This is a genomic window from Cronobacter sakazakii (genome assembly GCF_000982825.1).
GTDB classification, from domain to species: domain Bacteria; phylum Pseudomonadota; class Gammaproteobacteria; order Enterobacterales; family Enterobacteriaceae; genus Cronobacter; species Cronobacter sakazakii.
The window spans coordinates 3,132,590-3,244,574 of the sequence record NZ_CP011047.1; the positions used below are offsets into that span (position 1 = coordinate 3,132,590).

108 protein-coding genes and 5 pseudogenes (1 of these 113 only partly in view) are annotated in these 111,985 nt (G+C 58.7%); 62 read left to right on the top strand and 51 right to left on the bottom strand.

Translation table 11 applies throughout. The features are described from left to right. From CSK29544_RS14930 to CSK29544_RS14940, 3 genes and pseudogenes are all read left to right on the top strand, one after another. Window positions 1-270: the final stretch of a glycoside hydrolase family 19 protein gene (locus tag CSK29544_RS14930; RefSeq protein WP_007896066.1), read on the top strand. The gene continues 354 nt to the left of window position 1, outside the view; 270 of the gene's 624 nt are visible here — the last part of the coding sequence; its start codon lies off the left edge, out of view; it ends in the stop codon at window positions 268-270. Further along, window positions 270-725, top strand: a complete 456-nt coding sequence (locus CSK29544_RS14935; protein WP_369844017.1) for a lysis protein — start codon at window positions 270-272, stop codon at window positions 723-725. The genes CSK29544_RS14930 and CSK29544_RS14935 overlap by 1 nt, the downstream gene beginning before the upstream one ends. Before the next feature lie 108 nt (window positions 726-833). Continuing rightward, window positions 834-1,310 (top strand): annotated as a pseudogene (locus CSK29544_RS14940) (DUF3313 domain-containing protein); the annotation flags it as partial. 31 nt (window positions 1,311-1,341) lie between these two features. On the opposite strand, the gene CSK29544_RS14945 reads toward CSK29544_RS14940, so the two are convergent. Continuing rightward, a complete protein-coding gene (locus tag CSK29544_RS14945; RefSeq protein ID WP_007896056.1) occupies window positions 1,342-2,505 on the bottom strand; it encodes a benzoate/H(+) symporter BenE family transporter in 1,164 nt (387 codons plus the stop codon). 93 nt (window positions 2,506-2,598) lie between these two features. Between CSK29544_RS14945 and CSK29544_RS14950 the strand changes: the two genes are divergently transcribed. The 4 genes from CSK29544_RS14950 to umuC all read left to right on the top strand — a co-directional run bounded on the left by CSK29544_RS14950 (window position 2,599) and on the right by umuC (window position 7,220). Beyond that, complete coding sequence (locus CSK29544_RS14950; protein WP_007896053.1) at window positions 2,599-3,129, top strand: helix-turn-helix domain-containing protein; 531 nt, start codon at window positions 2,599-2,601, stop codon at window positions 3,127-3,129. Between the two features lie 235 nt (window positions 3,130-3,364). Continuing rightward, window positions 3,365-5,329 (top strand): peptidase U32 family protein, encoded by a 1,965-nt coding sequence (locus CSK29544_RS14955; RefSeq protein ID WP_007896050.1) that lies wholly within the window; start codon window positions 3,365-3,367, stop codon window positions 5,327-5,329. 201 nt (window positions 5,330-5,530) lie between these two features. After that, window positions 5,531-5,950 (top strand): translesion error-prone DNA polymerase V autoproteolytic subunit, encoded by a 420-nt coding sequence (gene umuD, locus CSK29544_RS14960; RefSeq protein ID WP_007775328.1) that lies wholly within the window; start codon window positions 5,531-5,533, stop codon window positions 5,948-5,950. Between the two features lies 1 nt (window position 5,951). Beyond that, complete coding sequence (umuC, locus tag CSK29544_RS14965; protein ID WP_007896048.1) at window positions 5,952-7,220, top strand: translesion error-prone DNA polymerase V subunit UmuC; 1,269 nt, start codon at window positions 5,952-5,954, stop codon at window positions 7,218-7,220. 113 nt (window positions 7,221-7,333) lie between these two features. Here umuC and CSK29544_RS14970 read toward each other — a convergent pair whose 3' ends face one another. After that, complete coding sequence (locus CSK29544_RS14970) at window positions 7,334-7,741, bottom strand: ASCH domain-containing protein (RefSeq protein ID WP_007896046.1); 408 nt, start codon at window positions 7,739-7,741, stop codon at window positions 7,334-7,336. 275 nt (window positions 7,742-8,016) lie between these two features. Between CSK29544_RS14970 and CSK29544_RS25225 the strand changes: the two genes are divergently transcribed. From CSK29544_RS25225 to mdtI, 3 genes are all read left to right on the top strand, one after another. Next, window positions 8,017-8,121 (top strand): protein YdgV, encoded by a 105-nt coding sequence (locus CSK29544_RS25225; RefSeq protein ID WP_419669701.1) that lies wholly within the window; start codon window positions 8,017-8,019, stop codon window positions 8,119-8,121. 126 nt (window positions 8,122-8,247) lie between these two features. After that, window positions 8,248-8,607, top strand: a complete 360-nt coding sequence (mdtJ, locus tag CSK29544_RS14975; RefSeq protein ID WP_007868015.1) for a multidrug/spermidine efflux SMR transporter subunit MdtJ — start codon at window positions 8,248-8,250, stop codon at window positions 8,605-8,607. Further along, entirely contained in the window at window positions 8,594-8,923 is a 330-nt protein-coding gene (gene mdtI / locus CSK29544_RS14980; RefSeq protein ID WP_007775321.1) for a multidrug/spermidine efflux SMR transporter subunit MdtI, read from the top strand. Before mdtJ ends, mdtI begins: the two co-directional genes overlap by 14 nt. A 40-nt stretch (window positions 8,924-8,963) precedes the next feature. On the opposite strand, the gene CSK29544_RS14985 is transcribed toward mdtI, so the two are convergent. From CSK29544_RS14985 to ynfM, 4 genes are all read right to left on the bottom strand, one after another. Then, complete coding sequence (locus CSK29544_RS14985) at window positions 8,964-9,785, bottom strand: trypsin-like serine peptidase (protein ID WP_007896040.1); 822 nt, start codon at window positions 9,783-9,785, stop codon at window positions 8,964-8,966. A 103-nt stretch (window positions 9,786-9,888) separates the two neighbouring features. Beyond that, on the bottom strand, window positions 9,889-9,969 hold the full coding sequence (gene ydgU / locus CSK29544_RS25260; protein WP_015386704.1) for a small membrane protein YdgU: 81 nt from the start codon (window positions 9,967-9,969) through the stop codon (window positions 9,889-9,891). 207 nt (window positions 9,970-10,176) lie between these two features. Continuing rightward, window positions 10,177-11,661, bottom strand: a complete 1,485-nt coding sequence (locus tag CSK29544_RS14990; RefSeq protein ID WP_007896036.1) for a carboxypeptidase M32 — start codon at window positions 11,659-11,661, stop codon at window positions 10,177-10,179. Window positions 11,662-11,734: 73 nt separating this feature from the next. Then, a complete protein-coding gene (gene ynfM, locus CSK29544_RS14995) occupies window positions 11,735-12,985 on the bottom strand; it encodes a multidrug efflux MFS transporter YnfM/SxtP(Kp) (protein ID WP_007896034.1) in 1,251 nt (416 codons plus the stop codon). Window positions 12,986-13,104: 119 nt separating this feature from the next. On the opposite strand from ynfM, the gene ynfL reads away from it, so the two are divergent. The 3 genes from ynfL to bioD all read left to right on the top strand — a co-directional run bounded on the left by ynfL (window position 13,105) and on the right by bioD (window position 16,157). Then, on the top strand, window positions 13,105-14,037 hold the full coding sequence (gene ynfL, locus CSK29544_RS15000; protein WP_007896032.1) for a multidrug efflux transcriptional activator YnfL/SxtR(Kp): 933 nt from the start codon (window positions 13,105-13,107) through the stop codon (window positions 14,035-14,037). A 94-nt stretch (window positions 14,038-14,131) separates the two neighbouring features. Further along, window positions 14,132-15,349, top strand: coding sequence for a sugar metabolism global transcriptional regulator Mlc (gene mlc / locus CSK29544_RS15005; RefSeq protein WP_007896030.1), 1,218 nt, complete (start codon window positions 14,132-14,134; stop codon window positions 15,347-15,349). 115 nt (window positions 15,350-15,464) lie between these two features. Beyond that, a complete protein-coding gene (bioD, locus tag CSK29544_RS15010; protein ID WP_029039123.1) occupies window positions 15,465-16,157 on the top strand; it encodes a dethiobiotin synthase in 693 nt (230 codons plus the stop codon). Window positions 16,158-16,366: 209 nt separating this feature from the next. On the opposite strand, the gene osmV is transcribed toward bioD, so the two are convergent. From osmV to osmY, 4 genes are read right to left on the bottom strand one after another with little or no spacing between them, the layout of a single operon-like run. Further along, entirely contained in the window at window positions 16,367-17,512 is a 1,146-nt protein-coding gene (gene osmV, locus CSK29544_RS15015) for an osmoprotectant ABC transporter ATP-binding protein OsmV (protein ID WP_004387233.1), read from the bottom strand. Then, window positions 17,512-18,159, bottom strand: a complete 648-nt coding sequence (gene osmW, locus CSK29544_RS15020; protein WP_004387234.1) for an osmoprotectant ABC transporter permease OsmW — start codon at window positions 18,157-18,159, stop codon at window positions 17,512-17,514. Before osmW ends, osmV begins: the two co-directional genes overlap by 1 nt. Before the next feature lie 9 nt (window positions 18,160-18,168). Then, window positions 18,169-19,074, bottom strand: a complete 906-nt coding sequence (gene osmX / locus CSK29544_RS15025) for an osmoprotectant ABC transporter substrate-binding protein OsmX (RefSeq protein ID WP_007901453.1) — start codon at window positions 19,072-19,074, stop codon at window positions 18,169-18,171. A gap of 16 nt (window positions 19,075-19,090) precedes the next feature. After that, window positions 19,091-19,804: an osmoprotectant ABC transporter permease OsmY gene (gene osmY, locus CSK29544_RS15030; RefSeq protein WP_004387236.1), complete on the bottom strand. Its 714-nt coding sequence runs from the start codon at window positions 19,802-19,804 to the stop codon at window positions 19,091-19,093. Between the two features lie 328 nt (window positions 19,805-20,132). Between osmY and CSK29544_RS15035 the strand changes: the two genes are divergently transcribed. Next, window positions 20,133-20,468: a GlpM family protein gene (locus CSK29544_RS15035; protein WP_004387237.1), complete on the top strand. Its 336-nt coding sequence runs from the start codon at window positions 20,133-20,135 to the stop codon at window positions 20,466-20,468. On the opposite strand, the gene dmsD is transcribed toward CSK29544_RS15035, so the two are convergent. From dmsD to CSK29544_RS15060, 5 genes are all read right to left on the bottom strand, one after another. Further along, a complete protein-coding gene (gene dmsD, locus CSK29544_RS15040) occupies window positions 20,465-21,073 on the bottom strand; it encodes a Tat proofreading chaperone DmsD (protein ID WP_007901451.1) in 609 nt (202 codons plus the stop codon). The genes CSK29544_RS15035 and dmsD overlap by 4 nt on opposite strands. A 45-nt stretch (window positions 21,074-21,118) precedes the next feature. Further along, window positions 21,119-21,967: a DmsC/YnfH family molybdoenzyme membrane anchor subunit gene (locus tag CSK29544_RS15045; protein ID WP_029039122.1), complete on the bottom strand. Its 849-nt coding sequence runs from the start codon at window positions 21,965-21,967 to the stop codon at window positions 21,119-21,121. Between the two features lies 1 nt (window position 21,968). Then, window positions 21,969-22,586 (bottom strand): DMSO/selenate family reductase complex B subunit, encoded by a 618-nt coding sequence (locus CSK29544_RS15050; RefSeq protein WP_007867979.1) that lies wholly within the window; start codon window positions 22,584-22,586, stop codon window positions 21,969-21,971. Window positions 22,587-22,595: 9 nt separating this feature from the next. Beyond that, window positions 22,596-25,031, bottom strand: a complete 2,436-nt coding sequence (gene dmsA / locus CSK29544_RS15055) for a dimethylsulfoxide reductase subunit A (RefSeq protein WP_007901444.1) — start codon at window positions 25,029-25,031, stop codon at window positions 22,596-22,598. A 280-nt stretch (window positions 25,032-25,311) separates the two neighbouring features. Beyond that, a complete protein-coding gene (locus CSK29544_RS15060; RefSeq protein ID WP_007867972.1) occupies window positions 25,312-25,608 on the bottom strand; it encodes a DUF1161 domain-containing protein in 297 nt (98 codons plus the stop codon). A gap of 116 nt (window positions 25,609-25,724) precedes the next feature. On the opposite strand from CSK29544_RS15060, the gene CSK29544_RS15065 reads away from it, so the two are divergent. Then, entirely contained in the window at window positions 25,725-26,432 is a 708-nt protein-coding gene (locus tag CSK29544_RS15065) for a YnfC family lipoprotein (protein ID WP_007901440.1), read from the top strand. Between the two features lie 52 nt (window positions 26,433-26,484). On the opposite strand, the gene speG is transcribed toward CSK29544_RS15065, so the two are convergent. Beyond that, the gene (gene speG / locus CSK29544_RS15070) at window positions 26,485-27,045 is read right to left on the bottom strand and encodes a spermidine N1-acetyltransferase (RefSeq protein WP_004387243.1); all 561 of its coding nucleotides are present in this window, start codon (window positions 27,043-27,045) and stop codon (window positions 26,485-26,487) included. 66 nt (window positions 27,046-27,111) lie between these two features. Further along, window positions 27,112-27,441 carry a DUF1283 family protein gene (locus CSK29544_RS15075; protein ID WP_004387244.1) on the bottom strand — a complete coding sequence of 110 codons (330 nt, stop codon included), beginning with the start codon at window positions 27,439-27,441 and terminating at the stop codon, window positions 27,112-27,114. Between the two features lie 115 nt (window positions 27,442-27,556). Between CSK29544_RS15075 and CSK29544_RS15080 the strand changes: the two genes are divergently transcribed. The 4 genes from CSK29544_RS15080 to CSK29544_RS15095 all read left to right on the top strand — a co-directional run bounded on the left by CSK29544_RS15080 (window position 27,557) and on the right by CSK29544_RS15095 (window position 32,221). Continuing rightward, window positions 27,557-27,883: a YnfA family protein gene (locus CSK29544_RS15080; protein WP_004387245.1), complete on the top strand. Its 327-nt coding sequence runs from the start codon at window positions 27,557-27,559 to the stop codon at window positions 27,881-27,883. A 155-nt stretch (window positions 27,884-28,038) separates the two neighbouring features. Next, on the top strand, window positions 28,039-29,253 hold the full coding sequence (gene manD, locus CSK29544_RS15085; protein WP_004387246.1) for a D-mannonate dehydratase ManD: 1,215 nt from the start codon (window positions 28,039-28,041) through the stop codon (window positions 29,251-29,253). A gap of 58 nt (window positions 29,254-29,311) precedes the next feature. Continuing rightward, the gene (locus tag CSK29544_RS15090) at window positions 29,312-30,589 is read left to right on the top strand and encodes an MFS transporter (RefSeq protein WP_007901437.1); all 1,278 of its coding nucleotides are present in this window, start codon (window positions 29,312-29,314) and stop codon (window positions 30,587-30,589) included. Window positions 30,590-30,754: 165 nt separating this feature from the next. Then, a complete protein-coding gene (locus CSK29544_RS15095; protein WP_029039121.1) occupies window positions 30,755-32,221 on the top strand; it encodes a mannitol dehydrogenase family protein in 1,467 nt (488 codons plus the stop codon). A 203-nt stretch (window positions 32,222-32,424) separates the two neighbouring features. On the opposite strand, the gene ydfZ is transcribed toward CSK29544_RS15095, so the two are convergent. The 4 genes from ydfZ to ydfG form a co-directional block, all read right to left on the bottom strand. Next, entirely contained in the window at window positions 32,425-32,628 is a 204-nt protein-coding gene (ydfZ, locus tag CSK29544_RS15100; protein ID WP_007867949.1) for a putative selenium delivery protein YdfZ, read from the bottom strand. A gap of 124 nt (window positions 32,629-32,752) precedes the next feature. After that, window positions 32,753-33,646, bottom strand: coding sequence for a hypothetical protein (locus tag CSK29544_RS15105; RefSeq protein WP_007901434.1), 894 nt, complete (start codon window positions 33,644-33,646; stop codon window positions 32,753-32,755). A gap of 39 nt (window positions 33,647-33,685) precedes the next feature. After that, window positions 33,686-34,372: a GntR family transcriptional regulator gene (locus tag CSK29544_RS15110; protein ID WP_007901433.1), complete on the bottom strand. Its 687-nt coding sequence runs from the start codon at window positions 34,370-34,372 to the stop codon at window positions 33,686-33,688. 88 nt (window positions 34,373-34,460) lie between these two features. Beyond that, the gene (ydfG, locus tag CSK29544_RS15115) at window positions 34,461-35,207 is read right to left on the bottom strand and encodes a bifunctional NADP-dependent 3-hydroxy acid dehydrogenase/3-hydroxypropionate dehydrogenase YdfG (RefSeq protein ID WP_007775248.1); all 747 of its coding nucleotides are present in this window, start codon (window positions 35,205-35,207) and stop codon (window positions 34,461-34,463) included. 159 nt (window positions 35,208-35,366) lie between these two features. Here ydfG and dcp point away from each other — a divergent pair, with 159 nt between their 5' ends. Further along, on the top strand, window positions 35,367-37,412 hold the full coding sequence (gene dcp, locus CSK29544_RS15120; protein WP_007901432.1) for a peptidyl-dipeptidase Dcp: 2,046 nt from the start codon (window positions 35,367-35,369) through the stop codon (window positions 37,410-37,412). A 131-nt stretch (window positions 37,413-37,543) separates the two neighbouring features. Here dcp and mgtS read toward each other — a convergent pair whose 3' ends face one another. The 4 genes and pseudogenes from mgtS to CSK29544_RS24605 all read right to left on the bottom strand — a co-directional run bounded on the left by mgtS (window position 37,544) and on the right by CSK29544_RS24605 (window position 39,858). Next, a complete protein-coding gene (mgtS, locus tag CSK29544_RS24340) occupies window positions 37,544-37,639 on the bottom strand; it encodes a protein MgtS (protein ID WP_004387782.1) in 96 nt (31 codons plus the stop codon). Between the two features lie 95 nt (window positions 37,640-37,734). Then, window positions 37,735-38,538, bottom strand: a pseudogene (locus CSK29544_RS15130) (MerR family transcriptional regulator). Between the two features lie 163 nt (window positions 38,539-38,701). Further along, the gene (locus CSK29544_RS15135; protein ID WP_029039120.1) at window positions 38,702-39,613 is read right to left on the bottom strand and encodes a bestrophin family protein; all 912 of its coding nucleotides are present in this window, start codon (window positions 39,611-39,613) and stop codon (window positions 38,702-38,704) included. An 80-nt stretch (window positions 39,614-39,693) separates the two neighbouring features. Beyond that, the gene (locus tag CSK29544_RS24605; RefSeq protein ID WP_004386223.1) at window positions 39,694-39,858 is read right to left on the bottom strand and encodes a hypothetical protein; all 165 of its coding nucleotides are present in this window, start codon (window positions 39,856-39,858) and stop codon (window positions 39,694-39,696) included. 313 nt (window positions 39,859-40,171) lie between these two features. Here CSK29544_RS24605 and CSK29544_RS15140 point away from each other — a divergent pair, with 313 nt between their 5' ends. From CSK29544_RS15140 to CSK29544_RS15205, 13 genes are all read left to right on the top strand, one after another. Further along, on the top strand, window positions 40,172-40,342 hold the full coding sequence (locus CSK29544_RS15140) for a con-10 family general stress protein (protein ID WP_029039119.1): 171 nt from the start codon (window positions 40,172-40,174) through the stop codon (window positions 40,340-40,342). A gap of 113 nt (window positions 40,343-40,455) precedes the next feature. After that, window positions 40,456-41,229: an OBAP family protein gene (locus CSK29544_RS15145; protein WP_007901425.1), complete on the top strand. Its 774-nt coding sequence runs from the start codon at window positions 40,456-40,458 to the stop codon at window positions 41,227-41,229. 209 nt (window positions 41,230-41,438) lie between these two features. Then, window positions 41,439-42,542 carry a cobalamin-independent methionine synthase II family protein gene (locus CSK29544_RS15150; protein ID WP_007901421.1) on the top strand — a complete coding sequence of 368 codons (1,104 nt, stop codon included), beginning with the start codon at window positions 41,439-41,441 and terminating at the stop codon, window positions 42,540-42,542. 818 nt (window positions 42,543-43,360) lie between these two features. Then, entirely contained in the window at window positions 43,361-45,175 is a 1,815-nt protein-coding gene (gene atzF / locus CSK29544_RS15160) for an allophanate hydrolase (RefSeq protein WP_007900115.1), read from the top strand. A gap of 10 nt (window positions 45,176-45,185) precedes the next feature. Continuing rightward, complete coding sequence (gene uca / locus CSK29544_RS15165; RefSeq protein ID WP_029039118.1) at window positions 45,186-48,794, top strand: urea carboxylase; 3,609 nt, start codon at window positions 45,186-45,188, stop codon at window positions 48,792-48,794. 233 nt (window positions 48,795-49,027) lie between these two features. After that, window positions 49,028-49,729, top strand: coding sequence for a GntR family transcriptional regulator (locus CSK29544_RS15170; protein WP_007900119.1), 702 nt, complete (start codon window positions 49,028-49,030; stop codon window positions 49,727-49,729). A 35-nt stretch (window positions 49,730-49,764) separates the two neighbouring features. Continuing rightward, a complete protein-coding gene (urtA, locus tag CSK29544_RS15175; RefSeq protein ID WP_007900121.1) occupies window positions 49,765-51,036 on the top strand; it encodes an urea ABC transporter substrate-binding protein in 1,272 nt (423 codons plus the stop codon). Window positions 51,037-51,219: 183 nt separating this feature from the next. Beyond that, window positions 51,220-52,785, top strand: a complete 1,566-nt coding sequence (gene urtB / locus CSK29544_RS15180; protein ID WP_007900123.1) for an urea ABC transporter permease subunit UrtB — start codon at window positions 51,220-51,222, stop codon at window positions 52,783-52,785. Continuing rightward, window positions 52,782-53,855, top strand: a complete 1,074-nt coding sequence (gene urtC / locus CSK29544_RS15185) for an urea ABC transporter permease subunit UrtC (protein WP_007900124.1) — start codon at window positions 52,782-52,784, stop codon at window positions 53,853-53,855. The genes urtB and urtC overlap by 4 nt, the downstream gene beginning before the upstream one ends. Further along, entirely contained in the window at window positions 53,855-54,652 is a 798-nt protein-coding gene (gene urtD / locus CSK29544_RS15190; protein WP_007900128.1) for an urea ABC transporter ATP-binding protein UrtD, read from the top strand. Before urtC ends, urtD begins: the two co-directional genes overlap by 1 nt. Before the next feature lie 9 nt (window positions 54,653-54,661). Further along, complete coding sequence (urtE, locus tag CSK29544_RS15195; protein WP_007900131.1) at window positions 54,662-55,360, top strand: urea ABC transporter ATP-binding subunit UrtE; 699 nt, start codon at window positions 54,662-54,664, stop codon at window positions 55,358-55,360. Between the two features lie 176 nt (window positions 55,361-55,536). Then, window positions 55,537-55,851, top strand: coding sequence for a DUF1493 family protein (locus CSK29544_RS15200; protein ID WP_007900139.1), 315 nt, complete (start codon window positions 55,537-55,539; stop codon window positions 55,849-55,851). 81 nt (window positions 55,852-55,932) lie between these two features. Continuing rightward, window positions 55,933-56,343, top strand: coding sequence for a hypothetical protein (locus CSK29544_RS15205; protein WP_029039117.1), 411 nt, complete (start codon window positions 55,933-55,935; stop codon window positions 56,341-56,343). 38 nt (window positions 56,344-56,381) lie between these two features. Here the strand turns inward: CSK29544_RS15205 and ydeE are convergent, their stop codons facing one another. Further along, the gene (gene ydeE / locus CSK29544_RS15210; RefSeq protein WP_007900141.1) at window positions 56,382-57,575 is read right to left on the bottom strand and encodes an efflux MFS transporter YdeE; all 1,194 of its coding nucleotides are present in this window, start codon (window positions 57,573-57,575) and stop codon (window positions 56,382-56,384) included. 207 nt (window positions 57,576-57,782) lie between these two features. Here ydeE and eamA point away from each other — a divergent pair, with 207 nt between their 5' ends. After that, window positions 57,783-58,679 carry an O-acetylserine/cysteine exporter gene (gene eamA / locus CSK29544_RS15215; RefSeq protein WP_007900143.1) on the top strand — a complete coding sequence of 299 codons (897 nt, stop codon included), beginning with the start codon at window positions 57,783-57,785 and terminating at the stop codon, window positions 58,677-58,679. A gap of 27 nt (window positions 58,680-58,706) precedes the next feature. Here eamA and marB read toward each other — a convergent pair whose 3' ends face one another. The 4 genes from marB to CSK29544_RS15235 form a co-directional block, all read right to left on the bottom strand. Beyond that, window positions 58,707-58,919 carry a multiple antibiotic resistance protein MarB gene (gene marB, locus CSK29544_RS15220; protein WP_004384917.1) on the bottom strand — a complete coding sequence of 71 codons (213 nt, stop codon included), beginning with the start codon at window positions 58,917-58,919 and terminating at the stop codon, window positions 58,707-58,709. A 70-nt stretch (window positions 58,920-58,989) separates the two neighbouring features. Then, window positions 58,990-59,364, bottom strand: coding sequence for an MDR efflux pump AcrAB transcriptional activator MarA (gene marA / locus CSK29544_RS24345; protein WP_004384918.1), 375 nt, complete (start codon window positions 59,362-59,364; stop codon window positions 58,990-58,992). Between the two features lie 18 nt (window positions 59,365-59,382). Beyond that, complete coding sequence (marR, locus tag CSK29544_RS24350) at window positions 59,383-59,817, bottom strand: multiple antibiotic resistance transcriptional regulator MarR (RefSeq protein ID WP_004384919.1); 435 nt, start codon at window positions 59,815-59,817, stop codon at window positions 59,383-59,385. A gap of 246 nt (window positions 59,818-60,063) precedes the next feature. Beyond that, the gene (locus CSK29544_RS15235; protein ID WP_007900148.1) at window positions 60,064-61,263 is read right to left on the bottom strand and encodes a sugar transporter; all 1,200 of its coding nucleotides are present in this window, start codon (window positions 61,261-61,263) and stop codon (window positions 60,064-60,066) included. 210 nt (window positions 61,264-61,473) lie between these two features. Between CSK29544_RS15235 and CSK29544_RS15240 the strand changes: the two genes are divergently transcribed. After that, the gene (locus tag CSK29544_RS15240; RefSeq protein ID WP_007900151.1) at window positions 61,474-62,271 is read left to right on the top strand and encodes a PhzF family phenazine biosynthesis protein; all 798 of its coding nucleotides are present in this window, start codon (window positions 61,474-61,476) and stop codon (window positions 62,269-62,271) included. Between the two features lie 35 nt (window positions 62,272-62,306). Here CSK29544_RS15240 and CSK29544_RS15245 read toward each other — a convergent pair whose 3' ends face one another. Next, a complete protein-coding gene (locus CSK29544_RS15245; protein ID WP_007900154.1) occupies window positions 62,307-63,251 on the bottom strand; it encodes an L-lactate dehydrogenase in 945 nt (314 codons plus the stop codon). Between the two features lie 169 nt (window positions 63,252-63,420). On the opposite strand from CSK29544_RS15245, the gene CSK29544_RS15250 reads away from it, so the two are divergent. Next, window positions 63,421-63,894 (top strand): GNAT family N-acetyltransferase, encoded by a 474-nt coding sequence (locus CSK29544_RS15250; RefSeq protein WP_007900160.1) that lies wholly within the window; start codon window positions 63,421-63,423, stop codon window positions 63,892-63,894. On the opposite strand, the gene ptrR is transcribed toward CSK29544_RS15250, so the two are convergent. Next, window positions 63,854-64,726: a putrescine utilization regulator PtrR gene (ptrR, locus tag CSK29544_RS15255; protein ID WP_007900163.1), complete on the bottom strand. Its 873-nt coding sequence runs from the start codon at window positions 64,724-64,726 to the stop codon at window positions 63,854-63,856. The genes CSK29544_RS15250 and ptrR overlap by 41 nt on opposite strands. Before the next feature lie 142 nt (window positions 64,727-64,868). On the opposite strand from ptrR, the gene sad reads away from it, so the two are divergent. The 10 genes from sad (at window position 64,869) to CSK29544_RS15310 (ending at window position 77,703) form a co-directional block, all read left to right on the top strand. Continuing rightward, window positions 64,869-66,257, top strand: a complete 1,389-nt coding sequence (gene sad / locus CSK29544_RS15260; RefSeq protein WP_007900166.1) for a succinate-semialdehyde dehydrogenase — start codon at window positions 64,869-64,871, stop codon at window positions 66,255-66,257. A gap of 259 nt (window positions 66,258-66,516) precedes the next feature. Then, window positions 66,517-68,106, top strand: a complete 1,590-nt coding sequence (locus tag CSK29544_RS15270) for a Tar ligand binding domain-containing protein (RefSeq protein ID WP_007867880.1) — start codon at window positions 66,517-66,519, stop codon at window positions 68,104-68,106. 51 nt (window positions 68,107-68,157) lie between these two features. Beyond that, window positions 68,158-69,084, top strand: coding sequence for a glutaminase B (glsB, locus tag CSK29544_RS15275; RefSeq protein ID WP_007867877.1), 927 nt, complete (start codon window positions 68,158-68,160; stop codon window positions 69,082-69,084). A 9-nt stretch (window positions 69,085-69,093) separates the two neighbouring features. After that, complete coding sequence (locus tag CSK29544_RS15280) at window positions 69,094-69,441, top strand: DUF4186 domain-containing protein (RefSeq protein WP_007900169.1); 348 nt, start codon at window positions 69,094-69,096, stop codon at window positions 69,439-69,441. Between the two features lie 128 nt (window positions 69,442-69,569). Further along, window positions 69,570-71,012, top strand: a complete 1,443-nt coding sequence (locus tag CSK29544_RS15285) for a GGDEF domain-containing protein (RefSeq protein WP_007900173.1) — start codon at window positions 69,570-69,572, stop codon at window positions 71,010-71,012. 223 nt (window positions 71,013-71,235) lie between these two features. Further along, window positions 71,236-72,228: a sensor domain-containing diguanylate cyclase gene (locus CSK29544_RS15290; protein WP_004387154.1), complete on the top strand. Its 993-nt coding sequence runs from the start codon at window positions 71,236-71,238 to the stop codon at window positions 72,226-72,228. Between the two features lie 69 nt (window positions 72,229-72,297). Then, window positions 72,298-73,269 (top strand): sensor domain-containing diguanylate cyclase, encoded by a 972-nt coding sequence (locus CSK29544_RS15295; protein ID WP_007900178.1) that lies wholly within the window; start codon window positions 72,298-72,300, stop codon window positions 73,267-73,269. 87 nt (window positions 73,270-73,356) lie between these two features. Next, window positions 73,357-73,884 carry a GNAT family N-acetyltransferase gene (locus tag CSK29544_RS15300; RefSeq protein ID WP_029039116.1) on the top strand — a complete coding sequence of 176 codons (528 nt, stop codon included), beginning with the start codon at window positions 73,357-73,359 and terminating at the stop codon, window positions 73,882-73,884. A 117-nt stretch (window positions 73,885-74,001) separates the two neighbouring features. After that, window positions 74,002-75,453, top strand: coding sequence for a tagaturonate reductase (locus tag CSK29544_RS15305; RefSeq protein ID WP_007900184.1), 1,452 nt, complete (start codon window positions 74,002-74,004; stop codon window positions 75,451-75,453). A 270-nt stretch (window positions 75,454-75,723) separates the two neighbouring features. Beyond that, window positions 75,724-77,703 carry an autotransporter domain-containing esterase gene (locus CSK29544_RS15310; RefSeq protein ID WP_007900185.1) on the top strand — a complete coding sequence of 660 codons (1,980 nt, stop codon included), beginning with the start codon at window positions 75,724-75,726 and terminating at the stop codon, window positions 77,701-77,703. 64 nt (window positions 77,704-77,767) lie between these two features. On the opposite strand, the gene CSK29544_RS15315 is transcribed toward CSK29544_RS15310, so the two are convergent. The 8 genes from CSK29544_RS15315 to CSK29544_RS15350 form a co-directional block, all read right to left on the bottom strand. Continuing rightward, window positions 77,768-79,408, bottom strand: coding sequence for an alpha,alpha-trehalase (locus tag CSK29544_RS15315; RefSeq protein ID WP_029039115.1), 1,641 nt, complete (start codon window positions 79,406-79,408; stop codon window positions 77,768-77,770). A gap of 145 nt (window positions 79,409-79,553) precedes the next feature. Further along, window positions 79,554-81,761 carry a glycoside hydrolase family 2 protein gene (locus CSK29544_RS15320; protein ID WP_038860001.1) on the bottom strand — a complete coding sequence of 736 codons (2,208 nt, stop codon included), beginning with the start codon at window positions 81,759-81,761 and terminating at the stop codon, window positions 79,554-79,556. Continuing rightward, complete coding sequence (locus CSK29544_RS15325) at window positions 81,761-84,442, bottom strand: hybrid sensor histidine kinase/response regulator (RefSeq protein WP_029039113.1); 2,682 nt, start codon at window positions 84,440-84,442, stop codon at window positions 81,761-81,763. Before CSK29544_RS15325 ends, CSK29544_RS15320 begins: the two co-directional genes overlap by 1 nt. After that, window positions 84,439-84,876: a globin family protein gene (locus CSK29544_RS15330; RefSeq protein ID WP_007900213.1), complete on the bottom strand. Its 438-nt coding sequence runs from the start codon at window positions 84,874-84,876 to the stop codon at window positions 84,439-84,441. Before CSK29544_RS15330 ends, CSK29544_RS15325 begins: the two co-directional genes overlap by 4 nt. Next, complete coding sequence (locus CSK29544_RS15335; protein WP_014728869.1) at window positions 84,873-86,270, bottom strand: DUF3131 domain-containing protein; 1,398 nt, start codon at window positions 86,268-86,270, stop codon at window positions 84,873-84,875. Before CSK29544_RS15335 ends, CSK29544_RS15330 begins: the two co-directional genes overlap by 4 nt. Next, on the bottom strand, window positions 86,255-87,805 hold the full coding sequence (locus CSK29544_RS15340) for a DUF3131 domain-containing protein (protein ID WP_007867816.1): 1,551 nt from the start codon (window positions 87,803-87,805) through the stop codon (window positions 86,255-86,257). Before CSK29544_RS15340 ends, CSK29544_RS15335 begins: the two co-directional genes overlap by 16 nt. After that, on the bottom strand, window positions 87,802-89,142 hold the full coding sequence (locus CSK29544_RS15345) for a DUF3131 domain-containing protein (protein WP_029039112.1): 1,341 nt from the start codon (window positions 89,140-89,142) through the stop codon (window positions 87,802-87,804). The genes CSK29544_RS15340 and CSK29544_RS15345 overlap by 4 nt, the downstream gene beginning before the upstream one ends. Further along, window positions 89,139-90,953, bottom strand: a complete 1,815-nt coding sequence (locus CSK29544_RS15350) for a glycosyltransferase family 2 protein (protein ID WP_029039111.1) — start codon at window positions 90,951-90,953, stop codon at window positions 89,139-89,141. Before CSK29544_RS15350 ends, CSK29544_RS15345 begins: the two co-directional genes overlap by 4 nt. A 327-nt stretch (window positions 90,954-91,280) precedes the next feature. On the opposite strand from CSK29544_RS15350, the gene opgC reads away from it, so the two are divergent. From opgC to CSK29544_RS15375, 5 genes are read left to right on the top strand one after another with little or no spacing between them, the layout of a single operon-like run. Next, window positions 91,281-92,501 carry an OpgC domain-containing protein gene (gene opgC / locus CSK29544_RS15355; protein WP_007900226.1) on the top strand — a complete coding sequence of 407 codons (1,221 nt, stop codon included), beginning with the start codon at window positions 91,281-91,283 and terminating at the stop codon, window positions 92,499-92,501. 14 nt (window positions 92,502-92,515) lie between these two features. Beyond that, window positions 92,516-93,430, top strand: a complete 915-nt coding sequence (locus CSK29544_RS15360) for a hypothetical protein (protein ID WP_007900228.1) — start codon at window positions 92,516-92,518, stop codon at window positions 93,428-93,430. Between the two features lie 9 nt (window positions 93,431-93,439). Then, complete coding sequence (locus CSK29544_RS15365; RefSeq protein ID WP_007900230.1) at window positions 93,440-94,660, top strand: PP2C family protein-serine/threonine phosphatase; 1,221 nt, start codon at window positions 93,440-93,442, stop codon at window positions 94,658-94,660. Then, entirely contained in the window at window positions 94,650-94,991 is a 342-nt protein-coding gene (locus CSK29544_RS15370) for an STAS domain-containing protein (RefSeq protein WP_007900233.1), read from the top strand. The genes CSK29544_RS15365 and CSK29544_RS15370 overlap by 11 nt, the downstream gene beginning before the upstream one ends. A 4-nt stretch (window positions 94,992-94,995) precedes the next feature. Then, complete coding sequence (locus CSK29544_RS15375) at window positions 94,996-95,409, top strand: ATP-binding protein (RefSeq protein WP_007900235.1); 414 nt, start codon at window positions 94,996-94,998, stop codon at window positions 95,407-95,409. Between the two features lie 17 nt (window positions 95,410-95,426). Here the strand turns inward: CSK29544_RS15375 and CSK29544_RS15380 are convergent, their stop codons facing one another. Next, window positions 95,427-96,026: a helix-turn-helix domain-containing protein gene (locus CSK29544_RS15380; protein ID WP_007900237.1), complete on the bottom strand. Its 600-nt coding sequence runs from the start codon at window positions 96,024-96,026 to the stop codon at window positions 95,427-95,429. Window positions 96,027-96,069: 43 nt separating this feature from the next. On the opposite strand from CSK29544_RS15380, the gene CSK29544_RS15385 reads away from it, so the two are divergent. The 3 genes and pseudogenes from CSK29544_RS15385 (at window position 96,070) to CSK29544_RS15395 (ending at window position 97,627) form a co-directional block, all read left to right on the top strand. Further along, window positions 96,070-96,759 carry a B3/B4 domain-containing protein gene (locus CSK29544_RS15385; RefSeq protein WP_007900239.1) on the top strand — a complete coding sequence of 230 codons (690 nt, stop codon included), beginning with the start codon at window positions 96,070-96,072 and terminating at the stop codon, window positions 96,757-96,759. A 19-nt stretch (window positions 96,760-96,778) separates the two neighbouring features. Next, window positions 96,779-97,298 (top strand): annotated as a pseudogene (locus CSK29544_RS15390) (GrpB family protein). Beyond that, entirely contained in the window at window positions 97,295-97,627 is a 333-nt protein-coding gene (locus CSK29544_RS15395) for a DUF1493 family protein (protein ID WP_007900259.1), read from the top strand. Before CSK29544_RS15390 ends, CSK29544_RS15395 begins: the two are co-directional and overlap by 4 nt. Here CSK29544_RS15395 and CSK29544_RS15400 read toward each other — a convergent pair. Further along, window positions 97,587-98,621: pseudogene (locus CSK29544_RS15400) on the bottom strand (MFS transporter); the annotation flags it as partial. The gene CSK29544_RS15395 and the pseudogene CSK29544_RS15400 sit on opposite strands and share 41 nt — an antisense overlap. Before the next feature lie 3 nt (window positions 98,622-98,624). On the opposite strand from CSK29544_RS15400, the pseudogene CSK29544_RS15405 reads away from it, so the two are divergent. Beyond that, a pseudogene (locus CSK29544_RS15405) lies at window positions 98,625-98,945 on the top strand (LysR substrate-binding domain-containing protein); the annotation flags it as partial. A gap of 390 nt (window positions 98,946-99,335) precedes the next feature. On the opposite strand, the gene CSK29544_RS15410 reads toward CSK29544_RS15405, so the two are convergent. After that, window positions 99,336-100,247: an alpha/beta fold hydrolase gene (locus CSK29544_RS15410; protein WP_007900263.1), complete on the bottom strand. Its 912-nt coding sequence runs from the start codon at window positions 100,245-100,247 to the stop codon at window positions 99,336-99,338. 82 nt (window positions 100,248-100,329) lie between these two features. On the opposite strand from CSK29544_RS15410, the gene CSK29544_RS15415 reads away from it, so the two are divergent. Next, window positions 100,330-100,707, top strand: coding sequence for a MerR family transcriptional regulator (locus CSK29544_RS15415; protein ID WP_007900264.1), 378 nt, complete (start codon window positions 100,330-100,332; stop codon window positions 100,705-100,707). Window positions 100,708-101,148: 441 nt separating this feature from the next. Further along, on the top strand, window positions 101,149-101,718 hold the full coding sequence (locus CSK29544_RS15420; RefSeq protein WP_007888709.1) for a C40 family peptidase: 570 nt from the start codon (window positions 101,149-101,151) through the stop codon (window positions 101,716-101,718). Between the two features lie 37 nt (window positions 101,719-101,755). On the opposite strand, the gene CSK29544_RS15425 is transcribed toward CSK29544_RS15420, so the two are convergent. The 6 genes from CSK29544_RS15425 to CSK29544_RS15445 all read right to left on the bottom strand — a co-directional run bounded on the left by CSK29544_RS15425 (window position 101,756) and on the right by CSK29544_RS15445 (window position 106,186). Next, window positions 101,756-102,115, bottom strand: a complete 360-nt coding sequence (locus CSK29544_RS15425) for a hypothetical protein (RefSeq protein ID WP_029039109.1) — start codon at window positions 102,113-102,115, stop codon at window positions 101,756-101,758. 92 nt (window positions 102,116-102,207) lie between these two features. Beyond that, window positions 102,208-103,509, bottom strand: coding sequence for a PQQ-dependent sugar dehydrogenase (locus CSK29544_RS15430; protein WP_007888711.1), 1,302 nt, complete (start codon window positions 103,507-103,509; stop codon window positions 102,208-102,210). A gap of 12 nt (window positions 103,510-103,521) precedes the next feature. Then, window positions 103,522-103,947, bottom strand: a complete 426-nt coding sequence (locus CSK29544_RS15435) for a DUF2231 domain-containing protein (RefSeq protein WP_007888712.1) — start codon at window positions 103,945-103,947, stop codon at window positions 103,522-103,524. 168 nt (window positions 103,948-104,115) lie between these two features. Further along, window positions 104,116-105,330 (bottom strand): EAL and HDOD domain-containing protein, encoded by a 1,215-nt coding sequence (locus CSK29544_RS15440; protein WP_007888713.1) that lies wholly within the window; start codon window positions 105,328-105,330, stop codon window positions 104,116-104,118. Window positions 105,331-105,514: 184 nt separating this feature from the next. Continuing rightward, window positions 105,515-105,688 (bottom strand): hypothetical protein, encoded by a 174-nt coding sequence (locus CSK29544_RS24705; protein WP_007888716.1) that lies wholly within the window; start codon window positions 105,686-105,688, stop codon window positions 105,515-105,517. Between the two features lie 162 nt (window positions 105,689-105,850). Further along, a complete protein-coding gene (locus CSK29544_RS15445) occupies window positions 105,851-106,186 on the bottom strand; it encodes a hypothetical protein (protein WP_007888719.1) in 336 nt (111 codons plus the stop codon). 147 nt (window positions 106,187-106,333) lie between these two features. On the opposite strand from CSK29544_RS15445, the gene uvsE reads away from it, so the two are divergent. Then, on the top strand, window positions 106,334-107,308 hold the full coding sequence (gene uvsE / locus CSK29544_RS15450; protein WP_007888722.1) for a UV DNA damage repair endonuclease UvsE: 975 nt from the start codon (window positions 106,334-106,336) through the stop codon (window positions 107,306-107,308). 199 nt (window positions 107,309-107,507) lie between these two features. On the opposite strand, the gene CSK29544_RS15455 is transcribed toward uvsE, so the two are convergent. Beyond that, a complete protein-coding gene (locus tag CSK29544_RS15455) occupies window positions 107,508-108,443 on the bottom strand; it encodes an AraC family transcriptional regulator (protein ID WP_007888725.1) in 936 nt (311 codons plus the stop codon). A 185-nt stretch (window positions 108,444-108,628) separates the two neighbouring features. Between CSK29544_RS15455 and CSK29544_RS15460 the strand changes: the two genes are divergently transcribed. The 4 genes from CSK29544_RS15460 to CSK29544_RS15475 all read left to right on the top strand — a co-directional run bounded on the left by CSK29544_RS15460 (window position 108,629) and on the right by CSK29544_RS15475 (window position 111,283). Continuing rightward, the gene (locus CSK29544_RS15460; RefSeq protein ID WP_007888728.1) at window positions 108,629-109,366 is read left to right on the top strand and encodes an SDR family oxidoreductase; all 738 of its coding nucleotides are present in this window, start codon (window positions 108,629-108,631) and stop codon (window positions 109,364-109,366) included. A gap of 296 nt (window positions 109,367-109,662) precedes the next feature. Continuing rightward, window positions 109,663-109,860, top strand: coding sequence for a hypothetical protein (locus tag CSK29544_RS15465; protein WP_004384946.1), 198 nt, complete (start codon window positions 109,663-109,665; stop codon window positions 109,858-109,860). Window position 109,861: 1 nt separating this feature from the next. Further along, window positions 109,862-110,626, top strand: a complete 765-nt coding sequence (locus tag CSK29544_RS15470) for a hypothetical protein (protein ID WP_007867746.1) — start codon at window positions 109,862-109,864, stop codon at window positions 110,624-110,626. Between the two features lie 63 nt (window positions 110,627-110,689). Beyond that, window positions 110,690-111,283, top strand: a complete 594-nt coding sequence (locus tag CSK29544_RS15475) for a flavin reductase family protein (protein WP_007888734.1) — start codon at window positions 110,690-110,692, stop codon at window positions 111,281-111,283. Between the two features lie 182 nt (window positions 111,284-111,465). Here CSK29544_RS15475 and CSK29544_RS15480 read toward each other — a convergent pair whose 3' ends face one another. Further along, window positions 111,466-111,858 carry a TfoX/Sxy family protein gene (locus CSK29544_RS15480; RefSeq protein WP_007888737.1) on the bottom strand — a complete coding sequence of 131 codons (393 nt, stop codon included), beginning with the start codon at window positions 111,856-111,858 and terminating at the stop codon, window positions 111,466-111,468. Between the last annotated feature and the right edge of the window lie 127 nt (window positions 111,859-111,985).

The window sequence follows — 111,985 nt, forward strand, 5'->3', positions numbered from 1 at the left end:
TGGAAATATCGCGGACGCGGGCTCATCCAGATCACCGGGCTCGAAAATTATCGCGACTGCGGCGCCGCGCTGAAACTCGACCTTGTGAGCACGCCGGAACTGCTTTCCGATGACTCCAGCGCAGCGCGCTCTGCGGCATGGTTCTATGCCAGCAAAGGCTGCCTGAAATATCCGGGAGATTTGCTGCGCGTCACACAGATCATCAACGGCGGGCAGAACGGTATCGACGACCGGCGTGCACGGTTCGAAGCGGCCCGCAGGGTGCTGTGATGATGACATTTATCCGGGCATGGTGGAAACCGTTGCTGTTTATAGCACTGCTCGCGACGGCATTTTATTACCGGACGGCGCTCACAAAAACTGAGGCATCTTTAACCGAAGTTAATCGTGAATTAAAACTGGCTAAAGATGATATAGCGGACATGCAGCGTCGCCAGCGCGACGTCGCGGCACTCGATGAGAAATATTCTGGAGAACTGGCAGATGCTCAGGGTAAGATTGATCAGCTTGAACGTGATGTTGCTGCTGGCCGTCAGCGGCTGCGCCTCAACGCAACCTGCGGAAAGAACGCAACTGCCAGCACCACCGGCATGGATGATGGCACCGGCCCCAGACTTACTGACGCCGCTCAACGGGATTATTTCACCCTCAGGGAGCGAATAGAGACCGTCACCAGCCAGCTCAATGGACTTCAGCAATACGTCCGCGATCAATGTCTGAAATGACAGCTAAGCGGGGCAGTTTCTCCTGGTAACGGTATTGATGTCGGTATTGGTTTTATTTTCTTTTTTATCTTTCTTCAAATTCAATCAGTTAACCATCCTGCCTATAATTATGACTCTATTGTTTACAACCCGGTGGTCTATTATCCGACGCCGAAGCCGACTGCGCAGATCTCTCAGAAGGTGCTTGATGGCCTGCTGAATTACACCAACGATAAACTGAAAAGCGCCGCCGCGAGCCGCAAGCCGCTGGTGACGACGCCCGGCCCGCGCAGCGTGATTTTCCGCGGCGCGATCACTGCCGTCGACAGCAGCAAAGAAGGGCTGCAATTCTATGAAGTGCTGCCGATTGCGCTGGTGGTGGCCGGAACCGAAGTCGCGACAGGCCATCGTACGATGGACACCAGCCTGTTTTTTGAAGGTGAGCTGATTGACGCGGCGACGCAGAAAACCGTGGTGAAAGTGGTGCGTAAAGGTGAGGGGAAAGATCTCAACAACGAGAAGACGCCGCTCACGGTCGACAACCTCAAACAGGTGATCGACGATATGGCGACCGACGCGCGCATGTTCGATCCCGCGCCGAAATAAACCGTACAGAGGGAGCCTGGCTCCCTCTTTTTTATCCCGCCCGTCGCGCCAGCAGCGCGTAGCTTATCCCGCCAGCCATTAACCCCCAGAAGGCCGACCCGATGCCGAGCAGCGTCACGCCGGATGCCGTCACCAGAAAGGTAATCAGCGCCGCGTCGCGGGTGCGTTCATTCGCCAGCGCCTGATGCAGGCTGCCGCCAATGGTGCCGAGCAGCGCCAGCCCGGCGAGCGTTTGCAGCCACGGCAGCGGCAGGGCAGTCATCAGCGCGCCGACGGAGCCGCCGCATACGCCCGCCAGCAGATAAAACACGCCCGCCATCGCCGCCGCTATCCAGCGCCTGTCGCGGTCCGGGTGTGCCTCAGGGCTCTGGCAGATGGCCGCAGTAATGGCGGCAATGCAAATGGAAAAGACGCCAAAGGGCGCAAGGAGCAGCGCCAGCAGGCCGGTGGTGACCATCAACGGCGAAACCGGCACCCGGTAGCCGGAAGCCTGCAGCGTGGCGACGCCCGGCGCGTTCTGTGAGGCCATCGTCACCAGAAAGAAGGGCAGGCCGACGCCGAGCAGCGAAGAGAGGCTGAACGCGGGCGAGACAAACTCCGGCGGTGCGAGGCGAAAATGCAGCGCTGCCGTGTTCACCTCGCCCTGCAACAGACAGACCGCGACGCCTGCCAGCAACGCGGCCACCACGGCGTAGCGCGGCGCGAAGACTTTACAGAGCAGCCACGCCCCCGTCATGGCGGCGCACAGTATAAAATGCCCTTCTAACGTGCCGAACGCCTGTAGCCCGAAGCGCAGCAGAATGCCCGCCAGCATCGCAGCGGCAAGCCCCGGCGGAATGATTTTCATCAGGCGGGCGAACAGGCCCGTCGCGCCGCAAATCACAATCAGCGCCGAGGCGAAAATAAAAATGCCGACCGCCTCATGCAGATTACTGCCCGCAAGGCCCGTCGCCAGCAGCGCCGCGCCGGGCGTCGACCAGGCGGTCAGCACCGGCGCGCGATACCACAGGCTTAGCGCGAGCGTACTGACGCCCATACCGACGCCGAGCATCGTCATCCAGCCCGTCGTTTGCGCAGGCGTGGCACCTGCCGCCGCGGCGGCCTGCCAGATAATAGCGGCAGAGCTGGCGTAGCCGACCAGCACCGCCACAAATCCTGCGATAACGGCAGGAGCCGGGGGAAGAGAAAAGCGCATATGTGCTCCGCTGTGCGTTATAACGTCCGATGACTCTATCATCGTGCGCTATAACGCACAAGGCGCTATACTGTCACCCTCAAAGGAGAACGTATGGACATTACCGCCCATCTCGCGCAGACGCTGAAAGCGCTGCGCCAGCAGAAAAACTGGAGCCTGACCCAGGCGGCGCAGGAAACCGGCGTGTCGAAAGCGATGCTCGGCCAGATAGAGCGTAACGAATCGAGCCCGACGGTTGCCACACTGTGGAAAATCGCCACCGGCTTTAACGTGCCGTTTTCGGCGTTTATCACACCGCCTGCGCCGGGGGCGCGTACCGTGTTTGACGCCCAGCAGACGATGCTGGTAGAGCCGGTGTTTCCGTGGGATGAACAGCTGCGCTTCGATATGCTCGCCGTTACGCTCGCGCCCGGCGCGCAGAGCGACTCCACGCCGCATGAGCGCGGCGTAACGGAGCATGTGGTGGTGATTGAGGGCGAGCTGGAGCTTCAGACGGACGGCGTCTGGCGGCGGCTCGGCCCTGGCGAAGGGCTGAAGTTTGCTGGCGACCGGCCGCATGCCTACCGCAACGCCACCGCGCTGCCGGTGCGCTTTCATTCGCTTATTCACTACCCGGCACCATAAAAAAAACCGCAAGCAAGCTTGCGGCCAACGACAATCTACAACGACACGATGAAACTGAGGTGATAAGTCAGGAATACCGCCTCAGCGTATCCCTTGCGGCGTGCCGCGTGAAATAAACCTTTGTGCAATACTTTCCCGCAGAACGGCAAACCCGCAGCGGTACCGTGAAACAGTTTCCGAACGCCCCGAATGTGACTACAATAGCCGCCTTTCAAATAACGGATAACGACGAATTATGCGCCTGCAACCGCATCACCTTGAACTGCTCAGCCCCGCCCGCGATACCGCCATCGCCCGCGAAGCCATTCTGCACGGCGCAGATGCAGTCTATATCGGCGGCCCCGGTTTCGGTGCCCGCCACAACGCCAGCAACAGCCTCCAGGACATCGCAGACCTGGTGCCGTTCGCCCATCGCTTCGGCGCGAAGGTGTTTGTCACGCTGAACACCATTTTGCATGACGACGAGCTCGAGCCGGCCCGCAAGCTTATCGGCCAGTTCTATGACGCGGGCGTTGACGCCCTGATCGTGCAGGACATGGGCATTATGGAGCTGGATATTCCGCCCATCGAGCTGCATGCCAGCACCCAGTGCGATATCCGCAGCGTCGAGAAAGCGAAGTTCCTCTCCGACGCCGGTTTCTCGCAAATCGTGCTGGCGCGCGAGCTGAACCTCAACCAGATCCGCGCCATTCACGATAACACCGACGCCACCATCGAATTCTTTATTCATGGCGCGCTGTGCGTGGCCTATTCAGGCCAGTGCAATATCTCCCACGCCCAGACCGGGCGCAGCGCCAACCGCGGCGACTGCTCGCAGGCCTGCCGCCTGCCGTACACCCTGAAAGACGATCAGGGTCGCGTGGTGGCGTATGAAAAACACCTACTGTCGATGAAAGACAACGATCAAACCGCCAACCTGGCGGCGCTGATCGACGCCGGCGTGCGCTCCTTCAAGATTGAAGGGCGCTACAAAGACATGAGCTACGTGAAAAACATCACGGCGCACTACCGTCAGATGCTCGACGCGATTATTGAAGATCGCGGCGATCTGGCGCGTTCCTCCGCGGGTAACACGGCGCACTACTTCGTGCCGTCCACCGAGAAAACCTTCCACCGCGGCAGCACCGATTACTTCGTTAACGCCCGTAAAATCGATATTGGCGCGTTCGACACCCCGACGTTCGTCGGCCTGCCGGTCGGCGAAGTGCTGAGCGTTGGCAAAGAGCATCTGGATGTGGAAGTCACCGAGCCGCTGGCCAACGGCGACGGGCTAAACGTTATGATCAAACGCGAAGTGGTGGGTTTTCGCGTCAATGTGGCGGAAAAAACCGGCGAAAACCGCTACCGCGTTTTCCCGAACGAGATGCCGTCGGCGCTGAAAACCCTGCGCCCGCACCACAAGCTTAACCGCAACCTCGATCACAACTGGCAGCAGGCGCTGCTGAAAACCTCCAGCGAACGCCGCATCGGCGTGGATATCGAGCTTGGCGGCTGGCAGGAACAGCTGATCCTGACCATCACCAGCGAAGACGGCGTCAGCGTGACGCATACCCTTGACGGGCAGTTTGACGAAGCCAACAACCCGGAAAAAGCGCTGACCAGCCTGAAAGAGGGCCTGGCGAAACTGGGGCAGACTATCTATTTTGCCCGCGACGTGCAGATTACGCTGCCGGGCGCGCTGTTTGTGCCTAACAGCCAGCTCAACGCGTTCCGCCGTGAAGCGATTGAGGCGCTGGACGCCGCGCGCCTGGCGAATTACCAGCGCGGCGTGCGCAAGCCGGTTTCCGTGCCGCCGCCGGTCTACCCGGAAACGCACCTGAGCTTCCTCGCGAACGTCTACAACCATAAGGCGCGTGAATTTTATCAGCGCTATGGCGTGCAGCTTATCGACGCTGCGTATGAGGCGCACGAAGAAAAAGGCGACGTGCCGGTGATGATCACCAAGCACTGCCTGCGCTTTGCCTTTAACCTCTGCCCGAAACAGGCGAAGGGCAACATCAAGAGCTGGAAGGCGACGCCGATGCAGCTGGTGCACGGCGACGAAGTGTTAACCCTGCGCTTTGACTGCAAACCCTGCGAAATGCACGTGGTCGGCAAGATCAAAAACCATATCCTGAAAATGCCGCAGCCGGGCAGCGTGGTCGCCTCCATCAGCCCGGAAGATCTGCTGAAGACCCTGCCGAAACGCAAAAACGCCTGACAGTCTTTCCCCGAAAAGCCAGAGCCCACGCTCTGGCTTTTTTTGTCTGCACGCCATACCGCTCAACAAACCCGCATAAACCGGCCGATCTCCAGGCAATTGCGCCGCTTCGCTTAAAAATAGGGTTGTCAGAACAGTACAAATCAAACTACTGTATATAAACACAGTAAATAACAACATAATGAATGGATGGAGTACGCCATGTTAATGATGCGACTCTTGCCACAGCCTGATGCCGAGGGGTTGCCGCTGTTCCTTGAGACAGTGGCCTGCGGATTTCCGTCGCCCGCTCAGGATTACGTAGAAAAGCGTGTAAGCCTTGACGCACACTGCATCGTGCACCCGAACGCCACCTATTTTTTGCGGGCGGCCGGGGAGTCGATGAACGGCGCCGGGATCGAGGATGGCGATCTGCTGGTGGTGGACAGCGCCCTGAAGCCGCAGGAGGGCGACATTGTCGTGGCCGCGCTGGAAGGGGAGTTCACCGTGAAAACCCTGCGCCTGCACCCGGTGGCGCAACTGGTGCCGATGAACCCGGATTTCGCGCCGATCCCGCTTGGCGGCGACGCCGAGGTGGTGATTTTCGGCGTAGTCACCTGGGTGCTGAAGAAGAGGCGCTGAGATGTACGCGCTGGTGGATGTGAACAGCTTTTACGCCTCCTGCGAGATGGTGTTTCGCCCGGATCTGCGGGATAAACCGGTCGTGGTGCTGAGCAACAACGACGGCTGCGTCATTGCCCGCAGCCGCCAGGCAAAGGCGCTTGGCATCACTATGGCGGAACCCTATTTCAAACAGCGCGCGCTCTTTGAGCGTCATCGCGTGGCGGTCTTCAGCTCCAATTACGCGTTTTACGCCGATATGAGCAAACGCGTGATGGATATTCTCGAAGAGATGGCGCCGCAGGTGGAGATCTACTCGATCGACGAGGCGTTTGTCGATCTGCGCGGCGTCAGTAACGTGATGTCGCTGACCACGTTTGCTCATGAGATCCGCGACCGTCTCTGGCGCGAAACCCATCTGCCGGTCGGCGTGGGTATCGCGCCCACCAAAACGCTCGCCAAGCTTGCTAATCTCGCCACCAAAAAATGGCCGAAGTCGGGTGGGGTGGTCGATCTCTCCGATCCCGCCCGGCTGCGCAGGGCGCTGGCGCATTTTAACGTGGATGAAGTGTGGGGCGTCGGGCGCAGGCTCAGCAAAAAGCTGGCGGCGATGGGCATTGAGACCGCGTTTGATCTGGCCAACAGCCCGGCGTGGGTGATCCGCAAAAATTTTAACGTGGTGCTGGAGCGCACCGTGCGCGAGCTGCGCGGCGAGCCGTGTCTGGCGATGGATGAGTTTGTTGCGCCGAAGCAGCAGATCGTGTGCAGCCGTTCGTTTGGCTACCGCGTCACGGCTTACCAGGATATGCGTCAGGCGGTCTGCGCCTGGGCGGAGCGCGCCGCGGAGAAGCTGCGTCAGGAGCATCAGTTCTGCCGCCAGGTGGCGGTGTTTATCCGCACCAGCCCGCATGACGAACCCGATAACCGCTACAGCAACCAGGCGCTGTGCCAGGCGCTGACACCCACCAACGACACCCGCGAAATCGTGCGGCTGGCGGTGAGCGCACTGGACGCCATCTGGCGCGAAGGGTATCGCTACATCAAAGCGGGCGTCATGCTGGGTGATTTTTTCAGCCAGGGCGTGGCGCAGCTTAATCTCTTCGATGAACACCCGCCACAGGCCAACAGTGCGCCGCTGATGCATCTACTGGATGAATATAATCGCTCAGGCAGGGGGAAGCTCTGGTTCGCAGGTCAGGGGATCGTCAAGCCCTGGGCGATGAAGCGCGAATTCCTTTCGCCAGGCTACACCACCCGTTTCAGTGAATTACCGCGCGCGAGTTTGTGGTGAGGGGCTAACAATTACGCCTTCGCCGCGCTGCCGGTTAAACCAGGCCATAAAGCGCTGCGCGGCGACAATAAAAGTCCGCCAGGTAAGGTGTTTCTGATGGTTCTAATAACCCCTCAGTACCGCTCCACCAGATCAAATTCTTCAAACATCAGCGGCATGTCGGGAGAGAAACAGCCGGCGCGGGTGAAAAACGCCTCGTGCTCATTGCGCCAGTAAGCGAGGCTTAAATCGCCTTCGCCTTCCAGTGCGGCGAGTTGTTCAGTAACGTCGCAGAATTTCACCAGCCGCAGCGTGTGGGTGCGAATAACGCACAGCGGCTCGCCCGCGCCGTTGAGGATAATGTGGTAATCCCCCGGCAGGACCGGGTCGGCGTCTTGCCGCCAGGCGTGATAATCGCTGCAGCTGGCGCGTTTGGTGCCATGCGCCACCAGCGCGCCCAGCTCGTCCGCCATGTGCGGTGAATCGCCAAAGCCCCAGGCCCGCGCGCCGTGATATTTCTGTTGCAGTTCGTCTACGGTCATTCTGATACTTCCTTGTTAAATTAATGTAAGGAAATAGCATATCGTGAAAAAAGAGAGCCTGCTAATGATTATTTAATCGTTCGGTATGATTAATTAATCGGGCCATCAAAATAAGCCGCTGTTTTTGCCCCGATAAAAAATAAAAACTGCCGTAAAGTAGTGTAAACGGGTTGAGAAAATTCTGGCGACATGGTTTAATTCGGGCGTGTTTGACTACCGAGGCCAATTTTGATCCGCAACGACGAGAAGCAAGACCGCGGATAAATTGAAAGATTATGGACAACCTGTTCAATTGTTTTATCTCCCTGTTTTACGTTTCTTCCACTCCTTTCCCTGCCACCTTTCTTTGCGGTGAACAGCACTGGCGCACGGCGCTTTAGTCCGTCTCTCTTCTGAATTTTTTCAGGCCGTCACTGTACGCCTGTTACTGTTTTAATCGTTTTTAATGACGCGTATTTACGCGCCATCTGATATGCCTGTGTATTTTTTCAGGCAGGAGAGAGATTATGATTTACTGGATTTTATTAGCATTAGCGATTGTGTCGGAAATTACCGGGACGCTGGCATTAAAATGGGCAAGCGTTGGCGGTGGCCACGCCGGATTTATTTTAATGCTGGTGATGATTTCCCTTTCTTATATTTTACTGTCTTTTTCTGTTAAGCGTATTGCGCTGGGTGTGGCTTACGCCCTGTGGGAAGGTGTCGGGATCGTCTTAATTACGCTCTTTAGCGTGTTGCTGTTTAACGAAACCCTGACGGTGCAAAAAGCGCTGGGCCTGCTGGTATTAATTGCCGGGATTTTACTGATCAAAACCGGCACCCGTACCGTGAGCCGCAAGGCGGAGGTGCGTCATGTCGCAGGTTGAGTTACAGCATATTCTCTGGCTGCTGCTGGCGATAGGCCTCGAAATTATCGCCAATATCTGGCTGAAATTCTCCGACGGCTTTCGCCGCCCGGTCTATGGCGTGGCGTCGCTTGCCGCCGTCCTCGCCGCCTTCAGCGCGCTGGGGCAGGCGGTGGAAGGCATCGATCTGGCGGTGGCGTACGCGCTGTGGGGCGGTTTCGGGATCGCCGCGACGGTGGCGGCAGGCTGGATTATGTTCGGCCAGCGGCTTAACCGCAAAGGCTGGGCCGGGCTTGGGCTGCTGCTGGTGGGTATGGTGATCATCAAGCTGGCGTAAGCCATAAAGCAAAGAGAGAGGGGCGCTGAGCGCCCCTTTTTTATTCGCTCGCCAGCGCTTCGAGGCGCTCGCGAAAACCGGTTACTGAAATCGCACGGTTATCGGCGCGCCAGCGGTCTTTGGCGGCGGGCGCTGAGCTCTGCACGCCAATCAGTTGCCAGCCGGTGTCGGTGCGCAGCATCAGCGGCGAGCCGCTGTCGCCCGGCAGCGTGTCGCACTGGTGCGCCAGCACGTTACGCTGCGCCCAGCCGGTAATCAGGCAATCCTGATGGCTGTAGAGCGCGTCGAGATGATCTTCCGGGTAGCCGGACTGCGTCACGCGCCGCCCTGTCGCTTTCAGCGCCCGGTTCAGGGCCGCGCGATCGCCTTCGAACAGCGGCAGCGGCGTCAGGCCAGACGGCGGGTTACGCAGAATAATCAGCCCGAAATCTTCCGGCGCGGCGGAAGACGGCACAATCCAGCCTTCGCCGTCGGCTTTCAGTTTATGCCCGAGCGACGGCGATACGCGCCCTTCAATGCTGTGAATTTCGTAGCGCCACGCCCCTTTATGCGACACAAAACGCAGCGCCACCGCACGGTCTGGGGTGCCGTCCGGCGGAGAGAGCAAACAGTGCCCGGCGGTCAGCGCCAGGTGCGGGGAGATAAGCGTGGCGGTACACAGGTTACCGCTTTCGGTTTCAAGCTGGCCGATGGCATCCCACGGGGACGCGGCCGGGTCCGGTACGGGCGTGCGGTCATCATGACCAAAAAAGAGGGTCTGAACGTCGCTTACGGTCTCAGACGCGTCATCGCCCTCGTCGGCATGGGTAATAAAAGCGGGTAATAGTAGCGATCCCAGTAACAAAAAAACGGTTTTGCGCATATCACTCTCTGGTGGGGCAATTATGATTATTAAAGTAACCCTGTGAGGTAACTATAGACGTGACGCGAGCAAAGTGAGAATAAAATCAGCGTGCTAGCGACGTTTACCAGTAAAAAAAGATCGACAGCGCGCCGCATAACAGCAGCAGCGTCAGGATTATCTCAAACTGATAGCGGCGGATCATGTCGGGCCTCCGGAAACGCAGCCCGCGCGTCCGGCGCAAACGGCGACGCGCGTGCCTGAGCGCGCAGGCCTGACAAAAGCGGCGAAAAAAAACGGCGGGGCGTGAAGAGACTATAACGGCGCGGCGGGGCGGGCGTCCGTAGGTGATTAGTATCGGCGTGTAACGGAATGTACACACCGGGCGCGCGGCCCGGCGTATACGACGGCGCTACAGATAGCGGGCCGTCAGATGATCGCGGAAATAGCGCGGGTTGAGATCGTCGCCGGTGGCGTTAATCATCAGCTGCGAAGTGGTAAAGCGGCTGCCGTGCTGCCACACCGACTGGCGCAGCCAGTCAAACAGCGCGCGCAGATCGCCTGCGGCAATCGAGGCATCCAGGTTCGGCAGCGCCTGGCGTGCAGCGTGGAAAAGCTGAGCGGCATACATCGCGCCAAGCGTGTACGACGGGAAGTAACCAAAGCCGCCATCCGTCCAGTGAATATCCTGCATACAGCCGTCGCGGTAGTTGCCGGTGGTGGAGATCCCCAGCCACTGCTGCATTTTCTCATCCCACAGGGCCGGAATGTCGTCCACTTCAATATCGCCGTCGATCAGCGCCCGCTCAATCTCGTAGCGCAGCACCACGTGAGCCGGGTAGCTCACTTCATCGGCATCGACGCGGATAAAGCCTGGCTTGACGCGCTGGTTCCAGGCCAGATAGTTCTCCTCCTCAAACGCTGGTTGCTTGCCGAAACGCGAGACCACCTGCGGCAGCAGCAGCTTCAGGAACGGACGGCTGCGCCCGAGCTGCATTTCGAAGAACAGGCTCTGGGATTCATGAATCGCGGTAGAGCGGGCAAGCGACACCGGCTGGCCCGGCCATTCGCGCGGCAGGTTTTGCTCATAACGGGCATGGCCGGTTTCGTGGATCACGCCAAACAGCGCGCTGAAAAGTTCATTTTCGTCATAGCGGGTGGTGATGCGCACATCTTCCGGCACGCCGCCGCAGAACGGGTGCGCGCTGACATCCAGCCTGCCGCCGTCGAAATCAAAGCCGAGCAGGCGCATCGCCTCAAGGCCCAGCTCGCGCTGTTGCGCCACCTGGAACGGCCCCTGCGGTGTGGTGAGAACGGTGCGTTCCTGTTTTTCCACCGCGCGGGCGAGGAGATCCGGCAGCCAGCTGCGCAGATCGCCAAACAGCGTATCGAGGCGCGCGCTGGTCATATCCGGCTCGAAAATATCGAGCAGCGCGTCATAGCGCGAACAGCCTTTGGCTTCGGCGCGAATAGCGGCCTCTTCACGGCTCAGCTTCACCACCTCTTTGAGATTTTCCGAGAAGCCGTCCCAGTCGTTGGCCGGACGCTGGCTGCGCCAGGCGTGTTCGCAGCGGCTGCCCGCGAGCGATTTGGCCTCGACCAGCGCTTCCGGCAGCAGCGCCGCCTGCTGGTAGTGGCGCTGCATTTCGCGCAGGTTCGCCTGTTCGAGATCGTTTAAGTCTTCCTGTTCCGCGCCGCGCAGCCATTCGGCCATTTTTTTGTCGGTCAGGATCTGATGCTGCAGCACGCTCAGCTCCGCCAGGGCTTCGCCGCGCGCACGGCTGCCGCCCGGCGGCATCATGGCGAACATATCCCAGCTTGCGATAGCGGAGAGATGAGAGAAGCGGGAAAGCCGCAGGAACGTGCGGCTAAGCTGTTGATAATTTTTGTTTTCCATAAGGCCTCGTGACGTTGTCGGCAAGCAGAAAAGGTAGCACTAACCCTGACGAAACACGAGGCCCGAAGGGCGATTATCGGACGCGGCGGTGCAGCCCACCGCCGACCAGTAGCGCCAGCACCAGCAGCAGCGCGATAAACCCGCCGACGCCGTTCCAGCCGTAGCGGTGCCAGAACAGCCCGCCGAGCGTGCCCGCGAAGCTTGAGCCTAAGTAATAGCTGAACAGATAAAGCGACGACGCCTGGCCTTTGGCGCGTCGCGCCCGCGGGCCTATCCAGCTGCTCGCAACGGAGTGCGCCGCGAAGAATCCGGCGGAGAAGAGCAGCATACCCGCGAAAATCAGCCACAGGGATGAGAACAGCGTGAGGAGCAGGCCGCACAGCATGATGCCGGTAAAGCCGAGCATCACCGGGCCGCGGCCGAAACGCGCGGTCATCGCGCCCGCTTTCGGCGAGCTCCAGGTGCCGGTGAGATACGCGACCGACAGCAGGCCCACCGCCGCCTGGCTTAAGTGCCAGGGCGACAGCATCAGCCGGTAGCCGATGTAGTTAAACAGCGTCACAAACGCGCCCATCAGCAGAAAGCCTTCTGCGAAGAGCAGCGGCAGGCCGTCGTCGCGCCAGTGCAGGCGAAAGTTAATCAGCAGCGTGCGCGGGCGCAGCGACGAGGCGCGAAAATGGCGTGAGGCCGGAAGAATTTTCCAGAACATCAGCGCTGCCGCGAGCGCAAAGCAGCCGATAAACGCCATCGCCACACGCCAGCTGAAGAAATCGGTGATAACCCCGGTGAGCAGACGGCCACTCATGCCGCCAATTGAGTTGCCGCTGATGTAGAGTCCCATCGAGAATGCCACCATGCTGGGGTGGATCTCCTCGGAAAGATAGGTCATGCCGACGGCCGCCACGCCGCTCAGCGACAGCCCAATCAGCGCGCGCATCAGCAGAATGCCGTGCCAGCTGTGCATCATGGTGGCGAGCAGGGTGCAGATGGAGGCCAGCAGCAGAGCGGTGACCATCACGTTCTTGCGCCCGATAGCGTCGGACAGCGGCCCGGTGAACAGCAGCCCCACGGCCAGCATCCCCGTGGCGACCGAGAGCGAAATACTGCTGGCGGCGGGCGTGACGCCAAATTCCTGCGACAGCACCGGCAGAATGGGCTGTACGCAGTAGAGCAGGGCGAAGGTGGCGAGACCCGCGGAGAAGAGCGCGAGCGTGACGCGCATAAAGGCGGGCGTGCCGCGTTTGATATACGTTGCCGGCGCGGCAGTTACGGCATCGTCAGCAGCCTGCGCCGACGGGGCGCTGACGGTAGTGGTACGACTCACAGCATATCCTTACGTAATATCCCCGCGATTGCTGGCTGCGGGTGAGGCACACACGAAGAGTAGAAAGCTGCTAATCATCTGTCTAATATATTAATAATCTCAAATAATACATAATAAATATGAATATCGAACTGCGTCATCTTCGCTATTTTGTGGCGGTGGCGGAAGAGCTGCATTTTGGCCGCGCCGCCGCCCGCCTGAATATCTCCCAGCCGCCACTGAGCCAGCAGATCCAGGCGCTGGAAGCCCAGACCGGCGCACGGCTGCTGGCTCGCACCAACCGTAGCGTCACGCTCACGGCGGCAGGCAGGCAGTTTCTCGCCGACAGCCGCCAGATTTTAAGCGAGGTGGAAGCCGCGGCGGTGCGCGCCGCGCGCCTGCATAACGGCGAGACCGGCGAGCTGCGCATCGGTTTTACGTCATCAGCGCCGTTTATCCGCGCCATTTCCGACACGCTTTCCGTGTTTCGCCGTCGCTACCCGGATGTGCATTTACAGACGCTTGAGATAAACACCCGCTCGCAGATAGCGCCGCTGACCGAAGGGCGGCTCGATGTCGGGCTGATGCGTAACACCCCGCTGCCGGAGACGCTCGCCTGGCAGCTGGTGCTGCGCGAGCCGCTGCTGGCGCTCATCCCCTGCGATCATCCGCTCGCCGCGCGCGAGGAGGTGTCGATAAGTGAGCTGGCGGGCGAGCCGTTCGTCTTTTTTGACCCGCACGTTGGCACCGGGCTGTATGACGATATTCTCGGGCTGTTGCATCGCTACGGCGTGCAGCCGCGCATCACGCAGGAGGTGGGCGAGGCAATGACAATCATCGGCCTGGTGGCGGCGGGGCTTGGCGTGTCGATTCTTCCGGCGTCGTTTCAGCGCGTGCGGTTAGAGGAGATGCGCTGGGTAAAACTGCGCGAGCCGGACGCAATTTCAGAAATGTGGCTGGTCTGGGCGCGGCATCAGGAGCAAAGCGCCGCGGCACAACGTTTTATTTCTCTGCTTAACGGGGCCGCGCAATGGCCGGAAAAGGCCGCCGATCTGCATAAAAATGTGCGGTAAATCACAAGGCTAAGTAAAAATTTGACGCGCCCTGGCGAAGTGATTCACCATAGCCGAATGTTTATTTCGAAGCGCGAAAATAAGGGAGCAGGACGTGGTTGCTGACAGTCAACCGGGCCATATCGATCAGATAAAACAGACCAATGCGGGCGCTGTCTATCGCCTGATTGATCAGCTTGGCCCGGTATCACGTATCGATCTTTCCAGACTGGCGCAACTCGCCCCCGCCAGCATTACCAAAATCGTGCGCGAAATGCTGGAGGCGCATCTGGTTCAGGAGACGGAAATCCAGGAGCCAGGCAGCCGTGGTCGCCCCGCCGTAGGGCTCGCGGTGGAAACCGACGCCTGGCACTACCTTTCGGTGCGCATCAACCGCGGTGAAATCAACCTCGCGCTGCGCGATCTCAGCAGCAAACTGGTGGTGGAAGAGCAGCTCGATCTGCCGTTGCAGGAGGCCCGCCCGCTGCTCGATCGCATTATCGACCATATCGATCGCTTTTTTATCCGCCATCAGCGCCAGCTGGAGCGCCTCACCGCCATCGCCATTACGCTGCCTGGCGTGATTGATACCGAACACGGGCTGGTGCGCCAGATGCCGTTTTATGATGTCGTTGATATGCCGCTTGGCGCGGCGCTGGAGGCGCACACCGGCGTACCGGTGTTTGTTCAGCATGACATCAGCGCCTGGACGATGGCCGAAGGGCTGTTCGGCGCGTCACGCGGCGCGCGTGATGTGATTCAGGTGGTTATCGATCATAACGTCGGCGCGGGCGTCATTACCGACGGCCGCCTGCTGCACGCGGGCAGCAGCAGCCTGGTGGAGATTGGCCACACGCAGGTCGATCCTTACGGCAAGCGCTGCTACTGCGGCAACCACGGCTGCCTTGAAACTATCGCCAGCATCGACAGCGTGCTGGAGCTGGCGCAGCAGCGGATGAATCAGTCGATGGGCTCGATGCTGCACGGACAGCCGCTTAGCGTGGAATCGCTGTGCGACGCGGCGCTGGCGGGCGATCTGCTGGCGCGCGATATTATTTTCGGCGTCGGCGTTAACGTCGGGCGCATTCTCGCGATTATGGTCAATCTGTTTAACCCACAAAAAATTCTGATTGGTTCGCCGCTTAACCGGGCGTCCGATATTCTCTTTCCGGCGATTGCTGACGCCGTTCGCCAGCAGTCGCTGCCCGCCTACAGCCGGAACATCAGCGTGGAAAGCACCCAGTTCCCAAACCGCGGCACGATGGCGGGCGCAGCGCTGGTGAAAGACGCGATGTATAACGGTTCGTTGTTGATTCGCCTGCTGCAAGGCTGACGACTTTCCCTTGATCCACTAAAAATTGCGCTAACTCAAGCTGACCCTGAAAGTCTTCTTTTAGACTTTTGCCACTGGATCATTCTTTTTAACACAATGGCAGATGGAGTCAGCGATGCTTAAGCGCGTCTTTATTACCGGTACAGATACCGCCGTCGGGAAAACGGTGGTTTCCCGCGCCCTGTTACAGGCGCTGGCCGCCACCGGCAAACGCGTGGTGGGCTATAAGCCGGTGGCGAAAGGCAGCAAAATGACGCCGGAGGGGCTGCGCAACAAAGATGCCCTGGTGCTGCAAAGCGTCTCTTCCCTGACGCTGCCGTATGAGGCCATCAACCCCATCGCATTTAGCGAAGAAGAGAGCAGCGTGGCGCACAGCTGCGCCATTAACTATTCGCTGCTGTCAAACGGCCTCGCGCAGCTGGGTGAGCAGGCGGATCACGTGGTGGTGGAGGGCACAGGCGGCTGGCGCAGCCTGATGAACGATTTACGCCCGCTTTCCGACTGGGTGGTGCAGGAGCAGTTGCCGGTGCTGATGGTGGTGGGCATTCAGGAAGGGTGTCTGAACCATGCGCTGTTAACCGCGCAGGCGATTGCGAGCGACGGTCTGCCGCTGGTGGGCTGGGTGGCGAACCGGATAAATCCGGGGCTTGCGCATTACGCCGAAATTATCGAGGTGTTAAGCCAGAAGCTGCCTGCGCCGCTGGTTGGCGAATTACCGTATCTGCCGCGCGCCGAGCAGCGCGATTTAGCGAAGTGGGTGGATGTGACGCGGCTTGGTGCAACCGACCCATTGCGCGCCGCGGTGTGAGTGGTTTTATGGCGGGTGCGCTGCGCTTACCCGCCCTACATTATTCTCCCGCCGTCTGTTCCATAAGGCGGGTGCGCGGTGCTTACCCGCCCTACATTATTCTCCCGCCGGCTGTTCCATAAGGCGGGTGCGCGGTGCTTACCCGCCCTACATTATTGCCCACCGTCTGTTCCGTAGGGCGGGTAAGCGGAGCGCACCCGCCGTTTTACTCACCCTTCGTGAATATTGAGCGCCCGTCGCGTACGCCCGGAGCTGAGATAATCGGCGATATAATCCTGTGAAATCTCACCGCTGTAACGGCCGTCTTCATCCACGATCGGCATCCAGACCGTGTTGTGCTCGTAAAGACGTGATAACACCACGCGCAGGTTATCTTCCGCTTTACCGGTCACGCGGAACGGGTGGGTGATATCGGCGCAAACGCCCGTTGCGCCGCGCGCTTCGCGACGCTTCACAAATCCCAGCGGCTTCTCGTTCTCATCCACCACCGTCACGGAACGCATATCGTTGTCGTCCATCAGCGCGAACGCCTCTGCAAGCGGCGTCGAGCTACGCACTGTAATCGTCGGCTGTTTGTCGGTCACATCGCCCGCCTGAATCAGCAGCAGGCGTTTCAGCGTACGATCCTGGCCCACAAAAGAGCCGACAAACTCGTTGGCCGGTTTCGCGAGCAGCTCGTCGGGGCTGGCGCACTGAATGATTTTCCCCTGGCGGAACACCGCGATGCGATCGCCAAGCTTCAGCGCTTCATCGATATCGTGGCTCACCAGCATCACCGTTTTCTTCAGCTGGCGCTGCATCTCCAGGAACTGATTCTGGATAACCTCGCGGTTAATCGGGTCGACCGCGCCGAAAGGCTCATCCATCAGCAGCACAGGCGGATCCGCCGCCAGCGCGCGAATAACGCCGATACGCTGCTGCTGACCGCCGGACATCTCTTTCGGGTAGCGGTTGAGGAAGCGTTTCGGATCCAGCGCCACCATCGCCATCAGCTCGGTTGCGCGTTCCTTGCAGCGCGCTTTATCCCAGCCCAGCATCCGCGGCACCACGGTGATGTTCTCTTCAATCGTCATATTCGGGAACAGGCCAATCTGCTGAATGACGTAGCCGATATTGCGGCGCAGCGTGACGGTATCGAGATCGGTTGTGTCTTCGCCGTTAATAAAAATCTTGCCGCCGGAGGGCGCGATCAGCCGGTTAATCATCTTCAGCGTGGTGGTCTTGCCGCAGCCAGACGGGCCGAGCAGCACGCACATTTCGCCTTCCGGCACGTTCAGGTTGACGTTATCGACGGCGTTAAACGTCTGGCCGTTCTTCTGCACAAACTGTTTGGTGAGGTTTTCAAGTTTAATCATTAGCGGATCCCCTTCGGCGTCAGCACAACCTGCAGGCGGTGCAGTAACCAGTCCAGAATAATGGCCAGTAAACAGATCATCAGCGCACCGGCGATAAGCATACGAATGTCGCTCCCGCCAATGCCGTTAAGCAGCAACAACCCCAGACCGCCCGCGCCGATAACGGCGGCGATCGCCATCACGCCGATATTCATCACGACCGCGGTACGAATGCCGCCGAAAATCACCGGCAGCGCCATGGGAATTTCCACCCAGCGCAGGCGCTGCCAGAACGTCATACCGATACCGCGACCGGCTTCGCGAAGCCCCGGCGGCAGGCTGTCGAGCGCGGTGTGCGTGTTACGCACGATCGGCAGCAGCGAGTAAAGAAACACGGCGGTAATGGCGGGCAGGGCGCCGATGCCCTGGCCTATCAGCGAGAAGAGCGGGATCATCAGCCCGAACAGGGCGATGGACGGAATGGTCAGCACCAGCGTCGCCAGCCCCAGCACCGGTGTGGCGAGCCATTTATGGCGCACAATCAGAATGCCGAGCGGCACGCCGATAACAATCGCAAAGCCCACCGCCAGCAGCACCAGCCACAGGTGCTGGAATGTGAGGCTCGCCAGAAAACCGGCGTTATCGATCATATAGTGAATGGTATCCATCATCCCTCCTTAAAGCAGACCTTTGTCGCGCAGGAAGTCGCGGGCGACCTGCTGCGGCGTCTGGTGAGCGATATCCACCTTCGCGTTCAGCGTGGTGATGGTCTCGTTATCCATCAGGCCGGAGATCGTATTCAGCGCCTCCTCAAGCCCCGGATTCGCCGCCAGCGTATCCTTACGCACGACAGGCGTAACGGCGTAGCTTGGGAAAAAGCCCTTATCATCTTCCAGCACTTTTAAATCGAAGCCTTTCACGCGCCCGTCGGTGGCGTAGACCAGGCCTGCATCCACAAAGCCGTCGCGAATGGCGTTATAGACCAGCCCCGGGTCCATCTGGCGGATCTGCGGGCGGTCGAGCGGCATGTTGTACGCCTGTTGCAGCGGTTTCATGCCGTCACTGCGCCCGTAAAACTCCAGGTCGAGCGCCAGCATCCAGTTGTTATCCGGGTCGGTTTTGCGCACCTGTTCGACTTTCTGCGCCAGCTGCGAAATCGTCGAAATATGCTCCTCTTCGGCGCGCTTGCGCTGCATCGCGAATGCGTAGGTATTGTTCATGCTGGCGGGTTTCAGCCACACCAGCCCGAGCTTCGCGTCGAGCTTTTTCACCGTGTTATAGGTTTCCTCGGGCGTCATTCGCTTGTTGATATGGTTGAAGATAATCAGCGACGTGCCGGTGTACTCCCAGGTCATGTCCACCTGTTTGTTGATCATGGCGTTGCGCGAAATTACCGTCGCGATATTGGTGCGCGGCTCCACCTGAAAACCTTTCTTTTGCAGGTAAAGCACGGTCATGGCGGAGAGAATATGTTGCTCGGTAAAGCTCTTGGTGGTCAGCACCAGCGGCGCGGCGCGGGCGGCGGTCGTGGCCAGCAAGAGGCCCGCGGCGGCGAAAGCCAGCCAGCGATTCAGCAGGGTCATCGGAAGCTCCTTATCATCAGGCGGTATGCGGGCTGAGCACGCGGCCAAGTGCTGCGAGCGCCATATCCAGAATCAGCGCGAACAAGGCCGTGGCGGCGGCGCCAAGAATGAGCGTCGGAAAATCGTTCAGATAGATGCCAGGGAAAATCAGCTCGCCGAAGCTGCTCGCGCCGATAAGAAAGGCCAGCGGCGCGGTGCCGACGTTAATGGCGGTGGCGATGCGAATGCCGGAGAGCATCACCGGCCAGGCATTCGGCAGCTCCACCTGCCACAGCCGCTGGCCTTTGGTCATTCCAATGCCGTTGGCGGCTTCAATCAGCGAGCCCGGCACCGAGCAGAGCCCGGCGTAGGTGTTACGCACAATTGGCAGCAGAGAAGCCAGAAACAGCGCCACGATAGCGGGTTTATCGCCAATGCCGACCACCACCATCGCCAGTGCCAGCACCGCCAGCGGTGGCAGGGTATTGCCGACGTTAAAAATCTGCATCGCGTATTCCGCAAAGCGGCGCGCGGCCGGACGGCTTAACAGAATGCCGCTCGGGATACCGACGGCGAGCGCCAGCGCCATGGAGCTGAACACCAGAATCAGGTGCTGTTTACCCAGATAAAGCAGATCTTCGCGGCGGGCGGCGAGGGTCTCGGGGCCGATGCCCCAGACCAGTAAGGCAATAACGGCCGCGAGCCCGGCGAGCGCCCCGATGGCGCGTAAAGTCAGTGAGGCTTTCTGCATGAGGCGTTGTCTCCCTGGTGCACGTTTTATGGCGATGAGGCTCGCCTGTTGTTATGCCGTGTGTCGGCAGGGTGTATTGAGCTATAGCAACCGGGCGGGAAGGATTCCACATTACGTGACATTTATCTGGCGAATGATTTACCCGGGCAATTAACGATTTTCCCTTATCCCGCCTCGCTTCGCGGGCGCGACAGAGAATTATCTTAAAAGGCAGGCGGGGGAAGTGACGCCGTAACAAAACGGGCATCTATAGCGAAAAAATCCCGGCAAGACGCGCAGTTATGATAGCGTCAGAAAAAACTGAAACCAGAAAGTGGAACGTAAAACGATGGGGCTGTTGATTAAAGCGCTGCTCGGCGCGGCGGTAGTGGTGCTAATAGGCATGCTGTCGAAAACCAAAAATTACTATATCGCAGGGCTTATCCCGCTTTTTCCGACGTTTGCGCTGATTGCCCACTATATAGTCGTCACCGGGCGCGGCGTGGAGGCGCTGCGCACCACGGTGATTTTCGGTATGTGGGCCATCATTCCTTATTTTGTCTATCTGGCCTCGTTGTGGGTGCTAAGCGGCATGGTTAAAGTGCCGCTGGCGCTCGGCGGCGCGGTCGCCTGCTGGTGCCTGAGCGCCTGGCTGCTGATTGCGCTCTGGAGCCGCTTTCACTAACGGTAAAGCGTTTTTTGTGAAACCGGCATCAGCAGCCCGCTGCGCCAGTGGGTAAGCGTCGCACGAGTCAGCTCGCCCAGCGCCTCGTAAAACGGATGTTGCGCCTGCGCGCAGAACACCTCCAGAAAGCGCGGCGCGAAGGGCAGCAGATGCCAGGCCAGCAACTCATCGAGCTCGCGGGTTTTTCCCTGTTCCGCAAGCCAGGCCGCCAGCAGCAACAGCAGACCGATATAATCCGCGGGTTCATTTAGCGGCGTTTCAAAGGCGATGGCGTTGTCACGCAGCCACCCCTGCAGCGCAAGCGTGGAGTCGCCAAACAGCACCGACTCGCGATCGAGCCAGACCGATCCCCACGGCGGCGCGGGCAGCGCGTGCGGGCCGATAAAGAGCCGCTGCCACGCCTGCGCCAGCGTTTCGTTCCCGCTGTTCAGCGTGTAAAACCCGGCCACGCGCGCGCTATCAAACCCGCAGGGCCATTCGCGTTCCCAGCCCGGCACACGCAGCGCGTCCACAATGGCGCGCGCTTCGGGCGCCTCGGGCGAGTAATAAAAGAGCGCGCCCAGAATGCGGGCGCAACAGGCGATATCCGTTAATTTTTCTTTCACTGCGTCACTGTCCTGAAAAAGCCGGGCGGCGTCGCCGCCCGGAGATTACCCCGCAACGGCCATACCGACCGTCATGTGCAGCCCATAAAAGAGGCCGCGACCGATAAGTTCGCCTGCCAGTACCAGCGCAAACCCTGCCGCCAGCCCCCACGGGCGCGGCGGAACGCGGCGCACCAGCGGGCAGAGCCAACAGCCGATGCCGAGCGCCAGCAATACCATGCGCCACGCCTGCCAGAAGCCGTAATCCGGCAGCAGGGCGCTCGCCTGTTGTACGGAGCTGTGAATGCCCGCAAGGCCCGCGCTCTGCATCAGCGCCGCCGCGACGCTTATCACCAGTGCGAATACGCTTACCATCGCGAACTCCCGCGGGCCCGCGACGCCCGCGACGGCGAGCAGAAGCGCGCCGAGCAGCGGCCCGCCGAGAAACGCCGTCAGGAAAAAGCCGAGCGTGGTATAGCCGTTATGCCAGGTCGGCACGGTGTTTATCTGATAAACGCGGGTCATCGCGAAGATAAACAGCACGCCGAGCGCCATCGCCACGATAAGCCAGATTTTCCCGAGCGCGTCGGGCATTTTCCCGAGCACCGCCACCAGCCACCACAGCCCACCGACCGCGAAAAAGAGCGATCCGCTGGCGATTTCATTACTGAGCGGTGAGTGCCCGAGGCGGTTCAGTGAATTAAACGCGCGCAGCGGCGAGCCGAGATGCATCACCGAGGCGAGAAAGGCGATGCCCATCAGCACCCAGAGTAAAAACATGGCGCGCACCATGCGCGGGCGTTCATCCTTAAGGCCTGTAAACCACGCCAGCCCGGTGACGATAAGCCCGCCCACCACGCACTGGCCGAGCACGGTGAATAGCACCAGCGGCCATTCATGCCATCCGCTTCCCATTTCAGACCTCCTTCGGATTCGCCAGTTTGCCGGTGGTGTCACCGGTCGGGCGGCTGTTTGCATTGGGTTTAATCACAATATTCGGGCGGGTAAAATGCGCGGCGGGCAGCGGCGCGACCTGCGCCAGCGAACCGTACTTTTTACGCAGTTCGTCAATCGGCGCCATATCCAGCGCGCGCAGCGGGCAGGATTCGACGCAAATCGGTTTTTTGCCCTCAGCGATGCGTTCATAGCAGCCGTCGCATTTAGTCATATGCCCTTTGGCGGCGTTGTACTGCGGCGCGCCGTACGGACAAGCCATATGGCAGTAGCGACAACCAATGCAGACCTCTTCATTCACCACCACAAAGCCGTCCTCGCGCTTGTGCATCGCACCGCTGGGGCACACTTTGGTGCAGGCCGGATCTTCACAGTGGTTACAGGCTATTGAGAGGTAATAAGCGAAGACGTTCTGATGCCAGACGCCGTTATCCTCCTGCCAGTCGCCGCCCGCGTATTCATAGATGCGGCGAAAGCTGACGTCAGGGGTGAGATCTTTGTAATCCTTGCACGCCAGCTCGCAGGTTTTACACCCGGTGCAGCGGCTGGAATCGATATAAAAGCCGTATTGTGTGGTCATCGGAACTCCTTACACCCTGGCAAGCTGAACGAGATTGCTGTGCGACGGATTGCCTTTCGCCAGCGGCGAGGGCCGTTGCGTGGTCAGCACATTGATAGAGCCGGCGTGATCGACGCCTTCGGCATCAGGCTGGTACCACGCGCCTCCGCCCAGCGCCACGACGCCCGGCATAATACGCGGCGTCACTTTCGCCTCGATGCGCGCTTCACCCCGCGCGTTCCAGACCCGCACCAGGTCGCCGTCGTTAATGCCGCGCGCCTGCGCATCCTGCGGGTTTATCCAGACTTGCTGGCGACACGCGGCCTGTAACACGTCCACGTTGCCGTAAGTCGAGTGGGTGCGGGATTTGTAGTGAAAACCGGTGAGCTGGAGCGGGTACTGCGCGCGCAGCGGGTCGCTTACTTGTTCAAAACCGGGGCTGTAGACCGGCAGCGGATGAATGACATCGCCTTCCGGCAGCTGCCAGTGCGTGGCGATGTCGGCAAGCGCCGACGAGTAGATCTCGATTTTACCGGAGGGCGTGTCGAGCGGGTTGGCAGCCGGGTTTTCCCGGAAAGCCTGATAGGCGACGTGATGGCCCTGCGGATCACGAAGCTTAAAGATCCCCTGTTGGCGGAACGTGTCGAAATCCGGCAGTTCCGGGATCGCGCGCCGCGACTGCGCGTAAAGGTGACGCAGCCAGCCTTCCTGAGTACGGCCTTCGGTGAAGGTGTCGCCAACACCCATGCGCACGGCGAGCGCGCTGGTAATGTCATAGATAGTGCGGCACTCAAAGCGCGGCGCAATCGCCTGATCGGCGAAAATTACGTAGGCCATATTGCCGCAGGAGGCGTCGAGCGCGAAATCCATCTGCTCCGACGCGGTGCAGTCCGGCAGCAGGATATCGGCATAGCGCGCCGAGGCGGTCATATGGCAGTCGATCACCACAATCAGCTCGCACTTTTTGTCATCCTGCAAAATTTCATGGGTGCGGTTGATCTGCGAGTGCTGGTTGATAAGACAGTTACCGGCGTAGTTCCAGATCATCTTAATCGGCACGTCGAGCTTCTCTTTGCCGCGCACGCCGTCGGCGGTGGCGATCATCGACGGGCCGCGCTCGATGGCGTCGGTCCAGGTGAACATCGAGATGCTGGTCTCAACCGGGTTTTGAAGCGTCGGCATCCGTTCGAAAGGGAGTGAAAACGAGCCTTCGCGCGCGCCACTGTTGCCGCCGTGAATGCCGACGTTCCCCGTAAGGATGGGGAGCATCGCTATCGCGCGGCAGGCCAGCTCGCCATTGGAATGGCGTTGCGGCCCCCAGCCCTGCGCGATAAACGCTGGTTTCGCCTCGCCGATTTCACGGGCGAGTTTGATAATGCGTGCTTCGGGAATGCCGGTGATGGGGGCGGCCCAGGCGGGCGTTTTGGCGGTGCCATCCGGCCCGTCGCCGAGAATATACGCCTTATAGTGGCCGTTCGCTGGCGCGCCGGGCGGCAGCGTTTTCTCGTCATAGCCAACGCAGTAATTATCCAGGAAAGGCTGATCGACATAGTTTTCAGTGATCAACACCCAGGCGATCGCGGACGCCAGCGCGGCGTCGGTGCCGGGGCGGATCGGGATCCACTCATCCTCGCGTCCGGCGGTCGTGTCGGTATAGCGCGGATCGATGACTATCATTCGCGCCTGCGATTTCACGCGCGCCTGCTCAAGGTAATACGTCACGCCGCCGCCGCTCATGCGGGTTTCGCCGGGGTTATTGCCAAACAGCACCACCAGCTTGCTGTTTTCAATATCAGACGGGCTGTTGCCGTCGGCCCAGCCGCCATAGGTGTAACTAAGGCCGGCTGCGATCTGCGCGCTGGAGTAGTCGCCGTAATGGTTAAGATAGCCGCCGCAGCAGTTCATCAGCCGGGCAAGCAGCGTTTTCCCCGGCGGCCAGGAGCGGGTCATGGTGCCGCCGAGCGTGCCGGTGCCGTAGTTAAGGTAAATCGCCTCGTTACCGTAGTCGCTGATGATGCGCTTCATGCCCTGGGCGATGGTGTCCAGCGCCTCATCCCAACTGATGCGCACAAATTTGCCTTCGCCGCGTTTGCCGACGCGCTTCATCGGGTATTTCAGGCGGTCCGGGTTGTAGACGCGTCGTCGCATGGAGCGGCCACGCAGGCAGGCGCGCACCTGGTGCAGCCCGTCGTAGTCATCGCCGCCCGTGTTATCGGTTTCGACATAGCGGATTTCGCCATTCACCACATGCATACGCAATGGGCAGCGGCTGCCGCAGTTGACGGTACAGGCGCTCCAGACGACGCGCTCGTCCGGCGCGCTGATGGCCTGCCCGACGGCGGCGGCCACCTGTCTGACCCCGAAGGGCAGGGAGATGCCGCCTGCCGCGAGCGCCAGACCGCCAAGCGCGGTGGATTTCACCAGCGTGCGGCGGCTGATCCCGACCGGATTATCGGTATTTGACATTACTCACTCCTTGTCTCCGCAAAAGAGACGCAATGTGTTTTCTGATTGTGGTTTTGTTTTTATGGTCGGCCTGCTTGCCCGCGTTTCAGGCGACGCCAGAAAGGCAAGAGACAGGTGGCGACAGGTGCGACGATGAAACCGGATTGCAGAAAAGTAGATGGCTAACGATTAGCGCAGGGAAGAGTTTTACTCATAACGGAGTAGAAAACGTTAACGAGGGTCAATAGATGTGGCGTATGGAAGGCGGGAAATAAAAAAGGGGCCGAAGCCCCGTGTGCGGTTATTGCGGTTCGCTGGCCGCGCCCTGCGACGTTCCGCCGCCGCTGGCGTTGCCGCTTTGAGTACGGGTGTAGAGAATTTTCTGCGTATCGTTCGCGCAATGTCCGACCACCTGCGCATCCGGCTGGTCAGCCTGGTCATTAGGAACGATAGTTAACGTAAATCCGGTTTCCGGTACGCCATTATTAATGATGCGCTGTTCAATATCGGCTTTAACCCGTTCACAGGAGTTTTGCGCGGCGCTGACCGGTAATGTCGCAGCCAGCAGGAGGGCGCCTGCCCAGTAACGTTTTTTCATTAACGGCTCCTTATTGACGTAAAACAGATGTAGTAAGCATAGCAGTTGTTATATATATCACTGACTTTTCAGATATCATGCCGCTTTTGGCGAGGCCGCAGAAGGATAATAAAGACGTGAAAAACTACGTGACGGTAATGATGGTAACGCTTGTGCTGACCGGCTGCGATAAGCCGGACGCGCTCGCGCCGTTCAGCCCGGAGATGGCCAGTTTCTCAAGCGAGTTTAATTTCGATCCGCTACGCGGCCCGGTAAAAAACTTCACTCAGAAGCTGATTAACGACAGCGGCGAGGTGGAGACGGAAGTTAACGGCACCCTCTCGCAAGAAGGGTGCTTCGAGACGCTGAATTATTCCGACAAACCGAGTAACAGCCATCTGGCGCTGGTGCTGGACGCTAATTACTATCTCGACGCGATAAGCCGCGAAAAGCGTATCCGTTTACAGGGCAAATGCCAGCTGGCCGAGCTGCCGGCGGTGGGCATGGTCTATGAAACCAACGATCGTGAATTTGTTGTGAAAGGGCACACGTCCGAAGTATCAACCACCTACCGCTACGATGATGAAGGCTATCCGCTCGGCAAAACCAGCAAAACCAAAGACGCTGAACTGTCGACCGTCGCGACGCCGAGCGATACGCGTAAAAAACATGACTACACCTCGGTGACAACGCTTAACAGTAAAGTGATCGATACGGCGAAACAGAGCTGCGAATATGACCGCCATCTCAACCCGTCAAGCTGCGTACTGGAAATCACCGACGCCAGCGCGACGCCGCCCGTGCTGCATAAATTCACCATTCAGAACGAAATCAATTATTACTGACAGGCTGTTAACACGAAGGTGAGAAAAGCGCAGGCAATCCTGCGCTTAAATATTACTGCGCGGTGGGTTTCAGCAGCGTCGTCCCGGCGGGTTTGAGGTTCGTCAGGTACTGATGCTGGAAAATACACATGCGGATGGTGTTGCGGTACTCGCCATTAATAAAGAATTCATGGATAAGTTCGCCTTCAACCATAAAGCCGAGCTTGCGGTAAATATGAATCGCTTTGGCGTTCTCTTTATCGACGATCAGATAGAGCTTATAGAGATTCAGCACCGTAAAGCCGTAATCCATCGCCAGTTTTGCCGCACGGCTGGCGAGGCCTTTGCCCTGATGCTCCGGTGAAATGATTATCTGAAATTCAGCGCGGCGGTGGACATGGTTAATCTCCACCAGCTCCACCAGGCCTGCTTTATCGCCGTCACACTCCACCACAAAGCGGCGTTCGCTCTGGTCGTGGATATGTTTATCGTAGAGATCGGAGAGTTCGACGAACGCTTCATAAGGCTCTTCGAACCAGTAGCGCATGACGCTGGCGTTATTGTCGAGCTGGTGGACGAAACGCAAATCTTCACGTTCCAGCGGGCGCAGTTTGACATCAACGTAGTCTGACATCGTTCATCCTTTTATGCGCGGGAAATACCGGCCCCCGCTGTGCGGGAGCCGTGATACAAAGAGGGTTTACGGATTAATGACGCGGCCGGTGCGGCGGTCAAGACAACGCAGGGTGTTGGGCTCCCAGTAGGCGTTCAGATTCGCGCTTTTCTCGCAGTTGTCTTTGGCGTCGAACGCGACATCTGCTTTATCCCACTCTTTTTCGGTACGCTTGTTCACTTTCTGGCGTAAAGAACGGGTGTCATTCCATTGCTCTTTATCCATCGCGGCATCCTGGCGGGTCCGCGCGTTATCGCCAGACTCAATAATCAGTTTATCGGTTTGCGCGTTAGCGACGCCTGACAGCGCGCCGGTCAGCAACGCCAGCAGCAGTGAGTGGCGAAGGAATTTGTTCATAGCGATATCCTTAAGAAGCGGTTCTTGTCGTGAAGCCGACACGCTTTACTATATCATCGTGCGCGATTTGCGCACAGCGGCAGCGATTGCCGATATTACCTCAATGAGTCTCAATATGATTAAAACCACTTTGCTGTTTTTTGCCACCGCGCTTGCGGAAATTATTGGCTGTTTTCTGCCGTGGCTGTGGCTGCGCAAAGGGGCGAGCGTGCTTTTACTGCTGCCAGCGGCGCTGTCGCTGATGCTGTTCGTCTGGTTGCTCACGCTACACCCTGCGGCGAGCGGGCGGGTGTATGCCGCTTATGGCGGCGTCTATGTGATGACCGCGCTTATCTGGCTGCGCGTCGTCGACGGCGTACGCCTGAGTCTCTACGACTGGGCAGGGGCGGCGGTCGCGCTGTGCGGCATGTTGATTATCGTCGCCGGCTGGGGCCGCGCCTGACGCGCTTCTGATTTCACCTGACTTTTCTGGTAACCGCGCTTCACGCTTTGTGAAGCGTCGCGCATTTTTCCGCCAAATCAATTTGTATGGTAGTTAAGTTAGTTGAGCGTAATGCGTACAAATTACGCATCGTTGTTACACAAAAGGAAGGATGCATGAAGATCAGTAAAGCGGAAGTGTTTGTCACCTGCCCGGGGCGCAACTTCGTGACGCTTAAAATCACCACCGATGATGGCCTGACGGGGCTTGGCGACGCCACGCTTAACGGGCGCGAGCTGTCCGTCGCCAGTTATCTGCGCGATCACCTCTGCCCACAGCTGGTAGGGCGCGACGCGCAGCGCATCGAGGATATCTGGCAGTTTTTCTACAAAGGCGCGTACTGGCGGCGCGGCCCGGTAACGATGTCGGCGATTTCCGCCATCGACACGGCGCTGTGGGATATCAAAGCCAAAGCCGCCGGAATGCCGCTGTATCAGTTGCTTGGCGGCGCGTCGCGCGACGGCGTAATGGTGTACTGCCACACCACCGGCCACACCATCGATGACGTGCTGGAGGATTACGCGCGCCATAAAGAGCAGGGGTTTAAGGCGATCCGCGTGCAGTGCGGCGTGCCGGGCATGAAAACCACTTACGGAATGGCGAAGGGCAAAGGGCTCGCGTATGAACCCGCCACCAAAGGCCAGTGGCCGGAAGAGCAGCTCTGGTCTACTGAAAAGTATCTCGATTTCACGCCAAAACTCTTTGAGGCAGTGCGCGAGAAATTTGGCTTTAACGAACACCTGCTCCACGACATGCATCACCGTCTGACACCCATCGAGGCGGCGCGTTTCGGTAAAAGCATTGAGGATTACCGTCTCTTCTGGATGGAAGATCCGACGCCTGCTGAAAACCAGGCCTGTTTCCGGCTTATCCGCCAGCATACCGTGACGCCGGTTGCGGTCGGCGAAGTCTTTAACAGCATCTGGGACTGCAAACAGCTTATCGAAGAGCAACTGATTGACTACATCCGCACCACGGTGACCCACGCGGGCGGGATTACCGGCATGCGCCGCATCGCCGATTTCGCCGCACTTTATCAGGTGCGTACCGGTTCGCACGGGCCGTCGGATCTCTCACCCATTTGTCACGCCGCCGCGCTGCATTTCGATCTCTGGGTGCCGAATTTCGGCGTGCAGGAATATATGGGCTATTCAGAGCAGATGCTGGAAGTTTTCCCGCACAGCTGGTCGTTCGACAACGGCTATATGCATCCGGGCGAGAAGCCGGGGCTCGGCATTGAATTTGATGAAAAGCTGGCGGCGAAATACCCCTACGATCCGGCGTATCTGCCGGTAGCCCGCCTTGAAGACGGCACGCTGTGGAACTGGTAACCCTGCATCACCGCGGCGTGCCGCGGTGACAATAATAAAAAACCTCCGGACCCTACCTATGAAAATTAAACACTTACGCTGGTATATGATAGGCCTGGTGTCGCTGGGCACGATTATCAACGCGCTGGCGCGCAGCTCGCTCAGCGTCTCGGCCCCGACGCTGTTCACCGAACTGCATATCAATGAGCAACAATACGCCTGGATTTTAAGCGCCTTTCAGTTCGCCTATACGCTTGCGCAGCCGCTCTGCGGATTCTTTATCGACGTGGTGGGCTTAAAGCTCGGCTTTTTCATTATGATCATCGCCTGGTCCGTGACCAACATGGCCCATGCCGCCTGCAACTCGTGGGGCGGGCTGGCCTTCCTGCGCGGGCTGATGGGGCTTAGCGAAGCCTCGGCGATCCCGGCGGGGGTGAAGTGCAACTCCGAATGGTTTCCGGCGAAAGAGCGCGGCATCGCAGGCGGTGTGGCGAATATCGGCACGTCGATTGGCGCGATGCTGGCGCCGCCGCTCGTAGTGTGGGCCATCATGGCTTACAACTGGGAAATGGCGTTTGTCATCACCGGCGCGCTCGGGCTTGTCTTTGCCGTTATCTGGTGGTTTGGCTATGAATCCCCCGCGCGCCATCGGGCGCTCAGCACGGAAGAGGCGCGGCTCATCGAAGAGGGGCAGGAGAAGCACCTGGAAGCCGACGGCAGCAAACCGTCGGTGATGCAGATCCTGCGCCAGCGTAACTTCTGGGGCATCGCGCTGCCGCGCTTTCTGGCTGACCCTGCCTGGGGCACGATTAACTTCTGGCTGCCGGTCTACCTGATGACGGTGCGGCATATGCCGCTTAAAGATATCGCGCTGTTTGCCTGGCTGCCGTTTCTGGCGGCGGATTTCGGCGGCATGGCGGGCGGCTTTCTCAATAACTTCATGATGAAGCGCTGGAATATCTCGACCATTAACGCGCGGCGTATCGGGTTCAGCACCGGCGCTGTGCTGATGCTGCCGCTCTCGCTGGTGGGGTTTGTGGAGAGCGCCTATGTGGCGATAGCGCTGGTTTCCGTCTGCGCCTTCGCCCACCAGATGCTCTCCACCCAGGTGATTACGATGGCGACCGATCTCTTCCGGCGCAATGAAACGTCTACCGTCAGCGGTTTCGCCGGTACCGCGGGCTGGACCGGGATTTTCATCTGCACGCTTATTATGGGCGGTCTGGTCAACACCGTCGGCTACAACCCGTTCTTTATTATTCTGAGCCTGATGGATATCGTCGGCGCGATTATCCTCTGGACGTTCGTCAAAGCGCGCGTGGCGGATAACCTGGCCGCGAAGCCTGTTACCGTCTGATCGTTCCCCTGATTTTCTCCGGCAAAACGTAAAGCGTGATAAAAATCACGCTTTACTACCATTCTAGTTAATGTAGTTATCAAAAGCTGTCGTAAATCATAAAGCGTACCGGTGTGAAGCGTAGGCTTTATACAAATTTCTTTATTTATCAAACGAGTCACGACCATGGAAAATACGCTGCTTCACGCCCACGCCATTCTCCCGACCTATCACCGCGACGCGCTGGTCGCCCGTATTGTGCATCTGGGTTTTGGCGCGTTTCACCGCGCGCACCAGGGCGTTTACGCCGATATTCTTGCCGCAGAGCACGGCAGTGACTGGGGCTATTGTGAAATTAACCTGATTGGCGGCGAGCAGCAGATCGCCGATATTCGCCGTCAGGATAATCTCTATACCGTGGCGGAGATGTCCGCCGACGCCTGGCACGCCCGCGTGGTGGGCGTGGTGAAACAGGCGCTGCATGCGCAGGTGGATGGCCTGGAGGCCGTCTTCGCCGCGCTGTGTGAGCCGCAGGTGGCGATTGTCTCGCTCACCATTACGGAAAAAGGCTACTGCCATTCCCCCGCGACGGGCGAGCTGATACTGGATCATCCGCTTATCGCCGCCGATCTCGCGCATCCTGAAACGCCGTCATCCGCCGTTGGGGTGATTGTGGAGGCGCTGGCGCGCCGCAAAGCCGCCGGGCTTGCGGGGTTCAGCGTGATGTCCTGCGACAATATGCCGGAAAACGGGCATGTAGCCCGTAACGTTGTAATGGCGTTCGCCCGCGCCGTAAATACCGAACTGGCGGCATGGATTGAAGAGAACGTGACTTTTCCGTCCACGATGGTGGACCGGATTGTGCCAGCGGTGACGCCGGAAACGCTCGATAAAATCGCGCAGCTGACCGGCGTGCGTGACCCGGCGGGGGTGGCCTGTGAACCGTTCCGCCAGTGGGTGATTGAAGATAATTTTGTGGCGGGCCGTCCGGCGTGGGAAAACGCGGGGGCGCAGCTGGTACGCGATGTGGTGCCGTTTGAGGAGATGAAGCTGCGTATGCTTAACGGCAGCCACTCGTTTCTGGCGTATCTCGGTTATCTGGCGGGGTATCAGCACATCAACGACTGCATGGAAGATACGAATTATCGCCGCGCCGCGCAGGCGTTGATGCTTAACGAACAGGCACCGACGCTCCGCGTGCAGGGCGTTGACCTGGCGCGTTACGCGGATCGGCTGATTGAGCGCTACAGCAATCCGGCGCTGCGCCACCGCACCTGGCAAATTGCAATGGACGGTAGCCAGAAACTGCCGCAGCGCTGGCTCGATTCGCTGCGCTGGCATCAGGCGCACAACAGCGCGGCGCCGCTGTTGACGCTCGGCGTGGCGGGCTGGATGCGCTACGTGAGCGGCGTGGACGAGCAGGGGAAGGCGATTGAGGTGTGCGATCCGCTGTTAAACGTGATTCAGGAGGCCGTTCGCACCAGCGAAGAGGGTGACGCGCGGGTAAAAGCGTTGCTTAGCATTCGGGAGATCTTTGGCGACGATCTTCCGGCGCGAACAGAGTTTGTGGCGCAGGTGACGCAGGCGTATCAGCTTCTTCTTGATAACGGTGCCAGAGCGACCGTGGCGCAGTATATGAAAGCGGGGTGTTGACGGGTTATTAAAGGTGGTGGGTACTGGTGGGTGCGCTGCGCTTACCCACCCTACGAAAACCCATCGAGTTTGTTATTTGTAGGGCGGGTAAGCGCAGCGCACCCGCCATCAGTGAACCTTAACGCGTTGTAGGGCGGGTAAGCGGAGCGCACCCGCCGTTCACCAGTCTTGCACCCGCCGTTCAACAACACCCGCCCGAACTATTAATGCATACCCAAACGAATCAACTCGACCGGCTCGAATTTCCCTTCGCAACCTTCCACTTCGACGGTACGGCCACGGCGAATTTGTTCCGGCGTCATGCCGTCGCCGTGAATCGCTTTAATCACGCCGGTCTGCCCGGTGGTGCTGATCATGACACGGCTGCCTGTGGTAATCGCGTTACGGTTGCGATCGTAGGTCATCATGGTGATATCTCCTCTGAATAGTTGGGAATGATCCAGACGAGCCCCATTTTAAAAATCACAACCTGAAAAACGTTAATCTCGATCAAAAACAAGGCATTTGTGTGATGAATATCACGGCCCGCAACTACTCGCCTGCGGGCCCGTTACGCACGATCTTCCCGCTCGCGATATCAATATCGATATTCGCCACCACCGGTGCGACTTCAGGGTCGGCCGCGCCGCGACATCCCGCGCGGGTGTGATCCTCACGCACCAGCAAACGGTAAATGCCGCCGTCCTGCGCGTTCTCATAGAAAATACACTGGCCGTTGGGGTTGAGCTGCAAAGAGACGGTGCGGGTTACACGGGCCAGCGAGCTTTCGCTGATATCCTCACGCCAGGCGTCGCCTGCGCCTGTGGGGTGCAGCGCTGCTGACTCCAGCCAGCCTTTCACGATGCGCCCGTCCTTACCGTACCACGTCGCCTCGCTGAACCCAGGCAGCGTGCGGCCCAAGCTCACCGTATCACCCGCCACCAGAAACGCCTGCTGGCTGCGGCACCGGGCGTCAGGCGCGGTATAAAAGAAATGTCGGCCGCTGCCGGTGACTTCGTAGCGGTTGGCGTTCTCCGGGATACTCTGCGTATCGTCCATCTCACGAAGACGAGCGGCGCAGATGCCTTCTGGCCGGAGCGTGTCTTGCTGCATTTTGAGCGCCGCGGTTTCCATCCAGCCGGTCGCCACGCGCCCTCTGCTGTCGCGATAGCTCACCCAGGCGAACGGGCGCGTTTTATCATCCGCGCTCTGGCTGTCACCTTGAGAAAGACGAAACACCTGCACGGCGTCGCCCGGCACCAGAAACGCGTCAAGGCGGCATTCCGGTGACGGCGCGGAATAAAAATGCGCGCGCGGCGTGGCGGTGACGGTACTTGCCGACCACGTAAAATCCGCAGTGGCCGTGGCGATAGCCTCGCTCTGAAGACAATCGGCCAGCAGCGGTGAAGAGAAAAGGGCGCAGCCTATAAGCAGTAATGCGCGCATTACATATCCATCCCTGAGTGGGTTAGCAACGCCGCGCGGTTACTCTTCGGTAAACCAGTCGCGGTTTTCCTGGCGGATCAGCAATACGGATTCGCTGATCTCCTGCAAATGCAGGCGCATGGCGTCGTCGGCGGCCTGCGGGTCGCGGCGCTCCAGCGCGTGAAAAATATCATTATGCTGGCGCAGCAGCATTTCCGGCGGAGAGACGTGATCGAGGCTCATATAGCGCACCCGGTCGATGGTCGCTTTAATGTTTTCCACGGTGTCCCAGGCGAGCTGGCAGTCGGCGACCTGCGTCAGGCGGTGGTGAAATTCGTCGTCGAGCTGAAAAAAATCGCTCAGCTGTTTGCGATCGATAGCCGTGCGCTGCTGGTTAAGGTTTTGCTCAAGCTGATAGAGATCCGCGTCAGTCACCATACCCGCCGCCCGTTGCACCACGGCCCGCTCAATGGCCTGGCGCACAAAGCAGCCGTTACGCACCTGGCGCAGCGAAATCTTATTCACAAAACTGCCGCGCTGCGGGCGGATCTGAATCAACCCGTTTTCAGCAAGCTTAATAAACGCCTCACGAACCGGCTGGCGCGACACGTCAAAGCGCACCGAGACTTCCTTTTCAGAGAGCGGCGTGCCTGGCGGGATCAGACAGTGCACGATATCGCGGCGCAGGATGCGGTAAATCTGTTGGCTCACCGGCTGGGTCGGGTTGAGCGGAGTTTCAGCGGCCATTCTTTTGTCTTAATTTGCGGGTAACTGCGGCAATTTAACATTAATTGCCCACCCCGCCCAGCCTGGACGGGGAGAGGGCATAAGGACATTACTGGCGGTGTACGCTAAGCCCGGCGAAGCTCTGGCTCACCGGCATCATCTCGACGGTGTTGATATTGACATGCGGCGGGAGCGTCGCCACCCACCAGACCGCTTCGGTCACATCGTCCGGCGTCAGCGCGGTGGTATTTTCGTAGGTTTTACCCGCTTTATCGTCGTCGCCTTTAAAACGCACGTTGGAGAATTCAGTGCCGCCCACCAGGCCCGGCTCGATATCCGTCACGCGCACGGCGGTGCCGTGCAGATCGGTACGCAGATTGAGGCTGAACTGGCGCACAAACGCTTTGGTCGCGCCGTAGACATTGCCACCCGCGTAAGGCCAGCTGCCCGCCGTGGAGCCGATATTAATGACGTGACCGCGGTTACGCTCAACCATGCCGGGCAGCACCGCGCGGGTCATATAGACCAGGCCTTTATTGTTAGTGTCAATCATGTTTTCCCAGTCTTCGACGCTCGCTTTGTGCGCGGGCTCAAGCCCCAGCGCCAGCCCGGCGTTGTTGACCAGCACATCGATATCGCGCCACTCCAGCGGCAGGCTGCTGATGGCCTCTTCGATCGCCGCGCGATTGCGCACGTCCAGTTGCAGTGTCAGCACGCTTTCGCCAAGCTCATCCTTCAGCGCGTCGAGGCGCGCCTGGCGGCGGCCTGTCGCGATGACTTTATGACCGTTCTTCACAAACCGGCGGGTAATGGCTTCGCCAAACCCGGCCGTCGCACCGGTAACCAGAATAATCATCTCGCTGTTCCTCAAGGCTTTTTCAGAGCAGTTACCTTAGCACGCCCGGCGCGCCCTATGGAATATCACTTCCTGATGGGTTGCGGCGCGAAACCATTGCTGTTTGCGGCGAGGCTGCATAAGCTGTGATTTTACCATCACGCTTTTGCGGAGATCCTCATGCCGGTAACGACCCCTTTTTCATCAGCCAGTACGCTGCCTTACGAGGCGCCGCCGTTCGACGCGATAACCGATAACGACTACCGCCCGGCCTTTGACGAGGCGGTGCGCCAGAAGCGCGCCGAGGTGGAGGCGATCGCCGCCGACACCGCCGCGCCGACGTTTGAAAACACATACCTGGCGCTTGAGTGCAGCGGTGCGATGCTCGCGCGCGTCACCAGCGTCTTTTTCGCGATGACCTCCGCGCACACCAATGATTATCTGCAAACGCTGGATGAAGAATTCTCCACGGAGCTTGCGGCACTGGCCGATGATATTCATTTCAATGAAACCTTATTTGCGCGCCTCAATACCGTTTATGAGCAGTGCGACGCGCTGGGGCTGGATGAGGAATCGCGCCGTCTGGTGGAGGTCGTCTGGCAGCAGTTTATGCTCGCGGGCGCGACGCTTGGCGCGGAGCAAAAAGCGCAGCTTAAAGCGCTAAACCGCGAAGCCGCGCAGCTCACCAGCCAGTTTAACCAGCGTCTGCTGGCGGCGGATAAAGCGGGCGGGCTGCTGGTGTCGTCCCGCGAGGCGCTGGCAGGGCTTGGCGAAGCAGAGGTCGCCGCCGCCGCGCAGGCCGCGCGTGAAAAAGGGCAGGAAGGGCGCTGGCTTATCGCGCTGCTGAACACCACACAGCAGCCGGCGTTACAGTCACTGGAGCGTCGCGAGACGCGCGAGGCCCTTTTTAAAGCGGGCTGGCACCGCACCGAAAAAGGCGACGCCAACGACACGCGCGCGCTGGTATTGCGCCTGGCGCAGCTGCGCGCGCAGCAGGCGGCGCTGCTCGGCTTTAAAGATTTCGCCTCCTGGACCATTGCCGATCAGATGGCCAAAACGCCGGAGGCGGCGCTGCGCTTTATGCGCGATATCGTGCCGGCGGCGACGGCGCGCGCCAACCGGGAGCTTGCCGATATTCAGCAGGTCATTGACCGCGAGAACGGCGGCTTTCAGGCCGAAGCCTGGGACTGGGCGTTTTACGCCGAACAGGTGCGGCGCGAAAAATACGCGCTCGACGATGCGCAGATCAAACCGTATTTCGAGCTGGATAATGTGCTTATTCACGGCGTCTTTTACGCCGCCAGCACGCTGTTCGGGCTTCGTTTCCAGGAACGCACCGACATTCCGGTTTATCACCCGGATGTCCGCGTCTGGGAAATCTTTGATAAAGACGGCAGCGGGCTTGCGCTGTTTTACGGCGATTTCTTCGCGCGCGACAGCAAAAGCGGCGGTGCCTGGATGGGCAATTTCGTCGACCAGTCCACGCTCACCGGCCACAAGCCGGTTATCTACAATGTTTGTAACTATCTGAAGCCTGCCGCCGGTCAGCCTGCGCTTATTTCCTGGGATGACGTTATCACGCTGTTCCACGAATTTGGCCATACGCTGCACGGCCTTTTCGCCAGCCAGCGCTACGCGACGCTCTCCGGCACCAACACGCCGCGTGATTTCGTGGAGTTCCCGTCGCAAATCAACGAACACTGGGCGAGCCACCCGGACGTTTTCGCAAACTTTGCGCGCCATTATCAGACCGGTGAGCCGATGCCGGACGCACTTCGCGAGAAACTCTTCCGCGCGGCGCGCTTTAACAAAGGCTACGACATGACCGAGCTCTTGGCCGCGGCGCTGCTCGATCAGCACTGGCACAGCCTGACGCCGCAATCCACACCCGAGGATGTGACTGCGTTTGAAGCAGCCGCGCTTTCACAGGAGCACATCGCGCTGCGTGCCGTCCCGCCGCGCTACCGGAGCAGCTATTTCGCCCACATCTTTGGCGGCGGCTACGCGGCGGGCTACTACGCCTATCTCTGGACACAAATGCTGGCGGATGACGGCTATCAGTGGTTTGTAGAGCAGGGCGGCTTGAGTGCGCAGAACGGCGAGCGTTTTCGCGACGCCATTCTTTCGCGCGGCAACAGTCGCGATCTGGAAGGGTTGTGGCTCGCCTGGCGCGGCCATGCCCCGCGCATCGAGCCGATGCTGGAAAACCGTGGCTTAACGGAATAAACCCACGTTTAGGTGACGTTGAACCTGCGCATGGCATGATGCGGCAATAAGCGTGATGTTGAGCGCAGGACAATAACAATCCATGCAAGCCTTACCGTCAGTCATACTGGCGGTATTTTTTTGTTTTACGCTCAGTCATCCCATTTCTTGCTGCAATACGCGGCAAGAAACCCCGCCAGCAAGACAATTCCCGGCATACAGATAAACAGATCCGCGGCTCCCGGCATCACGACTCCCGCCTTTAGTCACACCCTTCTTTAACAAAGCCCTGAACGTGTGACGTAAAGACGACAGCGGGATAATAGTTTCGCGACACAGGCGCTTACTGCGCGTTTTCGCAGAGCGGCGCGTCGGGGAGGTTGGCGGCGTCCGGTAGCTCAGGCGGCGTTGCGAAACCAGCGCCAGCGCTGAATAGCGGCATGCCGTCAAGCTGCCACTGCTGCCAGAGCGCAAGCTGGGCGGGCGTTAACGGCACATCGCTGTAAATCAGATAGTGATCGGCGGCGAACTGCGTGAGATCGGGCAGCGGCACGGGCTGCTGCAGCACATCAATGCGAAAGCCTTCACCGGAAAAGCGAATCGCTTCCAGCCAGACGCTCAGCGGATCGTGACTGTTCATCGCTATCACGACCAGCCCGGACGCCGGACGCTTACGCAGCGTCTGCATCAGAAAGGTGGCGTATTCGATAATCAGCGTGTCGAAGCGCGCGCGGCGCGTCAGTTGCGCGCTGGCGTGCCCGTGCCCCAGCCACAGACGGAGTGGCAGCACGACCTTATCCAGCAGCATCCCGGCGGGCAGCTCGCGGCCCATTTTAAGCAGCAGCGCGCGGCCCTTTTCAAGACTCGTTTTCTCAAGCGTAGCGAGCAACTGCTCCTGTCATACTTCCCACTGGCTGATCTGGGTCGTCTGTTCACCCTTCAGAATGCGGGCGATTTCATTAAGCGGCAGGCCGCGATCGAGCCATTTCAGGATGGCGTGAATGCGCATCAAATGGCTGTAGTCAAAATAGCGTCTGCCGCTGTCGTCGCGCACGGGCTGGAGTAATCCTGACCGCTGCCACGCGCGTAAATTAGGCATGCTGACTCCGCACTGATCGGAGAGCATTTCGATCGTGAAATGAGACATGGCGATTCCTTAATGCCAGGCTGCAATACAAAACAGGAGAGGAATGGCCCTTTCAAGAGAAACGAAGGGAAGAAGAGAACAGGGTTTACGCTAACACACTTCCTCCACCCTGCTAATCATTAACGGTGCATTATTCAATATTCGTCGTGAATATGAATATACATTAGGTAAGCTGATAATGCCGGTTCGGCAATAATTTAGCCGGTTTTTGCGCCTCTTCGTTCATTTCACGTAAGTCTATTTCAATATTATTGCAAAGCGCGTCCAGCGGCAGATCGTTATCTTCGGTGCCGAAAGGGTCTTCCAGCTCTTCGGCCAGCGTATCGAGCGCAATAAACGTGTACGAAATAAACACGGACACAAAGGGCGTCATAAAATGCAGGTCAGTCACCAGCGCGAACGGCAGCATAATACAGAAGCAATAAACCGTGCGGTGCAGCATCAGCGAATAGGCGAACGGCGGCGGCGTATTGGCGATGCGCTCGCAGCCCGCCAGTACTGCCGCAAGCTGATTAATATGCTGATCGAGTGTCTGAAAGAGAATATCGGACAGCCCGTTGCGCCGCGCGGCAAGCCACTCAGCCATAATAAGTAAAATCGTATTGCAGGGAGAATTGCTGTTCATTACGCGCGCCATTTCACTGCGGGTGAGATAGCGGTCAAGCACATTGTCGAGCTTCCTGCGGCGCAGCGTCAGGCGCAGGCAGTGGCAAAACGCTACCTCCAGATTCACCAGATGATGCAGCTCCTGTGCGTTATCCGGCAGCAATGTGCGGGCAGTGCGCAGCAGTGAACGGCAGTGGATAACCAGTTGCCCCCAAATCAGGCGCGCTTCATTAAAACGGGCAAAACAGGTGCTATTTCGAAATCCAAGAAAAATCGCAATCGCCACCCCCAGAATACTAAAAGGGGCGGTGGTCAGTTTTATTCCGAGCGCCTCATACCACGGTAAAAAGAAAATAACCGTCACGGAGAGCAGGAAATTAAGGAGTAGACGCGTGGATATTTTGGCTAATACGGAACCATGCCAGACAAAGAGTCGGGCAAACCAGTGCTGAGGGGGACGAACAATCATGATACTCACAAGGGGTTAACAAAAGCGCTACTTATTAAACGAGATAGCGCTTTTGTCTGCAACCAGAAAAACGCAGTGTCTTACCCTAAAGGAATAAATTTCGCCTTTGCACGCGCCAGCCAGTCGCGGGACTTTCTCAGCGAACCGCCTTTGCGGAACAGCAGAAACACGTCTTGTCCCATAATCAGCACCATAAATCGGTCTTTTAACTTCATGGAGGGGCAGCAGTACCATTTCTGTTTCATTAATCACTCCTCGGCGGAAATTAAATCAACGAACGACACTTCGCAGATAAATAATAGACCTCACAGCGACCCGGAAATAATTAATGCTTTCTTTTAAGAATTTTCTTATTAAGCGAAAGCGCAAGACGATAAAACCCTTTGGTATTCAGCAGATAAACACACCCTGTAAAATATATTCGTACAAGCGCAGCGTTAAAATAGTTGATTGCGGCTAATGTGACTTGCGAAACGGAGAAGCGTGCCTATAGTTACTGCTGCGTTCGCATGGTGAGAACGCGGTTTAAATTATCTCTGCTTATCCGAGGAGAATATTATGGCTCAACATCGTGGTGGTTCAGGTAATTTTGCTGAGGATCGTGAACGCGCTTCTGAAGCCGGTCGTAAAGGCGGCCAGAATAGCGGCGGAAATTTTAAAAATGACCGCGAGCGTGCCGCAGAAGCTGGCCGTAAAGGCGGTAGAAGCAGCAGCCGTTCGTCTTCCTGACGGGCTGGCGGGCCGCATGCGCCCGGCATAACGTCCCTCCGGTATGGGTTAATGCTCATACCGGAGGTCGTTTAGCGCATGACGTAAATACCTTTTATTTGTTTAATGACCTTATGAAATTACAACGCGCAGTAAAAATAACGTTGCTTCCGCTTCTTTCCCTCGCTTTTTTAGCGCAGGCGGAAAACGCCACACCGCCGGGTGCTGATAAAAGCACGACGATCAGGTTACTGGAAACCGGTGCGGCCGTATTACAAAGCAACGCTCCGTTAAAAGGATTTGATATTTATCTGGTGGGCTTTCATCCGATGAAAGAGATCCCCGAAAAACAGATGGAAGCGCACCACTATTGCCATCAGGTCAATCAGGATTTTGCCCAGTGCGTCTTATTTGACGGTAATACCAAAGAGGCCAGGATGAATGGCCTGGAATATATCATTTCCGAAAAACTGTTTAATCAACTGCCGGCGCAGGAAAAACAGTACTGGCATCCGCACAATGGCGAAATCCTCAGCGGGCAGCTTATCGCGCCGGGTATCCCGGAGCCAGCTGAGCACCGCCTGATGCAGGATAAAATGAACAGCTACGGGAAAACCTGGCATGTCTGGCATACCGGCGGGCCGGGTGATAAAGGCGATGCGTTGCCGCTTGGGCCGCCGATGCTTGCCTGGTCATTTAACCGTGACGGCGAGGCGAAGCCTGAGCTTGTCAGCGAGCGCGACAAAAAGCTTGGCGTCAACACTGACGAAATCCGCCGCTCGCGCGCCGATCTTGAAAAATTCGCGAAGCCGCAAAGCGGCGTCGATGCCCTGAAAGGGCAGTTTAAAGGCGATATCAAAGATATTCCTGGCGTAGTGGACAGCAGCGCTTCGTCTGAGAAAAAATAACCCCTGTTTGTGCCTTTCGTTTTCCCCACTTCGGTGGGGATTCTTTTATCTGCTACATGAATATTTTTCAACACCCATGAAATTTCCTCGTTTGCCTGATGCACAGGGTAATGTCATTCTCTGGACATATAGACATCCAGACGGCTAAAAATTCAATTATTGAACTATCACCTGACGTGACCATCGCGGCAGGCTACGAGGAGAACACTATGCAGCGTCAACACGCCCCGTTTCGCGCCGATATCGTCGGCAGCTTTTTACGTCCGGATGCCATTAAGCAGGCCCGCCAGCAGTTTGCGGCAGGGGAGATAGACGCCGCGCACCTGCGTAAAATCGAAGACGACGCGATTCGTCACGCCGTTGAACAGCAGTGCGCCTGCGGCCTGCATGTGGTAACCGACGGCGAATTTCGCCGCGCCTGGTGGCATCTCGATTTCTTCGGCGCGCTGCAGGGCGTGGAGCTGGTGGAAGTGAATCAGGGCATCCAGTTCAACGGTATCCAGACCAAAGCGCAGAGCGTGCGCGTCACCGGTAAAGTGGCGTTTGGCGATCACCCGATGCTGGAAGATTTCCGCTTCCTGAAAAGCGTCAGCGGCAATGCCGAGCCGAAAATGACCATTCCAAGCCCGAGCGTGCTGCATTTTCGCGGCGGCGCGGCGGCCATCGACCGCAACGTCTACCCGGATCTGAAGGACTACTTCGACGATCTCGCCACCACCTGGCGTGACGCCATCCGCGCCTTTTACGACGCGGGCTGCCGTTACCTGCAACTGGATGACACCGTCTGGGCGTACCTGTGCTCGGACGATCAGCGCCGTCAAATCCGCGAGCGCGGCGACGACCCGGACGAGCTGGCGCGCATTTATGCCCGCGTGCTGAACCAGGCGCTGGAAGGCAAACCGGAGGATTTAACCATCGGGCTGCACGTCTGTCGCGGGAATTTCCGCTCAAGCTGGATTGCCGAAGGCGGCTATGAGCCGGTGGCCGAAGTGCTGTTTGGCACCGTGAATGTCGATGCGTTTTTCCTGGAATATGACAACGACCGCTCCGGCGATTTCGCGCCGCTGCGCTTTATCCGTCCGGGTAAACAGCAGGTGGTGCTGGGGCTGATTACCACCAAGAATGGTGAGCTGGAGAACCCGGAGCTGATTAAAGCGCGTCTGGAAGAGGCGGCGAAATATGTGGATATCAGCCAGATCTGTTTAAGCCCGCAGTGCGGTTTCGCCTCGACCGAAGAGGGCAACAGCATTACGCCTGCCGAGCAGTGGGAAAAAGTGCGCCTGGTGACGAGTGTCGCCAGCGAAGTGTGGTAAGGCGGGTTTTGAACGGCGGGTGCGCGATGCTTACCCGCCCTACAGAAATATGACGCTGATGTTGATGGTTTTGCTCCGGCTTAAAAAAATCGGCCTCGCTGTTTCGCCGCAGGCCGGGGCGCACCGGAGGGACCCGGTGCGAGGGCATGACAATACAGGGAGGTATTGTCTTGCCCGACCCGCAGCCGGAGGGAATAAGGCGAGGCTTCCCCGCAGGGGCGATTTTCCGCCGGGAGCCGGGACTGCAAAGGGGGCGGCGGCGAGCCCCCTTTGCACGTTCGCGTGAGGAAAGCGTCTATATAAAGATGACATTGTGGCGAACGGAACGAATTCACTGACCTGATATGTTAATAAATGGCTGGCGGGTGCGCTTTGCTTACCCGCCCTACAAAACGCCACCCTTATCGCATGCCGAGTGCGCTTTGCTTACCCGCCCTACAAAACGCCACCCTTATCGCATGCCGAGTGCGCTTTGCTTACCTGCCCTACAAAACGCCACCCTTATCGTAGGGTGGGTAAGCGCAGCGCACCCACCATTTCTGTGCCCCACCATTAACCCGCCCTCTGAAGCCATCGCAAAAATGTATTCCCGCCACGTTAACCATCATCTTTATTTATTTTATCGGCACATTGCACATTAATGTCGCACCGCTGCACCATAACGAAACCACGTATTATCAGAAGGAGGAGGTTTTAAAGAGTAAACAGAAAGTATTTTGAGATTTAATTATTAAAATGTTGAAATATAAGTAATTTTAAAAACTGGCATCCCCTTTGCTTAATAACACTCATCTTGTATACCAGATGGGATGCCAGTTATGTCACAGAGTTCACCGCTGTTTACGCCTCTGACGCTTGCTGAGTGGCGCAGGGAATATCAGGACGATCCGACGCGCATTACGGAAATTTATTCCGCCGCTTTTACGAATAAAGAAAATAACGATCCGGCGTGGATAACCCGCGCTAGCCCGTCGCATCTTGAAGCCCAAATCGCGCCGTTACTGGCGGCTATTAACGAGGGCAAAAGCCTTGCGGATTTTCCGCTCTTCGGCGTGCCGTTCGCGGTGAAAGACAATATTGACGTTGCCGGGTTACCCACAACGGCCGCCTGTCCGGCGTTTGCGTATACCCCGCAAGAGGACGCCACCGTTGTGGCGAAACTCAAAGCCGCAGGCGCTATCGTGCTTGGCAAAACCAATCTGGATCAGTTCGCGACAGGGCTGGTCGGCACCCGCTCGCCCTACGGCGCGGTGCCGAACACCTTTAACCCGGCCTATGTCAGCGGCGGCTCCAGCGCCGGTTCGGCGTCCACGGTGGCGCGCGGGCTGGTCGCTTTCGCGCTCGGCACCGACACCGCAGGCTCCGGGCGCGTCCCGGCCGGGTTCAACAACATTGTCGGCCTCAAACCCACCAAAGGCTGGCTGTCGAACCGCGGCGTAGTGCCCGCCTGCCGCCTGAACGACTGCGTGTCGGTCTTCGCGTTAAGCGCCGCCGATGCTTTCCAGGTGGCGAGCCTCGCAGGTGGTTATGACGCCGCGGATGCGTACTCGCGCGCTAATCCGCGCACCGCGCCCGCACGACTGCCCGCACAACCCCGTTTTGCGGTGCCTGACGCGCCCGAATTTTATGGCGACCGCCACAGCGAGGCGGCATACCGCCAGAGCCTGGCACGCCTCGAAGCGCTCGGCGCGACGCTGGTGCCGGTCGATTTCACGCCGTTTCGCACGCTTGCGGAGCAGCTCTATCAGGGCGCCTGGGTCGCCGAGCGCACCGTCGCGGTGGGCGAGATGCTCAATGCGCCAGCGGACGTCATGGACCCGACCGTGCGCGGCATTGTGGAGGGCGGCCTGAAATACACGGCCTGCGACGCCTGGCAGGCGGAATATACCCGCGCCGCGCTCGCGCGCCATATTGCACAGGTGCTGGAGACCGTAGACGCCCTGGTGGTGCCGACATCGCCCACCATTCATACGCTCGATGAAATGAAAGCAGAGCCGGTGCGCTACAACTCGCACTTCGGCTACTACACCAACTTCACTAACCTGGCCGATCTCTGCGCGCTGGCGCTGCCCGGCGATTTCCGCGACGACGGCCTGCCGGCCGGCATTACGCTTATCGCGCCCGCCTGGCATGACGCGGCGCTGGCGCACTTCGGCGCGCTCTGGCAGCAGGCAGTGCCGCTGCCGCTCGGCGCAACGAATAAAGCGCTGCCCGCGGCCGAACCGTTCGCGCCATCGCCGCACCACGTGCGCCTCGCGGTCGTCGGCGCGCACCTGCGCGGCATGCCGCTCAACCACCAGCTCACCACCCGCGACGCGGTGTTTATCAAAGAGACCACCACGGCGGCGGACTATCGCCTTTATGCGCTCGCCAACACCACGCCGCCGAAGCCAGGGCTTGCGCGCGCAGACAGCGGGCAGCCCATCGTGGTGGAGCTGTGGGATATCCCGCTCGCACGCTTTGGGGAGTTTGTTGCGGAGATCCCGCCGCCGCTTGGTATCGGCACGCTGACGCTCGCCGATGGCCGCGCGGTAAAAGGCTTTATCTGCGAACCGCAGGCGCTCGGGAGCGCCACTGACATCACGGAATGGGGCGGCTGGAAAGCCTGGCTTGCCCGCCACCAGAGCGCCTGAGGAGAAAATTATGTTCAGTAAAGTGCTTATCGCCAACCGCGGCGAGATCGCCTGTCGCGCCATTCGTACCCTGAAGAAAATGGGCATCGCGAGCGTCGCGGTCTACTCAACGCCGGATCGTAACGCGCAGCATGTGCTCGATGCCGATATCGCCATCGCGCTCGACGGCGACGCGGCGCGCGACACCTATCTTAACGTCGATAAAATTCTCGCAGCGGCGAAAGCGAGCGGGGCGCAGGCGATTTTCCCCGGCTACGGTTTTCTTTCCGAGCGCGCTGAATTCGCAGCGGCGTGCGAAGCCGCGGGCCTGGTATTCATCGGCCCGACGCCGCAGCAGATTGGCGATTTTGGCCTGAAACACCGCGCCCGCGCGCTGGCGGCACAGGCGGGCGTGCCGATGACGCCGGGCAGCGGGCTGCTGCGCTCGCTTGAGGAGGCAACCCAGGCGGCAGAAGATATTGGCTACCCGGTGATGCTGAAAACCACCGCGGGCGGCGGCGGCATCGGACTGACGCGCTGCGACGACGCGCCTACGCTGGCGCAGGCCTGGGAGAGCGTCAGACGCCAGGGCCTCCAGTTTTTCAGCGATGACGGCGTGTTTATTGAGAAATTCATCAGCCGCGCGCGTCATCTGGAAGTGCAGATCCTGGGCGATGGCAAGGGTTACGTGGCGGCGCTCGGCGAGCGCGACTGTTCGCTCCAGCGCCGTAATCAGAAAGTGGTGGAAGAGACGCCCGCGCCGGGTCTGCCGCAGGCGACCCGCGAGGCGCTGCACGCCGCCGCGGTGGCGCTTGGCGAATCGGTCAATTATCGCAGCGCAGGCACCGTTGAGTTTATCTACGACGCCGGGAGCGATCGCTTCTGGTTTCTGGAGGTCAACACCCGCCTTCAGGTGGAGCACCCGGTAACTGAGGCCGTGACGGGGCTCGATCTTATCGAGTGCATGATCAATGTGGCCGCGGGCGAGCCGCTGGACAGGGCGCGGCTCGCAAAAGCGCCGCAGGGCGCGTCGATTGAAGTGCGTCTCTATGCCGAAGATCCCCTGAAAAACTTCCAGCCGTCGCCGGGGCAGCTTACCGACGTGCATTTCCCTGACGGCGTGCGCGTCGATGGCTGGGTCAGCACCGGCGCGGAAGTCAGCGCGTTTTACGATCCGATGATCGCCAAAATCATCGTTCACGGCGATGACCGCCCGCAGGCGCTGTCGAAACTGCGTCAGGCGCTCGACGCCACGCGCCTGCACGGCATCGCCACTAATCTCGATTATCTGCGCCAGATTATCCGTCTGGAGGCGTTTGAAAACGCCACCATGTGGACGCGTCTGCTGGATGAAGTGAGCTACCACGCGCACGCCATCGAAGTGCTGGAGCCAGGCACCTGGAGCAGCGTGCAGGATTATCCGGGCCGTCTGGGCTACTGGGATATCGGCGTGCCGCCGTCCGGGCCGATGGACGATTACGCCTTCCGTCTGGCCAACCGTATCGTGGGTAACGCGCCGGAGGCCGCCGGGCTTGAATTCACGCTTCAGGGACCGACGCTGCGCTTTCACAGCGACGCTATCTTCGCGCTCACCGGCGCGGACTGCGACGCAAAGCTCGATGGCGAGCCGGTCGCCTGCTGGCAGCCGGTTACCGTCCGCGCCGGGCAGACGCTGACGCTGGGCCGCGCCCGCACAGGCTGTCGCGGTTATCTGGCGGTGCGTAACGGCATCGACGTGCCGCAGTATCTCGGCAGCCGTTCCACCTTCGCGCTCGGGCAGTTCGGCGGCCATGCGGGCCGCACGCTGCGCCCCGGCGATGTGCTGGCGATATCGCGCCCGGCGCTCGCCGCCTGCACCACGCCTGCGCCCATCTCGCCGCCCCGGACGCCGGAGCCGGGGGTTATCCCGCGTTATGGCGAGGTCTGGAATATCGGCGTGCTCTACGGGCCGCACGGCGCGCCCGATTTCTTCACGCCCGCGTCGATGGACGCCTTCTTCGCCGCCGAATGGCAGGTGCATTACAACTCCAACCGTCTCGGCGTGCGGCTGGTCGGCCCGAAGCCGGAATGGAGCCGCGCCGACGGCGGCGAGGCGGGGCTGCATCCGTCTAACGTCCATGACTGCGAATACGCTATCGGGGCGATAAACTTTACCGGCGACTTCCCGGTGATCCTCACCCGCGACGGCCCAAGCCTCGGCGGATTTGTCTGCCCGGTCACCATTGCGCGCGCGGAGCTGTGGAAAGTCGGTCAGGTGAAGCCTGGCGATCGCATTCGTTTTCATCCGATAAGCATCGAACATGCGCAGTCGCTTGAGCTGGCGCAGGAAGTGGCGTGCAACCATCTGCGCGCGGTGACGGCCCGCCCGGATGAGACGCCAACGCTGCTGCCCGGCACAACCGGAAGTGCGGCGATTTTAGCCGAAGTGCCTGCGCAGAACGGGCTGCCCGCCGTGGTCTGGCGGCAGGCGGGCGACAGCTACATTCTCATCGAATATGGCGACAACGTGCTGGATCTGGCGCTGCGCCTGCGGGTGCATCTGCTGATGAAAGCGATTCGTTCGAGCGGCGTCGAGGGCGTGGAGGAGCTTTCGCCCGGCGTGCGGTCGTTGCAGGTACGTTACGACAGCCAGCGTCTGGGGCAGCGCGCCTTGCTGACGCTGCTGATGAGCCTTGAAAAACAGCTCGGCGATGTGGAGTCGCTGAAGATCCCCTCGCGAATCGTCTGGCTGCCGATGGCGTTTGAAGACAGCGCGACGCTTGGCGCGGTCGAGCGTTACCAGCAGACCGTGCGCGCCCAGGCGCCGTGGCTGCCGAATAACGTCGATTTTATCTGCCGCGCGAACGGGCTGTCGCACCGCGACGACGTGAAAAAGGTAGTGTTCGACGCGAGCTATCTGATCCTCGGGCTGGGGGATGTCTATCTCGGTGCGCCGTGCGCGGTGCCGGTCGATCCGCGCCATCGCCTGCTCAGTTCGAAATATAACCCGGCGCGCACGTGGACCGCCGAGGGCACCGTCGGCATCGGCGGGATGTATATGTGCATCTACGGTATGGATTCGCCCGGCGGCTACCAACTGGTGGGGCGCACGTTGCCCATCTGGAACAAATTCCTCAAAAACCCGCAGTTCGGCGAGGAGCCGTGGCTGCTCAAATTCTTCGATCAGGTGCGCTTCTACCCGGTGAGCGAAGCCGAACTGAATGATTTCCGTGACGCCTTCCGCGAGGGCCGCGCGTCTGTCCGTATTGAAGAGGGCGAGTTTGATTTTGCGGCGTATCGCGCCTTTTTAGCGGCCAACGAGCAGGATATTGCCGCGTTCCGCGAGCGTCAGCAGGCCGCGTTTAGCGCCGAGGTGGCGCACTGGCACACGCAGGAGCCGGAGGATGACCCCCATGAGGCGCAGGCAGAAGATGAGGCCGAAAGCGAAGGGCAGCTGGTGAGCGCCGATCTCAACGGCAACATCTGGAAGATTCTGGTCGAGCCGGGCCAGCGGGTGAAGCAGGGCGAGCCGCTTATCGTGGTGGAGGCCATGAAGATGGAGCTGATGGTGCATGCGCCGGTGGATGGCGTGGTGGCGCGTATTCGTTGTCAGCAGGGGCGGCCTGTGGCACCGGGCGATGCCCTTTTGTGGCTGGGCTGATCTGGCTTGCCGGGCGGCGGGTGCGCTTCGCTTACCCGCCCTACAACGCTGAGTTGATCTGGCATGCCAGACGGCGGGTGCGCTTCGCTTACCCGCCCTACAACGCTGAGTTGATCTGGCATGCCAGACGGCGGGTGCGCTGAAGCTTACCCGCCCTACAACGCAAGCCGCCCCGTAGGGCGGGTAAGCGACGCGCACCCGCCATGTTAAACCAGACGCAAAAAGGAGGCGCTATGCCGCTTACCGCCCGACAACACGAGGCGCAACCGGAGGCGCAGGGCGATCGCATCTACCGGCTGATGAAACAGGCGATCTTCGATTTCCGCCTGCTGCCGGGCGATCGCTTCAGCGAAAACGACGTCGCCGCGCGCATGGGGGCAAGCCGCACGCCGGTACGCCAGGCGCTGCACCGGCTCGAACAGGAAGGCTATCTCGACGTCCAGCCGCGCAGCGGCTGGCAGGTGCGGCCGATCGATTTCGATCATCTGGAGGCGCTCTACGATCTGCGCATCGTGCTGGAAACCGAAGCCGTTGCGCGCCTCTGCGCCTTACCGGCGCACGTCACGCCGTTGCCGCTGCGTGAGCTGCGCGAATTCTGGATTGACGCGCCGCCGCTCGCGGACGGCAGCGATGTCGCGCCGCATGATGAGGCATTCCACCTGACGCTCGTTGCTACCGCGGGCAACCCGGAAATGGCGCGCGTGCATCGTGAGGTCACGGAAAAAATCCGCATTGTGCGCCGCATGGATTTCACACAGGCGTCACGCGTCAGCGCGACCTACGCCGAGCACGGCCAGATCCTGCTCGCCATATTTGAACGCAACCTGAAGGAGGCCCGGACCCGACTGTACGACCATATCGCTCAAAGCCAGAAAGAGGTTCGCAAGATTACGCTGCACGCCCTGCAACAGGCGCGGCGTGGCGCGTCAGATTAACCGTACACACAGCATCCATTATCAGGAGTGACCTTATGCATCGTCGTACTTTGTTAAAAGCCTTCGCCCTTTCCGCCTCGGTCATCAGCATGGGGTTCGCCTTCAGCGCCCAGGCCGCCGACACCATTAAAGTGGGCATTATGCACTCGCTCTCCGGCACGATGGCGATATCGGAAACGCCGCTCAAAGATGTGGCGCTAATGACTATCGATGAGATCAACGCCAAAGGCGGCGTTCTCGGTAAAAAGCTGGAGCCGGTGGTGGTCGATCCGGCCTCCAACTGGCCGCTGTTCGCCGAGAAAGCCCGCCAGCTGCTGAGCCAGGATAAGGTCGCGGTGGTCTTCGGCTGCTGGACATCGGTCTCGCGTAAATCGGTGCTGCCGGTCTTTGAAGAACTCAATGGGCTGCTGTTCTACCCGGTGCAGTATGAAGGCGAAGAGATGTCGCCGAATGTCTTCTATACAGGGGCCGCGCCTAATCAGCAGGCGATCCCGGCGGTGGAATACCTGATGAGCGAAGATGGCGGCGGCGCGAAGCGTTTCTTCCTGCTCGGCACCGATTACGTCTATCCGCGTACCACCAATAAAATCCTTCGCGCGTTCCTGCACGCCAAAGGCGTGCAGGACAAAGACATTGAAGAGGTTTACACGCCGTTTGGCTACAGCGACTACCAGACGATTGTCGCTAACATCAAAAAATTCTCCGCGGGCGGTAAAACGGCGGTCGTATCCACCATTAACGGCGACTCCAACGTGCCGTTCTATAAAGAGCTGGCGAACCAGGGGCTGAAGGCGACCGACGTGCCGGTGGTGGCGTTCTCGGTGGGCGAAGAAGAACTGCGCGGGATCGACGCCAAACCGCTGGTGGGCAACCTGGCCGCGTGGAACTACTTCGAGTCGGTGGATAACCCGGAAAACAAAAAATTTGTCGCTGATTACCGCGCTTACGCCAAAGCGCACAAGCTGCCGAACGCCGATACCGTCGTGACCAACGATCCGATGGAAGCGACCTATGTCGGCATTCATATGTGGGCGCAGGCGGTAGAGAAGGCGGGCACAACGGATGTCGACAAGGTGCGCGCGGCGATGGCGGGGCAATCGTTCAAGGCACCGTCCGGCTTTACGCTGACGATGGATAACACCAATCACCATCTGCATAAACCGGTGATGATTGGCGAAATCGAGGGCAACGGCCAGTTCAACGTGGTGTGGCAGACCGAAGCACCGGTGCGCGCGCAGCCGTGGAGCCCGTATATCGCCGGGAACGACAAAAAAGCCGATACGCCGGTGAAAACCGCCAGCAATTAAGGGGCGGTTACGGGCCACGCAATTGTGCCGGTTAATATGGCGGGTGCGCTTCGCTTACCCGCCCTACACGGAATAAACGTGTTTTGTAGGGCGGGTAAGCGAAGCGCACCCGCCGTAAAAACTCTGTAACCGCGCACCCGCCATAACCGACTGCAAGCCACAACGGTTGCAAAGGAGATAACCATGACATTATTCCGCTGGCTGATGGTCGCCGTCTTGCTGGTGCCGTGGCTCGCCCGCGCCGGTGACGCCGATGATTTTGCGGCCGCCAACCGAAGCACACAGGCGACGCTGCTGCAAACCTGGGCGACAGCGCCGGACGCCGCCCGTCTGCCGCTGCTGGTCGCGCTCGGCCAGGAGAATCTGGTCGTTGATACGCAGAAGCATCCGTTCGCGCAGCGCCCGGAAGGGCTGACTGCGCTCGGGAGCGCCGCCACGCCGGTGGGCGCGGTAAAACCCCTTCGGCTCACCAACCGCCTGCGCAATCTCGCCGCCGCGGCGCTGGCCACACATCGTCTGGTGAGTGACAACGTCACGCAGCGCCTGGATGCCGCCCGCGCGTTACAGCGCGACGGCGACCCGCAAATGGCTCCCTTACTGACGCAGCGCCTGGCCGTTGAAAAAGACGACACCGTGCGCGACGCGCTCGCCACCGCGCTCGCGAGCCTGCAACTGGCAAGCCCGGATGCGGCGGTGCGCCTTAACGCCGTCACGCGGCTTGACGAATCCGGCGATCCGCAAACCCGCGCGCGGCTCCAGCCCTTTACCGACGCGGCCAGCGAGCCTGACGCCCGCGTGCGCGAGGCCGCAGCCGCAAGCGTTCGTGCAATTGACCATCGCCTGATGGTGGGCGATCTGCTCGGCCAGACCTTTATGGGGCTGTCGCTCGGCTCGATTCTGCTGCTGGCCGCGCTCGGTCTTGCCATCACCTACGGCCTGCTTGGCGTTATCAATATGGCCCACGGCGAAATGCTGATGCTCGGCGCTTACGCCACCTGGTGCGTGCAGAACGCGCTGGCGGAATTTGCGCCGCAGTGGCTGGCGTTCTATCCGCTGCTGGCGCTGCCGGTGGCGTTTCTGGTGACGGCCTGCGCCGGGATGGCGCTTGAGCGCACCATTATTCGCCATCTGTATGGCCGCCCGCTGGAGACGCTGCTCGCCACCTGGGGCATCAGCCTGATGCTTATCCAGCTGGTGCGCATGGCGTTTGGCGCGCAAAACGTAGAGGTGGCGAACCCGGCCTGGCTCTCCGGCGGCATTCAGGTGCTGCCGAACCTGATCCTGCCGTGGAACCGTCTGGTGGTGATGGGCTTTGTGCTGCTGGTGCTGTTTTTCACCTGGCTTGTGCTCAATAAAACACGGCTTGGCATGAACGTGCGGGCGGTAACGCAAAACCGCGCAATGGCCGCCTGCTGCGGCGTGCCCACCGGGCGCGTCGATATGCTGGCCTTCGGGCTTGGCTCCGGCATCGCGGGGCTTGGCGGCGTGGCGCTCTCACAGCTTGGCAACGTTGGGCCGGAACTCGGTCAGGGCTACATCATCGATTCGTTTTTAGTGGTGGTGCTGGGCGGCGTTGGTCAGTTCGCAGGGAGTGTGGCGGCGGCGTTCGGTCTGGGCATCTTTAATAAAATCCTCGAGCCGCAGGTGGGCGCGGTGCTTGGCAAAATCGCCATCCTGGTGATGGTTATCCTGTTTATTCAGAAACGCCCGCAGGGGCTGTTCGCACTCAAAGGGAGGGCCGTGGAATGACGCAGCCGGTGACTTTAACGCTGGTCCGAAATGCGCCGCGCCTGAGCGTTATCGCAGGCGGGCTGGCGCTGGCGGCGCTCTTCGCGCTGCCGTTTCTGACGCTGTTACCCGCAAGCCACCCGCTCGCGGTCTCCACCTGGACGCTGACATTAATGGGCAAAATCCTCTGCTACGCGATTGTCGCGGTGGCGCTGGATCTGGTCTGGGGCTACGCCGGGCTTTTATCACTCGGCCACGGAATTTTCTTCGCGCTCGGCGGCTACGCGATGGGCATGTATCTCATGCGCCAGGCGGCGGGCGACGGGCTGCCCGCGTTTATGTCGTTTCTCTCCTGGAGCGAGCTGCCGTGGTACTGGTGGGGCACGTCGAATTTTCTCTGGGCGCTGCTGCTGGTGGTGCTGGTGCCGGGGCTGCTGGCGCTGGTTTTCGGCTTTTTTGCGTTCCGCTCGAAAATTAAGGGCGTCTATTTCTCCATCATTACCCAGGCGCTGACCTTTGCCGGGATGCTGCTCTTTTTTCGCAATGAAACCGGCTTTGGCGGCAACAACGGCTTTACGGGATTTACCACGCTGCTCGGGTTTTCGCTCACCGCGACCGGCACGCGCATCGCGCTCTTTATCGCCACGCTCGCCTTACTGCTGGCCTGTCTCGCCGTCGGGCTGTGGCTCGCGCGCAGCAAATTTGGCCGGGTGCTGACGGCGGTGCGCGACGCGGAAAGCCGCCTGATGTACTGCGGCTACGATCCGCGCGGCTTCAAGCTGCTGGTCTGGACGATTTCCGCGGTGATGTGCGGCCTTGCAGGCGCGCTCTATGTGCCGCAGGTCGGCATCATTAACCCCGGTGAAATGTCGCCGACCAACTCCATTGAAGCGGCCATCTGGGTGGCCCTCGGCGGGCGCGGCACGCTGGTGGGGCCGGTGTTCGGCGCGCTGCTGGTCAACGGGGCCAAAAGCCTCTTTACCGTGGTGATGCCGGAGTACTGGCAGCTCTTTTTAGGGCTGATATTTATTCTGGTCACCCTGTTTCTGCCGCGCGGTGTGGCGGGGCTTTTGCGCAGAGGAGAGAAATAATGCACGCCACGGATACGCTCTATACCCGGCAGTATGAGACCGACCGCTTTCGCGCCGAGACCGATCCGGTGCTGCAACTGGAGAAAATCAATGTCAGTTTTGACGGCTTCCAGGCGCTCACCGATCTGACGCTCTCGACCGGCATCGGCGAACTGCGCTGTATTATCGGCCCCAACGGCGCGGGCAAAACCACGCTGATGGATGTGATCACCGGCAAAACCCGGCCCCAGAGCGGGCGCGCGATTTACGATCAGCAAACCGACCTGACGCGCCTTGAACCGGTGGAAATCGCCCGGCGCGGTATCGGGCGCAAATTCCAGAAGCCAACGGTGTTTGAGGCGCTGACGGTGTTTGAGAATCTGGAGCTCGCGCAAAAGGGCGATAAATCGGTGCGCGGCACGCTGCGCGCGCGGCTGAATGCCGAGCAGACCGACCGTATCGACGCGATGCTGACAACGCTGCGCTTAGGGGCAGAGCGCCAGCGCCTGGCTGGCGCGCTCTCGCACGGTCAGAAGCAGTTTCTGGAAATCGGCATGCTGCTGATGCAGGAGCCGCACCTGCTGCTGCTCGATGAGCCCGCGGCGGGCATGACCGACGCGGAAACCGACTACGCCGCCGAGCTGTTTCGCGCGCTGGCGGGCAAACATTCTCTGATGGTGGTGGAGCACGATATGGGCTTTGTGGAGACCATCGCCGACAAAGTGACGGTGCTGCATCAGGGCCAGGTGCTGGCGGAAGGCTCGCTTGCCGAGGTTCAGGCCAACGAGCAGGTGATCGACGTCTATCTCGGGCGTTAAGGAGCAACGATGTTAAACGTGGATGAACTGCATCAATACTATGGCGGCAGCCATATCCTTCGCGGCGTGTCGCTTGAGGCGCGCACGGGCGAGGTGACCTGTCTGCTCGGGCGCAACGGTGTGGGCAAAAGCACGCTGCTGAAATGTCTGATGGGGCTGATTCCGGCGAAAACCGGCTCGGTCACCTGGCAGGGCGACGTTATTACCCGTTATAAACCGCACCAGCGCGTGGCGGCAGGCATCTCGTATGTGCCGCAGGGACGTGAGATTTTCCCGCGGCTGACGGTGGAGGAAAACCTGCTGATGGGGCTGTCACGCTTTCGCGGTGCAGAGGCCAGAAGCGTGCCAGAGGAGATTTATATGCTCTTTCCGGTGCTGAAATCGATGCGCCAGCGGCGCGGCGGCGATCTCTCCGGCGGGCAACAGCAGCAGCTTGCCATCGGCCGGGCGCTCGCCAGCCGTCCGCAGTTATTGATCCTCGACGAACCCACCGAGGGCATTCAGCCATCGGTCATCAAAGAGATTGGCGAGGTGATCCGCGCGCTGGCCGCCCGCGGCGATATGGCCATTCTGCTGGTAGAGCAGTTTTATGATTTCGCCGCCGGGCTTGCGGATAACTATCTGGTGATGTCCCGCGGCGCTATCGTGCAACGCGGCCCCGGCGCTGCGATGGAAGCCGACGGCGTGCGGGGGCTGGTTGCGATTTGATACTAGTAAAAGGCTGGCAGGAGGCTGGCTTTTTATTACCGACTTGATGAATTCTTATTTAACAGCGCTAAACGAGCGCGGGTTATCTGGCGGGCTCAAAGTTTATCTTTATCGTGATATTATTACACGCGTATTATCAAAGGGATTTAACTGATGACCGCAACGGATGATTTTTAATGCAAAATATTGAGAAAGAAATAATCGAATTCATCAACCAGGATTATAACCCCAAAAAGTATTTTCTCTTTTGCCCCAAACATCCCGTGACGCGCGACACCCGTATCAGAGACGACCTGAATCTCGTTTTTGAGGACAACGAAGCGTTACTGCAAACCTATTTCCGCCGCTGGCATGTTGAGCCAGGCGGCTTTGAAATACTCGATTATTTTCATCCCGACTATTTTGGAAGCAAAGAGCCTGACCCGCATAAACCTCTCACCGTCGCAATGCTGGTGGAGAGCGCAAAGGCGGGGCGCTGGTTATATGAATAAATCTCGTTCATCTCTGATGAGTTCACTACATTTATCAACGAAACGCACTGAACGCATTCTGGCAGAAAAGGATAAAAGATCATGGATAACGATTTCAGGCGTTTCTTCTGTGAGATAATTTTCCGGCCCTTAATGGTGCTCGTTTCCATGTCCTGCATACTCATATTACACGATGCGCTCTATTATTTTGTCTGGCGGGTGTTTTATGGAGCTTATAGCGTTCGGATGACAGTCTCGCTTAATTTAACCTTGTGGTATGGCATATTTCCAGCATTCATTATAATGGCGTTATTACCGCTTCGCTTAATGAAAGGGCATTTGTTGCTGATGCTTTTAATACCGGTAATGCTCCTCGGCTTCGGTGGCTCAACACATTTCATACTCTGTATATTGTTAAGCTTTTACTGGCTACTCGGTGGTGGGCTGATGCTTTTTATGAAATATGTGGTCTATCGACAGGTCGCCGTTTTACTCAAAATCCCTCCGCTATAAAACGTGCGGGCCAGGCGTTTACCCGGCCCGCACTTCACTCAGCCCGGTTGCATCACCCCAACGGCTTTCACGCGCATGCCTTTTACCATCATCAGATACGCCATAGCTGCGAAAACCATCAGCGACGCGAACAGCGACCATGACGGCAGCGTGGTCAGCACAAAGCCGCTGTACATCGGGTTGAACGCCGCGCCCAGCCAGCCGAGCGACTGCACGGAGAAGTAACCGGCTTTCAGGCCCGGCGGGGCAATATTGTCGATCAGCATATATTCACCCGGCGCATAGATGATTTCGCCAAGCGTAAAGACCGCCGCCGCCGCGCCCCACATCCAGAGATTGGTGCCCGACATCAGAAAGCCGCCGAGGCCGAGAATAAAGCAGACGGTGCCGAAGAGCATCAGGCGGCTTAAATTGTCGGCGCGCAGTTTTCTGCCCACCAGGTACTGCAGCGAAACCACAAGAACGGCGTTGACCGGCAGCACCACTGCGACAACCTGCTGCGCCAGCGCGCTGTCGGAAAAGGTTAAGACATATTGCGAAATACAAACGGCAAAGGAGCCGGCCACCAGCGAGCCGAGAAACGCCGAGCCGGTGAACCACAGCAGACGCTGGTCGCGCCACAGCAGCGAGAGCGGCGGCGGGCCTGAGGGAGCGTCGGCCTGCTCATGCGCTGGTGCCACGCGCTGCACAAAAATACTGATAACCACAAAGGTAATGCCAGAGGTCACCGCCGAGAGCCAGAACGGCATATTGAGGCCATAGACCATCAGCAGCGTGCCGACGGGCGGGCCCACCGTCCAGCCGATATTCAGAAAGGTGTAGTTAAGCGAGAAAATACGCGCCTTGGCCGCCGCGCCCAGCGTATCGGCGAAATAACTCTTCAGCACGGTAGAAAACACCGAATACGCGCAGTTAATGATGGCGAAAAAGAGGATCACCAGCAGGGCGTTATGCATCAGCGGGATCGCCACAAAGCCCGCCACAAAGATGGCGATAGCGATGAGCATATAGCGCTTTTTGTCGAAGCGGTCGGCGAACACGCTAAACGCCAGGCTGAAAAAAACGCCTGCGGTCATCGCGCTCGTTAGCGCGACGCCAATTTCATCGACCGACATCGCGAAGCGTTTCGCGAGATAGATCGCCATAAACGGCAGCGTGGCGCCGCGGCCAATGGTCAACATTAACGACGAGCCCAGCAGCGCGACGGTGGAACGCGTTTTCTTTGATAACATTTTCTTATCTTTTTTATCGGGTGAGCGGGAGCGAGCGCCTGTTCAGGCCTCTTTTAAAGCAATAACATGCCATCCGGGCGCTGTACACCCTGTGGGGTGTTCAGAAGTGCTTTACGTTCCCCCCATAAATTAGTGATCTGTCTCTCACCTTAAGATTCCGGTATGGTGAAGTATTAACATAATTTTAATAAATAACAGGGGCAGGGGATGACGCGTAAAGACGGGCTGCTGGCGCTGCTGGTGGTGCTGGCCTGGGGGTTGAATTTCGTCGTAATTAAAGTCGGTTTACACGCCATGCCGCCGCTGCTGCTGGCGGGGCTGCGGTTTTTGCTCGTCGCCTTTCCCGCGCTGCTGTTTGTCGCCCGCCCGAAAGTGCCGTTTCGGCTGCTGCTCGGCTACGGACTGACGATAAGCTTCGGGCAGTTCGCGTTTCTCTTTAGCGCCATTAAGTTCGGCATGCCCGCGGGCCTCGCCTCGCTGGTGCTGCAGGCGCAGGCGTTTTTCACCATTGTGCTCGGCGTGTTTGCCTTTCGCGAACGTCTGCAGGCTAAACAGCTCACCGGCATTGCGCTCGCCGTCGGCGGGATGCTGGTACTGATTGAGGGCAGCCTTAACGGCCAGCATGTGGCGCTGACCGGTTTTATGCTGACGCTCGCCGCGGCGCTGAGCTGGGCGTGCGGCAATATCTTCAACAAAAAAATCATGCAGTTGCCGACGCCGCCTGCGGTGATGTCGCTGGTGGTGTGGAGCGCGCTGATCCCGGTGCTGCCGTTTTTTGCGGCGAGCCTGGTGTTCGACGGCGCGGATGCGGTGGTGCAGAGTCTCGTGAATATCGACAGCGTGACGGTGCTGTCGCTGGTTTATCTGGCCTTTATCGCGACTATTCTCGGTTATGGCATCTGGGGCACGCTGCTCGGGCGTTATGAGACCTGGCGCGTGGCGCCGCTTTCACTGCTGGTGCCGGTGGTGGGGCTTGCCAGCGCCGCGCTGCTGCTGGATGAGCGGCTCTCGGTATTGCAGATTATTGGCGCGCTGCTGGTGATGGCGGGGCTTTATATCAACGTCTTTGGCTGGCGGGTACGGCGAGCGGTGCGCAGCGCATAAAAAAACCGGGCCAAAGCCCGGTTTTTCTTAACGCGACTGGTTGTAGTACGGCACACCCAGTTCGTCTGATTTATCGCTGCCTGCGCTGCGATGGCTGAGATCCAGCGATTCATGATGCTCAATCGGCACCATCATTGTGCTGGTGTCCCCGGCGCACGCGTCAGTTTTGGGGCTGCCTGCCAGCGCATAGCCGGAGGTCAACGCCAGCAACAGCGCAGCGGCGCACGTGACGGATTTCATAATTTCCTCGGTTATCTCCCGAAAGGAGAAGTGTAACGGCGGAATGCCGCCGTCGGCGTTCTTTAACTACTCAGTGATTCAGCGGGTGGAGGTACTTGCCTTCGCCCGGCATCCGCGTCACGCGATATTTATGCGGCGGCACGGAGAAATAGTTCTTAAACGTGCGGGTCAGCGTCTGCTGGGATTCAAACCCATAGCGCTCGGCCAGATAAAGAATCGGTTCGTCGCTCTCTTTGAGTTTGAGGGCAATCTCGGTCAGTTTCCGGTTGCGGATATACTGGCCCAGCGAGTGACCGGTCTCTTTTTTGAACATGCGTTGCAGGTGCCATTTCGAGTAACCCGAACGCGCCGACACTTTCTCAAGGGAAAGGGGGGATTCCAGGTTATCTTCAATCCAGTCCAAAATGCTATGAATAGTAATGGCATCATTGTTGCGTCTGGACATCGTCTTACCTCTTTGCTGTTACGGCAGCACCCTTTTAAGCAGGTATTCGAGGGTCGCCACTTCGTCTGCCGTCAGGTTTTTTGTTAATTCTTGATGCAGGTTTTGTCCTACCAGCTGGTGGCACTGTTCACACAGCACCGCGCCTTCTTCCGTGAGCTCAACCAGGATGCCCCGTTTATCGTTAGGGTTAGGCAGACGCGCCACCCAGCCCTTGCATACCAGACGATCCAGCATGCGCGTCAGAGCACCTAAATCTACTGAGAGCACTTTTTTCAGCTCCCCTGGCGTGATGCGGCCAGGACAGCGAATGGAACAGAGCACCTTAAACTGCGCTGCCGTGATATCGAGCGGCGCAAGGTACTCATTGAGCAGGCGATCCTTTTTCTGATTCACCAGGTGAATCAGTCGTCCTAAAGGAATAATCTCGTTAAACAGATCGCTGTTATTTTCCAACATAGTTGCCCAGGCAAGTAGATTAGTCACGCGAGATATTATTGCCTAGGCAAACATAAGTCAACCGAATGATTTTCGCGATCACACGATCTGCTAAAACGTGTTAAAAACCCTTCAAAATCAAAGGAAAGGTAAGGACTATCGCTGCGATAGCGCGCGCCTGTTAAGCGCGAAAGGCGTAACGTTAAGCGGTGAAAACAGAGAAAAAAGAATAAAAAAACGCCGCCTGAAGCGGCGGCGTTAAGATTAACCGTGGTGCGGTTGTTCCTCAGGAAGCTGAACCGGCCAGCGGCGGAAAATCACAATCGCCCAGATAAACGCGACCAGCGCCGGAATAGCGCCCATATAACCGATGGACGACATCGAGAGTTGCAGGCTCACCTGGTTGCCCACCAGCGCGCCCGCGCCGATACCGATGTTAAAGATGCCGGAGAAGAGCGACATCGCCACATCGGTGGCGTCCGGGGCCAGCGCCAGCACTTTCACCTGCATACCGAGGCCGATAAGCATAATCGCAATACCCCAGAACGCGCTGAGAATGGTCAGGTTTACAGCGCTGTGCGAGGCGGGCAGCAACAGCAGCAGGCAGATAACCAGTACGCCGATGGCGCTACTGATAAGCCCGGAGGCGTGCAGGTTGCCGAGCTTGCCGAAAATCACGCTGCCGATAATGCCCGCGGTGCCGAGCACCAGCAGCAGGAAGGTGGCGAAGTTTTCGCTCAGGCCCGCGACGTTCTGCACGAACGGCTCAATATAGCTGTAGGCCGTGAAGTGCGCGGTCACCACCACGGCGGTCAGCACATAGATGCACAGCAACGCCGGGCGACGGAACAGCGCCGGCAGGCTCGCAAGAGAGCCGGAGTGTTCGCTCGGGATTTTTGGCAGCAGTTTCACCAGGCAGGCGAGCGTAATCAGCGCGCCGATGCCGATGGCGAAAAACGTGGTGCGCCAGCCGAAATATTGCCCGACGATGCGCCCGATGGGCAGGCCGAGTACCGATGCCAGCGCGGTGCCGGTCGCAATCAGGCTCAGCGCCTGGGCGCGTTTGCCCGGCGGGGCCAGACGAATGGCCAGCGACGCGGTAATCGACCAGAAAATCGCATGGGCGAAGGCGATGCCGATACGGCTAATCACCAGCACCTCGAAGCTCCAGGCCATAAACGACAGCATATGGCTCGCGATGAACACCACAAACAGCGCAATCAGGAGCTTGCGGCGCTCCACCTGGCTTGTCAGCAGCATAAACGGCAGCGACATCAGCGCCACCACCCAGGCGTAGATCGTCAGCATAATGCCCGCCTGCGCGGATTCCATATGGAAGCTCGCGGCGATATCAGAGAGCAGACCCACCGGCACAAACTCGGTGGTATTAAAAATAAATGCTGCGACCGCAAGCGTAACCACCCGCAGCCACGCGGTTTTGCGAGAGACTGTATTCATCGTCATAGAAAAGATTCGCGCTGGTCAGAAGTGAATAAGAAGCGAGCGATCTTAAAACTTTCGCCTGCCGGGATACAACCATTTTGTGACGTAAATCTCACTTTTACACCCAGCATGTAACAAACGACGCGGCAGAAACGCAATTGCCGTCCCGGATAACAGACCGCGTGTTAGGGTGTAAAAACAGCAACGACTAAAAACAGGGCGGGGATAACAATGCAATCAGTTGATTTTTATATGGTGGACGCGTTCGCCGATAAAACCTTCAGCGGCAACGCGGCGGCGGTCTGTCCGTTAAGCGAATGGCTGCCGGATGAAACGCTGCTCCTGATGGCGCGGCAGCATAACCAGTCAGAAACCGCGTTTTTTGTGCGCACTGACGACGGCTTCGAACTGCGCTGGTTTACCACACGCTATGAAATCAACCTCTGCGGCCACGCCACGATTGCCGCCGCGCATGTGATTTTCGAGCATCTTGATTACCCGCACAGTGAAATCCGCTTCTCGACGCGCTTTGTCGGCGAGGTGACCGTCACGCGCCGCGGTGACTGGCTGACGCTGAACTTTCCGGCGTGGCAGGCGCAGCCGGTGGACGCGCCCGCGCTGCTGCTGAGCGCGCTGGGGATTGACGGCGCGGTGTCGGTGGCGGCGTATCGAGACTATCTGGTGGAGCTCCAGACTCAGGCGCAGGTAGAGGCGCTGACTCCGGATATTCACGCGTTGATACCGCTCGGCAAACAGGTTTGCGTCACCGCGCCCGGCACACCCGGCGGCCCGTATGATTTCGTCAGCCGCTTTTTCTGCCCCGGCGAGAGCGTGGCGGAAGATCCGGTGACCGGTTCCGCGCACAGTATGCTGATCCCGTTCTGGGGCGAGAAGCTTGGCAAAACGTCGATGCTGGCGCGTCAGGTCTCGGCGCGGGGCGGGGATTTACGTTGTGAATGGCAGGGCGATCGGGTGCTGATTGGCGGCCAGGCGGTGACTTATCTTATCGGCCAGGTATTGCTGCGCTGATGCTTCGGCGCCCGTAGCGGGCGCCGTTTTCATGCTCAGGGCAGACGGGCGATATTCTCTTTAATCACCGTGACCGAATGCTGAAACTTCGCCTGCTCCTCGCCTTCCAGCTGCAGTTCGATAATCTGCTGCACGCCGTTCTGGGCCAGTACCGCCGGAACGCCTATCGCCACGTTGTCGACGCCATATTCGCCGTCAAGAATGCACGATACCGCCAGCGCCCGGTGGCTGCCGGTGAAGATATTGCGGCAGATCTCCGCGATAGTGCCCGCGATGCCATATTCCGTACAGCCTTTGCGGGCGTAAATCTCAAAGCCCAGCCTGCGCACGCGCTCGGCAAGCGCTGCGGTATCCAGCGGCGTACCCGTTTTGCGCTCGTAAACCTGCGCGACCGGCGAGCCATAGACGGAAGAGTGCGACCAGACCGGGAACTGGGTGTCGCCATGTTCACCCAGAATAAAGGCGTCGATGCTTTGCGGGCCGATATCCAGCGCTTCGGCAAGCGAGCGGCGCAGGCGGGTGGTGTCGAGCCAGACGCCGGTACCAATCACCTGGTTGCGCGGCAGGCCGGAGAGCTTCCACACCTGCCAGGTGATGATATCGCACGGGTTGGTGGCGATGAGGAAAATGCCGTTAAAGCCGCCCGCCATCATCTGTGGGACTATCTGGCCGACGATGCGCGCGGTGTTGGTCAGCTCGTCAAGGCGCGTCTGGCCGGGCTTCAGCGCGCCGCCGGAAACGGTGATCACCGCGATATCGACATCCGCGCACTCCTGCGCCTGGCGGGTGGAGATTTTAATCATCCCCGGCATATACGCGGCGGCGTCGCGCAAGTCCTGGCAGTGCCCTTCGACGCGAGCGGCGTCGAGATCCACCAGAATCAGCTCCTCGCCGATATTCTGGTTGAGTAAGGCCCAGGCGGCAGCGGTGCCCACGTTGCCCGCACCGATAATCATCACTTTTCGTGCTCTGTTATTCATGGCGTCATTCCTTGTTAACCCATTTCGCCGCACAGAGTACCTGCACAACCCGGTGCCAGGAAATCCCCATTGTGTATTAAAGCGCGCATCATAAGACAATCGTCTGACCGGCGGGTTGTCGGCGGCACGCGCAACCGGTAAAGCTAATAAAAACAAACAAGGAGCCGCTATGTACCCGATAACCGCCGAAGCGCCAGGCAGCGCTGAAAGCCGGGCGCTGATTGCCGCCCTGGACGCGTACCAGAGCACGCTGTACCCGGCAGAGAGCAACCATCTGGTTGATCTCGCCGATATCCCCGAAGATGAGATGATTTTTATGGTGATCCGCCATCAGGGCGAGGCGGTGGGCTGCGGCGCGGTGATGCTGAATGCTGACGGCTCTGGAGAAATTAAGCGGGTGTATATCGATGCGCGCCACCGCGGGCAGCGGCTCGGCGAAAAACTCATGGCGGCGCTGGAAGCCGCCGCGCGCTCACGCGGCTGCCACACTCTGCAACTGGAAACCGGCATTCACCAGCATGCGGCGGTGAAGCTCTATGAGCGCTGCGGCTATACGCACACCGCACCGTTTGCGCCTTATCAGCCCGATCCGCTGAGTGTGTTTATGCGAAAGCGGGTGTCAGACACGGCAGCAGTTCTGTAAAGGCGTCGAGCTGACGGGTTTTCGCCCTGCGCCGCCAGATAAGCCAGGTATCGATATAGCGCCATTTATCGGCCAGCGGCCACGCCTGCACCTGATGGCTGCCTGGCATACTCTCCAGCATACTGCGCGGGATCATCGCCACACCGGCACCCGCCACCACGCACGCCAGCATGCCGTGGTAAGACTCCATTTCGTGGATTTTGCCCGGCATCGCCTGATCTTCTTTAAACCAGCTCTCGAAATGCCGCCGGTAAGAGCAGTTCGCGCGAAAGGCGTAGATGCTCGCGCCGTTAATCTCCTGCGCGCGCGTGACCTCAGGGTGATTCGCGTGCGCCACCAGCATCATCTCTTCCTGATAGACCGGCATACCTTCCAGATTCGGGTGCAACACCGGGCCGTCGACAAACGCCGCGCTCAGTTCGCCCGCCAGTACGCCGTCAATCATGGTGCCCGACGGGCCGGTCGCCAGATCGAACTGAATTTTCGGATAGCGCTGGTTAAAGGCGGCCAGCACAGCGGGAATGCGCACCGCCGCGGTGCTCTCAAGCGATCCGAGCGAGAAAATCCCCTGCGGCTCGTCGCCGGAGACCACCTCCCGCGCCTCCTGCACCAGCGCCAGAATGCGTTTGCTGTAGTCAAGAAAACTATGCCCGGCGGGCGCGAGCTTCAGGCGCTGGTTCTCGCGGATAAACAGATCCACGCCCAGATCTTCTTCAAGCTGGCGGATGCGGGTGGTCAGGTTAGACGGCACCCGGTGAACGCGCTGGGCGGCGGCCGTGATGCTGCCGGTTTCGGCCACGGCGTTAAACATCTCAAGCTGGGTTAAATCCATCGCATTCTCTCCGGGTGAATGGAATCGTCAATATTATTCACTTTTCAGAAATACCAGAGCAGGCCAGGCTATACCAGAGGTTTTGACATGTCTGGTGTAAAAAAGCGTCACCGATAACAATTCATAAGTGAGAGGCCCATTGATGAGCATTTCCCCTGCAACCCATGCGATTTCCGTAAACCCGGCCACCGGCGAAACCCTGGCGGCGTACCCGCTGGCAAGCGCTGAACAGGTCGAGCTGGCTATTACCCGCGTAAGCGAAGGCTTTCGCCGCTGGCGCGCCAGCCGTATTGATGAACGCGCGCAGACGCTGCGTAACATCGGCAATGCACTGCGCGCGCGCAGTGAAGAGCTGGCGCAGATGATCACCGCCGAAATGGGTAAACCGATCCTTCAGGCACGCGGCGAAGTGGCGAAATCCGCCGCGCTCTGCGACTGGTACGCCGAACATGGCCCGGCGATGCTCGCGACGGAGCCGACGCTGGTGGAAAACCAGCAGGCGGTGATTGAATACCGTCCGCTCGGGCCTGTGCTTGCCGTCATGCCGTGGAACTTCCCGCTGTGGCAGGTGATGCGCGGCGCGGTACCGATCCTGCTGGCGGGCAACACTTATCTGCTTAAGCATGCGCCGAACGTGATGGGCTGCGCGCTGCTGATTAATGAAATTTTTGAAGACGCGGGCGTGCCGGCCGGCGTGTTCGAGGTGATTAACGCCACCAACGACGGGGTGAGCCAGGCGATTAACGATCCGCGTATCGCCGCCGTTACCGTGACCGGCAGCGTACGAGCGGGTGCCGCAATCGGCGCGCAGGCGGGCGCGGCGCTGAAAAAATGCGTGCTGGAGCTGGGCGGTTCCGATCCTTTCATCGTGCTGGCGGACGCCGATCTCGACGAGGCCGTGAAAGCGGCGGTGGCGGGGCGCTACCAGAACACCGGACAGGTGTGCGCCGCCTCCAAGCGTTTTATCGTCGAAGCGAGCATCGCCGATGCCTTTACCGAAAAATTCGTGGCCGCCACGCAGCAGCTGAAAATGGGCGCGCCGACCGACGAAACCACGTTCCTGGGCCCGATGGCGCGTTTTGATCTGCGTGACGAGCTGCATGCGCAGGTGATGGCGACGCTCAGCGAAGGCGCGACGCTGCTGCTGGGTGGCGAGAAAGTTGCTGGTGCGGCGAATTTCTACGCGCCGACGGTGCTTGGCAACGTGACGCGCGAGATGACCGCGTTTCGTCAGGAGCTGTTCGGGCCGGTGGCAGCCATTAGCGTGGCGCGCGACGCCGAACAGGCGCTGGAGCTGGCGAATGAAAGCGAATTTGGCCTGTGCGCGACCGTCTGGACCGCCGATGACGCCCGCGCGGAGGATTTCGCGGCGCGTCTGGAGTGCGGCGGCGTCTTTATTAACGGCTACTGCGCGAGCGATGCCCGCGTGGCGTTTGGCGGCGTGAAGAAGAGCGGCTTTGGCCGCGAGCTGTCGCACTTTGGCCTGCATGAGTTCTGTAATATCCAGACTGTGTGGAAAAACCGCCGTTAAACGGTGCGGTGAATAAAAGCGTTATCCCGCCGGGCCGCGCAGTGGTTCAGCCTGACTGGCGGGTGCGCTTCGCTTACCCGCCCTGGGAGCTTACCCGCCCTACGGTGGCCGTGGTTCAGTTTGACCGGCGGGTGCGTTTCGCTTACCCGTCCTGGGAGTAAGGGGCCGCTCATGCGGCCCTTTGTCATATCCGTGACATGGTTCTGTCATTTTTGCTTTGTAGACTCGCGGAGGTTTTCGCTGTTTAACGAAGAAAAACATGAACCTAACTAAAATTTCCCGCGCCATCCGGCGCGTCGTGCCGCGCACTCGCTTCGGGCTGATGGCCGGTATTCTGTGTGTTATTACGCTCTTCTCCGCACTGCAAATTCTCTCCACACTGATGCTCTCATCGCTGCTTGGCGACACGCAGCAGCAGGTCCAGCACCGCGAGGCGCAGCGCCAGCAGCAGGCGGCGATGGATGACGCCCGCGTCACGCTCCTGATGGCAAGTGACTTACTGAACCGTGCAGGCATCTACTTTATGCAGGATAAAGAAACCGGCTCGGTGGGGAGCTGGAACAGCCTGATGGATGAGGCGCAGGCCGCGCTGAAACGCTCCCATGCGGCGTTTGAGCGCTACGGCAAACTTAACCCGGCGAAAGACGATCCCTTAAAGGCGAGCTATGAAAATTTTTATGGCGCGCTGAAAGAGCAGGCGGACGGCCTTGTCAGCACCAACAGCATTGACGCGTTTTTCGCGGTGCCGGTGCAGGCATTTCAGGCCGATTTCAACGACAACTTCGCCCGCTATCAAAGCGCCAACGCGCAGCGTGCGGACCGCGACAGCCGCGAGCTGCTGGGCGGTCTTGAGCAGGCGCAGCGGCTGTTTATTATGGCGCTCGGCGTGCTGCTCGCCATTGCGCTGCTGGTGTGGCGCAGTATGGCGGTGTGGGTGATCCGCCCGCTAAGAAGGCTTATCACCCATATCAACCGGCTGGCGGCAGGCGATCTTGGCACGCCGCTGCCGTCAGATACGCTGGTTAACCGCGAGATGGCGGAGCTGAGCCAGAGCATCGGCCAGATGCAGGGCGGGCTGCAACAGCTGGTTAACGAGGTACGCGAGGCGACGTCCGCGATGGTTGCCAATATCGGCGAGCTGGCGGCGGGCAACGAGCAGCTTTTCAGTCAGTCGGCACTGCAGGCGGAAGAGTTGCGAAAAGTCACCGAGCATATCGAAACGCTGGAAGCGCACGTGGAAGAGAACAGCGAATACGCCCGCGTGGCGAACGCCCGCGCCGATGAAGCGCGTGGGGTGGCCGCAGGCGGCGATGAAATGATGGTGACGGTGAACCACTCGATGCAGGATATCGTCTCGCGTTCCTCGGAGATGCGCGGGATCGTGGCGATGATCGAAAGCGTCGCGTTCCAGACCAATATTCTCGCGCTTAATGCCGCCATTGAAGCGGCGCACGCCGGAAATCACGGCCGCGGTTTCGCCGTGGTGGCAAAAGAGGTCGGGCTGCTGGCGCGTAAGAGCAGCCATTCGACGCAGACCATTCAGGAACTTATCCATCATTCGTTGCAGGGAATCGAGAAAGGCTCGCAGGCGGTATCGAAGCTTGAAGAGAATCTGGGGCGGGTGATGGCGCTGGTGAGCCATCTGACGGGGTTGCTTGGCGAAATCGCCGTGGCGACCGTCAATCAGGGCGACAGCATTCATCAGGTAACGCAGCGCATCGGCGCGCTCAACCAAGTGGCGGGCGAGACCGGGACGCTGGTGCAGCACACCACCCAGGCATCGCTGCGCCTGCGTGATGAATCGCGCAGGCTCACGGAAGCCGTCTCGCGCTTTCGTCTTTCCGCCTGAGATTGCTATACTCCCGGCCCGAACGATCGTCCTTCGCGCCGGGAGTCTCTGGTGACCCACACGCTTAATAACGAATTACTGGCTTCAATTCTCGAACAGGTGCGCCCGCTCGCCGCACAGGGCAAAGTGGCGGACTATATACCCGCGCTCGCGGATGTGCCCGCCGACCGGCTTGGCATCGCCGTCTGTACGGTCGGCGGCGAGTGTTTTGCCGCAGGCGACGCCGATGAGCGCTTCTCCATTCAGTCTATCTCCAAGGTGCTGAGCCTGGTGCTGGCGATGGGCCGTTATGACGACGACGAGATCTGGGAGCGCGTCGGGAAAGATCCCTCCGGGCAACCCTTTAACTCGCTGGTACAGCTGGAGCTGGAGCAGGGCAAACCGCGTAACCCGTTCATTAATGCGGGCGCGCTGGTGGTCTGCGATATGCTGCAAAGCCGCTTAAGCGCGCCGAAACAGCGGATGCTGGAAGTGGTGCGTAACCTCTGCGGCGCGCCGGATATCATCTATGACACCGCCGTGGCGCGCTCCGAGTTTGAACATTCGGCCCGCAATGCCGCTATCGCCTATCTGATGAAATCCTTCGGCAATTTCCACAACGACGTCATCACCGTGTTGCAGAACTATTTTCACTACTGCGCGCTGAAGATGAGCTGCGCGGAGCTGGCGCGCGCCTTTCTGTTTCTGGCGAATCAGGGAAGGGCACCGCATCTGGACACGCCGGTAATCAGCCCGGTGCAGGCGCGACAGGTTAACGCGCTGATGGCGACCAGCGGCATGTATGAAAGCTCCGGCGAATTCGCCTGGCGCGTGGGAATGCCGGGGAAATCGGGTGTCGGCGGCGGGATTATCGCCGTTGTGCCGCATGAGATGTCTATCGCGGTCTGGAGCCCGGCGCTCGATCACGCCGGAAACTCGCTCGCCGGCATCGCGGCGCTGGAAATTCTTGCCCGCGAGATTGGCCGTTCCATTTTCTGAGGAGGCGTTATGGATGCACTGTTCGCGCGCCTGAACCGTTCCGTCTTTCGCCGCCGTTTCCACCTCGGCGCGAAAGAGCGGCAGTATTGCATCGATAAAGGCCCGGAGGTGATTGACCAGCACGCCGCGGACTTTATCGCCAGACGGCTGGCACCCGCTGAGCCCGCGAATGATGGTAAGCAGACGCCGATGCGCGGGCACCCGGTGTTTATCGCCCAGCACGCCACCGCCACCTGTTGTCGCGGGTGTCTGGCGAAGTGGCATCATATCCCGGCGGGTGTGGCGCTCAGCGCCGCACAACAGGCCTATATCGTTGCCGTGATCCACCGCTGGCTGGTACAGGAGATGAACCGCTGAGCGGCGGCGCGATTTTGCGCTGACACGCGTAAACACCCGCCGATTTGTGTTTAAAACGTGTTAAGCTTATTGCCATTCCGTTATCCCGGCGCCGTCTTTCTGTCGCCCGCAGCCGTAAGCGATACACTATGTTTAACCAGGCGAAGCTGACTGGTTTTCGTGAAGAAAAAATGTTGCTCAACGCATCCCTTCTTTTTCTTCTGACCACCCTGTTTTATTTTCTGGGCGCGATGATGCGTCTGGTTGAGCCCTTGTCGCTGTTCTGGCCGCTGAATGCGGTGATGGCGGCGGTGTTTGCGCGCTATCCATTCCTGAACCGCCCTGGTTACTACGCCATCTGTTATGTGGCGATGCTCGCTTATGACGCGATGACCACCACGTGGGGCGCGGCTTCGCTGCTGATTAACTTCTCCAATATGGTGTTTATCGTGACCGTGGCGCTGCTGCTGGTGCGCGATAAACGTCGCGGGCCTGCGCTCGCCCGCCCGGTAAATGCGCTACGGCTCTTTAACTACTGCCTGGCGGCGGCGCTGCTGTGCGCCTTTTTCGGCGCGACGGGCAGCCTCGGCATTAACGCGCAGGGCTTTCTGCCGCTGTTGTGCGACTGGTTCAGCGAGCAGTTCTCGACAGGCGTGCTGCTGATGCCGTGGATTTTGACGCTTACGCGCCCGTCGTGGCCTTCGCGCATAAAACCGGAGGCGCTGTGGCCGTTTCTGGCGCTGGTGGCGTCGCTTGCGGCCTCGGTGGTCATCGGCGGCGCGGGCTGCCTGGCGTTTCCCGTCGCGGCGCTTATCTGGTGCGCGGTGCGCTATCCGCTGAACGTGACCTGTTTCTTAACGCTCTGCACCGGTGTGCTGCAAATTATTCTGGTCAGCGCCGGGATCATTGAAATCAGCTCCGCGAAGCTCTCGGTCGGCAGCCAGATGTTCTCGACGCGTCTTGGTGTCGCGACCATCGCCATCTGCCCGGCGATTGTGGCGGTGAGCGTCAGCGCCATTAACTCGCTACTGGCGCAGATCTCCCGGCGCGCCAATTATGATCATCTCACCGGCGTGTATTCACGCTCCGGGCTTTTTGAGGCGCTGGCGCGCGACGACGACAATCCGGCGCTCGCCGGTCGACCGCTGTGCGTGATGCTGATGGATCTCGACCACTTCAAAAGTATTAACGATAACTACGGGCATGAGTGCGGCGACGCGGTGCTGGCGGTGTTTGGCCAAAAACTGCGGGAGATAACGGGCGAGGCCGGGCGCGTGGCGCGAATGGGCGGTGAGGAGTTCGTGGTGGTCTGCCCGAATATAACGCTCGACCGCGCGTGTCATCTGGCCGAAACGATTCGCCAGCAGGTAGCAGGTCAACCGGTGGTGTGCGAAGGGAAAAGCGTCTCTTTTAGCGTCAGTATCGGGCTTGGCTATGACGCCGCACCGCGTGAGCGGGTGAGCGACGCGTTCACCCGGCTGATGCGTGAGGCGGACACGCTGCTGTATCAGTCCAAACGACAGGGGCGCAACCGCACGTCGGTAGATGATGAACATCAGCCCACGCTCCGCCTGGCGCAGCATCTCTCATAATGTGATGCAAACACTCAGTGACATCGTCACGTGAATAAGATATTGAACTGCCGTTTCTTTTCGGAAACGAAGTAATTGTTTCTGTCAGCGCTTTAAAGTACTTGCCGCCAGGATCCGGGGTTACTAAGATGGCGGGGTTTCGTCACCGGATACTGGTATGAAGAGCGCATCTGAGCAGCTAAACCGTCATCAGCATTCCTCCGCGCTCAGGTTCGTCAGGCGCATGTTTTTTATGCGCCAGCTGGGTACCACCCTCTGCTTTATTCCGCTGTTCGCCTTATTACTGGAACTCCACCGCCCGTTATGGACGCAGGCGCTGCTGGCCGCGAATGCGTTTCTCTGGCCGGTTGCCGCGCGTTATCGCGCGCGCCGCAGCCCTCATCCTGCGCGTACCGAACTGCAAAACCTGCTGGCTGACGCGGCGGCGGGCGGCTTCTGGATAGCGCAGACGGCGCTTTCACCCCTGACCTCGGTGACGATCGCCACCATTTTGCTTGCTGACCGGCTCGCCGCAGGCGGTTTGCCGCTGATGCGGCAGGCGGCGGGCGTCATGGCGCTCATGTTCGGGGCAACATGGATGGCGCTGGGTCTGCCGGTCACGCTGTCGGTCTCATCCCGCACGCTTTACGCCACGCTTCCGCTTATTTCCGTCTATGTGCTGGCGCTCAGTATAGTGAGCCACGCGCTCTCAGCGCGGCTGCGAGAGAAAACCCGCGAGCTGGAACGCTTCGCTAACACCGATCCGCTGCTCAATATCGCCAACCGGCGCAGGCTTGAGCATGATATCGACGCGGCGCTGCAGCGCTTTCACCAAAGCGAACAGCCTGCGGCGCTGATGTTTATCGATATTGATGATTTTAAAGCTGCGAACGATCGCTACGGGCACGAGGCAGGGGATCAGTTGCTGGTCACCTTTTCTGACATCCTGCGCGCGGCGACGCGCGGTGGCGATACCGTGGCGCGCTTCGGCGGCGACGAGTTTGTGGTGTTGTTGCCCGATACGTCATTCGGGCGCGCCTGTGCGGTGGCCGATCGCATCATGGCGCAGACCGCGCAGATGGACGTTTTCCCGAAGCCTGCGCTGCGCTGCACGCTCAGTATCGGCATCGCGCGCGCCACGGCGGAGATGCGCGAAGCGTCGCAGTGGTTAAAAGCCGCAGACGAGGCGCTTTACAGCGCCAAGCGCGAAGGTAAAAATCGTATTTACGCGCTTTGACGGCGGCGGTCTCTTTGCCTGATGCCGGATACGCTATGCTTCAATTAAACAGTGCTTACAGGTTGCGCAATGAAAACACCCGATATCCCGGTTAATGAGCAGGCGCGTCTTCAGTCCCTGCATGATTCTGGCCTGCTTGATGCGGCGCCGACAGAGCGTTTTGACCGTCTTACCCGGCTTGCGAAGCGCCTTTTTAACGCGCCGGTGGCGTTGATTAGTCTCGTCGATCAGGAGCAGCTCTGGTTCGTCTCCTGTGATGGCGCAGAGCCGAAACCCATCCCGCGCCGCGTCTCGTTCTGCGGGCATACGATTTTAAGCAACGCGCCGCTTATCATCACGGATGCACTCAGCGACGAACGGTTTTGTGATAATCCGCTGGTGAATGGTCCGCCGCATATCCGCTTCTATGCCGGTTGTCCGGTCAGGCTGCCCGACGGCGCGACCGCCGGTTCGCTGTGCATTATCGATACCGAACCCCGCGCGTTCAGCGAGGCAGACGCGCATCTGCTGCGCGATCTGGCGGCGATCGTTGAAGATGAGTTTATGGTGCTGAGCGTGGCGACGAGCGACGAACTGACCGGCCTTTTGAACCGTCGCGGTTTTACGTCACTTGCCGGTTACGCGTTCTCAACCCATAAGCGTCGCAGCGAGCCGATGTCGCTCGGGTTTATCGATCTCGACGATTTTAAAGAGATTAACGATACCTGGGGCCACGCGGCGGGCGATGAGGCGTTAAACGCGATGGCGATGCTGATGAAAAACGCCTTTCGCGACAGCGATCTGCTGGGACGGCTCGGCGGCGATGAGTTCGTCGTGCTGTTTAACGATACCGACGAAAAGGGCGCATGGATTGCGCTGCAGTATCTGGTCGAGCAGACCGACGCGTTCAATCGCGACAGCGGTAAACCGTGGCGGCTTGGCTTCTCGTGGGGCGTGGTAAAATTTGATGACGATAAACATCAGGATCTCGCCGGGCTGCTGAAAGCCGCCGATAACGAGATGTATCAGATGAAAACCACCCACAAGCACGCCGCAGGATAAGATTTTCCTCTGACCAATTGCGGCGTTTCTCCGCCATGATAAGGATTATCGGTTAACCCTTTGATAAATCCTCATGGCGGAGTGTCAATGTCTACATCCTATAGTGTTCGTCGTCTCAGCGCGGCGGAAATCCCGACCCACCTTGACTCCCTTTGTGATGTACTGACCGACTGCGTGGAAGGCGGCGCATCGGTGAGTTTTATGCTGCCGTTCAGCGCGGAGAAAGCGCGCGCTTTCTGGCTCGATGTCGCAAAAAGCGCGGCCCGTGACGAGCGCCTTGTGCTCGCGGCATTTGATGCGCAGGGGAAGGCCGTCGGCACCGTACAGCTTATTCTCAGCCAGCCGGAAAACCAGCCGCACCGCGCGGACGTCTCAAAACTGCTGGTACACCGACGCGCGCGTCGGGCCGGTATTGCACAGTCGCTGATGGAAACCCTGGAAAGCGAGGCGCGCCGGGCCGGGAAAACGGTGCTGGTGCTGGATACTTCTACGGGCAGCGATGCCGAACGTTTTTATTCGCGTCATCAATGGGAGCGGGTCGGTGTGATCCCGCATTACGCTCTGATGCCGGATGGCAGTCCCTGTGGCACCACGCTTTTTTTTAAGCAGCTATAAAATTTTTTAATAAAACGGCTCAGTTTGATCGAAACGGGGTTTCATAAACGGTGGTTCTGATAGCGTGGAGCGCAATATCCGTCAGCGGTCTGCTGTTAATCCATCAAGGAACCCATTGTGAAAACATTGAATCGTCGTGATTTTCCCGGCGCGCTCTGGCCGGAGCGCATCATCCAGTTTGGTGAAGGGAACTTCCTGCGTGCTTTTATCGACTGGCAGGTTGATCTTCTTAATGAACATACCGATCTCAACGCTGGGGTGGTCGTGGTGCGTCCTATCGCCAGCGATTTCCCGCCGTCGCTCAGCACACAGGACGGGCTTTATACGACGATTATTCGCGGGCTGAATGAGAAGGGCGAGGCGGTCAGCGAGTCACGACTCATTCGCTCGGTGAATCGTGAGATCAGCGTTTATGCGCAGTATGACGAGTTCCTGATGCTTGCGCATAATCCGGATATTCGCTTTGTGTTCTCGAATACAACCGAAGCGGGGATTAGCTATCACGCCCGGGATCAATTCGACGACGCACCTGCGGTGAGCTATCCGGCGAAACTCACGCGTCTGTTATTCGAACGATTCAGCCATTTTGACGGCGCGCAGGATAAAGGCTGGGTGATAATTCCCTGCGAGCTGATTGATTATAACGGCGAGGCGCTGCGTGAACTGGTGCTGCGCTACGCCCATGAGTGGGCGCTGCCGGCGGCCTTTACCACCTGGCTTGAGAGCGCGAATTCGTTTTGCTCGACGCTGGTTGACCGTATCGTCACGGGCTATCCGCGCGATGAAGTCGCGCAGCTGGAGGAAAGCCTCGGCTATCACGACGCGTTTCTGGATACCGCCGAACATTTCTACCTGTTTGTGATTCAGGGGCCACAGTGGCTCGCCCGCGAGCTGCGTCTCGATAAACTGCCGCTGAATGTGTTGATTGTCGATGACATTAAGCCGTATAAGGCGCGCAAAGTGGCAATTCTCAACGGCGCGCATACCGCGCTGGTGCCGGTTGCTTTCCAGGCCGGACTGAATACGGTCGGCGAGGCGATGGATGACGCGCAGATTTCTGCGTTTGTTGAGAAGGCGATTCATGAGGAAATCATCCCGGTGCTGGATCTCCCGCGCGACGAACTGGAATCTTTTGCCGCGGCGGTGGTGAGCCGTTTTCGCAACCCGTATATCAAACACCAGCTCCTTTCCATCGCCCTTAACGGCATGACCAAATTCCGCACCCGGATTCTGCCGCAGCTGCTGGCGGGGCAGGCGCAGACGGGCGCGCTGCCGCCACGGCTGACCTTCGCGCTGGCGTCGCTTATCGCGTTTTATCGCGGCGAGCGAAACGGAGAGGGCTATCCGCTTCAGGATGACGCCCACTGGCTCGCGCGCTATCAGCAGCTCTGGACGCAACGCGGCGATAACACCATTACGCTGCGTGAGCTGGTGGACGCGGTACTGTCCGATTGCGAGCACTGGGAGCAGGATCTGACAGCGGTACCGGGGCTCGCCGAGCAGGTGACGCGCGATCTCGACGACATCCTTAATCAGGGCATGCGTGAGGCGGTCGCGCCGCTGTGCTGATACGCGCATACGATTCAAAACGACCCGGCACCTGCCGGGTTTTTCATAAAGAGATGATTTTAGTTACAACATACATTTTATTTATCCAGAAAACCTTACGCTTAAGCCACAACGCTGTTTGCTTTCTGGCAGTGAACATAAAGCAAACCGTCACATTTCTCGCGCAGACTCTCAATTCCAGGTGTTAATCGGGTGGGCTGGCGCAAACGCTCTACACTCTATAACGCATGGTTTTCTTTCGATATTGACCTCTGAAACGCAGGAGCGCGTATGTCTTTTTCACTCTCTGGTCTTTCCCTGCAGGTAGGGCTGGCGCTGGGCTTAGCCTGTGGCGTTGCCGCGCCCGCCGCCGCGTGGGATAACCTCTACGTCTTTGGCGACAGCCTGAGCGATACCGGCAACAATGGCCGCTACACGTTCGACAGCAATCGTTATCCGCTGTATGACGAAATCCTCGCGCAAAAATATGGCCTGACGCTTGCGCCCTCGGATAAAGGCGGCAATAACTACGCCGCAGGCGGCGGGGTGGCGGTGCCGGCGCTTGGCACAGACAACACTCAGGAGCAGGTGCAGCGCTATCTGAGCCAGACGAATGGCCGGGCGGACCGCGACGGGCTCTATATCCACTATGTGGGCGGTAACGATTTGGGTGCCGCGGTGCTGCAACCGCTACAGGCGCAATCCATTGTGACCGGCAGCGCCACGGCGGCGGCGTCGCAGGTGCGCACGCTTTTAAACGCGGGCGCAGGCACGGTGATTGTGCCAACGGTGCCGGACGTCTCGGCAACGCCGACGTTAATTGAAACCGTTGTTCAGCTGGGAACGGCCGGTAACAGCGCCGCGCTACAGGCTGCGTTCGCGTCGCTTGGCAACGCGCAAACCCCGACACTCGCCGCGCGCGATGAGGCGATTCGCAACGCGTTTTACGCGGCGGCGGGAGAAGTGAGCCCGGTTCCGGCGCTTTCGAAGGCGCTTGGCGACGGCCTCTATGCGGCGTATCAGGCGGCCGCTGAACAGGTCTCTGCGTTAAGCCAGCTCTATAACGCGACCGAGGAGCAGGCGCTGGTCGCGAACGGCGGCGGCAATATCGTGCGTGCCGATATCAACGCCATTTTCAATGAAATCCTCGCGAATCCGGGCCAGTTCGGCATTACCAATACCGCGGGTATGGCGTGCCCGCCGGGCCTTTCCGCCGCTGATTGTACGTCGTCGAGCGCCGGGTTTAATGGCCGTCAGGCGTGGCTCTTTGCCGATCATCTGCATCCGAGCCCGCAGGTGCATCGCCTGATGGCCGAATATATCCAGTCTATACTCGCCGCTCCGGCGCAGGTGGCTCTGCTGAATAAAGCGACGGCGGCGCAGGTACAGAACAGCCGCGCCACGCTCGACAGCCGTTATCAGCAACGCCGTACTGAACAGGCGGAACAGGGCAGCGCGGGCATTTTTGGCGGCTACAGCGGCGAATATGCCCGCTACACCAAAAATGAGACCGGCGACGGCAGCGCCAACACCAACAATCTGACGATCGGCGCGGATTACCGGGTGACAGACAACTGGCTGGTCGGCGCGCTGATTGCCGGATCGCTCGACGATCAGCGCCCGACCGATAACCTGAGCTACGACGCGCGCGGTTATCAGGCGGCACTCTTTACCGCGGTCGATTTCGGGCCTGGCTGGGTCAACGCCGATGTCCACTGGCTGAAAGGCGAATACCGCAATATCCAGCGCCGCGTGGAGCTCGGGCCGTTGACGCGCGTTGAGACGGGCGAAACGGATGCCAGACTCTGGGGTGCGCGCCTGACCGCCGGGCTGGATCTGCCGGTGACCCGCGCACTCACGACCGGGCCGGTGGTGCAGTACGCGTGGGATTACAGCCACGTGGATGGGTACAGCGAAGCGGGCGACGACAGCACCGCGATGCGCTTTCGCGATCAGAACTTCCATTCGCAAATCGGCAGCATCGGCTGGCGTCTCGATGCCGATATCGGCCCGGTGAAACCGTACGCGCAGGTGGATTACAAACACCAGTTCGGTGATTCGGTCTGGCGCGGTCAGGGCGGGTTGAAGTCAACATCGCTCACTTTCAGCCGCGACGGGGCGCAAGATGATAAAAACTGGATGGATATCACCGCCGGTGCCAGCGTCGCGCTAAGCAGTAATGTGTCGGCGTTTGCGGCGCTGTCGCAAACCGCAGGGCTTAGCAGCGGCGAGCAGACGCGCTATAACATCGGCCTCAGCGCCTCGTTCTGAGTCCATTGACGCCATAAAAAAGGGCAGCCATCAGGCTGCCCTCTGTTTTTACACGGTGAACGGCTTACGGTTCGCCATACAGTGCAATCAGGCGGCGCGTAACGCCGTTAGTCCAGCCGAAGCCGTCCTGCAACGGGTATTCACCCCCGCCACCCGGGCGCGGCGAGTAGTCGGCGATATGGTACTTCTCAATGAGCTTATGGTTTTCATTGTAGAATCGTTTCACCGTACGCAACCAGTTATTGGCAATGATGTCAGCCAGCGCGTCGTCGCCATAGTTTTTCAGCCCCTGAATGGCCATCCACTGGAGCGGCGCCCAGCCGTTCGGTTTATCCCACTGCTGTTCCGTTTCCACTTCGGTGGTCAGGATACCGCCTGGGCAGAGCAGACGTTCACGCAGATTCGTCGCGATGCGATCCGCCTGCGCATAGCTGGCAAGCCCGACATACAGCGGCACCACGCAGGCGGCCGAGAACGACGCGAGCTGGCCACGACGCCAGTCGTAGTCGCGAAACGCGCCCATGTCGTTATCCCACAGGTAGCGATTAACCGCCTCGCGGCGATCGATCGCTTTTTTGCGAAACACGGTCGCGGTCGCCGGAATGCCTTTAAGCTGCGCGATATTGGCAATGGCGGTTTCCAGCTTGTAGAGAAACGCATTGAGATCCACCGGCAAAAAGTGCGTGGTGCGGATGCTCGCGAGGCGGTCCGGATCGCGCAGCCAGCGGGAGGAGTAATCCCAGCCGGAGGCCGCGCCCGCGCGCAGATCGCGATAGACCTCGCTCGCCGGACGCCCGGAGAGCTTCGCGGTTTCCACATCCTCGCGCCAGGATTCATCGCGCGGGGTGTCGCGGTCATCCCAGTAACGGTTAAGCACCGTGCCGTCGGCCATTTTCACTACATGGCGAAACGCCTGGCCTGGCTCCAGCGTGTCGGCACCGTCCATCCAGAACGCGTATTCCATCAGCAGATGATCAAGATAGCGCCGCGCGCCGCGCACGCCGTCCTCTTCAAACAGCTCCACCATCAGCGCAAACACCGGCGGCTGCGAGCGGCTCAGATAATAGGTGCGGTTGCCATTCGGAATATGCCCGTAGTTTTCAATCATCCAGGCGAAGTTATCGGCCATGCAGCGCAACATATCGTGGCGGCCACTCTCGGCAAGGCCGAGCATGGTGAAATAGGAATCCCAGTAATAGGTCTCGGTAAAGCGTCCGCCTGGCACGATATACGCCTGCGGCAGCGGCAGCAGAGAGGAGTTCTCCAGATGCTCATGCGGCTGGCGCGTCAGAATTGGCCATAAGTTGTCGATGTGCTCAGTCAGCGTCCGGTTCGGGTCCGAGACATACGGATTGGTGTTGATCACCGGAAAGTAAAAGTGCTCCTCGACAAAACGGCGCAGGTCGAAGTTCGGCAGGCGTTTGGCCTGACGGTAGTTCATCAGAATGGTCAGCGGCGACACTTTCGGCGCGCAGTCCGGGAACGTTTTACTGTCCGCAAAAATACGGGAGGCCTGAACATGCTCAAACAGCTCTAAATAGCGGTCTGCCGGCGTCAGCGCGTCGGGGGATGGCATGCCTTCGATCGATTCAGGCTGCGGCTCGACATCGCGGGTATCCGGAATAATTTCACCCGATTCAGGGTCCATACGCGCCTTCTCAGCTAATTCCTCTGTGAAAGGTAAGCGTGTTGTCTGTTGAAACATGCTAATACGTACCTCCAGAGCGGCTTTCGTTTCAGATTCTGTAAGTTTAGCAAATCGTTATCGCTCTTTAACCGGGCGGCAAAGAGTTTAAGAAGAGACTGAACGCCGCGGAGCGTCCAGTTATCCGTACAGCGTGCTTAACGCCTCAGGGCGCGACGGTGGTTTCATAAAAGTTATGGCCAACCGTTTTGCCTTGCGCATCAAGAATTTCGTACTCGATGCGCAGCGCGCCTGGGGCTGAGGGAGTGAACGTCAACTGCGCCACCTGGCGACCAGAGTCAGGCGGGAGGGTCATCGGTTTGCTCTCTTGCTGCCCGGCAATGCCGGGCGTTTTTACGCGCCAGCGCAGTGTACACCCGTCGCAGGGCGAAAAACTATCGTTTATCGCCCATAATTTAACCACTCCGGGCGTGCCGGCGCGCCAGTTAAGCGTCACCGGCTCGATGGACGGCAACAGCGGCTGATACGCGCGTTGCAGCGCGTAATAACCGGCTTTCGGCTGGCGCAGATAGTCCACAACGCCCCAGTTAATCGACGGCCAGGTTTCAACAAACATAAAGTGGAACAGGGCGGTCACCGGTTGATAGCGCTGGCGACGATAACTCTCCGCCGCCATGCCCACTAAATCGGCCTGGTATTTCTGCGTGTTGTGGATAAATTCGTCCATATTTTTGCCGCGCGGAATTTTCGCAAATCCGAAGGTCTGGAACGGCTGGAAGTTATGGTATTTCCAGATTTCCCAGTCGGGATCGTCCGCTTTTGTCGAGGCGGGCCAGCGTTTGTCGGCAGGGATAATCGTTTTCAGCGTCGAGAGTTTCGGCAGCGCCTGGGCACCGAATTCCGTAATGATGCCGGTTTTCGCCGGTTGCAGCACATCCGTGGTGACCCCGAAATACCAGCCTTGCCAGTAATGTTCTTCCACCGCCGAGAAACGGTGCACGATGCGGCTGTCGTCTTTGGCGAGCGCGTCGGCGACACGTTCCGTCAGAACGCGGTTGAGATCCTTATGCCAGTCCGGGAAGCGCTTTTCCATCCACGGCGAGTTCCACGGCGGCTCATTATGACCGCCCCAGGCGATGATGGCCGGCGAATTGCCGAACTGCTCCGTCATCTCCAGGCTCTGCCGCGCGGCGTTATCGGCAAATTCAGGCGTGTCCTTATAGCCCCACTGGAGCGGCACGTCCTGCCAGATCATCAGCCCCATTTCATCAGCCATGCGGTAGAGCGGGCGGCCCGCCACGTGGCCGTGGACGCGAATGGCGTTGGCGTTCATATCCAGCACCAGTTGCAGATCGCGCCGGTACTTTTTCTCATCCATCTCGCTAAGCCACGGCGAGCCGATATAGTTGCTGCCCTTAATGAAAATGCGTTTACCGTTGAGCACCCAGCCTTGGTTATCCGGCTGCTCGACAATCTGGCGCAGCCCAGTACGGCTTGTAATGCGCTCCATCTCGCCCTTGTCGTCGTTAAACGTCGCGCTGACGCGGTAAAGGTGCGGAAAGCCGTAGCCTTTCGGCCACCAGAGCTGCGCGTTTTCCATCGGCAGCGTCAACGTCAGACGCTGCGGCGTGCTGCCGGTCGCCTCAAGTTGCACCTTCTGTTTTTGTGTAAAACGCTCGCCGCTAAAATTTGCTGGCCGGGCGCGCAGGGTTAGCTCCACCTCGCGCGCCTGCGTGGCGCGATAAACCACTTCGACGCGAAGCTGTGGTTTATCAAGCCCGTGCTGGAAATCGGGGCGCAGAATCAGGTTATCCACCGTCACGCCGCGGCTCAGATGCAGCCGCACCGGCGCCCAAATGCCGCCGGAGTTCGCGTCCTGACCGCGTGGCGACCAGGCACCACCTGGACGCGTATCGTGCTGATTCAAAACGCCTTTCACCATCGTTTTATGCAGCGGCCAGATAGTTTTGGGGTCTTCAAAGGGGCTGTCAACGCGCACCGCCAGCTTATTGTGACGTTGTAACTTTTCGGTGATGTCATATGCGAAACGCTGGAAATAGCCCTCGTGCCTGCCGAGCGGCTGTTGGTTCAGCCAGGCGTCGGCGTAGTAATCCACGCCGTCAAACACCAGCGTCGCCATCGTATCTTCCGGTAACGGCGGCAGGGTAAATTCATGGCGATACCAGAGCACGCCCTGATGATCCCAGCCCGCGGTATACCAGTTTGACGGCACCGGTAATGTGCGCCAGTCGCGCACCGGGCCTTGCTGGCCCATAAACGTCGCGTCATTGCCGTCGTGGGCGCGCCAGCCGCCCGCGAGCGACCAGCTGGCGGGCACCGGCACCGATGGCGCTTCTCTGGCGACAACCGCGCCGCTTGTGAGCATGAATAACACACAGGCCAGACGTTTCATCATCCCTCCAGCAGTTGAATCAGGAATTCACGCACGCGACGCTGCTGCGTCCCGAGCGCCTGACGCCACGCCTCGCGCTGCGCCGATGGCGCGCCAGGCTCCTGGCTTTCTATCTCCTGCAGCAGCGCAGTCAGCCCGTCAAAGCCGAACGTCGCCGCTTCGCCGCGAAGCTTATGCGCCAGCCGGTGCGCCTGCTCGCCGTCGCCTGCGGCAAGCGCGGCATCAAGCAACCCGGCCAGCTCGTCAAATCCTTCGGAAAAGAGCCCGAGCAACTCTTTTAACAGCGCCATATCGCCGTCGAACGCGGCCAGCAGCTGCGCGCTGTCCGGCAGGCCATCAGGCGGCGACGGGGCGCTTTGCGGGGCAAAGCGTGAGAGTTCGTCGGCGAGCGCGACCAGCGCCACCGGTTTTGAGAGATAGCCATCAAAGCCCATCGCGAGGCAGCGCTCTTTATCGCCCTGCATGGCGTGAGCTGTCATTACAATCGCTATCTGATGGCCGCCGCGCTGCGCCTCTTCCTGACGCAGCGCGCGGATCGCCGCTTCGCCGTCCATGACCGGCATCTGCAAATCCATCAGGAGAATATCAAAGCCGCCGCCGCGCCAGGCCTCCAGCGCCAGCAGGCCGTTATCCACCGTGACGCACTCATGGCCGAGTTTTTCCAGCAGGCGCACCGCCAGCAACTGGTTCACGGGGTTATCTTCCGCCAGCAAAATGCGCATTGGCGCGCTGTGTGCCAGTTCCGGCATCACGGGCGCTACGGGCGCGGCCTGCTCAGTTCTGGCGGGTTCCGGGCGCAGCGCCTCGCCGAGCGCACGCGCCAGCTCCTGCTGATCGACCGGCTTATTGAGATACCAGGCGATGCCGGTACGGCGCAGCGTGGAGAGATCGAGATCGCGGCTCATTGAGCTGAGCATAATAATTTTGCTGCGCGACGCCTGCGGGAGCACGGAAATCTCCAGCGCCAGCGAAATGCCGTCCATTTCCGGCATCTGGGCATCAAGGACGATCACCGGGAAATCGCTGTCATTTTCAAGCAGCGCCAGCGCGCCCGTCGCCCCGGAAACGCAGACCGGGGTTAAGCCAAGCTGTTTCAGCATCGCCTGCATCAGACGGCGGTTAGTGGCGTTATCATCCACCACCAGCACCCGCTCGCCGTTGAAATGCGTTTGCGCAGGGATTTCCGGCGTCGCCTGCGCCGCGCTTTGCAGCGGCAGGGTGAAGCTAAATTCGCTGCCCTGATTCGCTTCACTGGTGACGGTCAGCAGCCCGCCCATCATCGCCACCAGCCGCGCGGAGATCGTAAGCCCGAGCCCCGTGCCGCCGTAGCGGCGGGTCGTGGAGGTATCTGCCTGGCTAAAGGCCTCAAAAATCACCTGCTGTTTTTCCGGCGGGATGCCGATGCCGCTGTCGCGCACCCGAAAGCGCCATTCGCCAGGCTGCGGGCCAGGCGCTACAGCCAGCAGGATTTCGCCCTGATGCGTGAATTTGAGCGCGTTGCTAAGCAGGTTGGTCAGCACCTGGCGCAGACGCACAACATCGACACGCAGCGTCTGCGGTACACGCTCATCCACCTCGACCAGCAGCTCTATCTGCTTTTCGCTCGCAAGCGGCATCAGCGGGCGCACCAGCGACTGTATAAACGGCCGCAGCGCCACATACTCTTCATGCAGGACGATTTTGCCCGCCTCGATTTTCGAGAAATCGAGAATGTCGTCGATGATATGCAGCAGCGACTGCGCGGAGCTCATCACCAGCGTCAGGTATTCCCGCTGTTCGCTGTTTAAACCCGTATCGAGACAGAGCTGCGTCATGCCGAGAATGCCGTTCATGGGCGTGCGGATCTCATGGCTCATGTTGGCAAGAAACGCGCTTTTGGCCTCATTCGCGGCGCGCGCGGCGTTGGCCGCCTCGCGTGAAATCAACTCCGCCTCTTTGCGCCGGGTGATATCCTGAAGGGTGCCAATCAGGCGCTCAATCTCGCCGGTGACGGTGAGCGCGATGATCTGCCCCGAGAGCAGCATCCACAGCCACTGGCCGCTGCGATGCTGCACGCGGATCTCGCACTCAAACACCGGCATCTGGTGTTCGCTGGCGCGCTGCATCGCGCTTTTCAGCAGATCCCGGTCGTCCGGGTGGATCAGCGAGAGCAGAAAATGGCTGGTATGTTGTAGCTGACCGCGCGGCTCGCCGAGCAGATTCAGAAAAGCGTCGTTGAGATGCAGCGCATCGGTCGTGACCTGCCAGTCCCAGATGCCAATATGAATCGATTCGGCGGCCAGCAGGAAATCGTCATGCAGCAACTGGCGCGTGTTCTGCACGTTATCCAGCGCGCTGATATCGGTGTGTAGGCTGATGATGCCGCCGTCGGCGGTACGCTGATGCTGAATAAAAAGCCGCCGCTGTTGCAACTGACGCACTTCGCAGTGGCCATCGTGACGACAATTAGCGATGAGTGAGGCAACAAGCGTGTCGCGGCTGCGGCTGTCGGTCTGATAGCCCGCATGGATAAAGGATTGCGCCAGCGCGCTTAACGCCGCCCCCTCAACCAGATGCGCTTCGATGCCGGGGTAAAAACGGCTCACCTGCGCGTTCCAGGCGACCAGCCGTTCGTCTTTATCGTAAACCAGCAGGGCGGCGGGCAGCGCGTCGAGCGCCGGAGCCAGAGAGGCGCTGTTCATAATACCGCCCCAGGCTGGTAATGCAGCTCCGCCTGACGGCGCATATATTCAAGCCCCGGCGCGATGGTCATCGCCCAGGCGGTCAGCACTTCTTCGTCGCACGCCGGGTCGCGTTCCGCCACAGTATCGAGAATAGCCCGCCGCCAGTGGGCGAAGAAGTTCGGCGGCAGTCGCACGCCGTTGCTCTCCTGCTGGCGCGCCAGGCGCTCCAGAAAATCAGGCACCATCAGCACGCCATCCACCATCAGCATCGCGAAAAAGCTTTTATAGACGAAGTTGCGCAACAGCCGCGGTTCGACCGCCGCAAAATGCTGTTCGGTTTCCGGCGTCATATGAATAAAGCGGTTAAAAAAGGCGTCAAAAAAGGGCTGTTTATCGTCGTCCGGAAACAACCGGCTGTAGCTTTCGTCGAACAGATCCCGATAGAGCATCATGGGCGAACCTCCGGGCGGCTTTCGCCAGGCAGGCACTGGCGCAGGGGGTTGAACACGTCACTCAGACGGCGGCTGAAATAGCTGCCGGGCGCGGGGGCGTCGCTTGCCAGCAGCGGGCCGCCGTTCGCTTTATAGAACAGCGCTTCAAGGACAGTGGCGTTGGTGGAAAGCGTCAGCGAGCGGTTGTAGTCGCCGGTTGCCTCGACGCGCCCTTCGTACCAGCCGCGTTTTTCGTCATACATCAGGCGTGTCGCCTGCATCAGCGCGTCGGTGTACGGGGTATCCCACAAGACCCACAGCGAAAAAACCGCTTTGGTGGAAACCTGGGCGAGGCGCGGGTACTCTTTGCCGTCATCGCCGAGGGTATTCCAGGGGTAGCCATTCGCCCAGACGGTGTCCGAAGCGTGCCACGGCGCGGCGCTGGTACTGAAATCGGCGCGGGCGGTGAGAATATTCTCCTGCTGCCAGCGGCTCTCCTGGGAGAGATACACAAGCTTCGCGCGCTCGCGCAGGTTATCTATTTGCGCGCGATCGACGCCCGGCACTTCCCAGCCAAATTCGAGCCCCGGCAGCGTATAGGGCAGCGTGGTGATAAGCGACGGCTGCCAGGTCGTGCGCGGATCGCGGGCGTCCACCGGCAGCGCGCGGTCATAGAGAATCACATTCTGCGACGGCGGCCCCCAGGCTTTTGTGGGCTGGAATCCCCACAGGCTGAAGCCCGCGGCGGCGTATTCGCTTTCGCCAAGCCGAATTTCATCGCGCGGTGTCAGCAGTCCGTTTTGCATCTGCGCGGCGTAAAGCGTGCCGTCTTTATCGATGACCGGGCAGAAATTCCAGCGCATCACCACGCGTTCCAGATATTCGCTGTACTGCGGGTGATACTGCGCCACCAGACGCAGCGCCAGCATCAGCCGCGCCATATCGCGCGCCGACCAGCCCATCACGCCCGGTTTGCCGGTGAAATCCACCATCGTGGGAGACCACGTGGAATAGAGGCGGTTTGGCGTCTGACGAGGGGTGAGCGGCAGGCGATTAAGCGTGCCGAGCAGACGTGTCAGGCGCTCATCGAAAATTTTTTCGTCTATCAGATTCAGCTCGCGCGCGGCCGTCAGCGCAATCAGTGAATCGCCTATCTGCCAGAGGGACACGACGGGGCGTTTGTCGCTCCCGTTCACGAGACCCGTGGCGTCCTGGGTATTGTTTTCAAAATAACGCCAGGCGATGGCGGCCCATTCGCGCTCCTGCGGCGTGAGCGTGCTAATGCGCGCGGTGGTGTGCCAGCCCCCGTGCGAGAACCAGCGCCAGCCCGCGCGATCGTCGCGAAGCAACAGCCAGGCGAGCGCCACGCCCAGCACGGCGAGGATAAGCAGCAGGCGGCTTACTGTTTTAAGCATGTCGCGGTAACCGGTGGCAGTTTCACAGGTTCGTCCTCTTTACAGGTCGCGCACTGGCAGGCCTGACAGGTCGGTTTGCTGCGTATCGCGGTGCCGTTCTGCTGACACCAGTTCTGGATGCCAGGCGTCATATTGAGGAACGGGCGGTTGCGACGCGAGTTGTTCTCCTCAAACAGATCGACCAGTTTTTTCTCCCACATGGACGGGGCGTAATTTTTATTTTTTGGATCGTTGGTGTTAAAGCGCAGCAGCTTGCCCTGTTTCTTAAAGAGCAGCGCTTCCAGCATGATGCCGTTATTGTTACCGGTGAAGGCGTTAATGGGCCCGTCGCCGTTCTCATAGATACCTTCGTAATAGCCCTGTTTCGGATCGTTGGCATTTTCAATGGTGGTGAAGAGACGGTCGGTATAGGGTGAATCCCACAGCACCCACATGCCAAGCGCTGCCTTGAGCGACACCGCCGCCGCCTGCGGCACATACTGGCCCTTGTCGGTGATGGTGTTCCAGTTAAAGCCGTCGCTGAACACGGTGTCGTAAACGAAGTACGGGGATTTATCGAGCTGATGCTCAGAGCGTGCGGTCAGCACGCCGGTGATGGTGTAGCGGTTCTCCTGCGCCTGATAGACGCGGTCAGCGAAGTTTTTCATCCACGGATGCGAGTAGTTGTTCGGGCTGTCGTCGCGATCTTTGGCGGTATCCCAGCCCATCTCCAGCCCGTAAAGCAGGTAGGATTCGGTCACCACATAGTTATGCTGGCTGGTACGGCGCGGGTCGCGGGAGTCATAAGGCACCAGCACGCAGTAGATGTCCGCCAGCGCATACGGCTCCGGACGGCTCGCCTGGCAGGTGTTAAATCCCCACAGTTGATAGCCTGCCGCGCCATACTCTTCATACCCGAGACGGCCTTCCTGAACATATTTCGGCTGGTTGTTCTCAAGATACGCGCCATACATGGTACCGCACGGATCTATCACGTTAGTGAAATCCCAGCCCAGCACGATGTTGTCGACGCTGTTGCTGTATTCCGGGTAGCGCTCTTTAACGTTCTGAAGCCATATCAGCATGCGGCCAATATCCAGCGCCGAAAAACCGATTTCGCCCGGTTTGTTCAGGTAGTTTACTTTCTGCGCCGTAATGGTGTTGTAGGCTTTGTTGGGCACCTGGTTGCGGAAAAGATCGAGTTTATTCAGCGTGCCGAGCAGCTTTAGCATCCGGCGGTCAAATTCCGCTTTGTCGATGATCCCCAGTTCGCGGGCGGCCACCAGTGCGCCGATATAAGAGCCGGTATCCCACATGGTGGTGGACGGATACTGGTTAACGGCGTTGACCAGCCCGGTCGTCGGCTGGTAGTTGACCACGAAATATTGCCAGGCGTTTTTCGCCATTTTCATTTCGCGCTCGGTCAGTTCGCCATGACGCGCCGGATAGTCGTTCGCGGGCAGTTCGCCCCGACCCTGTGCGGTGACAGTGCATCCCAGCAGCAAAAAGAGGCAGGCTACGCTGCGAATAAACAGGGGCAAAGATTTCAGACTCATGGCGTAACTCCCGCAGAAGCAGTGGCGGTGGAAGGCGTGTGCTGGCATCCCAGACAGAGCAGTTGCCCGCCCGCAATATAGGCAAGGCTCTCCAGCACCACCGCGTTGGTGTCGGCATCAATTACGTTATTCACGCTGTTATTCAAATTCAGACCACGTTGCCAGCCTTTACCCGGCACCAGTAGCGGCTGTACCTGCTGGCGCAGCGCTTCGCTCCAGCCGTTGCGAAAGAGCGCATACCAGGCGAAGGCGGAGCGGGTCGAGGTAATGGCGGTGCGCTCCGGCGCGGCTTTGTCATACGCCGTTTCGCCCGGCGCACGCTGAGGCTGGCGTTCAGGGATAGCGGTGGCGAAATCGGGCGCCTGTTCAGCATAATCCGTGCTGATGGGCGGCTTGCGCACCCGCAGGCTGTGACGGCGCTGCTGGATTTGCATGATGCGCCACGCGACTTCGCCACTCTGCGCGTCAAAGCCAAGCTCAAGCCCGGTTAACAGCCAGGGGAGACTCACCAGCGAGGGCTGTTTGCCCCACGGTGTGCGCAGCCCTTCATCCGGCACCATGATCCCGTCGATGTCGATCATGCTCTGACCCTCCGGCGGCTGCGTGACGGCAAGCCCGCCGGTGGTATTAATAAAACGCAGCGTATGGCTTGCGTAAGTGCGATAGCCAAAGCTGTCGCGCGGCTCGTCGGTTGGGATAACCCAGTGGCGTACCGCCAGCGCCGCGTTGGTATTTTTCGCCTGCACAAACAGCGCGTCGAGATGCCAGTGCGAGAGCAGCGCTTTTACGGCAGGGGCATGCTGCGGGTAGTGCCACAGCAAAACCTGAAGCGCCATCAGTAACCGTCCGACGCCAATCGCGCTGCTTTCCGGCTTGCCTAAAATCTCCTGTTTATCGCCGCGGTAATACGCGGCAGGCAGGCCGTCCGGCGTCAGCGGCAGTTCGCCCAGCGCGAACAGCGCCTGGCTGATGCGTTCGTCAAATTCGTCACGGGTGATCACGTCCAGCCGGTAGGCCGACACTGCCGCCAGCAGATAACTGCCGGTGCTCCAGAGGCTGAACCACGGCGCGCCGTCCTGAGCGTTCACCAGCCCGTCGGGGCGGCTGTTATTAACGAAATATTGCCAGGCCACACGCGCCCAAATCGCTTCATCAAAGGTGAGCGGGCGGGCATCGGGCAGCGGCGGAAAATCGTCGCTTAGCGTCATGCCGCTGCTGCTCTCCACGCGCGTCGGCATCTGGCGCTCCACCCAGACCACCACCGCGAACCCGATCAGAAATCCCACCAGAATGGTGATATAACTGCGCGCGCTAAGCAGCGCACTGGAGACTTTCATGCGCCGCTCTCCTCATCCGCGGGCTGCCACATGGCGGCCATGATCATGGGGAGCATGGCGGCGATATTCACCGCGCCCCAGAAGATGTTAATCACGTAGCCGGACGGGTCATCGACCGCGCCGCGCGCCACCTGGATACCGCCCCAGATAAGCCCGATAAGCGTCAGCACCACAATGGCGATTTGCGGTTTCACCAGATAGAGAAACCGCCCGGTCTGGCGCTCTTTGGGCGTGACGTGAAACTTAATCTGTTCACCGCGCAGCACCGTATCGAGCGCTTTTAAGTTCATCGAGAAAAACGACAGATACGAGGCGCGCCCGTCCCACGCGGAAATTCCCCAGGTACCGAACATAAACGCCAGCTCCGAGACAATGAAAAAAGGCAGAAAGTGCAGATAAAAGGGCGTCGACCACGCGGAGACGGGCGGGATGCCGGTAAAGAGATAAATCAGCGGCGAGACAAGAAACACCGTATTCCAGATGCAGGCCAGATAAGACCAGAACGTGGTGGCGTACATCAGCGTTTGTGGCAGCGAGAGCTTAAAACGGCGGCGGCTGAAGATATTGTCGTGAAAGAGAATATCCAGCGAACCCGCGGCATATTTGAAGCGCTGGATAATCCAGGTGAGCATATCCTGCGGCGAGAGCATTTTCGATTCGATGCGAGGGTGCATCACCGAGCGCCAGCGGCGCGCGCTGTCGCCATGCAGCACAATGGAAGTGTAGATATCTTCTGAAACGTGAAATTTATAGGGCGTCAGCTCGGTGTCATAGAGCACATGCGGGCGCATCGCGTCCTGAAGCGCTTCGCGCATCGACGGGTCGCGGATATCGCGCGTGTGGCGGTCAATCTCTTCTTCCACCGTCCAGACATAGCTGCGCAGCGCCGCCTGCATAATCGCCTCGCGGCGGTGCACCGACGCCGCGCCACAGCAAAAGGCCGCGTTGGCCCAGTTGCGACGGCGCAGGATCACGTCATAAAACATGCGCGGATCGTTAAAGAACGGATCGCGCCCGATGGTCACCGGGCCGACGATTTTCTCCGACAGCCAGCCGAGCGCGTAACCCGGTTTGCCCGCTTTACGTGACAGCCAGCGCGGTAGCCGCTCGCCTTCGGGGAGATCGAAAAACCACTGCGGCGTCTGTACCCAGGCGACATCCGGGTCGCGGAAATAGCCGAGCGTATGCTCAAGCAGCGTCGGGAAGACGCGGGTGTCGGCGTCGCAAATCACGATAAAATCGCCGTCGGTCTGCTCAAGTCCATTACGCAGGTTGCCCGCCTTAAAGCCGATATTGGTTTCGCGGGTAATGTAATTGACGCCTTCTTCTTCGCAGACCGCCCGCATCGCGGGCCTGCGGCCATCGTCCAGCACGTGTATACGGTAATCGAGCGGGCCGGGGTAGCGCATTTTCAGCGCATCCTGAATGGAGAGCCGCACCAGCTCGACATCTTCAGAGTAGGTGGCGATAAAGAGATCGACGCGTACCGGGCGCGGCTCGGCCTGGTCTTCCGCGTTCAGACAGTCGTTAATATCCAGCGGGGCGGGCTGCTGCGGCGGGTCTTCTTCCCGCCAGAGATTAATGGTGAACAGCACGGTGCCAATCCAGGCGCAGGTTTCAGCGATGACCAGCGGCAGGGCATACCACAGCGCGTCCATATTGAGCGATTCCATCCAGCGCCAGCGAATATAATTCGCGCCCAGCACCAATGCCGCGACCGACATTATCTGCCAGAGAATTTTCACGACGCGGGGCGTTTCTAAGGGCTCCGGCGGTTTACGGTTTTCAAAACGCGAGAAATAAAAACCCATAGCGGCATCATCATCCAGACACAACAAAGACAGTGGCGTTGAATAATTATCAATGGTAACTATTCATCGTCAGCGAAATATCTCTGGTTCAGTTTTAGATTCGTTTTAAGTTTATGAAGTGATTGTAGATGCCCGCGCTGAACTTTCCAGAAAGATAAATTGATGGCGCGCTTTGCGCCGTTTCGCTTTTTCGTTTACCACTGCGGGAAAATATATTTTCCGCGAAACGCTGACAGCCGCTTATTGCCGTATACACTTTCCTGATAATACTCAGAATATATTGCGCTGCCCGGAGCAGGCGGCCCCAGCCGATAAGAAACCGTGCCGATGAGCGATACTGCAAGCGTAGCTTCAACCCGCGATATACCGCGCGTGCGCGTCTCCTGGCGCTATGTGGCGGCCGACCGGCGCGATCTGCGTATCGACCTGATGCGCGGCATTGCGCTTGTGATGATGGTCGTCGCGCATACTGAAGTGATGTCGATATTTAATATATTGACGTGGGAGCGTTTCGGATTAACCACAGGCGCTGAAGGCTTTGTGATCCTGGCCGGTTTTATGCTCGGCATGCTTAACCGCCAGCGGTTGCAAAAAGCGGTATTACTGACGGTAGGCTGGACACTCTGGCGGCGTGCCTGGAAGATCTATCTGGTTAATATCATTATTATCCTGAGCGTGCTGCTGTTATCGAAAATACCTTTTATTAATACGTTTGAAATAACCCACTTTGTGGACCGTTACTCGGGGAATAGCTGGTCGTTGTTTCCCACCACGCCGCAAATTAAAGAAACCTGGTTCAACATTATTTTGTTTTTACAGATTGGCCCGCACCAGACCCAAATTCTGGGGCTGTATGTCTTTTTACTGCTGTTAAGCCCGCTTTTTCTCGCCTTACTGCACTATCGTAAAACCGCCTGGCTGATTGCCGGTTCGGCAGGGGTGTATGGCCTGTATCAGGTGACGTCGTTTCGCCTCACCGAGAGCGAATTTGAGTTCGCGTTTCCGCTGATGGCCTGGCAGCTCATTTATATCATCGGGATGTGCTGCGGCTGGTATAAGGACGAACTGTTATCACTCGCGCGCACCGGCCCCGGCAAAGTGACCGTCGCGTTTATGATCATCTGTGCGCTGATACTGATGTTTATCGCCCAGAATCATACCAACCCCTTTATGCCGCCGGGCCTGCTGCTGCATATCATTCCGCCCGCCGATTTCAATGCGCTCTACCATACGTGGGCCGCCAAAAACGCACTCGGGCCGCTGCGGGTGCTGAACGATTTTTGTCTGATGGTGGCAGTTTATGCGCTGCTTACCTGGTGCTGGACCCCCATTTACCGCCTGACCGGCTGGTTTCTGATCCCGCTTGGGCAGCACTCGCTCTATACCTTTATTTTGCATGTGTATGTGGTGCTGCTGGTAAGCCAGGTGGTGCATTTCGATTTATGGCATCAGGCCTGGCTTATGAACACACTGGTTCATAGCGTGGCGCTGGGCATTCTCTGGCTAATGGCGAAGTATGACGTCGCCGGACGCTGGATCCCCAATTAAGGAACGACAAGGGTATGACGAGGATATATCACTGCGTTGGTCTGGCGATGCTTACGCTTGCGGGCTTCCCGTGTCATGCTGACCAGCAGCCTGCGAGCACGCAGAGTGGGGCGAGTGCGGATAACGAATCCGAGCCGATTCAGGCGGGCGTTTTCACGAGCCGCTGGGGACGGCTGTTTTCGGGCAACGACAAAAAATTCTCCGGCGCGCTGAGTTTTAACAGCGGGCTGAAAGAGCAGTACGTCACGATCCCAAACAGTAGTGATACGGCGACGCAGACCAATAAAATTAACCAGACCGTCAACCTGAGCCTGCAATATTCGCCGTGGAGTTATCTCTTCGCCAACGTCACGCTGCGCGCACCGGTGCGTGATTTAACACGTTATTCCAGCGATTTCCGCTACAGCTTCGGCTATGACGACTGGCACGCCAATACCTTCAGCCTGGTGTACAGCAACTACGGCGATAACCATATCTGGCCATCGGGCAACAAACGTCACACCTATTTTGAACAGGGCGGCGTGACGGCAGCCTATAAATTCTCGCTGCCGAAACCGCTTGAGAAACATCTGCTGATCAATAAAGGCGATTCCATTATCTGCCAGGTGGGCTACACGTGGGTGCCGCGCTATTACGATCTCAACAGTAACGACATTCGCAGCAATAAAAATGTGGTGCTGGGCGGTTGCGGCTATACGCTCAAACAGCATTTCTTTGTGCGCGCCACGGCGTTCTGGTTCCCCGACAGCAGCCAGCAACAGCCGTGGAACGGCGATTACAGCTACAGCTTTGGCTACGCAGGCTATACGCCGGGCTCGTTCTCAATTCAGTACGCCAACTACAGCGGCACGCGGTATCCCGGTCATGCCAGCGGCAACGGCAAATTCCGCGAAGGCACCGTCAGCCTTATCTGGTATTTACCCCTTTAAGGAGCTTTGATGCCGGACAGACAGCGGGTTTTGATTGTTGATGACTCCACCGTTTACCGACGGCTGCTCGGCAGCATGCTCGGCAAATGGGGCTACGAGGTGCTGGAAGCGGTCAACGGCGTCGCGGCGCTGGACGTGCTGGCCACACAGCCGGTCAATATGGTGCTGAGCGACTGGGAGATGCCGGTGATGGATGGCCTGACGCTGTGTCAGGAGATTCGCGCGCGCTTTCAGGAACACTACATCTACCTGATTTTATTAACGGCGCGGGAGAGCGTGGACGACCTGGCGTTAGGATTCGAGGCGGGCGCTGATGATTTTCTCAGCAAGCCGGTAAACCAGAGTGAACTGCGCGCCAGGCTGCACGCGGGCGAGCGCATTCTGGAGCTGGAAGCGACGCTCGCGGCGCGAAATGCGCGCCTTCGCGAGGCGCTCTCGCAAATCGAAAGCGATCTCCAGGCGGCGGCGCAGTTACAGCGCTCGGTGCTGCCGGGCCGACGCATGCAATACGATAACTTTTTCGCCGACTGGCTGTTTGTGCCTTCAGCGTATGTCTCCGGCGACATCTTTAATATTTTCCCGCTCGACCGCTATCTCGGTTTTTACTGCGTGGATGTGGCGGGGCACGGCGTGGGCGCGGCGATGATGTCGCTTGCCGTGGCGCGCCAGTTTCTGCATGGGCGGGCGGTGGAGCGTTTTTTATTTGATGGCGACGGCGTCACCGCGCCGCATGAGGTAATCCGGATCCTCAATGAACGTTTCTGCCACGACGACACCGAGATAGTCAGCTATTTCACAATGATTTACGGCGTGATCGACACAGAAACCGGTGAAGGCAAGCTCTGCCAGGCCGGACACCCAACGCCGTTTATTACGCACCCGGACGGCTCCATGACCCGTATCGGCAGTGGCGGCGCGCCGGTGGGCTTGCTGGCAAGCTTAAGCTGGGAAGATGCCACGTTTACGCTTAAGCGCGGCGACCGGCTGTGCCTCTACAGCGACGGCATTACGGAGTGCGAAAACCCACAGCAGGAGCAATTTGGCCATGAGCGGCTGGAGCAGTGGTTACAACGTCACGTTTCCAGCCCGCTTGACGCGATTTTTCCGGCCCTGCACGACAAGCTTGTCGACTGGCGCGCCAGAACGCAGGGCGATCAGGTGGCGATGGCCGACGACGTCTCACTGTTAATTATTGAACGAAGCCACGAGGGAGTGCGCGATGAATCTTGAGACTGAACATCTGGACGGCATAAGCGTGATAACGCCGGTGGCACGACGGCTGGACGCCTCGGTCGCCGCCGCGTTTCGCCAGGGCGTAAGCGAAGAGATAGCCCGCACCACGGGCGGGCTGGTTATCGATTTCTCGCGCGTCGATTTTATCGACAGTAGCTGCCTCGGCACGCTGATTGCACTCTTTAAGCAGATGAACGGCAAGGGAGAGATGGCGCTGTGTTCGCTGAACAGTAACATCATGAATATGTTTAAGCTGACCCGCATGGACCGCGTATTTATCCTCTGCCCGGATCGCGCCGCTGCGCTGGCCCGGTTGCAAAAAGGATGAACCGGTGAGCGCCACGCTGACGCTTCCCGCGCGCCTCGATGCGCTTGGCCCGCTCGCCGACGCGCTGGCGCAGTTTATGGCGCCGCTACCGGTGGACGACGGCTGGCGTTTCGAATTCGATCTGGCGGTGTGCGAGGCGGCGGCGAACGTGATTCGCCATGCGCTGCAAGAGACGCCGGAGCGCACGTTTACCGTTGAATTTCAGCAGGGTGAAGCCGCCGCGCGAGCTGTTTTCACCGATAACGGCAATGCTATCCCCGACGGCAAACTGGACGCCGCGAGAGCAGGCGCAAAGGATGACGACGTTGCGCTGATGAGCGAAGGCGGGCGAGGGCTGATGCTGATCGTTGCCTGTGTCGACGACGTGGATTACCGGGCGGGGCAGATAAACCGCCTGACACTCTGCAAGCGGTTTTAACGTGACGTTGTCACGAATCAGTGGGGTTCATTAACCGTCATGGTAAAGATAAGCGTCTCCTGCTGTTCATTCGCGTAGCGGTGCGGGGCATCGGTGCGCGCCACGGCGGATGCGCCCGCATGGACCTGCAACACTTCATCATTGACGCCAAGCGTCAGTACGCCTCGCTCCACATGTAATAGCTCAGACGTTCCCTGCGGATGGCCCGGCGAGGTAAACACATCGCCCGGCTGCAACTCCCAGCGCCACAGCTCCACCATATTCGGCCCGCTGGTTCCGGCAAGCAGACGCGCCGTACCGCCATGGTCACCTGTCCACAAAACCGGGATTTGCGTGGCTTCTATCAACCGCGCGGCAGGCTGGCTCGCCACATCCAGCAGGTCGGCTACTGATAACCCCAGCGCGGCGGCGACCTTGCAGAGGATAGCGATACTCGGGTTAGCCGCGGCTTTTTCAAGCTCAACCAGCATACCTTTGCTGACGCCCGCACGCTGAGAGAGCGCATCCAGCGTCACTTTATGTTCCTTACGCCAGGCTTTCAGCTTTTGCGCCAGAGCAACGCTAAGCGAGTCAACATCAGCGCCTGGTTCAGTCATTATATTGACTTTATGGGTCACTGGTCATTACCATGAAATAAAATAGTCATTACGGGATTATCTGATGAAACCATTAACACCGTCAATTGCCCCGGAGATCGCCCGTCTCGCGCCGGGGTTCCGGGCTATCAGCATTAACGTTATTGCCGCGCCGCTGGCAGATGAAAGCGTGGGAAGAAGGGCGCTGGAAGCTGCCTGCCGCCACGTGCAGGAGAACGATTTCCCCTGGGCGCAGTCGCATCTTGCTGCATGGGACGCCGTTTTTCAGGCATTCGGCGCAAAGCCGAAACGCACGCCGTGTTCCGCCCAGGCGCTGCGTAAACGGGTCGCGCGTGACGGCGCGATGGCGTCGCTCGATCCGGTGGTCGATCTCTATAATGCCGTGAGCATCAAATACGCCGTGCCAATTGGCGGGGAAAACCGCGCGGCATACCAGGGTGAGCCGCGTCTGGTCATTGCCGACGGCAGCGAAGCGTTCGATACCTTTAAAGACGGCGAGCCGGTGAATGAATCCCCGGAGCCTGGCGAACCGGTCTGGCGCGATGACGCGGGCGTGACATGCCGCCGCTGGAACTGGCGTCAGGGCGTGCGCACACGGCTGGATTCGCAGGCGCAGGAGATGTGGTTTATTCTGGAATGCTTACCGGCCATGCCGGAGGAAGCCGCCGACGCCGCCGCGCGTGAACTGGCCGAAGGCCTGGCCGCGATGATGCCGGGCGCGCAAATCACCACAGAAACGGTTCAGCCAGGCTGACCGTATACAGGAGAAAATGATGGCCGGACGACAGATAGTGCTGGAACCTTTACAACCCGGCCTGGCCTGCGCAATTTGCTGAAGAAGAGAAAAGGGTGCGTGAAGTGCTCGGCGACGTTGCGCTGGCCGTTCATCATATTGGCAGTACGTCGGTGCCGGGGCTCGCGGCCAAACCGGTTATCGATATGCTGATTGAGGTCTCCGGTTTAAGCGCGCTTGATGACTGCAACGCCGTGATGCAGGCGCTGGGCTACACGCCGCGCGGTGAGTACGGCATTCCCGGCAGGCGTTACTTTATTAAAGGCCACGCTGTGCGAACGCATCATATTCACGCATTCGTGGCAGGCAGCCATCACGTAACGCGGCATCTGGCGTTTCGTGACTATCTGCGCCGGCATGATGACGTCATGCAGGAATATGCGCAGATAAAATTTACGGCCGCGCGCGACAGCGGTTTTCAGTCAGACGTTTACAGCGAACTGAAAAACGAGTTTATCGCGCGGGTTGAACAGCAGGCGCTTGCGCGGAGGCAGCAATGAACAGCGACAGCCTGGAAGCGCAGGTTTATGCCCATGTGCGCAAGCATGACGGCTTTTATCTGTTCGGTAAACCTGAACTGACCGAACAGACCGATCTCGATTTTGACCTGCAGCTGGACGAGGACGAAGCGCTGGCGCTGATGGAGGATTTTTTTACGACATTTAGCGTGGCGCGGGGAAATTTCTCCATTACGACTTACTATCCGCCCGATCCACCGCTGAGCGTTATGCTCAATCCATTTCGTAAACGCGAAATCCCCATAGTGCCGTTTTTTACCATCGGCATGCTTATTGAATCTGCCCGGGCTGGCCGCTGGCTCTATGACTAACGGCGCGTTTGGCCAGTTTTTTCTGCAGTATGACCACCAGGACGGGAAATCCCGCCGCGCTCAGCGCACTTATCACCAACAGGCTGTTCAGGTTTTGCGGGTTTATTACGTGCTCAGGAAGTAATAAAGAAGATAGAAAGAACGCGAGCGTGGTTATCAGATACATTATTGCTGTCTGTAGTGACGAAAAACTGGCTCTTTGCTCATTTGCAGGGTAGTGCATCGCCAGCGCCGAGGCGCAAACCAGTCGGCTATAGGACGCGCCAAGAAACAGGGTGATAAAGAGAAAAACATTATTAAATCCCATCGCAGGAATGAGCAAGCTTACCACAAATAACAGCGTTGAAAGGATAGACAGGGCCAGCGCAGATATTTTAGATATAAGAATCCCTGTTATTTTCGTAGACGCATAACCTGCAATGCCACCACTTAAAAATAATAACGGCAGGAGAGATTCCTGTGCGCCCATAAACTGAATCAGTAAAGGCGTTAAAATAGGGATAATAAGCATGGGGCTAAATTGCACCAGTGCCGTTGATGATGCAAAAAGTAAGGTTTGACTATCAAAAAAGAGCTTAGTCTTTATGCCTGATGAAACCGCGTCGCGGGGAAGGGTAAACACAATTAGCGGCAAACAAACCAGGCATAACGCACTGATTAACCACAACGAAGCCTGCCAGCCATAATGGGTACATAAAAACATGACCGCTGGCATACCGACGATACTCACCATCGAAAATGAAGCTATCACCGTGGCCAGCATTTTCCCGCGCAATGGTGCTGGGGCAGAATTTATTAAAATACTCATACCCACACCCATCGTCGTACCACCCACCAGGCCTGCGCAGAAACGTATTATCAGAAGCGTGCCAAAATGCGTGGTCACAGTGCACAAACAAGTAAATATTCCAAGCAGCAGCATATTGCGGAATATAAATCGCTTTTTATTAAATCTCTCAACCCAATAAAACGCCGCTACGCCAGAAATAACCGCCCTGCGCTGAAAGGCGCTCCCTGGCAGTTTGTGAACCGCAAAGGGGAGTTCGAGACGATAAAGGTTAAAGGGCATTATCGCGTCAACAGCGGAGAGATGGCGGGACGCGCGGCAGTCGCCGGCGTCGGGTTTGCCATTCTGTCAAAACAAGCCTGTCAGCCTTACATTAACGATGGACGGCTCATCGAGGTTGAGTTTGAACAAGCGGCAGCGCCGTTGCAGTTGTTCGCGGTGTATTCAAACCGGCGTTTCTTGCCCGCGAAAACAAGAGCGTTCATTGATTTCGTACATCAGCGATTGAGCGCGATGCCTTCAGCGACATAAGGTGGCACGCCAGCCAATAATTCAAAGTGACAGATGAAGCCAGTAGCGTGGGTAAGCGAAGCGCACCCGCGGATCGAAACTACATGCCGGTTTTTGAGACGTTATGCGCGCCCGCAAAATCTTATCGACGTGAGGAATCCGGCCCGAACTCACTGAACATTGCCTTGATTCTCTTTTAGTACGCATAATGTATATTATGTTAAATAACATTTGGTATCAGAACCACGCTTATCAGCCCTGGCCGCCTGACGCCGCTATTGCCTGCCCTGCGTGTCTGCACTCGCTTAAGACCCAAACCTCTCTATCTCTCCCGGTGCGCTACGCGAAATCTGCAGAACTGAGCCTCACAACTTTTCTCAGATTTCACGTAGCGCACCGTTTTTATATTGTTTATCGCGGGTGCGCTCTGCTTACCCGCGCTACGGCGTTATCAGCAAACGCCGCCAGTTGCGCGTTAAACCGCGCGGCGTCTTCCATAAATGGCGCATGGCCGGCGTTCGCATAAATGTCAGAACGTATGTGCGGATTGATCGCGCTCGCTCTTTTCAACGAAGCCTCCGGATTTACCAGCGCGTCGTGCTGGCCGTAGATAAACAGCAACGGCACGCGCGTGGCGTTCAGCGCTTTTTCTGCGGGAACCTGTATCCGCGGCACGTTACGCTGCATGGTCCAGGACGCCATCGCCGCGTTAGCCAGCAGACGCTCAAACGTGTCACGGTCAGGCTGCTGATAAAAACAGAGCCGCAAAAATTCGCGCTCGCCATCGAGATGTGTTTGTAAATCCGCCGCCGTCATGTCGCGATAAATAGCCGGATGCGCGGGTATCAGCGCGGGCGTTAGCTCCACCACGCCGCCCACGTATAACGCGCCGCCGATCCGGCTGTCGCCATACTCGGCCAGATAAGCCGAAATCACCGCGCCGCCGAGCGACCAGCCGACTAATACCGGCCGCTTCGCCTGACTCTTGTTGATAACCGCCGCCAGATCGTCTCCCCATCGCCTGCCCTCCCGATACGCCGCGTCGGTGTCAGGCTTCCCGGAAAGCCCGTGACCGCGCAAATGAAAGGTGATGAGCCGGAAACGTTGCAGCCGCGGGTCGGCGATTTGCCGGTTCCAGTTGAGATGGCTGCCCAGCAGTCCGTGAATGAAAATTATCGCCGGGCCGTCCGGGTTGCCGCTCTCCTGCACGGCAATGGGAACGCCATCCGGCGCGGTGACGGTAAAGTGTCGTTCAGCGGCAGTCGCGTTTGCCATCACCATGAACAGCAGGCTTATCATAATACGGTTAATCAAAGCAGGCATTTTCACTTCCTCATTAATAGGTTCCTGGCTAGCCTGAACGTTGACACTAGTGTCAGAGTCAAGCTCCTGATGAGGAGAAACCATGCAACTGACCATTGGCGAACTGGCTAAAGCCACCGGCGTGAGCGCTCGCGCCATCCGCCACTATCACAACAACGGCTTACTGGCGGCCGTTCGCGCCTGTAATGGCTACCGCTATTTTGATAAGCAGGCCATTACCCAGGTGCGCCAGATCCAGCGCCTGATTGCGACTGGATTTAGCGTGGCCGAGATCCGCCGTTTCCCCGATTGCATGTTGCTCATTGAAGGCGCGACGTTCTGCCCGGAAACCCAGGCCATACAGTATCAGCGGCTTAAAGAAATCGAAGATCAGATAAGCGAACTTGAGCAGCGCAAAGCGCGTCTGCTGGAGACGCTGCGGCAGAATGGTCACAGCGATGCGGTAACGTTACATAAATAATAGCCTTCCGCGGGTGCGCTCCGCTTACCCGCGCTACGCTTTTGTCATTTACGTAGGGTGGATAAGCGAAGCGCATCCACCATTGGCTTAATCCGCGGGTGCGCTTTGCTTACCCGCGCTACGCGTTTGGTATTTCTGTAGGGTGGGTAAGCGAAGCGCACCCACCGTTGGCTATCAAAAATGACATTAATTCTTCCCAGGGATAATTACCACACGTTATTTCCCTGCGCCGAAAATATCATTTCCGGCCCGATGTAAAGCCCCGCTTTTACATTGAGTTGTTTCTGAACGTGAATATCTGCGCCAGAATGCGTCGGTGACAGATTAATATTCTTTTGCAATGTCAGTAATTGTAAAGGATAAGAAAGCGCTGGAGATGAGACGCATTTTTAGTAAGAATTCGGGCACCTAACGTAAATTGCCGCGTGCCAGTGAGTCGATATGGATTTCCCCGCCAAACCTTTATTTGCCCTTTTATTCTGTGCTTATCTGACGGGATGCGCCACCAAAGCCCCAAAACCCAAAACGGTCGCCCCGCTTCCTGATGCTACCGCCAGCAGCCGCCAGCCTGACCTGATCCCCGTTATCGCCGCCCTTCACGACCAGATGAACACCTGGCAGGACACACCTTATCAATGGGGCGGCACAAAGCGCGATGGCATCGACTGCTCCGGTTTTGTCTGGCGCACGCTGCACGACCGGTTTAATCTGCCGATGGCGCGCGTCACCACGCGGGAATTAATTCACATGGGCAAAGGCGTTGATAAAAATAAACTGCGTCCGGGCGATCTGGTGTTCTTCCGTATTAAGGGCGCGCTGCATGTCGGTTTTTATGACTCCAATGGTGAATTTATTCACGCCTCCACCAGTAAAGGCGTTACCCGGTCTTCATTAAATAATCCTTACTGGCAGACCGTATATTTAGAAGCGCGTCGCCTGCCGGATAATATCAGCTCTGTTGTCACGCTCAATCATAATACGCCGCCCGATCTCGCCAGTAATCGCGGGTAAGCCTGAGGGCCACAGTGCTTCTGTGGCCTCGCAGGGTTTACACCACCGGCGGGTTATCGTCACCGCCCTTGTCGCTCAGCTCACTGAGCACAATCTCTTTCGCGGGGGCGTCATCAAGCTTTCCTGCGTAATCGTCCGAGAGATCCGGCAGGCTGGTAAATTGACCGTCGATAAACAGAAACGTCAGGTGTCCGGCGATATCATCAAGCACCGCCTTGGCATTTTTCAGCCCTTCGCCATGTTCATCATTGCCATCAAGACGCCAGGCGAAAGCGCCATTCTCTTGTGTGGCTTCGCCGAGATCGATAATCCGGCCATCGATGTTTTGCGCCAGCACGCGGCCTTCGCAGAGAAACAGAAAATAAGGCATCCCGTCGCGTTGGGTGGATTCCGGCATCGTCAACTCCTTGCTGATGAATGAAAGAAAAGTATAGCAGGCGCTTTGACGCCCTTTTGGAAAGGAAAAAGGCCGCGCGCGGCGGCCTGGTTTTACTGCGCTGCGCTCACGCGCCAGATGGCGTTACCGGCGTCATCGGCAATCAGCAGCGCGCCGGAGTTATCCTGCGTCACGCCAACCGGCAGCCCGCGCACCTGCTTCTGGTCGTCGGTCAGAAAACCGGTGACGACCGGCTGCGGCATTCCGACTGGTTTGCCGTTTTCAAACTTCACCCACACCACCTGATACCCGTTAAGCGGCGAGCGGTTCCAGCTGCCGTGTTCGCTCACAAACGCCCCACCGCGGTACTGCGGCATGTTATCGCCGGTGTAGAAATGCAGGCCAAGCGGTGCGACGTGCGAGCCGAGCGCGTAGTCAGGCTTGATCGCTTTGGCGACCAGATCAGGGCGCTGCGGCTCGGCGCGTTTATCGACGTGATTGCCGAAATAGCTGTACGGCCAGCCGTAGAAGCCCTTCTCCTGCACCGAGGTCATATAATCCGGCACCAGATCGGAGCCGATTTCATCGCGCTCGTTCACTATCGCCCACAGCTTGCCGCTCTCTGGCTCCCACTGGAGGCCGGTCGGGTTGCGCAGGCCGCTTGCGTAAATACGGCTGGCGCCGGTCGCGGCGTCCACTTCCAGCACCGCGGCGCGGCGATACTCCGCGCCGATGCCGTTTTCGGTGATATTACTGTTAGAACCCACGCCCACGTAGAGCTTGCTGCCATCGGGGCTTGCCAGCAGCGCTTTGGTCCAGTGGTGGTTGATCGGCCCACCCGGCAGTTCAGTGACCTCTTCCCCCGGCGTGCGGATCGCCGTTTGCCCTTCCTGATACGGGAATTTCACCAGGCTGTCGGCGTTCGCCACCCACAGCGTATTGCCGGTGAGCTGAATGCCGAACGGCGCGTTGAGGTTTTCAATGAAGTTATGCTTTTCCCATTTGCCGTTCACGTTACGCAAAAGCGTAATGCGGTTGCCGCCCGGCCCGCCCTTGCCCGACGCCTTTTGCACCACACCCATGATGAGCTGTTTAGGGCGCGTGGTTGGTTTTGGGGTGCCGTTGGATTCCGCCACCAGAATATCGTTATTGGGCAGCACATAGACCTGGCGCGGATGCATCAGCCCGTCGGCGATTTTTTCAATCTTCAGCCCCTGCGCCACCTTCGGCTTTTCGCCCTCTTTCCAGGCGACGCCTTCCGGCACCTGCATCGGCGGCAGCAGAAAATTTTTCGCTTCCGGGAGTTCCGGGTTTGGCCCGACCTGTTTTTGCGGATCGAGTGTTGCGCTGTTATCACAGCCGCTAAGCAGAACGCCCAGCGACACGGCCAGCGCAAGACGATGAATGTTGTTCATGCGGGCTTCTCCTTAAGCAGCGCGTTGGCGTAACGCGAGTTGAACATTCGCCAGCAGCATCAGCACCACGACCAGCGTTGAAAGAATGACGCCCGCAGGCACCACGGCGTAAGCATCACGGCTGTGAATAAAGGCGTTGAAAATGGCCAGCACAATCGCCACCAGATTCAGCCAGAAGTGCAGCCGCTGCGCCGGGCCATGCAGATGGCGACGCCCGGGCCAGATCTGCCCGAGGCTAATCAGGCGCGGAATAATCGCAATAAGAAGGCCGATAGCGATAAGCCAGCTGGCGGCATCGGTCCACATCTGCACGTAGCTATTCATGTAGAGGATGTCGAAAATCCAGGCGGCCGTGAAGAAGCCTAAAGGAATGGGATTAAGCAGTTCATAAAGCGCCACGGCGGCTGCCGGGGATCGTGCGGTCGTGTGCGGGTGCATGTCCGTCTCCTGAAGTCATCCAGAACCAGCGACGGCAGCGCCCAGGCGCCGCACGTCAGCGTGCCTGTAAAAGCGTAGTCAAGATGCGCGAGAATGACGGAGTTATCGAAACCGCGTTTTAGCCAGGAGTCTTACAGGCGGCGTCAGACGGGCCGCCCGCTGTAAAAATCAGATGATAGTGTCGCCCCATTTCACCGCTTCGTGCGTCATATCAATGATATCCCGCTCGCTAAGATTAAGCTCCTGCGCCACTTCTACCACCTGTGGCCAGTCGGCACGCTCGAACGCTTCGCACAGACGGACCAGCGTACCCGGAACGCCCTCACGGTTGATCAGCGCTTTTTTGACTTCCTTCGAGACGTAGATTTGCTCAAGCAGCGCATCCATGGGGATATCCATAATCGCGTCGAGGCGCGAGAACAGCCCGGCAATAAACGCGTCGTCCTCGCTCACGCCGCCGATACGGTGCGCCGCCAGTTCGCAAAAGCGGCCGTACACCAGGCTGACGTTGTACAGTTCACTTACCGACGGATCGCTGATGTGCGTAACCGCGAGGATAGTAATGAATCTTTTCAGTTCATAGAGCCCAAGAAACGCGAAAATGCTGCGAAACGGCAGCGATTCGGCGTTGGCGTGGTAGTTATGCTGATATTTGATGTTGTTGACGTAGCGCATCAGTTTATAGGTGATCGCCACGTCGCGGCTAATCAGCTTTTCGATCTTCGCCATATCCGGGCGCGCCGCGTTAACTTCGCGGATAAGCTCAAGAATAAAGACTTTTTGTTCAGGCAGCTTTTTCGTCTTAATGAGTTCTGGCTTGCTGTAAAAATAGCCCTGAAAAAGATGAAAACCGAGTTTCTGGTACTGTTCCAGCTCTTCACGCCGCTCGACTTTTTCAGCCAGCAGTTTGCAGCGCAGGTTCGGGTGCGCTTTCAGGAACGCGTTGATTTGTTCAACGCTTGTGGACTGAATATCAAATTTAATGACGCTGATGTAAGGCAGAAAGCGGCTCCATTCGCTCTCCAGCGTAAAATCATCCAGCGCGAAGCAATACCCCTCCTCATACATCGCGCGCACGGTGGTAAACAGCGCGTTATCCGGCACGCTATTCTCAAGAATTTCAATCACGACATTCTGGCGCGGCAGCGACTGCGCCAGCCCGTTGACGATCATTTCATACGGGAAATTGATAAACGACGTATGTTTCCCGGACAAACGCTGTAACGGCGTGACCAGAAAATGATCGGCAAGCAGCTGGCTGGTGGCGAACTCGGGGGTTACGGGCGGAAAGGCGTTCGTCAACCCGTCCCGGTAGAGTAGCTCGTAAGCCACCGTGTTCAGCGACGCATCAAAGATAGGCTGTCGCGCTATGAAGGAATACATTTCAACCTCCGGTTTCGTTTTTCGACGTCCATTACAGCGGTGCGCTGCTTGTTCGACCGGCACTAAAACATTCATGGATACACTCTTCCGGCACTCCGCCGGCAGAACCGCAAGCCAGGCGTAAGCTCCCGAGGTATTACGCTTACGCCTGTCACGCCCCTTAAGGCGAGGCTTTATAAGATGCTTATCGGCGTGCGGCAGGCTTTCTTGAGCATATATCCGGGTGGTCTTTTTTTGCTCGCTCAGCCGGTAAACAGAGCGCCAGTAAGGCCAGCAAACCGAAAATGCCGAGCGCAGGTACAACGCTTAAGGTATCCATCAGCCAGCCGAAGAGTGCGCCGACCAGCGTCGTCGACATTGAAACATCCCGGATAACCTCGGGTAGCGGTAGTTCCCATGAGAAACGCGCCAGTCCACAGGCGGCGGCAATAAGCGAGAACCCGCTCAGGGCGAGGAATTGATGTCCGGACAGCAAGGCAACCTCAGCGAAGTAAATGACCCCCACTGAGTGTAGCCGCCCTCAGCGCAACAGACGGGCGAGTCGCTGGCCGCAGGTTTGCGGGTTGCTCGCGAGCGCCGCGCGCTGCGTGCTATCGAGCCCCTGCCAGGTGCTGATGATTTCACGACCCAGCGCGGCGGAGTAGTGCTGGCGTTGCAGCGCGTAGTCGTTGTTGCTGCCTTCAATCACATTTTCCATGCTCGCCGCCCAGTTATCGGGCTTGTCTGTCTGGATTGTGCAGAACACCGAGGCGTAGTACGCCTTGTCCTCATGGCTGAAGTGTGGCGTCAGCCACCAGTACGCCAGCGCCGCACAGGCGACAACAGGAAGAATAAAACGCCAGGAGAGTAATTTCATAAGTTGATTCTGATACGTCAGTGAAAGCGCGGCATGCCCGCGGCAAACGGAGAGTATAACCGTTTTGCTTAAACTTAAGCTCTACGGCCCACCGAAACGCCCGGTTAGCGACCTGCTACACTGGAAATACTGACAACCGGAGGGTGCATGAAATTAGGTTTCGCGTGTAAATTTTTAGATTCAGGGCTCAAACAGGAATTTCCCTTTAAATCGACGACCCGCACCCGTTTTTTAAGTCTCGGCCATGAGGCGCGTCTGACGTTGTTATCGCAGCTCGCACAGACCAATCTGAACAATTTGTATCTGACGCTGGAACAACTCGCGCAGTTACCGCCGGCGTTAAGGATGATGCGTATTGGCAGTGATTTACTCCCACTTTATACCGTGCCGGAGGCGGGCCCGGTCTATCAGGAATTTCTATCCGATCTGACACCCTTATTTACCCGCTGCGGCGAGTTTGCCCGCACACACGATATTCGTCTCTCTTTTCATCCCGGCCAGTATTCCGTACTGGCGTCAGATAATCCTGATGTGGTCGAAAGAGCCATTGAGGATGTGGAATATCACACCCTGTGCGCCGTGATGATGGGGTATGGCCAGCGGTTTCAGGATTTTAAAATCAATATCCATATGAACGGCAAGCGCGGTTTTGAAGGCTTTCGCGAGGCGTTTGGCCGGTTAAGCCCGCAGGCGCAGCGGATGCTGACGGTGGAAAATGACGAAATCTCCTGTTCGCTGGACGATGTATTACAGGCGCAGGCGCTCTGCCCCATTGTGCTGGATATTCACCACCACTGGGTAAAAGAGAACGCGTTTATTACGCCGGACGACCCGCGTATTGAACAGATAAAAGCCTCGTGGCGCGGCGTGCGCCCGGTCATGCATTATTCCATCTCTCAGGAAGGACTTATTCCGGAACAGGGTTTTCCGGAACAGTCACAGCTCGGCATTCCCAAAGCTAAACTGCGCGCGCATTCAGATTATTATTTCAACAGTACGCTGAACGACTGGGCGCTCTCTTTCACCGATTTCGACATCATGTGCGAAGTGAAAATGAAAAATATCGCCCGCGATCGGTTGTATGATTATGCGTTATTAAAAGGGGTGGTGAAGGCAGCGTGAAAAAATGCATGTATGGATATTCAATCTGATATGTATTTGTAGCGCACCCGCGAATTTAACTAATGGTGGGTGCGCAAGCTTACCCACCCTACGGAAATAATATGCCGCATATACCGCGTAGCGCGGGTAAGCGGAGCGCACCCGTCGGTTTAACCCCAAAACCACGCCAGAAAATAGTCGCGAAAATCATTCGCGGCCATTAATGATTGGTCGTCATCGCTTCAAACTGCGTCGGTGGTAGCAGCGCGAACGACTGTTTCATTTCACGGGTTTCCGCCCCCGGCGTGCGGCCAAACAGACGGCGAAACTCGCGGTTAAACTGCGACGGGCTTTCATAGCCGACGCGCGACGCGGCGGTGGCGGCGCTGAGGTTGTCGCGGATCATCAATAGCCGCGCCTGATGCAGACGCACCGCTTTGATGTACTGCACGGGCGAGTTGCTGGTCACCGCTTTGAAATGCGCATGAAAGGCGGGCGCGCTCATGCCGGCTTCGGCGGCGAGCGTTGCGACATCCAGCCGCCCGGCGTAGTCGGCGTGAATGCGTTGCAGCACGCGCGAGATGCGGCTGAACTTGCCGAAGCTTGCCAGCGCCGCGCGGATAGCGCCGCCCTGCTCACCCATCAATACGCGGTAATACAGCTCTTTGACAATCGCCGGGCCGAGAATGTGCGCCTCCTGCGGGTGGCTCAGCGCGCGCAGAAGGCGCAGCGTGGTATCGGCAAGCGGCGCGTTAAGCGGCGTGGAGAGAATGCCTTCCGGCGGCGCGGCGTCTGCGCCCCGCTCGTCGTCGAGCGCCAGCACCAGTTCAGCAATCACGGTCATTTCAAGCCGCACCGCCACGGCAAGCAACGGCTCCTGCGGCGTGGCGTCGGTTTCGGTTGAAAACGGCAGCGGCACCGAGAGCACCAGATAGTGTTGGGCATTGTAGGTGTAGATCTTATCGGCGAGATAACCGCGTTTGCAGCCCTGGCAGACAATCACAATACAGGGCTCATACAGCACCGGCGTGCGCGACAGCGCGCGGTTGGAGCGCATAAAGCGCACCGCATCAAGCTGTGAGCGGGTGTAGCCCTCCTGTGGGGCGAGCTGTTCCAGAAGTTCGATAGTTTCACGCTGTACTGATGACATCGTCATTGCGGCGTCTCCTTCATATTTTCCTGCAACGATTGTGGCACGTTGCGCGCAAAGCTTCACCAGGGCTAATAGGATCAGGCAATACAGCGAGAGGAATGGCGCTATTGAGAGAACCGCTGCGGGCGTAGCCTTTATGCATACGGCACCGGCAGCCCGCCGGGCCTTCTTGTGAAGGAGTAAGCACCATGACGATGACCGAAGAACGCAAAGTTATCCTGCTCACAGGCGCCAGCAGCGGGATCGGCGAAGCGACGGCGCGCCTGCTGGCCGCCCAGGGCTACCGTTTACTGATTGGCGCGCGCCGCACCGACCGTCTCGCGGCGCTGTGCGAGGAACTGCGCTTTAACGGCGCGCAGATAGATTACGCGGCGCTGGACGTAACGAAACTCGACAGCATGGAAGCGTTTGTGCAGGCCGGGCTGGATAAATATGGCCAGATCGACGCCTTCATTAATAACGCGGGCGTGATGCCGCTCTCGCCGCTGGCCTCGCTGAAAGTGGACGAGTGGAATCAGATGCTGGATGTGAACGTGCGCGGCGTGCTGCACGGCATCGCCACCGTGTTGCCGGTGATGCAGGCGCGCAATCGCGGGCAGATCATTAATATCGCGTCCATTGGCGCGTACCGTGTTTCCCCGACCGCCGCCGTGTACTGCGCCACCAAATATGCGGTGCGCGCGATAACCGACGGGCTGCGCCAGGAAAATGAAACGATCCGCGTGACGCTAATCAGCCCCGGCGTGGTGGAATCGGAACTGGCGACGCATATCACGGATGAAACCGCCCGTGTGGCGATGGATGATTTCCGCCGCATTGCGCTGCCTGCCGACGCCATTGCCCGCGCCATCGCCTACGCCATCGAACAGCCCGATAACGTCGACGTGAGCGAAATCGTGGTGCGTCCGACGGCCAGCCCGCATTAATGCTATTTATCTCTGCCGGGGTTCGCCCCGGCTTTTTGCCTCTGCACACCCTTTGCGTTTTTTACAGGCCCGTTTACCCCGCTGCCTGCAAGACGGCGGCACGCGGCGCTCATCACTTTGACGATCCCGGCCACGCGCCCCAGTCGAGGCACCGCGCGGCTGGATGCCCTGAAGCCGCTCAAATAACCCTCAGTCCGCCCCGCTGGCGGGCCTTTTTCATCAGATAAACCCGTAAAACCCGCCACTTTTACCCTGCATCCACCAGGCTTTCTATACTGTTGGCCGGGAGGTTTTACATGCTAAGAATATTTCGCTCGCTTTTTACCAGCCCGGAAAAGCTGGTTCATGCCGTTCATCCGGCGCATATCCAGGATGCGATTGACGAAGGAGAACGCATTATCATCGATGAGGACGGCAACGCCTCGGTTAATGTGGAGTGTCTTGCTGTACAGGAAGATTTCGCCCGCCACGTCGAAATGCTGAAGAGGGCTTAAGATGGGAACGGCGATATTTATGGTGTTGATGGTGTGCGGTTACTGGTATACCAGCCGCGATCTCTCCACCCGGTTTAAGTTTATGCGCACCTCCGGGTGGGACGTCTATTTCCTGGTGGCGCTTTACGGCTGTATTTTCGTGTTGCAGGGCATTATCGCCACCGGCCTGCTGTGGCTGGCGCTGCTTGGCGTCTCAAGCGTGCTGAATGCATTCCCGGCGTGGTCCGGCAGCGATGATTATCACTATCAGATGGCGTTTATGAACTGGAGCTTTCTCGGCATCCAGGCGCCGGTGGTGCTGATGCTGGGCTTTGCCATTCTGTTTTGCCTCTACCGCGCGAACTGGTCGCCGACAGCGAAGCTTGATAATACTGGCCGCCGCACGCTCTACCGCACGCTCTCACGCGCCAACGGCATCGAAGGGCTGCTGTATGAGTGCATGGAAGAGGGCGAGCTTATCTGGATAACGATGAAATCCCAGCGTGTGTATATCGGGATGATCCACAGCGCCACGTTCGACAGTACCCGCAGCGATATCAGCAATCTGGTGCTCATTCCGATGCTGAGCGGCTACCGCGACCACGAAACGCTGGATTTACGCGTCGAGCATAATTACAGCGCCTGGTATGACAGCCATGGCATTACGCTGCAGGCCGGAGAGAAATCGGCGCTCGCTTATCGCAAAGTCATTCTGCTCAATCAGATTGAGAGCCTGTCGCTGTTCGACCCGGCGCAGTCACTGGCGCTTGGGATGCGCGACACGTAGCGCAAAATGGTGCCCGGGCGGCTGTGTTATCCTGCCCGCCTGGGTCAATACAGGGTTATGCGAATGAACGACACTCACTCTTTTATGGCACCGGTGCCGCTGGACAAAGCGTACCGGTTAATTAATCACGGGCCGACGGTGCTGGTTTCCGCCCGTCATGACGGTGTGGAAAATGTGATGGCCGCCGCCTGGGCCTGCGGGCTGGATTTTATGCCGCCAAAGGTGACGGTGGTTATCGATAAAATCGCCCGCACCCGCGAACTGCTTGAGCGCAGTGGGTCATTTGTTTTACAGGTGCCGACCGTCGCACAGCGGGAAATGACGTATCAGGCGGGCACGCTGAGCCTGCATAACGAGCCTGAGAAACTGAAACTCGCCGGTGTGGAACTGTTTCATATGGACGGCGTTGAGGCACCGCTGGTTGCGGGCTGCTCGGCATGGCTCGCCTGCGAGCTGATTCCCGAGCCGCATAATCAGCAGCAGTACGATCTGTTTATCGGTAAGGTGACTGCTGCCTGGGCGGATACCCGCGTTTTTCACGATGGCCGCTGGCACTTTGAAGATGCGCCGTCTGAGCTGCGCAGTCTGCATCACGTCGCGGGCGGGCATTTTTATGCTATCGGCGAGGCTTTCCCGCGTACTGACAACGAAATCTGAACGCCCTTCTCACGTCCATTCCAAAGCCAGCGCGTCTGGCTTTTTTATGTCTCTTGCAAACGATAAATCCTGCCATTCGCCGCCATTTTATTCTGGAAAGCTTTTTCCTGGCGCTGACGCTGAAGCAGATTTGTTGGATCGTATTAAGTATGTTGTAACTAAATCAGCTGATTATCGTTCGGTTAAGCCTTTACACCCGGTTTTTTCGTGGTTTTGCGTGGTTTTTTCTCCGGTGCGCGCATGGCAGCGGCAATTCCTTCATGCGCCCAGCGCAACAATTCCTGATTATCTTCCACCAGCTCTTCGGCAATGCGGTAATAACCCAACGTGACTTCCTGCTGGCCACCGCTGCGCCGGGTGGTGATATAGGTAAAAGGCGGGAAGCCTTCGGCGATAAACCGCTCGCGGTTCTGATCGTCTGCTTTGATGTAAAGCTGCGCGTCGCCATCCACCAGCGCAAACATCCGTCCGGCCTGAAACAGCGCCACGCAGCCAAACATACGGCGGGTTTCTACCGCGCCGAGCGGCGCCAGCTGGTCCAGTACAAACGTCACGTATTCACGGGAAACGTTCATCACTCTCCTCCCGGTTGGGGTACAGGAATTAACTCCGACTTAAAAAGGTCGGGATCTAAATTAAGATCTGTTTAATTAAAAAGGATCGCTAAAAGTGACAGGGTTAGTCGCTTTGCATGCGTCGGGA

Coding starts and splice junctions, on each gene's coding strand:
- CSK29544_RS15350 (WP_029039111.1), bottom strand. CDS start 90,953: ATGGGTTTTTATTTCTCGCGTTTTGAAAACCGTAAACCGCCGGAGCCC.
- CSK29544_RS15095 (WP_029039121.1), top strand. CDS start 30,755: ATGGAAAATACGCTGCTTCACGCCCACGCCATTCTCCCGACCTATCAC.
- CSK29544_RS15440 (WP_007888713.1), bottom strand. CDS start 105,330: ATGTATTCCTTCATAGCGCGACAGCCTATCTTTGATGCGTCGCTGAAC.
- CSK29544_RS15420 (WP_007888709.1), top strand. CDS start 101,149: ATGGATTTCCCCGCCAAACCTTTATTTGCCCTTTTATTCTGTGCTTAT.
- urtA (WP_007900121.1), top strand. CDS start 49,765: ATGCATCGTCGTACTTTGTTAAAAGCCTTCGCCCTTTCCGCCTCGGTC.
- CSK29544_RS15235 (WP_007900148.1), bottom strand. CDS start 61,263: ATGACGATGAATACAGTCTCTCGCAAAACCGCGTGGCTGCGGGTGGTT.
- CSK29544_RS15145 (WP_007901425.1), top strand. CDS start 40,456: ATGAAATTACAACGCGCAGTAAAAATAACGTTGCTTCCGCTTCTTTCC.
- CSK29544_RS15285 (WP_007900173.1), top strand. CDS start 69,570: ATGTTTAACCAGGCGAAGCTGACTGGTTTTCGTGAAGAAAAAATGTTG.
- CSK29544_RS15430 (WP_007888711.1), bottom strand. CDS start 103,509: ATGAACAACATTCATCGTCTTGCGCTGGCCGTGTCGCTGGGCGTTCTG.
- CSK29544_RS15395 (WP_007900259.1), top strand. CDS start 97,295: ATGAACAGCGACAGCCTGGAAGCGCAGGTTTATGCCCATGTGCGCAAG.
- osmX (WP_007901453.1), bottom strand. CDS start 19,074: ATGACCCTGCTGAATCGCTGGCTGGCTTTCGCCGCCGCGGGCCTCTTG.
- CSK29544_RS15200 (WP_007900139.1), top strand. CDS start 55,537: ATGCAAAATATTGAGAAAGAAATAATCGAATTCATCAACCAGGATTAT.
- osmV (WP_004387233.1), bottom strand. CDS start 17,512: ATGATTAAACTTGAAAACCTCACCAAACAGTTTGTGCAGAAGAACGGC.
- CSK29544_RS14945 (WP_007896056.1), bottom strand. CDS start 2,505: ATGCGCTTTTCTCTTCCCCCGGCTCCTGCCGTTATCGCAGGATTTGTG.
- eamA (WP_007900143.1), top strand. CDS start 57,783: ATGACGCGTAAAGACGGGCTGCTGGCGCTGCTGGTGGTGCTGGCCTGG.
- dmsA (WP_007901444.1), bottom strand. CDS start 25,031: ATGTCAAATACCGATAATCCGGTCGGGATCAGCCGCCGCACGCTGGTG.
- CSK29544_RS15320 (WP_038860001.1), bottom strand. CDS start 81,761: ATGAAACGTCTGGCCTGTGTGTTATTCATGCTCACAAGCGGCGCGGTT.
- osmW (WP_004387234.1), bottom strand. CDS start 18,159: ATGGATACCATTCACTATATGATCGATAACGCCGGTTTTCTGGCGAGC.
- CSK29544_RS15330 (WP_007900213.1), bottom strand. CDS start 84,876: ATGATGCTCTATCGGGATCTGTTCGACGAAAGCTACAGCCGGTTGTTT.
- CSK29544_RS15315 (WP_029039115.1), bottom strand. CDS start 79,408: ATGTTTCAACAGACAACACGCTTACCTTTCACAGAGGAATTAGCTGAG.
- ydfG (WP_007775248.1), bottom strand. CDS start 35,207: ATGATTATTCTGGTTACCGGTGCGACGGCCGGGTTTGGCGAAGCCATT.
- CSK29544_RS15035 (WP_004387237.1), top strand. CDS start 20,133: ATGGGGCTGTTGATTAAAGCGCTGCTCGGCGCGGCGGTAGTGGTGCTA.
- CSK29544_RS15170 (WP_007900119.1), top strand. CDS start 49,028: ATGCCGCTTACCGCCCGACAACACGAGGCGCAACCGGAGGCGCAGGGC.
- CSK29544_RS15335 (WP_014728869.1), bottom strand. CDS start 86,270: ATGCTTAAAACAGTAAGCCGCCTGCTGCTTATCCTCGCCGTGCTGGGC.
- CSK29544_RS14990 (WP_007896036.1), bottom strand. CDS start 11,661: ATGGAAAACAAAAATTATCAACAGCTTAGCCGCACGTTCCTGCGGCTT.
- atzF (WP_007900115.1), top strand. CDS start 43,361: ATGTCACAGAGTTCACCGCTGTTTACGCCTCTGACGCTTGCTGAGTGG.
- ydgU (WP_015386704.1), bottom strand. CDS start 9,969: ATGATCCGCCGCTATCAGTTTGAGATAATCCTGACGCTGCTGCTGTTA.
- umuD (WP_007775328.1), top strand. CDS start 5,531: ATGTTAATGATGCGACTCTTGCCACAGCCTGATGCCGAGGGGTTGCCG.
- CSK29544_RS15415 (WP_007900264.1), top strand. CDS start 100,330: ATGCAACTGACCATTGGCGAACTGGCTAAAGCCACCGGCGTGAGCGCT.
- speG (WP_004387243.1), bottom strand. CDS start 27,045: ATGTCAGACTACGTTGATGTCAAACTGCGCCCGCTGGAACGTGAAGAT.
- CSK29544_RS15280 (WP_007900169.1), top strand. CDS start 69,094: ATGGATGCACTGTTCGCGCGCCTGAACCGTTCCGTCTTTCGCCGCCGT.
- mdtI (WP_007775321.1), top strand. CDS start 8,594: ATGTCGCAGGTTGAGTTACAGCATATTCTCTGGCTGCTGCTGGCGATA.
- CSK29544_RS15470 (WP_007867746.1), top strand. CDS start 109,862: ATGGGAACGGCGATATTTATGGTGTTGATGGTGTGCGGTTACTGGTAT.
- CSK29544_RS15365 (WP_007900230.1), top strand. CDS start 93,440: ATGCCGGACAGACAGCGGGTTTTGATTGTTGATGACTCCACCGTTTAC.
- mgtS (WP_004387782.1), bottom strand. CDS start 37,639: ATGCCGGGAGCCGCGGATCTGTTTATCTGTATGCCGGGAATTGTCTTG.
- manD (WP_004387246.1), top strand. CDS start 28,039: ATGAAGATCAGTAAAGCGGAAGTGTTTGTCACCTGCCCGGGGCGCAAC.
- CSK29544_RS14970 (WP_007896046.1), bottom strand. CDS start 7,741: ATGACCGTAGACGAACTGCAACAGAAATATCACGGCGCGCGGGCCTGG.
- CSK29544_RS15475 (WP_007888734.1), top strand. CDS start 110,690: ATGAACGACACTCACTCTTTTATGGCACCGGTGCCGCTGGACAAAGCG.
- CSK29544_RS15445 (WP_007888719.1), bottom strand. CDS start 106,186: ATGAAATTACTCTCCTGGCGTTTTATTCTTCCTGTTGTCGCCTGTGCG.
- ydeE (WP_007900141.1), bottom strand. CDS start 57,575: ATGTTATCAAAGAAAACGCGTTCCACCGTCGCGCTGCTGGGCTCGTCG.
- opgC (WP_007900226.1), top strand. CDS start 91,281: ATGAGCGATACTGCAAGCGTAGCTTCAACCCGCGATATACCGCGCGTG.
- CSK29544_RS15340 (WP_007867816.1), bottom strand. CDS start 87,805: ATGAGTCTGAAATCTTTGCCCCTGTTTATTCGCAGCGTAGCCTGCCTC.
- uvsE (WP_007888722.1), top strand. CDS start 106,334: ATGAAATTAGGTTTCGCGTGTAAATTTTTAGATTCAGGGCTCAAACAG.
- urtB (WP_007900123.1), top strand. CDS start 51,220: ATGACATTATTCCGCTGGCTGATGGTCGCCGTCTTGCTGGTGCCGTGG.
- CSK29544_RS15150 (WP_007901421.1), top strand. CDS start 41,439: ATGCAGCGTCAACACGCCCCGTTTCGCGCCGATATCGTCGGCAGCTTT.
- CSK29544_RS15090 (WP_007901437.1), top strand. CDS start 29,312: ATGAAAATTAAACACTTACGCTGGTATATGATAGGCCTGGTGTCGCTG.
- CSK29544_RS15205 (WP_029039117.1), top strand. CDS start 55,933: ATGGATAACGATTTCAGGCGTTTCTTCTGTGAGATAATTTTCCGGCCC.
- urtC (WP_007900124.1), top strand. CDS start 52,782: ATGACGCAGCCGGTGACTTTAACGCTGGTCCGAAATGCGCCGCGCCTG.
- CSK29544_RS15480 (WP_007888737.1), bottom strand. CDS start 111,858: ATGAACGTTTCCCGTGAATACGTGACGTTTGTACTGGACCAGCTGGCG.
- CSK29544_RS15075 (WP_004387244.1), bottom strand. CDS start 27,441: ATGAACAAATTCCTTCGCCACTCACTGCTGCTGGCGTTGCTGACCGGC.
- CSK29544_RS25225 (WP_419669701.1), top strand. CDS start 8,017: ATGGACAACCTGTTCAATTGTTTTATCTCCCTGTTTTACGTTTCTTCC.
- marB (WP_004384917.1), bottom strand. CDS start 58,919: ATGAAATCCGTCACGTGCGCCGCTGCGCTGTTGCTGGCGTTGACCTCC.
- CSK29544_RS15110 (WP_007901433.1), bottom strand. CDS start 34,372: ATGGCCGCTGAAACTCCGCTCAACCCGACCCAGCCGGTGAGCCAACAG.
- CSK29544_RS24705 (WP_007888716.1), bottom strand. CDS start 105,688: ATGTCGACGACGCTGGTCGGCGCACTCTTCGGCTGGCTGATGGATACC.
- urtD (WP_007900128.1), top strand. CDS start 53,855: ATGCACGCCACGGATACGCTCTATACCCGGCAGTATGAGACCGACCGC.
- CSK29544_RS15050 (WP_007867979.1), bottom strand. CDS start 22,586: ATGACCACACAATACGGCTTTTATATCGATTCCAGCCGCTGCACCGGG.
- CSK29544_RS15325 (WP_029039113.1), bottom strand. CDS start 84,442: ATGAACAGCGCCTCTCTGGCTCCGGCGCTCGACGCGCTGCCCGCCGCC.
- CSK29544_RS15105 (WP_007901434.1), bottom strand. CDS start 33,646: ATGCGCGCATTACTGCTTATAGGCTGCGCCCTTTTCTCTTCACCGCTG.
- osmY (WP_004387236.1), bottom strand. CDS start 19,804: ATGCAGAAAGCCTCACTGACTTTACGCGCCATCGGGGCGCTCGCCGGG.
- CSK29544_RS15385 (WP_007900239.1), top strand. CDS start 96,070: ATGAAACCATTAACACCGTCAATTGCCCCGGAGATCGCCCGTCTCGCG.
- CSK29544_RS15080 (WP_004387245.1), top strand. CDS start 27,557: ATGATTAAAACCACTTTGCTGTTTTTTGCCACCGCGCTTGCGGAAATT.
- CSK29544_RS15300 (WP_029039116.1), top strand. CDS start 73,357: ATGTCTACATCCTATAGTGTTCGTCGTCTCAGCGCGGCGGAAATCCCG.
- CSK29544_RS15310 (WP_007900185.1), top strand. CDS start 75,724: ATGTCTTTTTCACTCTCTGGTCTTTCCCTGCAGGTAGGGCTGGCGCTG.
- CSK29544_RS15240 (WP_007900151.1), top strand. CDS start 61,474: ATGCAATCAGTTGATTTTTATATGGTGGACGCGTTCGCCGATAAAACC.
- CSK29544_RS14935 (WP_369844017.1), top strand. CDS start 270: ATGATGACATTTATCCGGGCATGGTGGAAACCGTTGCTGTTTATAGCA.
- CSK29544_RS14985 (WP_007896040.1), bottom strand. CDS start 9,785: ATGCGCAAAACCGTTTTTTTGTTACTGGGATCGCTACTATTACCCGCT.
- sad (WP_007900166.1), top strand. CDS start 64,869: ATGAGCATTTCCCCTGCAACCCATGCGATTTCCGTAAACCCGGCCACC.
- uca (WP_029039118.1), top strand. CDS start 45,186: ATGTTCAGTAAAGTGCTTATCGCCAACCGCGGCGAGATCGCCTGTCGC.
- CSK29544_RS15045 (WP_029039122.1), bottom strand. CDS start 21,967: ATGGGAAGCGGATGGCATGAATGGCCGCTGGTGCTATTCACCGTGCTC.
- bioD (WP_029039123.1), top strand. CDS start 15,465: ATGCTTAAGCGCGTCTTTATTACCGGTACAGATACCGCCGTCGGGAAA.
- CSK29544_RS15360 (WP_007900228.1), top strand. CDS start 92,516: ATGACGAGGATATATCACTGCGTTGGTCTGGCGATGCTTACGCTTGCG.
- CSK29544_RS15060 (WP_007867972.1), bottom strand. CDS start 25,608: ATGAAAAAACGTTACTGGGCAGGCGCCCTCCTGCTGGCTGCGACATTA.
- CSK29544_RS15245 (WP_007900154.1), bottom strand. CDS start 63,251: ATGAATAACAGAGCACGAAAAGTGATGATTATCGGTGCGGGCAACGTG.
- CSK29544_RS15140 (WP_029039119.1), top strand. CDS start 40,172: ATGGCTCAACATCGTGGTGGTTCAGGTAATTTTGCTGAGGATCGTGAA.
- CSK29544_RS24605 (WP_004386223.1), bottom strand. CDS start 39,858: ATGAAACAGAAATGGTACTGCTGCCCCTCCATGAAGTTAAAAGACCGA.
- CSK29544_RS15410 (WP_007900263.1), bottom strand. CDS start 100,247: ATGCCTGCTTTGATTAACCGTATTATGATAAGCCTGCTGTTCATGGTG.
- CSK29544_RS15435 (WP_007888712.1), bottom strand. CDS start 103,947: ATGCACCCGCACACGACCGCACGATCCCCGGCAGCCGCCGTGGCGCTT.
- CSK29544_RS15290 (WP_004387154.1), top strand. CDS start 71,236: ATGTTTTTTATGCGCCAGCTGGGTACCACCCTCTGCTTTATTCCGCTG.
- urtE (WP_007900131.1), top strand. CDS start 54,662: ATGTTAAACGTGGATGAACTGCATCAATACTATGGCGGCAGCCATATC.
- CSK29544_RS15460 (WP_007888728.1), top strand. CDS start 108,629: ATGACGATGACCGAAGAACGCAAAGTTATCCTGCTCACAGGCGCCAGC.
- CSK29544_RS15345 (WP_029039112.1), bottom strand. CDS start 89,142: ATGAAAGTCTCCAGTGCGCTGCTTAGCGCGCGCAGTTATATCACCATT.
- ydfZ (WP_007867949.1), bottom strand. CDS start 32,628: ATGATGACCTACGATCGCAACCGTAACGCGATTACCACAGGCAGCCGT.
- CSK29544_RS15135 (WP_029039120.1), bottom strand. CDS start 39,613: ATGATTGTTCGTCCCCCTCAGCACTGGTTTGCCCGACTCTTTGTCTGG.
- CSK29544_RS15370 (WP_007900233.1), top strand. CDS start 94,650: ATGAATCTTGAGACTGAACATCTGGACGGCATAAGCGTGATAACGCCG.
- marA (WP_004384918.1), bottom strand. CDS start 59,364: ATGTCCAGACGCAACAATGATGCCATTACTATTCATAGCATTTTGGAC.
- mdtJ (WP_007868015.1), top strand. CDS start 8,248: ATGATTTACTGGATTTTATTAGCATTAGCGATTGTGTCGGAAATTACC.
- CSK29544_RS14950 (WP_007896053.1), top strand. CDS start 2,599: ATGGACATTACCGCCCATCTCGCGCAGACGCTGAAAGCGCTGCGCCAG.
- ynfL (WP_007896032.1), top strand. CDS start 13,105: ATGAATATCGAACTGCGTCATCTTCGCTATTTTGTGGCGGTGGCGGAA.
- CSK29544_RS15270 (WP_007867880.1), top strand. CDS start 66,517: ATGAACCTAACTAAAATTTCCCGCGCCATCCGGCGCGTCGTGCCGCGC.
- CSK29544_RS15250 (WP_007900160.1), top strand. CDS start 63,421: ATGTACCCGATAACCGCCGAAGCGCCAGGCAGCGCTGAAAGCCGGGCG.
- CSK29544_RS15425 (WP_029039109.1), bottom strand. CDS start 102,115: ATGCCGGAATCCACCCAACGCGACGGGATGCCTTATTTTCTGTTTCTC.
- CSK29544_RS14955 (WP_007896050.1), top strand. CDS start 3,365: ATGCGCCTGCAACCGCATCACCTTGAACTGCTCAGCCCCGCCCGCGAT.
- CSK29544_RS15465 (WP_004384946.1), top strand. CDS start 109,663: ATGCTAAGAATATTTCGCTCGCTTTTTACCAGCCCGGAAAAGCTGGTT.
- CSK29544_RS15455 (WP_007888725.1), bottom strand. CDS start 108,443: ATGACGATGTCATCAGTACAGCGTGAAACTATCGAACTTCTGGAACAG.
- CSK29544_RS15295 (WP_007900178.1), top strand. CDS start 72,298: ATGAAAACACCCGATATCCCGGTTAATGAGCAGGCGCGTCTTCAGTCC.
- ptrR (WP_007900163.1), bottom strand. CDS start 64,726: ATGGATTTAACCCAGCTTGAGATGTTTAACGCCGTGGCCGAAACCGGC.
- umuC (WP_007896048.1), top strand. CDS start 5,952: ATGTACGCGCTGGTGGATGTGAACAGCTTTTACGCCTCCTGCGAGATG.
- dcp (WP_007901432.1), top strand. CDS start 35,367: ATGCCGGTAACGACCCCTTTTTCATCAGCCAGTACGCTGCCTTACGAG.